The following is a 110,558-nucleotide window of genomic DNA, read 5'->3' as shown; positions in this document are numbered from 1 at the left end:
CCGTCACGTTCAGCGCAGCGCTGGATTTGTTGAAGATGAAGCTCGACGCCTTCAGCGAAGCCGCAGACCCCCCCTCAAGCAGGATCGTCTCGCTGTAGCCGTTCCACCGCAGCGAGATCTCCGACCCGTCCGGCGTGCTGGCGATGTAGGGCTTCAGCGTGTCGTAGTCGCCGACGTTCAGATAGGTCAGCGAGATGCGGTCGCCCGCACCGAAATCCTTGATCACGTCCTCGCCGAAGCCGCGCTCCCGGTACGAGAAGATGTCCGCGCCCAGTCCGCCCCGCAGCACGTCGTCGCCCGAGCCGCCGATCAGCGTGTCGTTGCCACGGCCGCCGAGAATCTCGTCATTGCCGCCAAGCCCGCTCAGCGTATCCGCGCCTTTCGTGCCGACCAGCCTGTCGGAGCCGCTCGTTCCCGTGATCGTGGCCATCGCCTATGTCTCCAGAAGCGCCGCAGTGGGCACATTAGCCATAACAACGCGACTTATTTCGTGGAGCATCTAAATTGTCCATAGACAATTGAATAGACTTGATGTCGCGCAAAATTGGCATGGCGATGGTTGGGCGGTGCAGACTCATGGACTCCTGGAGGGAAAGCGCGGCGAGCCGCGTCCCGTAAAATAGAACTTATCTATGGATCATAGGGTAAAGCCCGCATTTGGGAGACGGCCAGGCGGCGGCGGGGGGCGCGTGCGTCGTCCGGCCCTGAGGGAGTCGCAAAGCCTCGCGCCGCCCGCTACATTGGTCGCATGGCTCTCGACGTGGTCGATCTCCGCGATTTCTACGCCCGGCCGCTGGGCGAGATCGCCCGGCGCATCCTGCGCGCCAAGCTCCGGGCGCGCTGGACCTCGGTGGACGGCCTGCGCGTGCTCGGCTTCGGCTACGCCACGCCCTATCTCGGCGTGTTCCGGGCCGAGGCGGAGCGGCTGATCGCCTTCAGCCCGGCCCAGCAGGGCGTCATCGCCTGGCCGGAGACGCCGCCCCAGTCCTCGGCGCTGGTGGAGGGCGACATGTGGCCCCTGCCCGACGCCGCCGTCGACCGCATCGTGGCCGTGCATGCGCTCGAGACCAGCGACGCCGCCGGCGAGCTGCTACGGGAGGCCTGGCGCTGCCTCGCCCCCGGCGGCCGGCTGATCGTGGTGGCGCCCAACCGGCGCGGCGCCTGGGCCCAGACCGACGCCACCCCCTTCGGCCACGGTCGCCCCTTCAGCCGCAGCCAGCTCACCGACCTGCTGCGCGAGGCCATGTTCACGCCCGAGGGCTGGGACGAGGCGCTGTTCATGTGGCCGGTGGAGCGCGGGCTGCTGCTGCGCTCCGCCTTCGCCTTCGAGCGGTTCGGCGCCAGGCTGTGGACGCCCTTCGCCGGCGTGCATCTGGTGGAGGCGAGCAAGCAGGTCATCCGCCCGCTGCCCGCCCGCTCCGCCCGGCGGGTGGTGACGGCCCGCGCCGCCGCTCCTGTCGCGGTCCCCGCCCCGGCGCCCGCCCCGCTCAGTCGCGGCTGAGCAGGAACACGCCCTGCGCGCCGAACAGGTTCCAGAACCACCACGGCGCGTTCACCCGCACCGGGCGGCCGGTGGCGTCCAGCGCCACCGCCCGCTCCATGCGCGCGCCCACCAGCTCCGCCAGATCGACGAAGTCGCGGATGGTGCAGAGGTGAATGTTCGGCGTCTCGTACCAGGCGTCCGGCAGGTTGGCGTTCACCGGCATGCGGCCGGTCAGCACGAGCTGCAGCCGGGTGCGCCAGTGGCCGAAGTTCGGCACCGACACCACCGCGCGCCGGCCGATGCGCAGCAGGTCCTCCATGACCTGCTTGGGGCGGCGCATGGCCTGCAGCGCCTGCGACAGCACCACATAGTCGAACGCGTCGTCCGGGTAGTAGCCGAGGTCCGCGTCGGCGTCGCCCTGGATCACCGACAGGCCGTGGGCGACGCAGGCGTTCACCCCCGACTGGGACAGCTCGATGCCGCGCCCGTCCACGCCGCGCCGTTCGATCAGCAGGCGCAGCAGCGCGCCGTCGCCGCAGCCCACGTCCAGCACCCGCGAGCCGGGCTGGATCATCTCCGCCACCAGCAGGTGATCGGGCCGGGGCGCGGACGCCAGCGCCTCGGGCGCGACGAGCGGATCGGTGGAGACGACGGACATGACGCTCATTTCACACAAAGATGACGCGGATCACGCTGGACTTCCATCCGGCGTGACATAGACCCTCATCCGATTACGTCATCCCGCCCGTTCCGCCTAGCGCAACGGCGTCCACTCACCGGACGCCGCCCCGATGGAGATCGCATGAGCGCCACCCTGGTCGACCCCAAGCCGCCGATCTCCACCTGGGCGTTCCCGGTGGCGGGCGTGGCGTTCTACGTCGTCTTGAAACTGCTCGGCCTGACCGATGGCTACGACGGCTCCGCGCTCGGGCTGGCGGCCTCGGTGGCGCTCGTCCCGGTCCTGTTCGGCGCCGTGTTCGCCGCGGTGCATCACGCCGAGGTCATCGCCCACCGCACCGGCGAACCCTACGGCACGCTGGTCCTCACCATGGCCGTCACCATCATGGAGGTGGCGGTGCTGTCCTCCGACATGCTGGGCGACAATCCGAACCCCGTGCTCGCCCGCGACACCATCATGGCCGTGCTGATGATCGTGGTGAACGGGCTGGTGGGCCTCTGCATCCTGTTCGGGGGCCTGCGCCACAAGGAGCAGAACTTCCGCGTCACCGGCGCGAACGCCTATCTCGCCGTGCTCATTCCTCTCGCCGCGCTGTCGCTGGTGCTGCCGAATCACACCGTCGCCGTCGCCGGCAACGCCTATTCCATCAGCCAGCTCGCCTTCGTGGCGGTGGCCACGCTCGCGATCTACGCCGCCTTCCTCTACACCCAGACGGTGCGGAACCGGGAGTATTTCGCGGTGGTGATCGAGGGCGACGAGGTGGCCGACAAGGCCCACAAGCCCAGCAACCGCAGCGTCGCCTTCTCCTTCGCCTTTCTGATCCTCGCGCTCGCCGTGGTCATCCTGCTGGCCAAGACTTTCACCAGCGTGGTCGCCTTCGGCCTCGATCGCGTCAGCGCGCCGCCCGCCGTCGCCGGCGTGATCGTGGCGCTGCTGATCCTGATGCCGGAATTCGCCGCGGCGATCCGGGCCGCCCGCGCCGACAAGATCCAGAAGAGCATCAACCTCGCGCTCGGCTCGGCCTGCGCCACCATCGGCCTGACCATTCCGGCGATCGCGGCGATTTCGATCGTGTTCGGCGCGCCGCTGCAGCTCGGGCTCGACTCCAAGGACACGGTGCTGCTGCTGGTCACCGTGGCGGTCTCGCTGCTCACCTTCGGCACCGGCCGCACCAACATCCTCTACGGCCTGATCCACCTGGTGCTGTTCGCGACCTTCATGTTCCTGGTGATCGTGCCCTGAGGGCCGACACCGCCCGACACAAAAAAGGGCGGACGCCGCGGCGTCCGCCCTTTTTTAACGTCAGAAGCCGCGAGGCCGATCAGGCCATCTCGGATTCGGCCTTGCGGCTCTCGCGCTTGCGCTCGTTCGGGTCCAGCAGGCGCTTGCGCAGGCGGATGGACTTGGGCGTCACCTCCACCAGCTCGTCGTCCTGGATCCAGGCCAGCGACCGCTCCAGCGTCATGCGGATCGGCGGGGTCAGGCGCACCGCCTCGTCCTTGGACTGGGTGCGGATGTTGGTGAGCTTCTTGCCCTTGAGGACGTTGACCTCAAGGTCGTTGTCGCGGGAGTGGATGCCGATCAGCATGCCCTGATAGACCTTCCAGCCCGGCTCGATGATCATCGGGCCGCGGTCCTCGAGGTTCCACAGCGCGTAGGCCACCGCCTCGCCCGGCTCGTTGGCGATCAGCACGCCGTTCACGCGGCCGGCGATCTCGCCCTTGTACGCGCCGTAGGCGTGGAACAGGCGGTTCATGATCGCCGTGCCCTTGGTGTCGGTCAGCAGCTCGCCCTGATAGCCGATCAGGCCGCGGGTCGGAGCGTGGAACACCAGACGCAGGCGGTTGCCGCCGGACGGGCGCATCTCCAGCATGTCGGCCTTGCGCTCCGACATCTTCTGCACGACGACGCCGGAATGCTCCTCGTCGACGTCGATCACCACCTCTTCGATCGGCTCGACGGTCTGGCCGTTCTCGTCCTTCTGCAGCACCACGCGCGGACGCGACACGCCGAGCTCGAAGCCCTCGCGGCGCATGGTCTCGATCAGGATCGCGAGCTGGAGTTCGCCGCGGCCGGAGACGATGAACGAGTCCTTCTCGGCGGACTCCTCCACCTTGAGCGCCACGTTGCCCTCGGCCTCCTTCAGCAGGCGGTCGCGGATCACGCGGCTCGTCACCTTGTCGCCTTCGGTGCCGGCGAGCGGGCTGTCGTTGACGCTGAAGGTCATGGAGACAGTGGGCGGGTCGATCGGCTGGGCCTGGATCGGCTCGGTCACCTGGGGATCGCAGAAGGTGTCGGCCACCGTCGCCTTCACGAGGCCGGCGATGGAGACGATGTCGCCCGCCTCGCCGATCTCGATCGGCTGGCGCTCGATGCCGCGGAAGGCGAGGATCTTGGAGACGCGGCCGTTCTCGACCAGGTTGCCGGCGCGGTCGAGCACCTTGACCGTCTGGTTCGGCTTCACCGTGCCGGAGGCGATGCGGCCGGTGATGATGCGGCCGAGGAACTGGTTGGCCTCAAGCAGCGTGCCGAGCATGCGGAACGGGCCTTCCTCGACCTTCGCCTCGGGAACGTGCTTCAGGATGAGGTCGAACAGCGGGGCGAGGCCCTCGTCGCTCGGGCCTTCCGGCGCGTAGTTCAGCCAGCCGTCGCGGCCCGAACCGTAGAGGATGGGGAAGTCGAGCTGCTCGTCGGTGGCGTCGAGCGCCGCGAACAGGTCGAACACCTCGTTGATGACTTCCGAGGCGCGGGCGTCCGGGCGGTCGATCTTGTTGACGGCCACGATCGGGCGAAGGCCGATCTTCAGCGCCTTGGAGACCACGAACTTGGTCTGCGGCATCGGGCCTTCGGCCGCGTCCACCAGCACGATCACGCCGTCGACCATGGAGAGGATGCGCTCCACCTCGCCGCCGAAGTCGGCGTGGCCCGGCGTGTCGACGATGTTGATGCGCGTGTCCTTCCAGACGACCGAGGTCGCCTTGGCGAGGATGGTGATGCCGCGCTCCTTCTCGATGTCGTTGGAGTCCATCACGCGCTCGGCGACGCGCTGGTTGTCGCGGAACGAGCCCGACTGCTGCAGCAGCTTGTCGACAAGCGTTGTCTTGCCGTGGTCGACGTGGGCGATGATCGCGATGTTGCGAAGTTTCATAGGGTCCCGCTCCGGGCCGGGGATGGCGTTCCCGGCTCGCGTCCTTCGTTGGTCGTCATGGTTATGCGCGGCACCAATGCGGGAGACCGGCTGAAAACGCAAGTGCGCCGGCGCCTCACGGCTCCAGAATGAACGGTATCCCGGTGCGCTTCTGGACCGCGTGGTAATAATCGTAGATCGGCTTGCCGCTGTTGGCCGGGTCCTTGAGGCCCCATTTCGTGGTGGCCACGAAATGCAGCACCTTCACCCGCTCCAGCGTCTCAGCCCGGGACAGGCGCTCGGGGTCGCTGACGTGGATCTTGTAGTTGTAGGCGTGCGGCAGATAGAGCCGGTCCGCATGGGCGAAGATTTCGTTCAGGATCGACTGGTCCCGGAGCCGGCGGTTGCGCCGGAGCTCCATGAAATCGATCGCCGTGTTGAAGGCGCCCGCCCCAAGCGCCGCCTGATCGAACGCCACGAAACCGGTGTTGAAGCCGATCCGCGGCGCGCCCCGGCCGCGATGCTCGGGCGTGAAGTCGGGGTCGGGCGCGCCGGTGCGGACGGCGGCGATGTCATGGCTCAGATCGAACACGTCCGAGAAATCGTCGACGACCAGCATGTCGCTGTCCATCAGCACGACCTTCTCGTACTGGGCGAGCCGCAGCACGTTGAGCTTCACATAGGCCGCCTTCTTGGACGGAAGCTCATAGTGGTCGCGCCGGCGGCTCATGGGCCGCCCCTCCTTGTCGTACCGCGTCATGTTCGCGGCCGTGAGGAAGGACGACGTGTCGACTTCGATGATCTTCAGACCCGGGCACAGCTCCTGGAGCGCGATGCCGTTCTCGAGCGAGAGCGGCGCGACGCCCGGCGACTGCAGCAGGATGACGTCCACCTCGTCCCGCCGGCCGAGCCGTTCATGCAGCGACAGCAGGAAGGCGGCGCCCATGCCGATGAAGTTGTCGGTGATGGTGGTCACCACCGCATAGCGGCGCGGATCGCGCACGGTCAGGTCGCCGAGGTAGACGCGATCGGTCGCCGGCCACGCCAGAGGACGCAGCCGGCGCAGTTCGTTCAGGGTCCGGGACAGGCCGCGCAGCAGCCCGCCGAGCGCGACGGCCATGCCGCGGGCCGCCCCGTCAACCCTCGGCCCGGCGGCGGCGAGCGCCGAGCGTGCGCAGCCGGAGCGCGTTCAGCTTGATGAAGCCGGCGGCGTCGCGATGGTCGTAGGCGACCGCGCCGTCCTCGAAGGTCACAAGCTCCTGGTCGTAGAGCGAGTTCGGGCTCTCGCGGCCGGTGACGATGACGTTGCCCTTGTAGAGCTTGAGCCGCACCACGCCGGAGACGTCCTTCTGGGACAGGTCGATCGCCGCCTGCAGCATCTCGCGCTCGGGCGAGAACCAGAAGCCGTTGTAGATCAGCTCGGCGTAGCGGGGCATCAGCTCGTCCTTGAGATGCGCCGCGCCGCGGTCGAGGGTGATCGACTCGATCGCCCGGTGCGCCGCCAGCAGGATCGTGCCGCCCGGCGTCTCGTAGACGCCGCGGGATTTCATGCCCACGAAGCGGTTCTCGACCAGATCGAGCCGGCCGACGCCGTTCGCCTTTCCGAGCGCGTTCAACCGGGTGAGGATCGTGGCCGGCGACAGCGGCTCGCCGTCGATGGCCACCGCGTCGCCCTTCTCGAACGAGATCGAGATCAGCGTCGGCTGGTCGGGCGCGTCCTCCGGCGAGATCGTGCGCATGTGGACGTCTTCGGGCGCGGGCAGGCTCGGGTCCTCCAGCACCTTTCCTTCCGAGGACGAGTGCAGCAGGTTGGCGTCCACCGAGAACGGCGCCTCGCCGCGCTTGTCCTTGGCGATCGGGATCTGATGCTGTTCGGCGAACTCGATCAGCTTGGTGCGGGAGGTCAGGTCCCACTCGCGCCAGGGCGCGATCACGGTGACGTCCGGCTCCAGCGCGTAATAGCTGAGCTCGAAGCGCACCTGGTCGTTGCCCTTGCCGGTGGCGCCGTGGGACACGGCGTCGGCGCCGGTGGCGCGCAGGATGTCGATCTGGCGCTTGGCGATCAGCGGCCGGGCGATCGAGGTGCCGAGCAGATACTGGCCCTCATAGACCGTGTTGGCGCGGAACATGGGGAACACGTAGTCCCGCACGAACTCCTCGCGCAGATCCTCGACGAAGATGTTGTCCGGCTTGATGCCCAGCAGCTCCGCCTTCTTGCGCGCCGGCTCCAGCTCTTCGCCCTGGCCGAGGTCGGCGGTGAAGGTCACCACCTCGCAGTTGTAGGTGGTCTGCAGCCACTTGAGGATCACGGACGTGTCGAGGCCGCCGGAGTAGGCGAGGACGACCTTTTTCACCGAAGCTTTGTCTGCCATTGCGAGCGACCGCGATCCTTGGAAGGGCTGGAAATCGCCGCGCACTCTAGCCATCGCGGCGCGGCGCGCAAGCCGAGCCGCGTCGCGGCGCGCCGCCTGCGGCCCTGTGTGGGCGGGCGAAGCTCTGCTATGCCTGTCCGAGATGACGAAGCGGGGCGACGCGTGAGCAAGAAGCTGTTCGACGACCTGCGGGCGCGGGTTCCGGCGCTGGCCGCGGACGTGAAAGGCCGCCTGCCGAAAACCCTCGACGAGTTGAAGGCCAGCCTGCCCACGCTCGGCGAGATCAAAGCCAAGGCCTCCGGCCTGCGGCTGGTGGATTTCGGCGACATCGACAACCGGCATCTGGCGCATCCGCCGCGCATCGAGCGCTGCCTCGCGCCCATCCGCCAGTCGTTCGCCCGCGCCAGGCTGACCGGCGGCCGCATGCTGGAGATCGGCGGGCGCAACAATCCGCTGAGGGAGCACTTTCCGGAGTTCGAGTATCACGCCCTCGACCTGTCGCCGGACGTGACGCCCGGTCTCGACGTGATTGTGGCCGACATCACCCGGTGCCCCGAGATTCCCTCCGAGAGCTTCGATCTGATCATCTCGGTCGACGTGTTCGAGCACATCGACAAGCCGTGGCTCGCCGCGGCGGAGATCAGTCGCCTGCTGAAGCCCGGCGGCGTCACGGGGCACAGCACCCTGTTCAGCTGGCGCTACCACCCCTGCCCGATCGACTACTGGCGCTTCACGCCCGAAGCGCTGAAGTCGCTGTTTCCCGACCTGAAGCCGCTGCATGCGGAGTTCGATCACGCCGAGCGGCGGCGCAATATGGACAAGGTCTCGCGCCGGGGCGCCCCGCTCGACGAGCTGGGCGGATGGCGCGAGAACGTGCGCGTGCACTATGTGGGCTTCAAGCCGGTGATCCCGCTGGACTCGCCCAAGCGGCTGCGCAAGGCGGCGGTCCCGACCTAGCTGCGCGAAGCAATACGGAACACACGAGCCTTATCGGCGCCGTGCGCCCACGCCGCACTGGTATAATTCGAAAGTCGAGGTGCGACATCTTGCCTTTCGCGTCGCAGCATGCAAGCTCGCGCCCTTCGGGGACGGCCGTCCGCGGCCTTATCCCCTAAAACGGAGACGGACTTCATGACCAAGTGGGTGCTCACCTTCGGCGACGGACGCGCGGAAGGTCGCGCCGAGCTGCGCGAGCTGCTCGGCGGCAAGGGCGCGAATCTGGCGGAGATGGCGAACCTCGGTCTGCCGGTGCCCCCCGGCTACACCATCACCACGGAGGTCTGCACCTACTACTACGACAACGGCCGCAGCTATCCGGCGGACCTTGCGGCGCAGGTGGACGCCGGTCTGGAGCACATCCAGACCATCACCGGCCGCCTGTTCGGCGACGCCGACAACCCGCTGCTGGTCTCCGTCCGCTCCGGGTCGCGGGCGTCCATGCCGGGCATGATGGACACGATCCTCAACCTCGGCCTCAACGACGTGACGGTGCAGGGCCTCGCCAAGGGCTCGGACAACCCGCGCTTCGCCTATGACAGCTACCGGCGCTTCATCCAGATGTACTCCAACGTGGTGCTCGACGTGAGCCACCACGAGTTCGAGGACATCCTCGAGATGACCAAGGAGCGCAAGGGCGTCTCCGAGGACACCGAGCTCACCGCCGACGATCTCGCCAAGCTGGTGGAGGCCTACAAGGCCAAGGTGCTGAAGGCCACCGGCAAGCCGTTCCCGCAGGACCCGCGCGACCAGCTCTGGGGCGCGATCGGGGCCGTGTTCTCGTCCTGGATGAACGCCCGCGCCATCACCTACCGCCGCCTGAACTCCATCCCAGAGAGCTGGGGCACGGCGGTGAACGTGCAGGCCATGGTGTTCGGCAACATGGGCGACACCTCGGCGACCGGCGTGGCCTTCACCCGCAACCCCTCCACCGGCGAGAACCGGCTCTACGGCGAGTTCCTCGTCAACGCCCAGGGCGAGGACGTGGTGGCCGGCATCCGCACCCCGCAGCCGATCACGGAGGCGTCGCGGATCGAGGGCGGCGTCGCCGCGCCGTCGCTGGAAAAGCGCATGCCCGAGGTGTTCGCTGAATTCGTCCGGGTCTCGACCGTGCTCGAGAAGCATTATCGCGACATGCAGGACCTGGAGTTCACGGTCGAGCGCGGCAAGCTGTGGATGCTGCAGGCCCGCAACGGCAAGCGCACCGCCAAGGCCGCGCTGAAGATCGCGGTGGACCTCGCCAGCGACGGCGTGCTGACCCGCGACGAGGCGGTGGAGCGCATCGACCCCGCCGCGCTCGACCAGCTTCTGCACCCGACCATCGACCCCAAGGCCGAGCGCAAGGTGGTGGCGACCGGCCTGCCCGCCTCCCCGGGCGCGGCGCAGGGCGAGCTGGTGTTCTCCTCTGAGACCGCGGAAGCCGCGGTCGCCGCCGGCAAGAAGGTGATCCTCGCCCGCACCGAGACCTCGCCCGAGGACATCAACGGCATGCACGTCTCGCAGGGCATCCTCACCACCCGCGGCGGCATGACCAGCCACGCGGCGGTGGTGGCCCGCGGCATGGGCAAGCCCTGCGTCTCCGGCGCCGGCGCGCTGCGCATCAACGAGAAGGCCGGCACGCTCACCATCGCGGGCCGGGTGTTCAACCAGGGCGACATCGTCACCATCGACGGCTCCACCGGCCAGGTGATGGAGGGCGCGGTTCCCATGGTGCAGCCGGAGCTGTCCGGCGACTTCGCCACCCTGATGCGCTGGGCCGACGAGGTGCGCCGCATGGGCGTGCGCGCCAACGCCGAGACCCCCGCCGACGCCCGCGCCGCGGCCCGCTTCGGCGCCGAGGGCATCGGCCTCTGCCGCACCGAGCACATGTTCTTCGACGAGAAGCGCATCGTGGCGGTGCGCGAGATGATCCTCGCCGACGACGAGGCCGGCCGCCGCAAGGCGCTCGCCAAGCTGCTGCCGTTCCAGCGCGCCGACTTCGTGGCCCTGTTCGAGATCATGAAGGGGCTGCCGGTCACCATCCGCCTGCTGGACCCGCCGCTGCACGAGTTCCTGCCGCACACCGAGAAGGACATGCAGGAGGTGGCGGGCGCGCTCGGCGTGGACGTGGACAAGCTCCGCGCCCGCGCGGCCGAACTGGCCGAGTTCAACCCCATGCTGGGCTTCCGCGGCTGCCGCCTCGCCATCGCCTATCCGGAGATCGCGGAGATGCAGGCCCGCGCCATCTTCGAGGCGGCGATCGAGGCGGCGAAGTCCACCGGACAGGCGGTGACCGCCGAGGTGATGGTGCCGCTGGTCATCGGCAAGGCCGACTTCGACTTCGTGAAGGCGCGCATCGACGCCGTCGCCAAGGAGGTCGAGACGGAGACCGGCCAGAAGCTCACCTATCAGGTCGGCACCATGATCGAGCTGCCGCGCGCGGCGCTGAAGGCCGGCGAGATCGCGGAGACGGCGGAGTTCTTCTCCTTCGGCACCAACGACCTGACCCAGACCGCGCTCGGCATCAGCCGCGACGACGCCGCCTCCTTCCTGACTCGCTACGTGGACAAGAAGCTGCTGCCCAAGGACCCGTTCGTCTCCATCGACCGGGACGGCGTGGGCGAACTGGTGCAGATCGGCGTGGAGCGCGGCCGGGCCGTGCGGCCCAAGATCAAGCTTGGCATCTGCGGCGAGCACGGCGGCGATCCGGAATCGGTCGCCTTCTGCGAGGAGGTCGGGCTCGACTACGTGTCCTGCTCGCCGTTCCGGGTGCCGATCGCCCGGCTCGCCGCGGCCCAGGCCGCGCTGAAGCAGAAGAAGGCCTCGACCCGAAAGGCCGCCGTGGCCTGAGAGCGCGCTTCAAAATTGCCCCAGCGCGCGATTGAAACTCCGTCATGCCCGCCGCAGGCGGGCATGACGGAGAGCGTGGAATTTGAAGCGGGCTTTGAGATCCGCATTCCGGCCGGCGGGCGCCCGCGCCCGCCGGCTCTGGACCGGGACCGCGCGTCCGGCTTATCTGGGCTCCGTGACGACGACGCCTTCCCCCGAGCCCGCCGCGCGCCATCGGCGCGGGCATGCGCGCTTCCACCGCCTCGCCGTCCTGACGGAGCGCGCGCTCAAGCGGCTGAACCTGAACGACCGCGTCCTGAACGGCGCGCGCCACGCCGCGCTCGGCGTCGCCGCCGCGCTGCTCGCCTATCTGCCGCCAAGCGCCATCGGCCTGCGCGAAGGGTTCTGGGCCGCGATCACCGCGCTCGCCGTCACCCAGGCGCAGATCGTCACCGTCTACACCATGGGCCGCGACCAGATGCTCGGCGCGCTGATCGGCGGGCTCACGGGCGCGCTCACCGCCTTCGTCGTCGGCAAGGGGCTTCCGGCCTACGCGCTCGCGGTCGGCCTGTCGGTGCTGGCGGCCTGGCTCGCCAATGCGGGCAGCGCCGCCCGCCTCGCCAGCATCACCGCCACCATCATCATGCTGATCCCGCACCAGACCAGCGACGCCGTGATGCTGGCGAGCCGGGTGGGCGAGGTGTGCTGGGGCGTCGCCTCCGCCATCATCGTGGTGGGAACGGCGGACGTCCTGCAGCGCCGCTGGACCGCCGCCCGCAAGGACGGTTAGCCGCCGCGCGGCGGCGCCGGCGCGCTCTCGCCCGGCCCGAGCGGCCGCTGCATGAACACCGAGTCGATCCAGCGGCCGAACTTGAAGCCCACCGCGCGCAAGTTTCCCGCAGGCTGGAAGCCGAGCGCCGCGTGCAGGCCGATGGAGCCGGCGTTGTCCGAGCCGCCGATCACCGCCACCATCTGCCGCCACGGCCCCTGCTCGCAGCGCGCGATCAGCGTCTCCAGCAGCGCCCGGCCGGCGCCCTGCCCCCGCGCGGACTCGGCCACATAGATCGAATCCTCGATCGTCCAGTCGTACGCGGGCCGCGCCCGGTAGGGGCCGGCGTAGGCGTAGCCGAGGATCGCGCCGTCCCGCTCGGCCACGAGCCAGGGCAGACCCGCCTCCCGGACCGCCGCGATCCGCCGGCCCATGGCGTCGGCGTCCGGCGGCTCGATCTCGAACGAGGCCGTTCCGTTGAGCACGTGATCGGCGTAGATGGCGGCGATCGCCGGCAGGTCGGCGTCGCGCGCGTCGCGGACCGCGAGCGCCCCGTGAGGCGGCTTCACGTCAGGACTGGCCCTGCGCCTGCCGGCATTTCCCCGGAAGGTTCTGGTAATAAATGCTCTTGAGGCTGGCCTCGTACCAGGTGGAGCCGATGGCCTTGCCGTCGAAGCCGCGCAGCTCGATCGCGATGTCCTGCGGCGCCACCCCCGCCTGAGCGCGGGAATCCGGCACCATGATCGTCGCGTTCACGCGCGGCGGCTCGACGGCGCCGTCGAAGCGCCAGACCGGACGCTCGCCCATCAGCTCATTGTAGTCGGTGGTGTCGCCATCGGCCTTGGCCACATAGACCTGATCGTAACGGAGCGGGTCCGCCTCGTCCCGGTCCAGCAGGAACGCCACGAACGGCCGGCTCTCCACGAACACATAGAACGTGCAGTACAGCGAGACGGTCTTCGCCTTGGCCTCGCCGGAGGGCGCCGCTGGGGGCTGCGCCACGGGCGCGACCGCGGACTGCGCCGTCTCCGGCCGCTCCCCGCTCTCGAGCCCCATGAACACATAGGCCCCCGCCGCCGCGAGGGCGACGACGCCGGCCACGAGGCCGGCGGCCGCAAATGCTGGTTTCATTCCGTCACGCCAGGTTCCGTTCGACGCCAGAGCCCAAGTCTAGGCGCGGGGCGGCGCGGAGGAAACCCCTCTCGACCCAGGCGCGTCAGCGCCGGCGGTCGTCCATCAGCTCCACGAAGCGGTGGAACAGGTAGTGGCTGTCCTGCGGGCCGGGCGAGGCTTCCGGGTGGTGCTGCACCGAGAAGGCCGGCCGGTCGGTCAGCTCGATGCCGCAGTTGGTGCCGTCGAACAGCGACACATGGGTCTCGCGCGCGGAGGCCGGCAGGGTGTCGCGGTCGACTGCGAAGCCGTGGTTCATGGAGGTGATCTCGACCTTGCCCGTGGACAGGTCCTTCACCGGATGGTTCGCGCCGTGATGGCCCTGCCGCATCTTGGCGGTGGAGGCGCCCACAGCCAGCGCCAGCATCTGGTGACCGAGGCAGATGCCGAAGGTCGGCACCTTCTTCTCGAGCACCGCGCGGATCACCGGCACGGCGTATTCGCCGGTCGCCGCCGGATCGCCGGGGCCGTTCGACAGGAACACGCCGTCCGGATCGAGAGCGAGAATCTCTTCCGCCGTAGCGGTGGCGGGCACCACGGTCACCTCGCAGCCGGCGGCGGTCAGCATGCGCAGGATGTTGCGCTTGAGGCCGTAGTCGATCGCGACCACCCGCTTCGGCGCGCCTTCGGGACGCGCGCCATAGGCGCCAGGCTGCGCGCCGCCGGGCCAGGTCCAGCCGGATTCGTCCCAGCCGTAGCGCTGGGAGGCGCCGACCAGCGGCACCAGATCCTGCCCTTCAAGGCCCTTGAAGGCGTCGAGCGTCGCCTTGATCGCGGCGTCGTCGAAGCGGCCGTCGGGCGCGTGGGCGATCACGGCGTTGGGCATGCCCTTCTCGCGCACCAGCGCGGTGAGCGCGCGGGTGTCGACGCCGGCGATGGCCACGATGTTGCGCGCCTTCAGCCAGTGGTCGAGGTCGCGGGTGGCGCGCCAGCTGGAGGGCGAGGTCACGTCGGCGGCCAGCACCACGCCGCGCACGCCGGAAGAGGCGGCCGTGTTGACCGTCTCCACGTCGTCCTCGTTCACGCCCACATTGCCCACATGGGGGAAGGTGAAGGTGATGATCTGTCCGGCGTAGGACGGATCGGTCAGGATCTCCTGATAGCCGGTCATGGCGGTGTTGAAGCAGAGCTCGCCCGCGCTCGCGCCCACCGCGCCGAGCCCGTCGCCCTCGATCACCGTGCCGTCGGCCAGCAGCAGCCGCGCCGTGGGGCGCGCTTCGTCCCAGCCGCCGGCGGCGGCGCCTTGTTCGTGAGCCATGATTGTCTTAAGTCCCGTCGCGCGTAGTCGCGCGGCGCCGCCAGGGACGGCGCCGGTGCGGCCGGAACCTAGGCGCCCGAAGCCGGTGCGTCAACGTTCCGCTGACGTTTCGGAAGGCCGCCCGCGCAGGCCCGCCACAGTTTGAGGACCACGCCCATGCGCGACGCCGTCGCCGCCGCCACCAAGGACGCCATGAAGGCGCGCGACGCCGAGCGCACCGGCGCGCTGCGCCTGATCGGCGCCGCCATCAAGGACCGGGACATCGAGGCCCGCGGCGCCGGGCGCGAGACCGCGACCGAGGACGAGCTGAAGCAGCTGCTCGCCAAGATGATCAAGCAGCGGCAGGAATCGGCGACCGTCTACGAGCAGAACGCCCGCCCCGAACTCGCCGCCAAGGAGCGCGCCGAGATCGCCGTGATCCAGGAGTTCCTGCCGAAGCCGCTCTCCGACGAGGAGGTCGCCGCCGCGATCGAGGCCGCCGTCGCCGAAACGGGCGCCGCCTCCATCAAGGACATGGGCAAGGTCATGGGCGCGCTGAAGGCGAAATACACCGGCGTGATGGACTTCGCCGCCGCCAACGGCGCCATCAAGGCCAAGCTCGGCGGCTGAGCCGCGTCCGCGGTTCCGCCGGCCGGGCCATGCCTTCCGTCATGCCCGAGCTTGTCTCGGGCATGACGTGTTCGGGCCACAGCCCAAAAGCGCCGCTGTCCTGACCGCAAGCGGCGTCAGTTCGTCACCAGCCGCAGCTTGCGCTCCAGCACGTCGAGGACGCGGGCGAGGTCGGGGCCGCGTTTCAGGATCAGGCCGGTCGCCGTCACCACCGCATAGGCCCCCTGACGCCGGGCGAGCTTCGGCGTCTTCTCGATGCGGTAGAGCGGCGCTTCGCTGGTGCGCCGGAACACCGAGAACACCGCCTGCTCCTTCAGGAAGTCGATGGCGTAGTCCCGCCACTCCCCCGCCGCCACCATGCGCCCGTAAAGCCCGAACAGGGCGTTGAACTCGGCGCGGTCGAACGAGACGTGGGGGGAAACCGGAGCGGAAGCCGCCGGGATGGCGGGGCCTGCGCGGGGGACGAAACGTATGGGCTCCTGATCGCTCATGGCGCCTCCTTCATCGGAGCGTCATGATCGCCCTGCCCCGCCGCCGGCGCAACCCGTCCGCCGCGGCGTGGGATCAGGCCTCGTTCAGCGCCTTCAGGAACACGTCGCCGAAGGCGTCGAGCTTGGCCGCGCCGACGCCCTTCACCTGCGCCAGCGCCTGGGCCGTGCGGGGGCGCGTGGCGGCCATCTCCACCAGCGTGCGGTCGGAGAAAATCAGATAGGCCGGCGCGGCGCGGGCGATGGCGAGCTCGCGCCTCAACGCCTTCAGCCGGCCGAGCAGCGCGGCGTCCACGCCGTCCATCTCCACCCGCTCCGCCGTCATGCGGCGGCGCTCGCGGCGCTTCTCCCGGGGCTTGGCCAGCGTCACGCCCTCGGCGCCGTCGAGGATGCGGCCGCCGCGCTCGGTCAGCGTCAGGCCGCCATAGGCCCCGACCTCGACCTTCAGCGCGCCGAGCGCCACCAGCTGCCGCACGACGCCACGCCATTCCGCCGCCGGCCGGTCGGCGCCCTTGGCGAAGCCCGGCAGCCTGTCGTGGCCCCGCGCCGTCACGGTCTCGGACAGGTGCCCCACCGCCAGCGCCACGATGTGCGCCGCCCCGAAGCGCTCGCCCGTGGCCGCCACCAGCGACAGCAGCAGCCGCGCGTCCCGGGTCCCGTCCACCACCTCGGGCGGATCGAGGCAGGTGTCGCAGTTGCCGCACGGGCCGGAGGCCTCGCCGAAATAGGCCAGCAGCGCCTGCCGGCGGCAGGAGATGGTTTCGCAGAAGCCCACCAGCGCGTCGAGCCGCCTGGCCTCCACCCGCTTGCGCTCGGGATCGGAATCCTGCTCGTCGATGAAGCGGCGACGGGTGCGCACGTCCTCGAGGCCGTAGAACATCAGCGCCTCGGCCGGCGCGCCATCGCGGCCCGCGCGGCCGATCTCCTGATAATAGGCCTCGAGCGAGCCCGGCGCGTCGCCGTGCAGCACGTAGCGCACGTCCGACTTGTCGATGCCCATGCCGAAGGCGACGGTCGCCACCATCACCACCCCGCTCTCGGCCAGGAAGGTCTCCTGCGCCGCGGCGCGCTCGGACGCCTCCATGCCGGCGTGATAGGCGAAGGCCCTCACGCCCGCCGCCTGAAGACGCGCGGCGGTCTCCTCCACCTTCTTGCGGGAGATCCGGTAGATCACGCCGCTGAGGCCCGGCCGCGCGGCCACGAAGCGTTCGATCGCGGTCCCCACATCCGCCTTCTCGGTGACGGAGATCGCGATGTTGGGCCGGTCGAAGCCGGAGACGAACACCTGGGCCCGGCCGCCGAACAGCTTGTCCAGAATGTCGGCGCGGGTGCCGTCGTCGGCGGTCGCGGTCAGCGCCGCTATGGGCGCGCCCGGCAGCGCCTCGCGCAGGCGGCCGAGCGTCAGATACTCCGCGCGGAAACTGTGGCCCCACTGGGAGATGCAGTGCGCCTCGTCGATGGCGATCAGCGACACCGGCAGCCGGCCGAGCGCGCCGAGCATGCGCTCGGTCATCAGCCGCTCGGGCGCCATGTAGACGAAGCGGGCCTCGCCCGAGGCGACCCGCCGCCAAGAGGCGACGTTGTCCTCCCGCGACCGGCCGGAATGGATCGCCTCGGCGCAGACGCCGTTCAGGCGCAGGCCCGCCACCTGATCGTCCATCAGCGCGATCAGCGGCGACACCACCACCGCGAGCCCGCCCTTGGTCAGCGCCGGCGCCTGATAGCACAGCGACTTTCCGGCGCCGGTCGGCATCACCGCCAGCACGTCGCGGCCGGCGAGCAGCGCATCCACCACCGGCTCCTGGCCGGGGCGGAACGCGTCGAAGCCGAAGGTCGCCTTCAGCACGCGCCACTTCTCCGCCGCGAGTTCAGGCGGCAGGACGGCGGCGGAAAGGGCTGAGTCGTCGGACACGATGCTTCAAGCGATAAGCGATTCGCGTCCGGCGCGCGCCCGCACGGGCGCGGTTTGCTGGGGAATGGGGAAAACCGGCTGTGTCGGACGTCAGGCTTCCGCGTCCGACGCGGCCTTGGGCTTGTCCTGAAACACGGAGGCGTAGGTGCGTTTGGCGAAGGCGCGCTCGATGGTCTTCTCCATCACGCGCTGGTCGTCCGCCGGCACGTAGCGGCGCTGCAGGGCGCGGCGCAGCGCCTTGTCCTGCGCGATCAGCTCCCGCACCAGCCGGCCGACCGCGGTGGGCTTGGCGCAGGACAGGAACTCCCTAAGCCACAATTCCTCGTGGCGGCGGTAGTCCCACTCCATCTCCTTGATTTTGATGTTCCAGGGCTTTTCGCCGAGAAAATGCAGAATCCGCACGTCGTTCTCGGCGATGAAGTCCTCAATCGAGGCCACGTCCGGCGGCACCAGGCGCTTCGAGAAGTTGTACTTCTCGTCGAGATAGTTCTTGTCCCGCCCGCGGAAGTAGACGTTCAGCACCGACTGGTCGGCTTTTCCGTGGGAACGGTTGACCTTGGTGACCGTGGCGAGGAAGTCCGAGATTTCCGACACCATGTCGCGCCGCAGGCCTTCGCCGCCGATCACCATGGTGCCGGTGTTGAAATAGGGTAGCGGCAGGTTCCGGTCGTGGTCGTAGGCGCGCACGATCGAGAACGGCGCCTGGGTCTCGAACAGCTCCCGCAGATCGCCCGTCACCAGCATGTCGCTGTCGAGCGCGACCACACGCTCGTAATTGGTCAGCGTGAAGCATTCCAGAATGTAAAACGCCGCCCGCAACCGGGCCGGCGTCTCCACCACAGTCTCCGCGAAGTGGAACACGCCTTCATAAGCCGTCGCGTCGATGTCGCGGAACTTCAGGCCGGGAAAATGTTCCCGCAACAGGGTTCTGTTGCTGCGGGACAGCGGCGAGTTCGTCACCTCGGAGATAATGACGATATCGCCGTTGAACCATGGGTTCTTGGCCAGAAAGCTGTTGAGCAGAACGATGGCGCCGAGCACGAACGGATCGGACACCACCGTGGCGAGACAGAGCTTCGGCTTCTTGGCCGACGGCGCGGGGCTCACGAACGGCCGACCACGTCGAGGTAGGACACCCGGGGCAGCACCTCGAGGCGCCCGCCCGCCGTGGCGTTCCACATGCGCAGCCCCTTCATCAGCGCCGTGTCGGAGCAGATCCGGTAGGACTGGAAGATCGGCCCGTCATCCCCCCAGATGCGGGCGATGTTCTCGAACTTGGTGCTGCTCGTCTTGTGTTCGGACGGCGCATAGAAATAGGCGCGGGGCGCCTCCGGCGTGGTCAGCCCGTAATCGCAGTCGCAACCGATCAGGTAGAGGTCGGTGATCCCGAAATGCACCGCGAGCGGCACGGCGAAGGTCAGCAGCACGGTGTAGGCGTCGTCCATGCAGCGCCCGAGATCGAAATTCTGGCTTCCGACCTCGTCCACCAGCAGCTTGGGCCGGTCGAAGATCAGATAGCGCAGCTGCTCCTCGTCCAGCAACCCCAGTTCCTTCATGTAATTCCTGAAGGCGAACGAAAAGAACATCGTCGATTCGGGCGTCAGCTTCTGCTTCAGCTTCTCCCGAAAGTCCTCGTTCAGGTTCGGCGTCTTGCCCCAGCCGCCGAACATCTCATGCGACGACACGCAATAGTACGAAGGCTGGATGTCGTTGAACTGCGGGTGGTTGATGAACCAGTTGGCGCAGAAGGTGATTTCGTCCTTCAGCAGCGTCAGATCCTGAGTGTTGATCGACGGCCCGTTGCCGATGATGAAGGCGCGCTTGCCGGCGTGCTTGCCGCGCATGGCCTCCACGCGGGCGAACTCTCCCGACTCCCGGAACGCCACCTCCTTCTGGAATCGCTCCTCCGCCATGGTGCGCCAGCGGGCGCCTCCCACCGGCTTGCCGTTCACCTTCTCCGGCTTGGTCTGGTCGCGAACCGAAGGCTGGAACAACGTCTCCACGGGCGTCTCCGACACCACCGGGGCGAGGGCCGTCTTGGTTTCCACCGTGAGGGAGGAGAGGGTCTCGACGAACCGCTCGTACTGCTTCAGCTCCGCCGCCAGCGACAGGTCCACGTGGGCCTGCAGTTCGGAAAGCTTGGCGTCGAACGTCTCCTTCAGGGAGCCGAACAGCGCCAGCGATCCGCTCAGGGACGCCAGCAGCCGCCGTCCGGAGGCGACCGTCTGGTCGAGATCCGCGACCCTGTCGAACTGCTGCCGGACCTGCCCGAGGCTGTCGAGCACCGCCTCCTGCTCGAACACGCGATGGGCGAGCCGTTCGATCTGCTGCTCCAGCCGCTGCACGCGGCGCTTTTCGAGCTGGATCAGTCGATCCTTGTCCTGCAGCGCCGCAGCGTCGGCCGCGATCTCCGATTTCTTCCGCGCCGTCTTGGCGCCGGCCCGCAAGGCCTCAAGCTCCGCCAGCGCCCGATCCCGCTCGGCGGCGACTTTCTCCCGCTCCGCCTCGGCCGCGCTCCGGGCGCGCTCGGCGGCCTTCAGCGCGGCCTGCGCCTGGTCCCGCTCCACCCGGAAACCGTTGCGCGCCTCGCGCACCTCGTCGCGCTGCTGTTTGAGCTTGTCGCGCTCAGCCTTAAGCTTCGCGACGTCCATCACCTTTTCAGACATTTCCGCCCCAAAGCCCCCAACTCAACGCTCAAACGCAAGCGTCCGCAGCCCGCGCCATCTCGTAAAACATTCCTGCCGAAGAGCTCAAACGCCCCACTTCATGACGACCTGATGAATTTCTCAATTCAGGTAAAAATTATTTTTTGTATTAAAAAAATTATCCATGTATGGCTTGCAGGCCTTTCTTGCAGGCGCAAGTTTGGGAACGCTCTAAGGCATACGGACGGCGTCAGCGTAAGTCTCCCTCATTGGCGTTGTCAATTTCCCGCACTGCAAAAAGTTTATCTTGCACGGCGCAGGAACCCTTACCGCTTGAGCCTGACGACGTGCGACGAAGCTGCTGAAATCTCCCCGCACGACGGCCGACCGCCCTCTTATTGAAGAGCCCAGAATCCGAGCCAGCCAGAGCCGCCACACCAATGTCATACCTTAGATCAGAAAATTAAAATTTTGCGCCTTATGCGACAAGCGCGTCCCACACCCCAGTATGCGCGCCCATGACTTGCCTCACACTGAAGAAAGCCCGCCCCCACTCAGCCGGTAGACCTCCCCGAGCTTTTCCGATAGGGTCGGAGCGACATTATGGCGCTCCGAATTTCATGCTGGAAAGACCCATGATATAGGGCTCGCACAACGATGCATGCCTAAATATTTCCAGAATTAAACCGCGTTTGAGGCCTGCAGGAATGAAGCCTGATACCGACGAACCGTCGAATCCAGTCGCCGACGGCGGCGCAGCGCCAAAATTGAAAGTTGGCGTTCTGACCCTTCCTTTGAACCGGAATTACGGCGGCAACCTGCAAGCCTACGCCTTGGTCACCGCACTGCGGCAGCTGGGGCATTCTCCCGTCCTCATCAACAGGCGCATTCCGCCACGCGACTTTGACATCGCCAGCCTGGCCGATCGGGCCGAGGCCGATACGCCCCTTATGGCGAAGTCGTTCACTTCGCTGTCGTCTACGGCGCCAAACACCAAATTTATCCAGAAGCACATATTTCCTGCAACGACGCCGTTTTTGTCGACGTCCCATTTGGAAAACAAAATACCGCATTACGGTTTCGATGCGATCATCGTCGGCAGCGACCAAGTCTGGCGTCCAAAATACGCCAGAAGCATGCTGTCCGATTTTTTCCTTGGTTTTCTGCCCGAGGATGACACGACGACAAGGCGCATCAGTTACGCGGCGTCTTTCGCATCGCCCAGTTGGGAGTTCAGTGGCGAGGAGACCTCGGTCGCCACGCGCCTCATCCAAAAATTCGACGCGGTGTCTGTGCGCGAGGACAATGGCGTCGACCTGTGCCGCGATCACCTGAACGCTGCGGCGCAGCACGTTCTGGATCCAACTCTGCTCCACGACAAGAGCCACTACGTCAGCGCATTTTCGCTCGACAGACGGCGTCCGGACGACAAGACGCTGCTGACCTACATTCTCGACGTCAATGACGACAAGAACCATACGATTGCGGCGCTCGCGCAACGTCTGGGTTTAACCGTGCGCACGACCGACGGGCGCGAGGCCGACCCTTCCGGCGCTCAGGCCGAGATCAAGGGCGACAAGTCCGTCGAAGGCTGGCTCGCCTCGTTTCATAAAGCGTCGTTTGTCGTCACGGACTCCTTCCATGGCGTGGTGTTCTCGATCATCTTCAACAAGCCTTTCCTGGCCTATGGAAATCCCGCGAGAGGTCTCGCACGCTTTACGTCACTGCTTAAGATGTTCGGCTTAGAGGAGCGCCTCGTGCTGCACTCCTCGCAGATCGACCTGCAGAAAATATCGCAGCCTGTGGACTGGAGCGCCGTCAACGCGCGATTGGACGCGCTTCGCACCCGGTCATTCAGGTTCCTGCAGGAGGCCCTGACCGGCGACCGGCCGGCAAGGCCGCCTTCCCCAGCGGGCCAGTCCGGACGCAGCGGCCCGGGCGATGGAACCGTGGTGGCGCTGCGCTCGAATGTCAGTCATTCGACCGGAGGGACGCCCACGGGCGTGAGGTCCGCCGCCGGCGCGCCAAGCCATGTTTGCCAGCCGCTGAACGTCTTGTGCACAGGCTGCGGCGTGTGCATTTCGGAATCCCGCGGCGCGCTCAGGATGGCCTGGAATGAGGACGGCTTTCTAACGCCCGAACTGGCGCCGGGCGCAAGCGCGGCCGACGTGCCGGCGAGCGCCGTGAAGGTGTGTCCGTTCAATCCCGAGCCCGAGGCCGCCGTTCGAGACGAGGACGCCTTGGCGGATATATTTCTCGCCGATGCAAAACAGTCTCATCCCCGATGCGGTCGCTTCGAAGGCTCCTACATCGGCTACAGCATCGAATATCGCCCCACCTCGTCTTCTGGCGGCATAGCCACTTACGTTTTCAAGAAACTTCTTGAACGTGGCGATGTCGACTATCTTTTCGTCGTGCAAAATGACGTAAATGATAGATACAAGTACTGCATTTTTGATAAGAATGACGACATCCGCAAGATGTCAAAGACGAGATACTATCCAGTCTCTCTTGATGAGCTTTTTTCCGTAATCGAACAAAAAAACGGACGTGTTGCGGTATCCGGGGTCGCCTGTTTCATTAAGGCCGTACGCCTGAAGCAGTACTACTATCCCGAGTTCCGGGAGAAAATTCCATTTTTGCTGGGCATTATCTGCGGAGGCCTGAAAAGCCGCTCATACACGGATTATCTCGCCCAGAACGCTGGCGTTCGCGGAAACTTTTTTGCGCCAGAATACCGCGTCAAGGACGCGAAAAGCACGGCAAACGACTACTCGTTTTCCGCCATAGATGAGAACAATAAAACCCACACTATGAAAATGCGCCGCGTAGGCGACATGTGGGGCACCGGCCTGTTCAAATCGAGAGCTTGCGATCTTTGCACGGATGTCATGACGGAACTGTCAGACATCTCACTCGGCGACGCTTGGCTGCCGGATTACAAGACCGACGGTCTGGGCAACAGCGTCGTGATAACCCGCAGCGCGCTCGCCGAATCGATCATCCAGTCGGGACTGGAGTCCAAAGAACTGGTTTTGAAGGCCACGCCCATCACGCGGGTGGCGCAGTCTCAGGGCGGCGGCTTCCGGCACAAGCAGAAAGCCGTGAAGTTCCGCGCATGGATGGCCGAGCACGTCTCCCTGCTGCCGATGCCGGTCATACGCGAAAGGCTTCTGGACGATGTCTCCATCGCCGACGCCTTCGTTCAGGTCCTGAGGGAAAGGGCTCGCTCCAAAAGCCTACAGTACTGGCTGGAAACAAAGGACGCCGACGCGTTTAGGCGGCGGATACGCTCGTCACTGCGGCGCCTCAAAGCTGCCCGTCGTCAGGATGGCGACAACGAACCCTTGTCCCTCAGGCAACCACTGATGCGCTGGACGATGCGACTGACCCGTGGACGGCGGATCAGTTTTGATTCGATGCGCGCCGCGCTGCTGGGCGGCAAACAGGCTCAGCCTCCGTCGGACCACGCCGATTGAGGGCCGCCGGCGGACGACGCTTGGGCGACGTCTGCGCTTTGTCCTTTGAAACGACACAAATCCCAGATAGGCACAGTGCGTCCTTGTCCGGATTTTACTCTTGTCGCCGAAGCAAGAGCCGGATACAATTGCGATCTTGACGCAGGGAGCTAAAATAAAGTAGCACGATCATGAGCCATGATGCACAAGAAGGCCAATATTTCAATATAATAGTGATCAATCTAGACAGGGATACTGAGCGTTTTAATTCTGTCTCAAAGCAAATTTCCGATTTCGGCTTACAGTTCCACAGACTATCCGCCATCAACGGCGCCTCGCTCCCCCGTGGTCTGCTCAAGCGCGTCAAGATCGGCGGGCGCGCCGCCAACAATTTTCCCGGCACCTTCGGATGCCTCACAAGTCACATCAAGGCATGGGAAACCTCGCTTACGTTGGAAAAGGATTTCACGCTCATTCTTGAAGACGATATTGTCATAAATAGCTCAATATCCTCTATTGATTCTAATTTTTTTAGTCAGAATTTTGATCTTTATTTTGCAAATAATAGAATTTCTTCTCATTTTAATCAAAAAAGCAGCCCAGTGACCACCTATCCTTTCGCGGAAGTCGCGGCGACTCGACCTAGCGGCATATCTACACCCGGCGGCGACGGCTATTTCGTTTCAAAATCCGGCGCGAGAAAGCTGCTGGAACGAATTAACTGGGCTCGACTTCCCCGGCATGTCGACCAGTTTTTGGTGAGCGCATCGCTCGTCCCTCAACATTTGGATGTAATCGAAAAAAACCCTGCCCTTGCAGAAGGCATCAAAAGCATGGGGTCGACAATGGGCGAGAAGCCCGAAATTTCGTCCGTATGCATCATCCCTGCGATCGTTCAGCACATCGTCAACAGTAAGAGTTCGAGGATTTCCAGCGATCAGACTTGATCGCACGTAAGCGATCGCAGCTCTCTCGACTTACGAAGCCTCACGCCACCACGAAATCGCCCGCGCTCAGGGCCAGATCGGCGGCGAGCGTCGCGAACTGCACGGCCTTGTAGGTCGCGCCGGCCCCGTCCCGGTCGAAGAGCAGCGCGCCGGTTCCGGCGTCGTAGAGGATGCGGTCGGCGTTGTCCGCCGCGGCCGCGCCCAGGTGGAACGCGCCCGCCGACAGGCCTCCGGCCGCAAGGCCCCGGAACACGGCGTCGTCGAGCCGGATCACGTCGTCCGTCACCGAGAAGTCGGTGATGCGGTCGATGTTGTTCAGGCCGAGCTTGCCGTCGAACACGAACACGTCCGCCCCGGCGCCGCCGGTGAGCGTGTCCTGGCCGAGGCCGCCGTTCAGCACGTTGGCCCCGGCGTTGCCGAGAATGACGTTGCTCAGCGTGTTGCCGAAGCCGTCGATCGCGCCGGTGCGGCCGAGCGTCAGGTTCTCGATGTGCTGGCCCGCGAGCGAGAACGTCACCGAGCTCACCACCCGGTCCACCCCGCCGTTGGCGGCCTCGACCACCGCGTCGCCGGCGTTGTCGACGTAATAGACGTCGTCGCCGGCGCCGCCGGCCATGACGTCCGCGCCGCGGTCGCCGTTCAGCACGTTGCGGCCGGCGTTGCCGGTCAGCGCGTTGGCGAGCGAGTTGCCGGCAGCGTTGAGGTTGGCGTTCCCGGTCAGGGTCAGGTTCTCGAGGAACTGGCCCGCGAGCGAGAAGCTGACCGAGGCGCGCACCGTGTCGACGCCGGCGACGTTCGCCTCCACCACCACGTCGCGGGCGTTGTCCACCACATAGGCGTCGGCGCCGCGCCCGCCCTCCATGCGGTCCGCTCCGGCGCCGCCGTCCAGCGTGTCGTCGCCGTCGCCGCCGGTGAGGCGGTTCGCGAGCCCATTGCCGGTGATGGCGTTGTCGAGCGTGTTGCCGAAACCGTCCCTGGCGGCGCCGCCGAGGACGAGGTTCTCCACGAACAGGCCGGACAGCGAGAAAGTGATCGCGGATTCCACCGTGTCGGTCCCGGCGCCCTTGGCCTCGACAACCGTGTCGCCGGCGACGTCCACCACATAGACGTCGTCGCCGGCGCCGCCGCGCATCACGTCGGCGCCGCCCCGTCCGTCGAGCCGGTTGGCCCCGGCGTTGCCGGTGAGAACGTTCGCGACGGCGTCGCCGGTCCCGTCGATGGCGGCGGTTCCGGTCAGCGTCAGGTTCTCGACGTTGAGTCCCTCCAGCGCGAAGCTGATGGCGCTGTTGATCACGTCGGTTCCGCCGCCGGCCGCCTCCACCACCCGGTCGCCGACGGAGTCCACGTAGTAGGCGTCGTCGTCCGCGCCGCCGTCCATGCGGTCCGCGCCCGCGCCGCCGTTCAGCGTGTCGCGGCCGCCGAGGCCGATCAGCGTGTCGTCGCCGCTTCCTCCGGTGAGGCGATTGGCGAGCGCGTTGCCCACGCCGCGCCGGCCGATGGCGCCGCTGATGGTCAGGTTCTCGAAGGCGTCCGCCAGCGTCCAGTCCACGGAGGACAGCACCAGATCGACGCCGCCCGCCGCCTCCGCGCTCTCATCCCCAAGCTGGTCGTTGACGCTGTCGACCACGTAGCGGTCGTTTCCGCGACCGCCATACATTCGGTCGTCGCCCGCGCCGCCGTCGAGATGGTCGGCGCCGTCGCCGCCGTAGAGATAATCGGCCCCGCCGCGCCCATAGACGACGTCCGCGCCGTCGCCGCCGGACAGCGTCGCGTCGCCGATCCCGGAGCCGTTGATGCGGTCGTTCCCGCCGTCGCCATAGGCCGCGTCGCCGTCGGCGGACACGTTCAGGACGTCGCGTCCCTCGCCGCCATAAAGATAATCGTAGCCCTCGCCGCCGTTGAGCTGGTCGTCGCCGTCGCCGCCGGAAACCGAGTCGTAGTCGCCGCCGCCGCCGTTCAGCACGTCCGAACCGGCGCCGCCGTCCAGCCTGTCCGCCAGCGCGCCGCCGGTGATCACGTCACGTCCGGCGCCGCCGTCGAAGTCGATGCGCTCCACGCCGACGATGCGCGAGCCGTCCGCCAGCGTCTGCGCCACGGCCGGGTTCGCGAGGCTCAGCGTCAGCCCCACCGAGCCGCCGCGGGCGAAATAGAGCATGTCCACGCCCGCGCCGCCGTCGATGTCGTCGGCGCCGTCCTCCGCGCCCACGGTGACGACGTCGTCGCCGCCGCCCGCGGCGACCACGTCGCGGCCGCCGCCGCCCTCGATCTGGTCCGCGCCGTCGCTGCCCTGGATGACGTCGTCGTCCGCCTCGCCATAGGCGTAATCGCCGTCGGCGCTCATGACGATCGTGTCCCGGCCGGCGCCGCCATAGAGATAGTCGTAGCCCGACGTGCCGATCAGGCGGTCGTCGCCGCCCTGCCCGTAGAGCACGTCGTAATCGCCGCCGGTTCCGCCGCCGCTCAGCACGTCCGCGCCCTCGCCGCCGCGGATGCGGTCGGTGAGCGCGCCGCCGGTGATCACGTCGCCGCCTGCGCCGCCGGTGAAGTCGAGCTGCTCGATGCGGACGATCCGCGTGCCGTCGCCCAGGTTCTGGACCACGTTGGGCGCGGCGAGGCTCAGCGTCAGGCCGGCGAGAGAGGCGGTGCGGTCCAGCGTCAGGCTGTCCACGCCCGCGCCGCCGTCGATGTCGTCATAGCCGTCGTCGAACCGCACGGCGATGCTGTCCGATCCCGCGCCGGCGTCGATGTCGTCGTCGCCGGTTCCGCCGTCGATCACGTCGTCGCCACCGCCGCCCCCGATCAGGTCGGCCCCCGCGCCGCCATAGAGATAGTCGTGGCCCTCGCCGCCGTGGAGGCCGTCGTCGTCCGCGCCGCCGTCCAGCGATCCGCCGGTCGCGGACAGGATGCGCAGCACGTCCTCGCCGGATTCGCCGCGCAGGTTGTCCCGGCCGCCCGAGCCGCCGGACAGGATGTCGTCGCCGCCGCCGCCGTAGATGCTGTCGTCATAGGCGCCGCCGGTGATCCGGTCCGCGCCGTCGCCGCCGCTGAAGACGATGCGCTCCATGCGGATGACGGAGGTGCCGTCGGGCAGGATCTGCGCCGCGGCCTGGTTCGCGCCCACGTTGAGCGTGATCGCCGCCGAGGTGGAGGAGACGGACAGATAGAGCTGATCGACGCCGTCGCCGCCGTCGATCGTGTCCGCGCCGGTCTCGTACGGGTAGACCGAGATCACGTCGTCGCCGGCGCCGCCCGATATCCGGTCCTGGCCGTCTCCGCCCGCGAGGCTGTCCGCCCCCTCGCCGCCGTCCAGCGTGTCGTCGTCGGCCCCCCCGGACAGGCTGTCGTCGCCGCCCGCGCCTTCAAGGATGTCCGCGCCGCCCTGGCCATAGAAGTAGTCCGCGTCGGCGGTCGGCGTGGGCCGCTCCGCATCCGGCGTGCCATAGAAATAGGCCACGGCGCTTCCCCCCGAGAGCCGCGACGTTTCCGCCGCGTGGTGTTTTTGAGCGCATGAACCGTACGCCTGCGGCCGCGGGCCCCGCATCCGTAGAACGCCGGAGGGGCGCACAGGAAAACGGCGCCCAATCGAGGCGCAGCCGTCAGCCCCGAAGCGTGGACAGCCGGCTCCGGATCGCGGCTCGCGCGTCGCCGAACAGCGGCCGCAGCTCATGCGCCAGCGCGCGGGCGCGCTTGGCGGCGTCCTCGTCCGCGAGCGCGGCGCGCAGGATCGCGCGCAGCGCGGCCGGATCGCGCTCGCCCCGCGGCAGCAGCGTCAGCACCCCGGCCTCCTGCGCGCGGCGGGCGTGATAGAGCTGCTCCAGATGCTGGGGCGCGGCCGCCTGAGGCAGGCCGCAGGCGAGCGCCATGCACAGCGCCCCATGCTGGCCGGCGTGCAGCGCCAGCCGCGAACGGCGGGCGATCAGATCCACAGGCACGGGCGCGCGCTCCACCAGCACGCCGCGGGCCTCGAGCTGGGCGGCGAGCGCGTCGTCGGCGCCGGGCAGGAACAGCCGCACCGGCGCGCCGAGATCGCAGATCGCCTCCATAAGAGCGGGGTCGTTCCGCTCCGTGGTGGAGAAATAGGCGAACACCTCGTCGCCCTCCCCCGCCGACGGCGCGTCGGGAACGTCGGCGAGCGGCGGCAGCGGCGGCTCGGCCCGGAGCCCGTCATAGGGGTCGAGCATCGGCAGGGTGCGCGCCAGCGCCACGTCCGCCCGGTAGACCGCCGCCAGCCGGTCGATGGGCGCGAGGCCGAAGGCCGCGCCGGCTGCGTTGACGGCGGCGACCATGGCCGCCTCGTCGTGCAGGCGGGCGGTTCGATCGGTGAGGAACACGGGAAAAGCGTCGAGGTCCGGCGGCGGCACGGCGTAGCCGACGCCGGTGACGATCACGGGCAGGCCCAGCGCCCGCGCGGCGAGCTGGGCGCAGGGGGCGAAATCCGCCACCACCAGCTCCGCGCGGCGGGCCTTCATGGCTTCGATCCACCAGCCGATCTGGACGCGCAGCACCTCGGCGTCGCCGAAGCCCATGTCGCCCATGAACTCGCCCCAGGTGGCGGCCCCGACCGCCCCCGGCCCACGGCGGCGCGGCTCCCGGTCGTAAAGCGCCGCGCCCTGCACCACGACGTCGCAGACCGGCGCGATCTCGGCCGCATGCTCCATGCGGCACAACGCGGCGTCGAACGCGAAACGGCCGCCGAGGGCTTCGGCGACCGCGCGCAGATGCAGCAGATGGCCGCGTCCGGCGCCGCCCTCCCAGGCGAGCAGCGCGCGCGTCACGGGCTTGCTACTGGAACACGCAGCCGCAGTTGGTGACTTCGCAGCCCGGCGGCGGCGGGGGCGGCGGCGGAACCGCGCCGACGCGGTCGCGCCGGCTGGAGGCGGCGAACAGGTCGTCCTTGAGCCGGTTCGGCGGGTCGCTCTCGCGGTGGCGGCGGATCAGGCTCTTGCTCTCGCCGAAGTAGATCTTCACGCCGGCCCAGGCCGCCTTGTAGTCCTCTTCGCCGATGCGGCCTTCCGCGAAGGCGGAGACGCCCACGCCGCCGACCGGCAACAGCGCCTCGAGGCCGAGCGCCGCGGCGTGCTTGCGGCCCACATAGCGGTGGCCGGCCGACAGCTTCAGGTTGTCGGCTGGGTAGAAGCTGACGTCGATCTGGTCGAAGAACGAGCCGCCGTCCTTCGGATCGGAGAACACGCGCGCGCCCGCGCCGTCGAGACCGAGGAAGGCCTTTTTGGCGTCCACATGCTCGTAGCCCGCGACGCCGGAGAGGGTGAAGCGGCCGAGATAGGCCTCGGCCTCGGCGCCGATCTTGTAGGAGCGGGTCTTGGACGGGTCGTCGAAGCCGACGCCCGAGCCGTAAAGGCCGATGAGGTGGCTCGACGGATCGCGGGTGAACAGGTGGCCGGCCGCGCCGCCGACGAAGTCGCCCTGCCGGGCCGCCGCCATGCCGTCGAGCTGGAAGCCGAAGCTGTGGCCCAGCGGCGCGCTCAGCGAGCCGAGGCCGCCGCCGACGAAATTGCTTCCGCTGCGGAAGCCCTTGCTGTCGCCCCAGCCGCCGAAGCCCTCCAGCTTGCCGTTGAAGCCGTCGACCGCCGGAAGACCGGCGACGCTCTCGGCCATGTCCGCCGCGCGCGCCGCGTCCGCCGTCATCAGGAACGCCGCCACGACGCCAAGCGCCACGCCGGACAGCAGCGCCCCACGCCGCCTGCCCCAAGTCCGCATTTCAAGATCCCCCGATCCTCGATTCGCAGTCCAATATGTGGCCAAACGCGGGCGTTGTCATCCGCCCTGCGTCGGCGCCTCACGCGTCCGCGGCGGTCGGTTTCGGCGCGGCGTAGAGGTGCTCCGCGCCGGGGAAGCGGCGGGCGCGCACGTCGGCGGCGTAGTCGGCCGCGGCAGCCTTCATGCGCGCGCCGAGATCGGCGTACCGGCGCACGAATTTCGGCACATGGCCGAAGGTGACGCCCATCATGTCGTCGGTGACGAGGATCTGGCCGTCGCATTCCGCCGAGGCGCCGATGCCGATGGTGGGCACGCGGATGGTCGAGGTGATGCGGGCCGCGAGCGGGGCCACCACGCCCTCCACCACCACGGCGAAGGCGCCGGCGTCGGTCACGGCGCGGGCGTCGGCGAGGATGGTCTCGGCCTCAGGCGACAGTTTCCCGCGCGCGGAGTAGCCGCCGAGCGCGTTCACCGACTGGGGCTGCAGGCCGATGTGGGCCAGCACCGGCACGCCGCGCTGGGTGAGGAAAGCGATGGTCTCGGCCATCACGGCGCCGCCTTCGAGCTTCACCGCGCCGCAGCCGGTCTCGGCCAGGATGCGGGAGGCGGAGCGGAAGGCCTGGGCCGGGCTCTCCTGATAGGAGCCGAACGGCAGGTCCACCACCACCAGCGCGTGCTTCGCGCCGCGCACGGCCGCCGCGCCATGGGCGATCATCATGTCGAGCGTGACGGGAATCGTGCTCGGCAGGCCGTAGATCACCATGCCGAGGCTGTCGCCCACCAGCAGCAGGTCGCAGGCCTCGTCCAGAGCCTGCGCCATGGGCGTGGTGTAGGCGGTGAGGCAAACGAGCGGCGTCGCGCCCTTCGCCGCGCGGACGGCGGACACGGTGACGGGCCGGTTCGCAGGGGTAGAAGCGGGTTGCGCGCTCATGGGATCACTCCTCCGGGCGGCCCCAGCCGCCGCCGGTCGGCGTCTCGATGACGACCGCGTCGCCGGGGTCGAGCTTTATCTGGTCGCAGGCGCCGATCTCCACTAGGTCTTTCGGCCCGCGACGGACGAAATTGCGCCCCACCCGCCCCGGCGCCCCGCCCGCCATGCCGAAGGGCGGCACGCGGCGATGGCCGGACAGGATGGCGCAGTCCATGGGCTCCAGGAACCGGATCACCCGGCGCACGCCGTCGCCGGCCGACCAGCGGCCGCGGCCGCCAGAGCCCTTGCGGATGGAGAACTCCTCCAGCACCACCGGATAGCGCTCCTCCAGAATCTCGGGGTCGGTGAGCCGGGAGTTGGTCATGTGGGTGTGGACGGCGTCGGTTCCGTCGAAGCCGGGGCCTGCGGGCGAACCGGAGCAGATGGTCTCGTAATACTGCCGGGTGGCGTCGCCGAAGGTGAGGTTGTTCATGGTGCCCTGCGCCGCCGCCATGGCGTTCAGCGCCCCGAACAGGCAGTCCACCACCGCCTGGCTGGTCTCCACATTGCCGGCCACCACCGCCGCCGGATGGCGCGGCGCCAGCAGCGACCCCTCCGGGGTGCGGATCTCGATCGGACGCAGGCAGCCGGCGTTCATGGGGATGTCGCCGTCCACCATCACCCGGAAGGCGTAGAGCACGGCCGCGCGCGTCACCGGCTCCGGGGCGTTGAAGTTGTCGGCCCCTTGCGGGCTCGTGCCGGTGAAATCCACCACCGCCCGCCGCGCCGCCTTGTCCACCGCGATCTTCACGCGGATCACCGCGCCCTGATCCATCTCATAGGCGAACGCGGCGTCGTCGAGCGTCGCGATCACGCGCGCCACGCTCTCGGCGGCGTTGTCCTGCACATGGCCCATGTAGGCCCGCACCACGTCGAGGCCAAACCAGCCGATCATCTTGTTCAGCTCCGCCACGCCCTTGGCGTTGGCGGCCACCTGCGCCTTCAGGTCGGCGACGTTCTGGTCCACGTTGCGGGCGGGATAGCGCGCGCCGGTCAGCACGGCGCGGATCGCGTCCTCCTGAAACCGGCCCTCCTCCACCAGCGGCATGACGTCGATGGTGACGCCCTCCTGCTCGATGGTGGTGGCGCGCGGGCTCATGGAGCCGGGCGCGATGCCGCCGATGTCGGCGTGGTGGCCGCGGCTCGCCACCAGGAACAGCAGCTCCGCGCCGTCGTCGGAGAACACCGGCGTCACCACCGTCACGTCCGGCAGGTGGGTGCCGCCGTCGTAGGGCGCGTTCAGCGCGAAGGCCGAGCCCGGCTTCAGCCGGTCGCCCGCCCGGCGCAGAACCGCCTCCACCGAACGGTCCATGGAGCCGAGATGCACCGGCATGTGCGGCGCGTTCGCCACCAGCGCGCCGTCCGGCGCGAACACGGCGCAGGAGAAGTCCAGCCGCTCCTTGATGTTGACCGAGCTCGCCGTGTTCTGCAGCACCAGCCCCATCTGCTCGGCGATGGACATGAACAGGTTGTTGAAGATCTCCAGCATCACCGGGTCGGCGTCGGCGCCGATGGCCTGAGCCGAAGCCCGGGGACGGGCGCGGGTCAGCACCAGCGCGCCGCGGGAATCGACCATGGCGCGCCAGCCGTCCTCCACCACCACGGTCTGGTTCGGCTCCACGATCAGCGCCGGGCCCTCCACCGCATGGCCGACGCCCAGCCGTTCGCGGCGGTGGACCGCCGCCTCATGGGCCGCGCCGTTGGAGAACAGGCGGGCGCGCGTCTCGGGCTCGGGCGCCGGCGCGGCCTCCGCAGGCTGCTCGGCCTCGGCGAGAGGCGAACCGCCGCCGGCCGCCTCCACCTCCACCTGCTCGATCACCAGCGCGCGGGCGTCGTCCACGAAGCCGAAGCGGGCGAGATGCAGCGTCCGGAACGCCCGCGCGATGTCGTCCGCGTCGAGCGCGCCCTCGACCGGAACCTCCAGCGCCGTGTCGGTGCCGGCGTAGCGGATGTGCAGCCGCGTCTCGATCCGGGGCTCCGGGACGCCCTGCCCCTGAAGCTCCTCCGCCGCCTCACGGCCGAGACGCGCGATCAGATCGGCCGCGGCGTCGCCCGCCTCGCGAAGCGGCGCGCCAAGGCTCGCGGCCCGGTGCGCGCGCAGGTCCGCGAGCCCCATGCCATAGGCCGACAGCAGGCCGGACAGCGGATGCACCAGCACCGCGTCGACGCCGAGCGCGTCCGCCACCCGGGCGGCGTGCTGGCCGCCGCCGCCGCCGAAGCAATTCAGCGCGTATTTGGTGACGTCGTAGCCGCGGGCGACCGAGATGGTCTTGATCGCCTCAGCCATGTTGGCCACGGCGACCGCGATGAAGCCGTCCGCCACCTCCTCCGCCGTGCGGCCGTCGCCGATCTCGGCGGAGAGCGCCTCGAACTTTTCGCGCGCCACGCCGGCGTCGAGCGGCTGGTCCTGACCGGGGCCGAAGATCGCCGGGAACAGCTCCGGGCGGAGCTTGCCGGTCATGACGTTGGCGTCGGTCACCGTGAGCGGGCCGCCCTTGCGGTAGCTCGCAGGCCCCGGATGGGCGCCGGCGGAGTCCGGCCCGACCCGGAACCGGCCCTGATCGTAATGCAGGATCGAGCCGCCGCCCGCCGCCACCGTGTGGATGCGCATCATGGGCGCGCGCAGCCGCACGCCCGCCACCTCGGTCTCGAAAGAGCGCTCGAAGGCGCCGTCGTAATGGGCGACGTCGGTGGAGGTGCCGCCCATGTCGAAGCCGATGACGCGGGTGAAGCCCGCCGCCTCGGCGGTGGCCGCCATGGCCACCACCCCGCCAGCCGGGCCGGACAGGATGGCGTCCTTGCCCTGGAACAGGCCGGCGTCGGTGAGGCCGCCGGCGGAGGTCATGAAGGTCAGCCGGGCCGCGTCCTCGGGCGGCAGGCCGAGCTCGTCGCGCACCCGCGCCACGTAGTCGGCGAGCACCGGGGTGAGATAGGCGTCGACCACGGTGGTGTCGCCGCGCCCGACGATCTTGTGCAGGCTCGAGACCTCGTGGCTGACCGAGACCTGCGCGAAGCCCATGGCCCTTGCGAGCCGCGCAACCGCCGCCTCGTGCGCCGGGAAGGCATGGGCGTGCATGAACACGATGGCGAGCGCGCGATAGCCTTGGTTCTGCAGGTCCTCCAGCGCGGCGCGGACGGCGCCCTCGTCCGGCGCGCGCTCCACCGTCCCGTCGGCGCGGACGCGCTCGTCCACCTCCACCACGGCGTCGTACAGCGCCTCGGGCTTCACGATCTTCCGGTCGAACAGGCGGGGCCTCGCCTGATAGCCGATGCGGAGCTGGTCGCCGAGCCCTTTGGTGATGAGCAGCGCGGTGCGCTCGCCCTTGCGCTCCAGCAGGGCGTTGGTGGCGACGGTGGTGCCCATCTTCACCGCGCCGATCTTCTCCGCCGGAACAGGCTCGCCGGGCGCAAGGCCCAGCAGCGCGCGCACGCCCGCCACCGCCGCGTCCCGGTAGACGCCGGGATTCTCCGACAGCATCTTGCGCACATGCAGCGCGCCGTCGGGCGCCCGGCCGATCACGTCGGTGAAGGTGCCGCCCCGGTCGATCCAGAACTGCCAGCGCGCGTCGGTCATGGGTTCGCTTCCGAAAGCGTTGGGCGTCCGAGCCCGTTTGGAAATTCAGGACAGCCGTCATGCCCGAGCTTGGTCATCGGGCATCCATGACGTGAACAGTCCGAGCTTCCGCCCAGCGAGCAGTCGTGGATGCCCGGCTTCGCCGGGCATGACGGGAGTTTAGATCGCGCTCTGCCGCACTTTCCAAAAGGACTCTCACGCCTGACGGCGCCAGCGGCCGTCCTCGTCCTGCCGCCAGTAGGTGAGGTCGTGGCCGGCGGCCTTGAGCGCCTTCCACTGGGCGCGGGCCGCCTCCAGCGCGTCCGGATCGGCGCCGTCGAACAGCACCAGCGCGCGCTGGTAGCCCTCCAGCGCCGGCGGCGGCGCGCCGTCCACCAGCACCCGCACCGCGGCGGCGTTGGGGTTCTGGTCGGTGGCGGTCAGCCACACCGGCTCGTCGGCGCCGTCCTGCCCCGCGCCGTGGGGCAGGAAGCTGTCGTCGGCGTAGGTCCAGAGCGCGGCGTCGAGCGCCGCCACCCGCTCGTCGCCCGTCGCCTGCACCACCACCTTCCACTTGCGCTCGAGGCACTTCTCCAGCAGCGCGGGCAGCGCCCGCGCCAGCGGCTGGCTCGTGAGGTGGTAGAACAGGATCTCGGTCATGCGGGCTTCTCCGCCCCCCGCCCCATCAGGCGCGCCGTCATGCCCGCCCTCGGCGGACATGACGGAACAAGGCCGGTCAGCCTCAGAGGCGAAGCCGACCGGCGCCTCACCCCTCGTAGTGGTCCTTCACCAGCCGGTCGAGCAGGCGCACGCCCCAGCCCGAGCCCCAGCTGCGGTTGATGTCGGAGGCGGGCGAGCCCATGCCCGTGCCGGCGATGTCGAGATGCGCCCACGGCGTGTCGTTGACGTGACGCTTCAGGAACTGGGCCGCGGTGATGGAGCCGCCGTGGCGGCCGCCGGTCTGCTTCATGTCCGCGAACTTGGAGTCGATCAGCTTGTCGAACTCCGGCCCCATGGGCATGCGCCACACCTTCTCGCCGGTGGCGAGCCCGGTCTTGTAAAGGCGCTCCGACAGCTCGTCGTCGTTGGAGAACAGGCCCGCGTTGTCCACGCCGAGCGCCACCAGGATGGCGCCGGTCAGCGTCGCGAGGTCGATCATGAACTTGGGCTTGAAGCGGTCCTGGACGTGCCAGAGCACGTCGGCCAGCACGAGGCGGCCTTCCGCGTCGGTGTTGACGATCTCGATCGTCTGGCCCGACAGGCCGGCGATGATGTCGCCGGGGCGGTAGCTGCCGCCGTCGGGCATGTTCTCCACCATGCCGATGGCGCCGATCACGTTGGCCTTGGCCTTGCGGGAGGCGAGCGCGTGCATCAGGCCGACCACGCAGGCGGCGCCCGCCATGTCGCCCTTCATGTCTTCCATGTTGGCGGAGGGCTTGATGGAGATGCCGCCGGTGTCGAACACCACGCCCTTGCCCACGAAGGCGATCGGCTGGGCGTCCTTATCCTTCGCGCCGTTCCAGCGCATGATGGCGACGCGGCTCTCGTGGACCGAGCCCTGGCCGACGGCGAGCAGCGCGCCGAAGCCGGCCTTGCGCAGCGCCTTCTCGTCGAGGATCTCCACCTCGACGCCCAGCTCCTCAAGCTCCTGAGCCCGGCGGGCGAACTCGATCGGGGTCAGCACGTTGGCGGGCTCGTTCACCAGCGTGCGGGCGAGCTCCACGCCCTCGGCGAGGCCCTCGCGGATCTTCCACGCCTTCTTGGCCGCGCCCTCGTCGCCGACCGCGAACGCCGCCCTGTCGAGACCCTTGGAGTCGTCGTCCTTCTTCTTGGTCTTGTAGACGTCGAAGGCGTAGCCGCGCAGGCGGAACCCGAGCGCGATCTCGGCCACCTCGTCCGCGGAGAGCGGACCGTCCGGCCCTTCGGCGTAAATCGTCGCTTCCGTGGCGGCGCCGGGCAGCTTGCCGCGGATCTGGCCGCCGAGGCGGGTCCAGTCGGTCGGCTCCGAACCGTCGCCGAGACCGACCACGATCAGCCGCTCCACGCCGTCGAGCGCCGGCGCCAGCAGCTCGAAGCCCGAGCCCTGCTTGCCCTTGAAGCGCTCGGCGGACGCCGCGCGGGCGAGCGCGTCGGAGGCGGGCGCGAGCGCCGCGGCCGTCGCCGGGCCGAAGGCGCCGTCCGCGCCGGCGAGAACGACCACCACGCCGGAGGGCGCCTCCGCGAGCGGGCGGAACGTGGTCTTGGCGGCGCGGGGGGCCTCGGTGGACCTGGGTTCGACGGACTTGGGCATGGCGCGAAACGGCTCCGGACGCTGAAAGGGCGGAACGCGAGGGCGTCCCGCGCCCGCCAGATGGCGGTCTGACCTGTGTTTCCTCTATACGACACACCGCCCGCGTTCCAGCGCCGGCGAGGGGCCGCGGCGACGGCGCCGCTTGCGCGCCGCCCGTTTCCGGCCTTCAAGGAAACGCATGAGGGGACGCGCCGGACGCCTTCGGCAGAAGGCGGGCGCATGATCGTGGACCGGATGCCGCTGCTCGAACGCTACCTCTTCGGAATGACGGCGAAGGCTTTCGTCGGCGTCCTCGTGGCGCTGACCGGCGTGATCTGGACCACGCAGGCCCTGCGCGAGCTCGACCTGGTGACGAGCCAGGGCCAGACGCTGTGGATCTTCCTCGTGGTCACCGGCCTGTCCCTGCCCTCGCTCGCGGTCATCCTGGCGCCGGTGGCGCTGTTCGGCGCCGCGCTGTGGGCGCTCAACCGGCTGAACGGCGATTCGGAGATCGTGATCATGAGCGCGGCCGGCGCCGGCCCGTGGCGGCTGCTGCGGCCGCTGCTGATTCTGGCTCTGCTGGTGGCGACGCTGGTCGGGCTGATGAGCGTGTGGGCGATTCCCGAATCGCTGCGGATGCTGCGGGCGCAGATCACCCAGGTGCGCGCCGACGTGGTGGCCAACATCCTGCGGGAGGGCCAGTTCACGCAGATCGAGAACGGACTGGTGGTGCATGTGCGCGAACGCCGGGGCGGCGCGCTGCTGGGCATCTTCGTGCAGGACAGCCGCGACGCGCCGCAGGAGATCGCTTATCTCGCGGAGCGCGGCCAGATCGTGGAGGAAGGCGGCTCCACCTTCCTGGTGCTCGAGAACGGCTCGGTGCAGCGCCGCGAGGAGGCGGGCAAGGACCCGGCCATCGTCGTGTTCCAGCGCTACGCCTTCGACCTGTCGCCCTTCACCGGGGCGGCGGAGGTCACCTCCTATAAACCGCGCGAGCGCTACACCTCGGAGCTCATGCGGCCCGACGTGACCGAGGCCGCCTACAAGGCCCAGCCCGGCCGGTTCCGGGCCGAGCTGCACGAACGGCTGGTGAACCCGCTCTATCCCGTGACCTTCATCCTGATCGCCTTCGCCGCCATCGGCCGCCCCCGCACCACCCGGCAGAACCGGGCGACGGGCGTGCTCGCGGCCATCGCGGCGGTGGCGGCGGTGCGCATCGGCGGCCTCGGCGCCGTCAACCTGCTGGTCTCGACGCCTTACGCGGCGATCGCGGTCTACGGCCTGCCGCTCCTCGCGAGCCTCGCGGCGCTGTGGCTGATCGTCCGCGATCCGTCCGCAAAGACCGCCGCCGCGCCGGCCGGCGCGCTGCCCTCGGCGGCGCGCGCATGACGGCGACCGTGCTCAGCGGCGTCCTCGGGCGCTATTTCGCGCGCCGGGCGGCGCTGACGGTCCTCGCGGTGCTTGCGGGCGCGCTGCTGCTGATCTTCGTCATCGACTTCATCGAGCTGCTGCGGCGCGCGGGCGATTCCGCCGACGCCTCGATGCTGACGATCGCGAACCTCTCGCTCCATCGCACCCCCGCCATCGTGGAGCGGGTGCTGCCCTTCGCGGTGCTGTTCGGCGCCATGGGCTCCTTCGTCATGCTGAGCCGCCGGCTGGAGCTGGTGGTGGCGCGGGCGAGCGGCGTCTCCGCCTGGCAGTTCATCGCGCCGGCCATCGTGGTCGCCGGGCTGATCGGCCTCGCCGCCAGCCTCGCCCTGAACCCGCTGGCCGCGACGATGCAGAACCGCGCCGAACGCATGGAGGCGCGGCTGTTCTCCCGGGCGCCGACCGGCGCGCAGGCGCGCTGGATCCGCCAGCGCAGCATGGACGGGCAGGCCATCATCCGCGCCGCCACCGCCTCCCGCTCCGGCGTCAACCTCACCGGCGTCACGGTCTGGAGCTTCACGCCGGACGGCCAGTTCCGGGAGCGGATCGAGGCCGGCTCCGCCCGGCTGGTGGAGGACGCCTGGGATCTGGACGGCGCCCGCGTGATCGCGGTCGGCCAGGAGCCGCGCAGCCTGCCGCGCTACCGGCTCGCCACGAATCTGTCCGCGAGCCAGGTGCGCGAGACGCTGGGCGCCCGCTCCATGGTCGGATTCTGGAGCCTGCCGGAGGCGATCGAACTCGCCGACCGGGCCGGTCTGTCGTCGCTGCGCCACCGGCTGCAGCTGCAAGAGCTTCTCGCCCGCCCCGCGCTTCTGATCGCCATGGTGCTGATCGCGGCCACGGTGGCGCTGCGCTTCTTCCGCTTCGGCGGCGTGGCCAAAACGATTCTCGGTGGCGTGGTCGCCGGCTTCGTGCTTTATGTCGTCACCGAGTTCGCGGGCGATTTGGGGGCGGCGGGCTTGATTCATCCTGTCGCCGCGGCGTGGCTGCCGGCGATCGTGGGATGTCTCATGGGCGCCACGGTATTGTTGCATCAGGAGGACGGATGACGCTCGCCCCGCTCCGCTCCTCTGCCTGGAACGGGCCCCGTTCCGCGTTTTCATCGAGCGCCATGGTTCGTGTTTTCGTCGCGGCATTGCTGGGATCGACCGCGCTCGCCCTGACGGGCGGCGCATCCTTCGCCCAGGTGGCCAACGAGTTCATCCCCGCCCCGCCCCACGACGGCGAGACGTCGAAGGCCCGCGGCCCGAAGAATCCGCTGGCCGGCGCCTCCGTCGTCGACGGCGGCGTCGCCGCCCGCCGCGATCCGAACGCCCGGATGCTGATGGAGGCCAAGGAGCTGATCTACGATTACGATCGTGAGATCGTGACCGCGGTCGGCCCGGTGGACATCTATTACGACGGCCGCGCGCTGCAGGCCGACCGGGTGATCTACGACCAGAAGAACAACCGCGTCCGCGCCCAGGGCAACGCCAAGCTCACCGAGCGCGACGGCACGGTGGCCTACGCCGACAGCCTCGACCTGACGGACGACTTCGCCGACGGCGTGGTGCGGTCGCTGCGCATCGAGACCGTGGACCGCACCCGCTTCGCCGCAGCCCAGGGGCGCCGCGAAGGCGGCAAGCTGTCGGTGTTCGACCGCGGCGTCTACACCGCCTGCGAGCCCTGCCGGGAGAACCCGGAAAAGCCGCCGCTGTGGCAGATCAAGGCCAAGCGCATCATCTTCCGCGAAGACGAGAAGATGGTCTATTATGAGGACGCGACCTTCGAGCTGTGGGGCCACCCCATCGCCTGGCTGCCGTTCTTCTCCCATCCCGATCCGTCGGTGAAGCGCAAGTCCGGCTTCCTCGCGCCGAGCTTCGGCCGCTCGTCCGACACCGGGCTGACGATGGAGACCCCGTATTTCTGGGTCATCGCGCCCAACATGGACGCGACGATCTCGCCCATGTTCTCGTCCAAGCAGGGCGTGATGATGAAGGGCGAGTTCCGCCACCGGCTGGTGGACGGCGCCTACACCATCCGCGCCGCGGGCATCCATCAGCTCGATCCAGGCGAGTTCGACGACAAGCTCGATCCGGGCAAGCCGAACAGCCTCACCATCGGCCCCGGCGACGCCCGGGACCGATGGGCGTTCCAGACCTTCGGCAAGTTCGACATCAACCACCAGTGGTCCTGGGGCTGGGACGTCACGCTCTATTCCGACAAGTGGGTGCGCGGCGACTACGACCTGTGGGGCGCGAGCCGCACCAGCGTCTCCACCGTCTACCTGCAGGGCCAGGGCGACCGCAGCTGGTTCGATCTGCGCGCCTACCGCTTCTACGGCATGACGCGCTACGACCAGCAGGATCGCCTGCCGTTCGCGGCGCCGGTGCTCGACTACAACTACGTGTTCGAGAACCCGGTCCAGGGCGGCGAGCTGGCGTTCAACATCAACGCCGCCAGCCTGTACCGCGAGGACAGCGAGTACCGCCGCGGGCGCCTCGGCCTCGGGCCGCGGAACGACGTGGCGGTGATCGGCGCCGCCGGAACCTACAGCCGCCTCAGCGCGGACGCCCAGTGGCGCCGCCGCTTCATCGATCCCATGGGTCAGGTCTGGACGCCGTTCGCCTTCGTGCGCGGCGACCTGATCTACTCCAACCCGGACAACGGCCCCCGGCTGGGGCAGTTCCTGGACAGCGATCAGGACATGGCGCTGCGCGGCATGGCCGGCGTCGGCCTCGAATACCGCTACCCCTTCGTGGCGGTCAGCAGCTTCGGCACGCACACCATCGAGCCGATCGCGCAGATCCTGCTGCGGCCGAACGAGACCCATGTGGGCGACTTCCCGAACGAAGACGCCCAGAGCCTGATGTTCGACGACACCACCCTGTTCGCCTGGGACAAGTTCACGGGCTACGACCGGGTGGAGGGCGGCAGCCGCGCCAATGTGGGCGTTCAATATTCGTTGAACATGGACTCCGGCGCCATGTTCAGCGTGATGGCGGGCCAGTCCTATCAGCTGTTCGGCAAGAACTCCTTCGCCGAAGGCGACCGCGACCCGAGCCGCGCGGGCCTCGACTCCGGCCTCGAATCCACGCGCTCCGACTACGTCGCCGGCATGACGCTGGTGCCTACGAAGGACCTGGTGCTCGGCGGCCACGTGCGCATGGACGAGAAGAACTTCTCGCTCCGCGCCGCGGAGCTTGAGGGCCGCGCCACGCTCGGCCGCGTCCAGGGCAATCTGGTCTACGGCCGCTACGACAAGCAGCCGAAGCTCGGCTACGACGACATCCGCGAGGGCGTGCTCGCCGGCGCGCGGGTGTTCGTGACGAAGGACGTGTATGTGGGCGGCGGCGCCCGCTACAACTTCGACCTCAAAGAGTTCGACAAGACGCAGATCGGCTTCGGCATCAACAACATCGAAGACTGCATCTCGCTCGCCTTCGACTACATCCGCGAATACGACGTCGACACCAGCGTGCGCCGGCTCGACTCGATCGACCACAAGTTCCTCGTCCGCATGGACCTTCGGACGCTCGGCGGCCTCAGCGCCTCCACCAGCACCGCGTCGGATCCGTTCGACAGCGAGACGAAGACCATGGGCCTCGCTTCCCAATGACGGGAGCCGGCGCGCGACGCGGTTGACCTTAGCGCCGCCACGCCGGAAAAAGGCCTTCGTCGCTTAAACGCCCGCCGCGTGTCCGTCGCGGCCGCAATCGGGAATCGGACGTCCATGTCGTTGCGTTTCGGCCTTCGCCTTCGCCTGCTCCCCGCCCTCGCTCTGGCGGCCGTCGCCTGCGCCGCGCCCGCCGCCGCCCAATCGGTGGCGGTGGTGGTCAACGGCCAGCCCATCCTGTCGAGCGAGATCAAGAGCCGGTCCGCCCTGCTCACGCTCGCCGGCGGCGGCAAGGGCGGCGGGGTCGCGGCCGCGCGGCAGGAGCTGATCGAGGAGAAGCTCAAGCTGGCCGAGGCCAAGCGCTTCGGCATCACCGCCCCCGACGAGCAGGTGAACGCCGCCTTCGCCTCGATCGCGGAGCGCTCCAAGCTGACGCCGCAGCAGTTCGCCCAGGCCATCGGCCAGCGCGGCGTAAGCGCCCAGACGCTGAAGGACCGCATCCGCGCCGAGATGGTGTGGGCGCAGTTCGTGCGCCGGAAGTTCTCCGCCCAGATGCAGGCGCAGAACAGCAACATCCTGCCCGCGCCGGGCGCCAAGGCCGACAACCGCGCGGTGCAGTACACCTTGCGCCAGGTGGTGTTCGTGCTGCCGAAGAACGCCACCGCGGCGCAGATCAACCAGCGCCGGGCCGAGGCCAACGCCGCCCGCGGCCGCTTCCCCGGCTGCGCCCAGGCGGTTCAGTTCGCCACCAGCCTGCGCGACGTGGCGGTGAAGGAGCCGGTCACCCGCTCCTCCGCCTCCTTCGGCAAGGAGCTGAGCGAGCAGCTCTCCAAGACCAAGATCGGCGGCCTCACCGCGCCGGACCGCGGCGAGCAGGGCATCGAGATGATCGCGGTGTGCGAGCGCAAGGACATCGCCGACGACAACATGCTGCGCCGTCAGGCCATGGACGACGTGGGCGGCAAGCAGCTCGAAGAGAAGTCGAAGCAGTATCTCGAGCAGCTCAAGTCGCGCGCCGTCGTCCAGGTTCTCAGCCAGGGATGACCGCCGCCGCCGGCCCCGGCCGTCCGCTCGCGCTCAGTATGGGCGAGCCGGCCGGGATCGGGCTCGATCTCGCGCTCAAGCTCTGGACCGAGCGCGGCCGTCGCCGCCTGCCCGCCTTCGTGGCGCTGGGAGACCCGGCGGCCTATGCGGACCGCGCCGCGCTGCTCGGGCTCGACGTTCCCATCGCCGAGGTCGCGCCGGACGCCGCCGCCGCAGTGTTTGGCGAGCGTTTTCCCGTGACGCCGGTGGGCGGGCGCTGCGTCGGCGCGCCCGGCCGTCCCGACCCGCGCGACGCCGAAACCGTGATCGGCGCCATCCGGCTCGGCGTGGAGCTGGTCCATGGCGAGCGCTGCGCCGCGCTCGTCACCGCGCCCATCGCCAAGGCGCCGCTGATGCAGGCGGGCTTTCCCCATCCCGGCCACACCGAATATCTCGGCGCGCTCGCGACCGAGCTCTGGGGCGCGCCCGCCCGGGCGGTGATGCTGCTGTGGGCGGAGGAGGTCGCCGTCGTCCCCGTCACCGTGCATGTGCCGCTCAGCGCCGTTCCCGGCCTGCTGACCGAGGACGACATCGTGGAGACCGGCCGCATCCTCGCCCGCGACCTGCGCCGCCGGTTCCGCATCCCCTCGCCGCGCATCGCGGTGGCGGGCCTCAATCCCCACGCGGGCGAGGACGGCAGGCTCGGCCATGAGGACGAGGCGATCGTCGCGCCCGCCGTGCGCCGGCTGCGAGACGACGGGATCGCCGCCACCGGGCCGCACCCCGCCGACACCCTGTTCCATGCGGCGGCCCGCGCCCGCTACGACGCGGCGCTGTGCATGTATCACGATCAGGCGCTGATCCCGGTGAAGACGCTGGCCTTCGACCGGGCGGTGAACGTCACGCTGGGCCTGCCCTTCGTGCGGACCTCGCCGGACCACGGCACCGCCTTCGACATCTCCGGCACGGGGACGGGAAGCCCCGAAAGCCTCGCCGCGGCGCTCGATCTGGCGACGCGCCTGTCCGGGGAGCCGGCCCTGCCGTGAGCGCCATCGACGACCTGCCGCCGCTGCGGGACGTGCTGCGCAAGCACGACCTGATTCCGAAGAAGGCGCTCGGCCAGAACTTCCTGCTCGACCTGAACCTCACCGCCCGCATCGCCCGCGCCGGCGGACGCCTCGCCGGCGTCACCGTGGTGGAGGTCGGCCCCGGCCCCGGCGGCCTCACCCGCGCGCTGCTGGCGGAAGGCGCGGCGAAGGTGGTGGCGATCGAGAAGGACCACCGCGCCATCGCGGCGCTCGACGAGATCGCGGCGCGCTACCCCGGCCGGCTGGAGATCGTCGAGGGCGACGCGCTCGAGGTGGACATGGCCCGCCTCGCCGGCGACGGCCCGGCGCGGATCATCGCCAACCTGCCCTACAACGTGGCGACGCCGCTGCTCACCGGCTGGGTGGGCGCGGCCCAGTGGCCGCCGTTCTGGGACGGGCTGACGCTGATGTTCCAGCGCGAGGTGGCGGAGCGCATCGTGGCCGGCCCCGGCGACGACGCCTATGGCCGGCTCGGCGTGCTGTGCGGCTGGCGCTGCGAGGCGAGAATCGCCTTCGACGTGGGCCCGCAGGCCTTCACGCCGCCGCCGAAGGTGACCTCCTCCGTGGTGCGGCTGACGCCGAGGCCCGATCCCCTGCCCTGCTCGGTGAAGGCGCTGGAGACCGTGACCCAGGCCGCCTTCGGCCAGCGCCGCAAGATGCTGCGCCAGAGCCTGAAAAGCCTCGGCGACGCGGCGGCGCTCCTTGAGGCCGCCGGGCTGGAGCCCACGCGCCGGGCCGAGGAAATCCCGGTCGACGGCTTCGTGGCGCTCGCCAACGCCTGGGAGGCCGCGCGGAAGACTTCCGCGTGAGCCGCTTCAGGAGGCCGCCAGGAACAGCGCGCCGGCCAGCGCGAAGCCCACCACGCTGATCAGCGTCTCCAGCACGGTCCAGGTCTTCAGCGTGGTCTTCACGTCCATGCCGAAGAACCGGCCCACCAGCCAGAAGCCGGAATCGTTGACGTGGCTCGCGATCACCGAGCCGGCGGCGATGGCCAGCACCGAGGCGGCGAGCTGCACCGGGTTGTACCCGGCCGCGGCGATCGCCGGCTGCACCAGCCCGACCGCGGTGATGAGCGCCACCGTCGCCGAGCCCTGCGCCAGCCGCAGCGCCGCCGCGATCACGTAGCCCGCCACGAACACATGCAGGCCGAGCCCCTCCAGCGCCTGCGACAGCGCGAGCCCGATGCCGCTCTCCCGCAGCACCTCGCCGAACATGCCGCCGGCGCCGGTGATGAGGGTGATGGCGCAGATCGGCCCCAGCGCGCCGTCGAGCAGCTTCTCCACCTCCGCGCCGCTGCGGCCCCGGCGGGCGCCCAGCACGTAGGACCCGACGAGCACCGCCACCAGCAGCGCCACCGGCGTGGAGCCCAGCGCCCGCGCCACCTGGAACCACGCGCTGTCGCGGCTGACGTCGCCGGCGGCGGCGAGCGTGTTCAACCCCGTGTTGAGGAAGATGAGCGCCAGCGGCAGCAGCATCAGCAGCACGACGGTGGAGGAGCGCGGCGGGTTGGGATCGTGCGGCGCCTGCGGCCCGCCGGCCAGGAGTTCCGGGACCTCCACATGGACGCGCTTGCCGATCCAGAGGCCGAAAAGGTAGCTCGTGACGTACCAGGTGGGCAGCGCCACCGCGAGGCCGAGCAGGGTGACGAGGCCCACGTCCGCCTTCAGCAGCTCCGTCGCGGCCACCGGCCCCGGATGGGGCGGCACGAACACGTGCATGACCGAGAACGCGCCCGACACCGGAACGCCGTAGAGCAGCAGCGAGCCGCCGAGCCGGCGCGCCACCGTGAACAGGATCGGCAGCATCACCACCAGACCGGCGTCGAAGAAGATCGGGAAGCCGAAGATCAGCGCCGCGACGCCGAGCGCCAGCGGCGCCCGTTTCTCGCCGAACAGCGCCACCAGATCGTCCGCCAGCGCCTGCGCGCCGCCGGACACCTCCACCAGCCGCCCCAGCATGGCCCCGAGGCCGATCAGCAGCGCCACGCTGCCGAGCGTCGCGCCGAAGCCGTGCAGCAAAGTGGGCACCACCTTGTCCGGCGCGACGCCGGCCGCGAAGGCGGTGATGAGGCTGACCAGCACCAGCGCCAGAAAGGCGTGGATGCGGAACTTCAGGATCAACACCAGCAGCAGCGCGACCGCGCCGGCCGCGATCAGCAGCAGCGGACCGGCGCCGAGGGCGGGAACGGCTTGGGAGGGCGTCATGGACGGCGTCTCACGCGGGAGAGGTTCAGGTGGAAGCGTCAGCGAAGGGCGGGAGCGGACGCCGCCGGCGTCAGGACGAGGGCCGCCAGCGCGCGCTCCACGATCTCGTCGGGCGAGGCGGCGACGTCCACCCGCGCCCCGTCCTCGTCCGCCCCGAGCGGCTCCAGCGCGGCGAACTGGGAGGCGAGCAGCGAGGCGGGCATGTAGTGGCCCGCGCGGTGGGCCATGCGATCCTCCACCAGCGCCGGCGCGCCGGCGAGTTCGAGGAAGCGCACCCGCGCCGGGGCGCCGCGCAGCACGTCCCGGTAGCGGCGCTTCAGCGCCGAGCAGGTGACGACGGTGGAGGCGCCCTCCCCGGCCCGCTGGCCGATCCAGTCGCGGATCAGCACGAGCCAGGGCGCCCGGTCGTCGTCGTCCAGAGGGACGCCGGCGCTCATCTTGGCGATGTTCGCGGGCGGATGAAACTCGTCCGCCTCGGCGAAGGCCCAGCCGAGCCGCTCCGCCAGCGCCTGCGCCACCGTGGTCTTGCCCACCCCCGACGGCCCCATCACCACCACGCAGTCCGGCCGCCCGGCCGCTCCGCCCTCGCCCATGCGCGCCTCCTCCAGCGTCTTTTGCCGTCCGAACATAGGGCGCGTGGGGCGGCCGCCATCCGTTTCGCGCGCGTGATCCACAGCCTGAAGCGTAACGGGCCCGCTCGCCGCGCCGCCTTGCGGGCCGAAGCTGCTAGTCTCGCACTCCCATACCGACTCAAGCGACGACCTCGACGCCCATGCCCGTCCGCCTTCTCTCCGACACGGTCGCGAACCGGATCGCCGCCGGCGAGGTGGTGGAGCGTCCGGCCTCGGTGGTGAAGGAGCTGGCCGAGAACGCGCTCGACGCCGGCGCCGCCCGCATCGAGATCGTGCTGGAGGGCGGCGGCGCCCGGCTGATCCGGGTCTCCGACGACGGCTGCGGCATGGACCGCGACGACCTCGTGATGGCGGTGGAGCGCTTCGCCACCTCCAAGATCTCCAGCGACGAGGATCTGGTCGGCGTCGCCACCATGGGCTTCCGGGGCGAGGCGCTGCCCTCCATCGGCGCGGTGGCGCGGCTCGCCATCGCCACGCGGCGCCGGGACGCGCCCCACGGCTGGCGCCTGTCCGTGGAGGGCGGCCGCAAGGGCGAGGCCGAGCCCGCGGCGCTGCCGCCCGGCACGCGGATCGAGGTGCGCGACCTGTTCTTCGCCACCCCCGCCCGCGCCAAGTTCCTGAAGTCCGACCGCGCCGAGGCGCAGGCCGCCGCGGAGGCGGTGCGCCGGATGGCGCTCGCCGCCCCCCATGTGGACTTCACGCTGGTGGTGGAGGAGCGCACCCTGCGCTTTCCGGCCGCGGCCCCGGGCGCCGAGGGCTATGCGGAGCGGCTGGCGCAGGTGCTGGGCGCCGAGACCGCCGCGGCCATGATCGCCATCGACGGCCAGCGCGAGGGCGCCCGGCTCGTCGGCCATGTGGGCCAGAGCCACCTGCACCGGGCCACCGCCGGCGCCATCCACCTCTCCGTCAACGGCCGCCCGGTGCGCGACCGGCTGCTGACCGGCGCGCTGAAGGCCGCCTATCAGGACGTGATGCCCCGGGACCGCCATCCGGTGGCGGCGCTCGACATCCGGGTCGGGCCGGGCGAGGTGGACGTCAACGTGCATCCCGCGAAGGCCGAGGTGCGGTTCCGGGATTCCGGGCTGATCCGGGCGCTGGTGGTCTCCACCGTGCGGGCCGCGCTCGCCGGCGCCGGACCCACCCCCTACGCGGCCGGCTCCGCCGAGATCGCCCGCTTCGCCACGCGCACGGCTCCCGCCGCCGCCTGGCGGCCTGCGGCGGCGCCCGCTCCCGTCTGGCGGCCCGCGGCGACGCCCGCGCGCGGCCTCGCCCAGCCGGGCCAGAGCGCCTTCTCCGTCGACCTCATGGACCTGCCGCCGATCGCCGACCCCCGCGTCGCGGACGCCGCGCCGGACGAGGCGCGCGACCGGCCGCTCGGCGCCGCCAAGGCGCATCTCCACGACACCTACGTGCTGGCGGAGACCGCCGACGGCGTGGTGCTGGTGGACGCCCACGCCGCCCATGAGCGCCTGGTGTATGAGGAACTGAAGCGGCTGCGCGCCGCCTCGGGCGTGCCGCGGCAGGAGCTGCTGGTGCCGGACGTGGTGGAGCTCGATCCCGCCGACGCCGAACGGGTGCTGGCCGCGGCCCCCCTGCTGGACGGGCTCGGCCTCGGCCTGGAGGCCTTCGGCCCCGGCGCGCTGCTGGTGCGGGCGACGCCCGCGCCGCTTGGCCCCTGCGACGGCGCGGCGCTGGTGCGGGACATCGCCGAGACGCTGGCGGAGGGCGACGGCGAGGCCGGCCCGGTAGCCCGACGGCTCGATCACATTCTGGCGACGGTCGCCTGCCACGGCTCGGTGCGGGCCGGCCGCAAGCTCAAGCCCGACGAGATGAACGCGCTGCTGCGCGCCATCGAGGCGGAGCCCGCCGCCTCCACCTGCAACCACGGCCGCCCCACCTTCGTGCGCCTGTCGACCGCCGATCTGGAAAAGCTGTTCGGACGGCGCTGAGCGCGTCCGAACAGCGCTGAGGCGCCCGCTCCCTGCTCGCCATCATGCTCGCGCATCCACGACGTTCGCCGCGGAAAGCCTTGTGGCCTCAAAGTCGTGGACGCCCGAGGCAAGCTCGGGCGTGACGGCGCGCGAAACTTTCCCGCAGGCGCCGAACCGCGCCTGCGGGTCACGTAGGTCGCCGGATCACTCCGAGGACAGCTTGATCTCCTGCGGCGGATCGTTCCGCGTCTTCCACAACGAGACCGCGACGCCGCCGGCGATGAGCGCGAGCGTGACGCCGAGCGAGATCGCCGGGTCGACCTTGCCGAAGAAGTGCGCCCAGAAGATCTTCACGCCGATGAACACCAGCACCAGCGCCAGGGCGTATTTCAGGTAGGCGAAGCGCTTCGCCATGGCGGCGAGCGCGAAGTAGAGCGCGCGCAGGCCGAGCACCGCCATGATGTTCGCGGTGAAGACGATGTAGGTGTCGGTGGTGATGGCGAAGATCGCCGGCACCGAGTCCACCGCGAACACCAGATCGGCCACGTTGATCACCACCAGCGCCAGGAACAGCGGCGTGGTCCACAGCACCAGCTTGCCGGTGACGGGATGCGGCTGGCGCACGAAGAAGCGCTCGCCATGCAGCTCCGGCGTGACGCGCATGCGCCTCGACAGCCACTGCACCGCCTTGTTGTCGCCGATGTCGGCCTCTTCGTCGCCGGCGAACAGCATCTTCACGCCGGTGAAGGCGAGGAAGGCGCCGAAGAACAGCATGATCCAGTCGTAATCCTGAACCAGGGCCGCCCCGACGCCGATCATGAGGCCGCGCAGCACCAGAACCGCCAGGATGCCCCAGACCAGCGCGCGGTACTGGTAGCGCGCGGGGATGGCGAAGTAGCTGAAGATCAGCGATATGACGAAGACGTTGTCGATCGACAGCGCCTTTTCGATCGCGTAGCCGGTGTAATAGTTCATGCCGGCTTCGGGGCCCATGGACCACCAGATGTAGCCGCCGAAGGCGACCGCGACGGCGATGTAGAACACCGAGAGCTTCAGGCTCTCGGCCACGCCGAGCTCCTTGCCCTTGCGGTTCAGCACGCCGAGATCGAAGGCGAGCAGGATGCCCACGAGGGCGAGAAAGGCCAGCCACAGCCAGAGCGGCTTGCCGACAAATTCGACGAGCAGGAAATCAGGCGTCATGCGGCGTCAAGGTCCTCTGCGAGAGGACGGCGACGAGCGCCGATAGCGGACGCTGCGCCACCGCCCCCTAAGGGTTGGGTGGGCAGTCCGACATCGCGTGCCTTATACATGGGATAAGGACGCCAGAGGGGCCCGGACCGTTCTGACCGGGGCAAGGTGGAGCAGAAGCGGCGCGCAGGCAAGTCCCCTGCGCGCCTCTGACGCGAGCGTGATCGCCGCGGCCAGCCGCGCGCCGTCCGCCCCGACCGGCGCCTCTGCGGGCCTGAAGGGTTGATCGCCGAGCCGCCCTCCCGCACACAAGGGGCGAACCGACGATTCGCGAAGACTCGAGGCCGCCATGCTCGAACAATCCGCCGCCGATCTGGTCATCCGCCTCGCCGCGGTCTACGCGCTGGCGGGCCTGTTCGCCGGGCTCACGGTGCTGGTGCTGCTGAGCGTCATCCGGCTGGTGCAAATCCCGAAGCTGCTGCGCACCGCGCTCTACGCTGTCTATGCCCTGACCGCCGTCGGTCTGGCGGCGGCGTGGACCGCCGGCGCGCTGCAGCCGCCGGCGGTCGCCGCCGGTCAGGTCGCCGCCGCGGCCGAAAGCGCCAAGGCCTTCGACGCCCGCAACAGCGCGATCGTGGCGGCGGATTCCGGCCTGACGCCCGTGGGCCAGAGCGGGGTGGTCTACATCCAGGTGCCGGACATGGACGCCCGCTTCGCGGCCGAGGACCTGTGGCGCTCGCTGAAGGAGGCCGGCTTCCAGTCCCCCGGCATCGAGCTGATCACCGGACGCTCCCCTTCGGAGCCGGAGGTGCGCTACTTCAACGACGCCGACCGCCCGCTCGCCGAACAGGTCGCGGCCCTCGCCGCCAAGCACGGGCTCAAGGGCTCGGTGGTGAAGACCATCGCCAACTACAAGGCGCCCCCGGGCCAGATGGAGTTCTGGTACCCGCGCTGAGCGCGGGCGGCCAACGACTCTTATTGGTTGTGTTTACGTCAAGACAATGCAACCCATGGATGGCGCTCGCTTCTCGCGGCACGACGCCCTCCATTGTCCCCACAAGCGTGGCGATGACAGAAGCGGCGTGTTGAGCCCCCGAAGTGACGCGCATGATGATGTCAGCATCGGGGGATGCGCATGGCATACGATCTCCATAAATTCGTGCTTACGCTCCTTATTTCCTACACGGTCGTCGGATTTTTCATAATATTCACGATCGCCGGCGCCCTTGATCTTCTTACAAAGAAAAAACTTCCATCCGACATAAGGCCCTATTTTTACGGGACATACATCGTCACGGTCGTTGGGCTCTGCCTTGGCGCCGCCACAAACTACATTAAAGGTCCGACCCAAGCGACCGAAGACCTGCGGAACATCGCCGTCAGCGAAGAGGTTCGTCAGGTTCGCACGCAAAACGTCGTGCCTGCGGCGGGCGCGCAGACGCCTGCGCCCGTGAGCGGGGTCGTCTACATTCAGGCGTTTGGTCTGGCGGATGCGCCGAAGGCCAATGGCATCCGCATGGCCCTGATAAAGGCCGGGCTCCGATCGTTCGGGGTGGAATATGTGGGCGCCCGCTCTCCGAGCGCCCCGGAGGTCCGCTACTTCAACGACGGCGACGGGGATCTGGCGAAGCGGGTGGCGGAGATCGCCGAAGACGCGGGCGTCGCAGGCGTCGCCGTGAAGCCGCTCCGCAACTACACGGCGCCGAAGGGCCAGGTGGAGCTTTGGCTGCCCAAGGGCTCGTGAGGACCGCGCGGACGCGATCCGCGTTCAAGGTCACGCCGCCCTGAGCAGGGCGACCTTGGTGTCGCCGTAGAGGCGCGTCTCCAGCGTGTCGAAGCCGTCGAGCGCAGGGAGGTCGGCGTCGGCCGCCTCCTCCCACACCGCGAGCGCGCCCGGCGCCAGCCAGCCGCCGGCGCGGGCGGAGGCGAGCGCCTGCTGGCCGAGGCCGCGGCCGTAGGGCGGATCGCAGAACACCAGATCGAACGGCTGCACCGTCCCGATCGGCCCGAGGCGGGCCGCGTCGCGGCGGGCGACGCGGGTGACGCCGCCGAGGCCGAGCGCCTCCACGTTGGCCCGCAGGCAGGCGCGGGCCTCCGCGCCCTCGTCCACGAACAGCGCGTAGCGGGCGCCGCGGGACAACGCCTCGATGGCGAGCGCGCCGGTGCCGGCGAACAGGTCCAGCACCCGCGCGCCGTCCGCCGGATCGTCGTAGGCGTGGGCCAGCACGTTGAACACCGCCTCGCGCAGCCGGTCGGAGGTGGGACGGATCGCGCGCGAATCCGCCGCCGGGCCTTTCAGCGCGCGGCCCTTGAACTTACCGCCGACGATCCGCACCGCCCGGCCGTCCCTTGCCTGCGCCGCCCGGGCCCCGCGGGCCCTTCGGCCCCGGACCGCGATCGTTCGGGCCCTTGCGCGGCCCCTTGTTGAAGGCGGGCTTCGCCCCGCCGGGACGCCCGCCCGGCCCGCGGGGCTTGCTCCCCTCGGGTCGTTCGGGGCGTGGCCGCTCGCCGCGCGCGCCCTCACGCCGGTCGGGGCCGGCGCCGCGCTCGGGGCGCGGGCCACGCTCGGACCGGGGGCCGTCGCCGGCGCGGGGCGGACGCCCGCCGTCCGGCCGTGCGCCACGGTCACGCGACGGACGCTCGTCGCCGCCGCGCGCAGGACGCGGACCGCCCTCGCGCCGCTGGGGCTTGGCGCCCTCGTCGCGCCAGCGCGGCTCGGAGACGCGCGGCGCCCGCTCGGCGCGGGGCTCGGCGGAGGCGCTCTCCTCGCGGCGCGGACGCGGGCGATCGCCGAACCCTTCCCGCGGCGGACGGGACGGCGCGTCGCGGCGGGGGCCGCGGCGCACTTCGCCCTCACGGCGGGGGCCGCTCTCGCGCTCCAGCGGCGCCGGGCGGCGCACGCCGTCCCCGCGCGGAGGCCCGCGGCGCTCGCCGCCGTCACGAACCGGACCGCCGAACCGTTCGCCGCGCGGGGCGGGGGCGCCGTCGCGATCGCCGAACCTGCGCGGCGCGTCGCCGTCACGGCGCGGCGGGCCACGGCGTTCGCCGCCGTCGCGGGCCGGGCCGCCGAAGCGGTCGCCGCGCGGGGCGTCGCCGCCGTCGCGTGTGGTGAACTTACGCGGCGCGTCGCCGTCGCGGCGGGGAGGCCCGCGCCGGTCGTCGCCGTCGCGGCCTCGGCCGCGGGGGGCGTCCGCGCCCGGACGGGACACGCGGCCCGGCGCGCCGTAGCGTTCGGCGGCGGCGGGATCGCGGTGATGCACGCGCTTCGGGGCGACGTCGCCCTCGCCGCGCTCCACCTTCTCCACCTTCACGGTGCGGCCGCGGCGGTCGGCGATCGGCGCCGCGCGCTTCTTCGGAGGCTCGCGGTCCTCGACCGGACCTGCGGCCGCGGGGGCCGCCATGTCGCGCGGACGCGCCACCGGGGCCCGGCGGCCGACGCGCTGGGTCGGGTCCTTCAGCCGCTCGCCGTCGGAGACGGCGCGGGGCTCATAGGTCTTGCGGCCCGCGCCGCGCCCGCCCGTGACGAGCGGGGCGTCCTCGCCGTGGTCGACGCTCAGGGCGTCGAAATCGCAGCCGGCCTCGTCCGCCAGGCGCTTGCCGAGCTGGTCGGCGAGCGTGCGGGTGCGCACCTCCTCCACCGCGCCCTCGCCCAGGTCGCCGAGCTGGAACGGGCCGAAGGAGACGCGGATCAGGCGGCTCACCGCGAGGCCGAGATGCTCCGCGACGCGCTTGACCTCGCGGTTCTTGCCCTCGCGCAGGCCGATCTGCAGCCAGCAGTTGTCGTTGAGCTGGCGCTCGAGCGTCGCCTCGATGGGGCCGTAGTGGAAGCCGTCGATGGTGACGCCGTCCTTCAGCGCGTCGAGCTTGTCCTGCGTCACCCGGCCGAAGCAGCGCACGCGGTAGCGGCGCAGCCAGCCGGTCTCCGGCAGCTCCAGCACCCGCGACAGGCCGCCGTCGTTGGTCAGCAGCAGCAGGCCCTCGGTGTTGATGTCGAGCCGCCCCACCGTCACCACCCGCGGCATGGCGGGCGGCAGGATCTGGAACACCGTCTCGCGGCCTTCCGGATCATGGGTGGTGGTCACGTAGCCGCGGGGCTTGTGGTAGAGCCAGAGCCGGGTGCGCTCGCGCTCAGGCAGCGCGCGGCCGTCCACCGTCACCCGGTCGCGGGGCGTGACGTTGCGGGCGGCGGCGTCGATCACCGCGCCGTTGACGGCGACGCGGCCCTCGGCGATCCACTGCTCGGCCTCGCGGCGCGAGCCGAGCCCGGCGCGGGCGATGACCTTGGCCACGCGCTCGCCCGGAGGCGGCGCGGCGGTAGCGGTTTCCGGCGCCCCGTCGGGGCCGGCGGAGGTCGGTTCGTCGGACTGTGTCATGATGCGGCGGGCGATAGCATGTGGACGGCCAATTGACGAGAGATATCACGGCTTCGCCGATGGAGCGCGCCCTTGATGAGGCCCGCGCCGCCGCGGCCCGCGGCGAAGTGCCCGTGGGCGCGGTGGTGACGCGGGACGGCGCGGTGATCGCCGCGGCCGGAAACCGCACCCGTGAACTGAACGATCCCACCGCCCACGCGGAGATTCTCGCCATCCGCATGGCCTGCGCGGCGCTGGGCTCCGAACGGCTCGTGGGCTGCGACCTGCACGTCACGCTGGAGCCCTGCCCCATGTGCGCGGGCGCGATCTCCTTCGCCCGCATCCGCCGGCTCTATTTCGGCGCGGAGGACCCCAAGGGCGGCGCCGTGACGTCGGGGGCGCGGCTTTACCGCCTGCCCACCTGCCACCACGCTCCGGACGTCTATCCCGGCATCGCGGAATCAGAGTCCGCTGCGCTGCTGCGGGACTTTTTTCTCACGCTCCGAACGCCGATCTGAAACTTCACGTCAATCACCCTCCTGCGTGAAGCGAACGAAACGCGGCCTGCTTTTCCCGGACCTCTGAAGCATATCGAAATAATTTCCGTCATCCGGAACGGCCTTATCCGTCCAAAATATATCATGCGTCGTAACCCGGCATGGATTTCCGGCTGCGGCGCAGTTGTTCGGCACGGAACGCGCAAGCACGCTGTAGGATCCGATGACCGAACCATCGCCAATTGAAGCGCCCGAGAGCAATCTCACGCCTTGCCCAAGCCACACATGGTCCCCAACCGTGACGCCTTGCTTGAAACGTCGCTCTCCATCCGAGACGTTGTAAAGCCCATGCGCCTTCGACGCGTAGATAATGACGTCGCGTGAGATCAGACAGTCCGATCCGATCGAAACTACCCCGCCATTTGAACTCATGACGGTGAGCCCACGCACCACATTCGGTGAACTGAAATTAATAGTCCCTCCACCCACACACGCCAGATGAAGTCCAAATACATTTTTAATTCCATAAATGTTTATTACATTATCTCTTCCATTGAAGTAAATATTTGTTTTTGTCATTGCATCGATGCTGAAGTCTCCTTTCAATGAAACAACGTTGCCGTATTTTGATTTATACTTAAAACCGTTTTTGCCTCCGCCTGACATTCGATACAAGTCGTAAAGATTGACGCCCTGGAGCTGGACATCTTCAAAGCCTGCAAGTTTTAATTCTTTAAAAACAGAACTTGGCTGAACGGCAGGCGGAGCTCTCCCCTCCGCTCCCACCTCGCCCTCGCGCGTATTGACTTCTTTACCTTCGCACATATCTCAAAGACCTCGGAATCGTCGTTGTGAGCAACGTATCTCAAAACGAAGCGACACATCCATAGATCGTGTCCGCCACAGCCGCCGATTTCCCGGCGAGCATGCAGATGAGGAAGTTTCGATGGACGTCGTGCGCATTCTGATCGCCATTCTGCTGCCGCCGCTCGGCGTGTTCTTGCAGGTGGGCATCGGCTTGCAGTTCTGGCTGAACATTCTGCTGACCATCCTCGGCTACGTGCCGGGCATCATTCACGCCATCTGGGTGATCCTGCGCAAATGACCGCCTACGCCGCCTCCGGATTCGCCGGCCGCATGGCGCGGCCGGACCATGCCGCCGTTCTCGACGATCTGGAGCGCCTCGCGACGCTGCTGGATTCGCGCTGGCGCATTCCGGGCACCAACTGGCGCTTCGGCCTCGACGCGGCGGTCGGCCTCGCGCCGGGCGTCGGCGACCTCGCCATGGGTCTGGTCTCGGCCTACATGATCAAGCGCGCCAGCGACCTCGGCGCGCCGGGCCATGTGCTGGCCCGCATGGTGGGCAATGTGGCGCTGGACACGGTGGTGGGCTCGATCCCGCTTCTGGGCTCGGTGTTCGACGTGGCGTTCAAGGCCAACCGCCGCAACATGCGGCTGCTGCGCCGCCATTTCGGCAACTGAACGCCGGCGCGCGGTGGACCTTCCGTCCGCCGCCGCTTAGGCTTCCCGCCGACGCGCCGCGTGAGGCCGGGGCCGGGAGACGAGCGCCATGTTCCCCTTCTACGACCTGATGCGGCAGGCGCAGGGCGGCGCCGCCTTCGACAACATCGCCCGGGCCTACGGCGTCGACCCTTCGCAGATGCGCGCGGCCATGGCGGCGCTGACGCCTGCGTTCGCGCAGGGCTTCCAGCGCCAGTCCCGCAACGACGAGGCCGCGCGGCGGCTGAACGACATGTTCGGCGCCGACGTCTACGCCCGCGCCTTCGAGGCGCAGGCGGCCGCCCTTGATCCGTCCACGAAAGCCGCGGGCGACGACGCGCTCGGCGCGCTGTTCGGCTCCAAGGAGGTGTCGCGGGCGGTGGCGGCGCAGGCGTCCGCCGCGTCGGGCGTGCAGGCGGAGATCATCCGCAAGGTGCTTCCCGTGCTGACCAGCATCCTGATCGGCGGGTTCATGAAGGCGGCGCAGGGCGCGGGAAGCGGCGCCGGGCCGACGTCCCCGTCCTTCCCCGGCGCCGGACCGTTCGGCCCGTTCTGGGAGCAGATCCTGTCCGCCGGCCGGAAGGACGCCCCCGCGCCCGAAGAGAAACCCGCTCCGGAGCAGCCCGCGAACCCGTTCCAGAGCTGGATCGACGCCTTCTCGGGCGGCGCTTTCGGGCGGGAGGGGCGCGACGGCCCCGCCAATCCCATGGGCGACATGATGGCGGACATCCTGGCCGGCGCCTTCGGCAAATCCGCGCCCGAACCGAAGCCCGAGCCCGCGCCGGAGCAGACCGCGCCGCAGGCCGAGGCCGCGCCCGAGGGCGAAAGGCCCGAAGAGACCTCCTCCGACACGGCCTTCGACCAGATGATGCAGACCGGCCGCGAGATTCAGGCCCACAACGCCCGCGCCATGGAGCAGATCTTCGACGCCTTCTTCAGCGGTCCGGCGCGCACCCGCGGCTGACGGACGGCCGTCCGGCATTGTGCGGCTTCCGCGGCGGGAGTAGAGCCATCGGCGTACCGCTTTTTTCGGAAGATCGCGACCCGTGACGTCTCCCGCCAATTCGCCGCGCCGCGTGCTGTTCGCCAGCCTGATCGGCACGACCATCGAGTTCTTCGACTTCTACATCTACGCCACGGCGGCGGTGATCGTGTTCCCGAAGCTGTTCTTCCCGGCGGCCGATCCCACGTCGGCGACGCTGCAGTCGCTCGCCACCTTCGCCATCGCGTTCTTCGCCCGGCCGGTGGGCGCCGCGGTGTTCGGCCATTTCGGCGACCGGCTCGGCCGCAAGGCGACGCTGGTGGCGGCGCTGATGCTGATGGGCTTCTCCACCGTCGCCATCGGCCTGCTGCCGACCTACGCCCAGATCGGCGTCGCGGCGCCGCTGCTGCTGTCGTTGTGCCGGCTCGGGCAGGGCCTCGGCCTCGGCGGCGAATGGGGCGGCGCGGTGCTGCTCGCCACCGAGAACGCGCCCAAGGGCCGGGAAGCCTGGTACGGCATGTTCCCGCAGCTCGGGGCGCCGATCGGCTTCATCCTGTCGGCGGCGAGCTTCCTCGCGCTGGGCGCCGCGCTGACCGACGAACAGTTCTTCGCCTGGGGCTGGCGCATTCCGTTCGTGGCGAGCGCGCTGCTGGTGATCGTCGGGCTCTATGTGCGGCTGAAGATCACCGAGACTCCCGCCTTCCAGGCTGCGATCGAGCGCCGCGAGCGGGTGCGCGCGCCCATGCTGACGGTGCTGAGGGAGCATGGGGCGATCCTGAGCCTCGCGACGCTCGGCGCCACCGCCACCTTCACCGTGTTCTACCTGATGACGGTGTTCGCGCTGAGCTGGGGCGTCAGCGCGCTCGGCTACGGCCGGGGCCAGTTCCTGCCGCTGCAGATGATCGGCATGGTGGTTTTCGCCGTCACCATCCCGCTGTCCGCGATCTACGCCGACCGGGCGGGCCGGACCACGGCGCTGCTCCTCGCCACCCTCGGCCTGTTCCTGTTCGGCTTCGCCTTCGAGCCGCTGTTCGGCGCCGGGCATGTGGCCGGGGTGACGCTGTTCCTCGCGCTCGGGCTCGGCCTCATGGGCTGCACCTACGGGCCCCTGAGCGCCGCGCTGTCGGAGCTGTTCCCGACCGCGGTGCGCTACACCGGCGCCTCGCTCGCCTTCAACCTCGCGGGCATCCTCGGCGCCTCGCCCGCGCCCTATCTCGCCACCTGGCTCGCCAAGACCTACGGGCTGTGGGCGGTCGGGCTCTACATGTCCGCCATGGCGGCGCTCACCGGCGTGGCGCTCGTCGCCATCGCCCGGCGGGCGAAGCGGGGCGGCCTGGGCTTCAGCCCCGCGGAATGACGCTCGAGCAGCTCCGCATCTTCGTGGCGGTGGCCGAGCGGGAGCACGTCACCCGCGCGGCCGAGGACCTCAACCTCACCCAGTCGGCGGTGAGCGCCGCGGTGTCGAACCTCGAAGGCCGCTACGCCGCCAGGCTGTTCGACCGCATCGGCCGCCGCATCGCCCTGACCGAGGCGGGACGGCTGTTCCTAGTGGAGGCGCGCGCGGTGCTGGCCCGCGCGGACGCCGCGGAGACCGTGCTCGCCGACCTCGCGGGCCTGAAGAAGGGCCGCCTGTCGCTCGCCGCCAGCCAGACGGTCGCCAGCTACTGGCTCCCGGCGCGCCTCCACGCCTATCGCGCGCGCTTTCCGGGGGTCGCGGTCTCGCTCGCCATCGCCAACACCGACGCGGTGGCGGCCGCCATCCACGACGGCGAGGCGGATGTGGGCGTGGTGGAGGGGGTGATCGACGATCCCGCGCTGCGCGCCGTCCCCGTGGCCTGGGACGAGATGGCGCTGGTGGCGCCGCCGTCGCACCCGTGGGCGTCGCCGTCGCGCGGCGCGGACTGGAGCCCCTCCCCCACCGATCTGGCCTCCGCCCGCTGGGTGCTGCGGGAGCCCGGCTCCGGCACCCGCGCCCTGCTGGAGACCGCGATCCGGGAGGCGGGGCTCGCCTTCGACGCGCTCGACGTGGCGCTGGAGCTGCCCTCGAACGAAGCGGTGCGGGCGGCGGTGGAGGCCGGCGCGGGCGCGAGCGTGATGTCGCGTCTGGTGGCGGCCGGCGGCCTGGCCTCGGGAAGCCTGAGGGAGATTCCCGCCGATCTGCCGCGGCGGCGCTTCATCGCGCTGACCCACAAGGAGCGCTACGCCACCCGCGCCGCCGCCGCCTTCCTCGACCTGCTGGCCGAGACGCCGGCGGCCTGAGGCGGCGCCGTCAGCCCGCGAGGTCGGCCACCACCGCGTCGAGCACGGGAAAGCCCTCGCGGGTCACCCGCAGGCGGTCGCGGCCGAGCCGCTCCACCATGCCGTCGAACACCAGATCGTCGATGCGGCGGCTGTCGAGCCGCCGGCCGGACAGGCGCTGGAACCGGGCGAGGTCGATGCCCTCTGCGAGGCGCAGGCCCATCACCAGGAACTCGTCCGCCTGCGCCTCCTGGCTCAGCGGCTCGTCCATGACGAGGCCGTGGCCGTCCGCCTCCACCGCCGCCGCCCAGAGCTCGGGATTGCGCTCGACCGCGAGCTCGCGGCGCACGCCGTCCACCACCAGCCGGCCATGGGCGCCCGGGCCGACGCCGGCGTATTCGCCATAGCGCCAGTAGACCAGGTTATGGCGGCTCTCGGCGCCGGGCCGGGCGTGGTTGGAGATCTCGTAGGCCGGCATGCCCGCCTGCTCCGTCACCGCCTGCGTCACGTCCCACAGCGCGCGGGAGGTGTCCTCGTCGGGCGTCTTCAGCTTGCCGGCGGCGTAGAGCGCGTGGAAGGGCGTGCCCTCCTCGATGGTGAGCTGGTAGAGCGACAGGTGCTCCGGCGCATGCTCGATGGCCTGGGTCAGCTCGTCCCGCCACGCCTCCGGCGTCTGGCCGGGACGGGCGTAGATCAGGTCGAACGAGGCGCGCGGAAAGATGGAGGTCGCGAGCCGCACCGCCGCCATGGCCTCGTCCACGCTGTGCAGCCGGCCGAGCGCGGCGAGGTCGCCCGCGTTCAGCGCCTGCACCCCGAGCGAGACCCGGTTGACGCCGGCGGCGCGGTAGCCGCGGAAACGCTCCGCCTCCACGCTGGTGGGGTTGGCCTCCAGCGTCACCTCCACGCCGTCGTCCACGCCCCAGGCGTCGGCGATGGCGTCGAGGATTCCGCCCACCGTCTCCGGCGTCATCAGCGAGGGCGTGCCGCCGCCGAAGAAGATGGAGCCCACCGTGCGCCCCGGCGCCAGCGCCGCCATATGGGCGATTTCCCGCCGGAAGGCGGCGAGGAAGCGGGGCTGGTCCACGCCCTTGTGGCGCACATGGCTGTTGAAGTCGCAGTAGGGGCACTTGGCCGCGCAGAACGGCCAGTGGACATAGACGCCGAAGCCGGGCTCGGCCGTCATCGCGGCGGGCCTTCAGGGAACAGCGCCGCCATCAGCTCGCCGAAGGCGCGGGCGCGATGCGACAGGCCGGTGGCCCGACCGTCCCAGTCCCATTCCACGCCGTGCTTCTCCTCGGAACTCATCTCGCCAAAGGTGCGGTGATGCCCCTCCGGAAGGAAGACCGGATCGTAGCCGAAGCCCAGATCGCCCCGGGGCGGCCACACGATCGTCCCCCGCACGGCGCCCTCCACGTCCAGCCCTTCTCCCGACGGCCAGGCGAGGCATAGCGCCGCCACGAAGGCCGCGCGGCGCTGGTCGGGCTCGGTGGCGCCCCGGTCCTGAAGGTCCTCCTCCACGCGCTCCATGGCGCCGGCGAAGTCCTTGTCCGGCCCGGCCCAGCGGGCCGAGAAGATGCCCGGCGCGCCCCACAGCGCCTCCACCGCGAGGCCGGAATCGTCGGCGAGCGCCGGCAGGCCCGAGGCCATCGCCGCGGCGTCCGCCTTGATGCGGGCGTTCTCGGCGTAGGTGGTGCCGGTCTCGTCGGGCTCGGGCAGGCCGAGCTCCCCCGCCGACACGAGCTCCACCGGGAACGCCGCCAGGAGTTCGCGGAATTCGGCCAGCTTGCCGGCGTTGTGGGTGGCGATCACCAGGCGGGGCCCGAGCGGCGGCAGTTCGATCATCGCGGTCTTGTCCCGAAGCCGGTCGCTCGTCCGCGGCGCGGACGCTCCGGCGCTGAATTCACGCCACGGCGCGCTTCTGCAGCTCCACCAGCTCGGCGCTGCCCTGCTTGGCGAGGCGGAGCAGCTCCATCAGCTCGGCGTCGGAGAACGGCGCGCCCTCGGCCGTGCCCTGAACCTCCACGATGCCGCCGGAGCCGGTGAGCACGAAATTGGCGTCGGTCTGCGCCTCCGAATCCTCGGCGTAGTCGAGGTCGAGCACCGGCTGGCCGCGATAGATGCCGCAGGAGACCGCGGCCACATGGTCCTTCAGCGCCGGGCCGCGCAGCATGTCGCGCGCCTTCATCCAGGCGAGGCAGTCGTGCAGCGCCACCCAGGCGCCGGTGATGGAGGCGGTGCGGGTGCCGCCGTCCGCCTGCAGTACGTCGCAGTCCACCGTGATCTGGCGCTCGCCCAGCATGCGCAGGTCCACCACCGCGCGCAGCGAGCGGCCCACCAGCCGCTGGATCTCCTGGGTGCGGCCGGACGGCTTGCCGGAGGTGGATTCGCGCCGGGTGCGCTCGTGGGTCGCACGCGGCAGCATGGCGTATTCGGCGGTGACCCAGCCGCGCCCCTGTCCGCGCAGCCAGCCGGGAGCCTTCTCCTCCAGCGAGGCGCAGCACAGAACATGGGTCTCGCCGAACTTCACCAGGCAGGAGCCTTCCGCGTAGCGCGCCACGTTCCGTTCGAGGGAGACGGGGCGCAGCGCATCGGGCGCGCGCTTGGACGGACGGGTGGTCATGAAGGCCTGCCGGATTTGGAATTCGTTAAGACGTCGATCGGGCGCCTTTCTGCCCCTCCGCAGCCTGCGCCGCAAGCGGCTCGCGCTTGATCGCGCCGATGGATCAAGAAAGAATTCGCTCCATGTCCATCGATCGCCCCATCGCCACCGAAGCCCTCGCGGGTCTGCGCCAGCTCGACCAGCGCTCCCGCGACATCTTCCGCCGCATCGTCGACACCTATCTCGCCACCGGCGAGCCGCTCGGCTCCCGCAACGCGTCCCGGCTGCTGTCGGTGTCGCTGTCGCCCGCGTCCGTGCGCAACGTGATGTCGGACCTCGAAGCGCTCGGCCTGATCTACGCGCCCCACACCAGCGCCGGGCGGCTGCCGACCGAGCTCGGCCTGCGCTTCTTCGTGGACGCCATGCTGGAGGTGGGCGACCTCGCGGAGGGGGACCGGGCGGCGATCGAGCGGCAGGTGCAGGGCGCGGGCGCCAACCGCGCGGTGGAGGACGTGCTGACCGACGCCTCGGCGCTGCTGTCGGGCCTGTCGCGCGGCGCGGGCGTGGTGGTGACCTCGAAGCAGGATCCCGCCATCCGCCATCTGGAGTTCGTGCCGCTGGAGCCGCAGAAGGCGCTCGCCGTGCTGGTGGGCGAGGACGGCTCGGTGGAGAACCGCATCGTCGCCCTGCCCAAAGGCCTGCCGCCCTCGGCGCTGACGGAGGCGGGCAACTTCCTCAACGCGCGGGTGCGCGGCCGCACGCTGCGGGAGGCCCGCGCCGCGATCGAGGAGGCGGTGGAGAGCGCCAAGCGGGAGCTGGACGAGCTCTCCGCCAACGTGGTCGCCGCCGGGCTCGCGAGCTGGGCCGGCGCCCCCGCCGGCGAGCCGCGCCAACTGATCGTGCGCGGCCAGGCCAATCTGCTCGAGGACCTGAAGGCGCTTGAGGACCTGGAGCGGGTGCGGCTGCTGCTGGAGGACCTCGAAGGCAAGAAGGACGTGATCGAGCTGCTGGGCCGGGCCGAATCCGCCGACGGGGTGCGCATCTTCATCGGCTCGGAGAACAAGCTGTTCTCGCTGTCCGGCTCGTCCATGGTGGCCGCCCCCTTCCGGGACGGCGACCAGAAGATCGTGGGCGTGCTCGGCGTCATCGGCCCGACGCGGCTGAACTACGCCCGCGTGGTGCCGATGGTGGACTACACCGCCCGGCTCGTGGGCCGGGTGCTGGGCGGCTGAGGCCGCCCGCCCGGCGCGTCGATCAGTTGATGTTCGGATCGGGCATGTCGCGCAGGTTGGTGATGCGGCCCATGCCGAAGTCCACGTCGCCGGGCTTGAAGCCTGCGGCGCATTCGCCCACGCGCTTCGCCTCGATGGTGGTCTGCTGCGACGAGGGGCCGGCGGGCGTGGTGCGCTTCACGCCGTCGGGAGCGTTGCTGCCCTCCATCTGGACGTCGGTGCGCATGACGTAGGCGCTGGCGAAATCGCCGGTGATGACGCTGCGGGAGAAGGTCTTCAGGTCGCCGACCGCGCAGTCGCTCTCGAGCACGATGGCGTCGCCGTCGGTCTTCTGCTCCTGCCGCGAGCACAGCCGCTGGGCGGTTCCCGCGAACTTGGCGTTCAGCAGCTTGTCGGTCTCGGCGTCGAGGCACATGCGGATGATCTGCGGCGGCATGGCGGCCGTGTCCACCTGCACCTTCATCTCCCACTGGCCCGGCGTGCGGGGCGGAAGGTCGAAGCCTGCGGCGAAGGCCGGCGCGACGAGAGCCGCGAGCGCGGCCGCGACATGGACAGGACGCATGGCAAATCTTCCCGGTTGAACCGGGCGCACCATACGCCGGCCGCGGCCACGCGCAACCGCGTCAGGACAGAAGCGGCGCGTCCGGCCCGAACAGCTCGCCGGCCTCGGCGCCGCTGGGCATGCGCGCCCGGCGGGCCGGGCCGCGCTCGATCCGCCGCAGGCTCCAGCCGAGGCTCGGCGTGCCCCTGAGCGTGCCCCGCACCACGATCTGCTCCGCCCGGCGGGGGCCGTGGGCGCCGGAGAGATGCACGCTCTCCTCCACCTCGGCGACCGCGTCCGGCGAGGAGAACAGCCAGCCGGCGCCGCTGGCGGCGCTCAGCAGCACGCTCTGGCCGTCCTGGGCCGGGGCGGCGCGGATCGCCGGGTGGAGATGGAACCGAAGCGCCACCTTCCGGTCCTCGGGCGGGGGCCCGACCCGGACCGGCAGGAAGCGGTCCTCGCCCTCCAGCGTCAGCCCGTCGTCGGACAGGCGCAGCGCGCGCTCGTGATCGACCCCGAAGCGTCGGGCGTAGCCGTCATGCCGGGCGGTGACGCGGACGAAGCCCGGTTCGCGCTGCCGCTTCACCTGCGGCCGCGAGGGGCCGGCGAGGATCAGCGGGCCGATGAAACGCCTGAGCCACGGCGCCGTCACGAAGCGGCAGGAGGAGGTGTCCGCGATCACCGCGGCGGCATGGGCCGCGGTCGCCCGCGCCGCGGCGTCCCACGCCTCGCGTCCGATCTCCGGCGCGCCGCAGTTCACCACGATCCGCTCGGACCCGTGGGACAACTCGAACGACAGACAGCCCGCATGGGCGAAGCGCGACACGCCGCGCGGCGGCGGCGCGCCCACATCCTCAAGCGCCAGCGTGTCGCCGGCGACCAGCCGCTGGTAGCCGGAATGGGGTGCCTCCTCCATCACCGGGCCGCGGGCGTCGTCATAGGCCAGCACCGTCGCCACCAGATCGTTGCGACTCGGCCCCGCGCCGTTGAACTGGGCGAAGGCCCCGTCGCCGTGGCGGAAGAAGCGCAGCATGGGCATGGCGCGGTCGATGGCGTTCAGCAGCCCCTGCGGCGGCGCCACGCCCCGGACCGCGAAGGCCTGCCGCAGCGGCAGCAGGTCCAGCAGCACCTCCACGATCGCCGCCGGGTTGCGGCTCACATGGCCGCCGTCGGCGAGGATCTGGCGGTCGAGCTCGTCGGCGAGCTGCTTGGAGGCGGTCTTCAGCAGGCGGGTCTCGCCCGCAAGGCACAGGCCCGCATAGACCAGCGCGCAGGCGACGGTGAGGCGCGGCAGGCCGTCCTCGGTCCGGAGCTTCAGCCGGGCGAGGCGGCGGGTCTGGCGCGCGAGGCTGCGCAGGAAGCGGCGGTAGAAGGCGCGGTCGGCGCCGTCGAGAATCAGCGGCGACTGGCACAGCCACGAGATCACCCGCCGCGCCGCCACCTCCGGCCGCCGCGCCGCGCCGCGGGCCACGCCGCCGCGCAGGCCGATCCATTCGTCCACCAGCGCACGGGCGTTGGCGCGGGACAGCGTGGTGTCCGCGGCCCTGAGATGCCGCAGCCAGCCGAAGCCGTGCAGCGCCTCGGCCCAGGCCTGCGACGGCGGCGGCGCGAGAAAGGGGGACGCCCCGCGGGTGTCCACGCTCTTGGCCTCGAACACGAAGCGGCCGGCGTAGATTTCCGCCGCGCGGGTGGGGTCCGAGGTGCGCAGGTCCTGCGGCGCGATCACCAGCTTGTCGGGCGTGCGGGTGGGCCGGATCAGCAGCGCCGCCGAGCGGGCGGCGACGCCGCGCCAGATCACGGAGGCGCATTCCGCCGCCACGGCGCGCGCGAGCCGGGCTTTCTCGCCGAGCGCGACGCCGGTCATACGCTGCGCCCCCCTTCGAGCTTCGCCTCAATCTTCACGCTGCGCCGAAAGCGCGAGCCTATTCAAACGATTGAAACACAGGCTGCAGGCCGTGTCGCGATTCGATGGGCGCGCGGAAGGCTTCAGTCCACACGCAAACGCGCGGCGAAGAAGCCGTCGAGACCGGCGAGACGGACGTCGTCGGCCGGCAGATGGCTCGGCAGCGTGCGCACGAACCCGTCCGCCGTCACCGCGTCGGCGAGGCCCGGCAGCTCGTCCGGCGCGACCGGATCGACCGTGACGCGGCCCTGCGCGCGAGCGACCAGCGCCTCGATCTGGCGCTCGCCCTCCTCCGGCTCCAGCGAGCAGGTGCAGTAGACGAGCCGCCCGCCCGGCGCGACCAGCCGGACCGCGGCGTCGAGCAGACCCGTCTGCAGCTTGGCGAGTGTCCCGATGTCGCTCTCGCGCTTCATCCAGGCGACGTCGGGGTGTCGACGGATGGTGCCGGTGGCGCTGCAGGGCGCGTCGAGCAGCACCGCGTCCGCGGGCTCCAGGCTGATGGCGGAGGCGTCGCCCACGCGGGCGGTGGCGGACAGGCCGAGCCGGGACAGGTTGTCGGTGAGCCGGCGCAGGCGTTCGGCGGACTTGTCCACCGCCACCACCTCGGCGCCCGCGAGCGCGAGTTGGGCGGTCTTGCCGCCGGGCGCGGCGCAGAGGTCGATGGCGCGCTTGTCGCGCAGGTCGCCGAACAGCCGGGCGGGGATGGCCGCCGCGGCGTCCTGCACCCACCAGGCGCCGTCGCCGTAACCGGCGAGATCGGCGACGCGGCCGCCGGGCGCAAGCCGCACGCTGCCCGTGGGCAGCGCCAGACCGCCGAGCCGTTCGGCCCAGCCGGACGCGTCGCTTTTCACCGTGAAGTCGAGCGGCGCTTCGGTGGCGAGCGCGCGGGCGATGGCCGCCGCCCGCGCCGGGCCATGGGCGCGCGTCCAGCGGGCGTAGAGCCACGGCGGCAGGTCCTGACCGTCCTCGACCGTCTCGGGGGCGCCGGCGGAGACGATCCCCCGCAGCACCGCGTTGACGAGGCCGGAGAAATGCCGCGCGTCCGGATCGGCGCGGGCGCCGGCCACCGCCAGATCGACCGCGGTGTGCGCCGGAATCTGCATGAACAGCGCCTGCGCCGCGGCGGTGGCCATGATGGCCTCCAGCGGCCCGCCCTTCTTGGGAAGTCCCTTGTCGAGCCGGGCCGCGATCAGGCCGCGCAGTGTGCCGAACCGGCGCAGAGTCACGCCGGCGATGGCGCGGGCGAGCGCCCGGTCGCGCTCGTCGAGGCTCCGGAAGCCGGACGGATCGTGCTCGGCCTCAAGCGCCGCGTCCAGCGGACGCGCGCGGGACAGCACGCCTTCCACGAGGCGCACGGCGACGCGGCGCGCGGCCAGCCCCGGCGGCTCCGGCGCTTTCTGGGGCATGCCGAGCGCGCGGCGCGGACCGGCGCGGCGGGGTGCGGGCTCCCGGCTCAACCCCAGGGGCTTCCGCGACGGCCGGACGGAGCGCCCCACGGACCGGAGGCGGGCGCGGGCTGGTTCTGCGCGCCACGCCAGGACTGGGCCAGCTCCATCAGCGCGGCGACGCGGTTCTGCGTGGCCGGATGGGTGGAGAACAGGTTGTCCATGCGCTGGCCCGACAGCGGGTTGATGATGAACATGTGCGCGGTGGCGGGGTTGCGCTCCGCGGCGTGGTTCTCGATGCGCGCCGCGCCGTGCTCGATGTTCTGGAGCGCCGAGGCCAGCCATTCCGGACGGCCGCAGATCTCCGCGCCGAGCCGGTCGGCGGCGTATTCGCGCGTCCGGCTGATGGCCATCTGCACGATCATCGCGGCGATGGGGGCGAGAATCATCATCGCGATCGACCCTATCATGCCGAGCGGCTGGTTGTTCTCCCGGTTGCCGGAAAACAGGAAGCCGAAATTCGCGATCATGGAGATGGCGCCGGCGATGGTGGCCGTGATCGTCATGATCAGCGTGTCGTGGTTCTTCACATGGGCGAGTTCGTGCGCCATCACGCCCGCCACCTCCTCCCGCGACAGGCCGTTGAGCAGCCCGGTGGTGGCGGCGACCGCCGCGTTCTGCGGGTTGCGGCCGGTGGCGAAGGCGTTCGGCTGGTCCTCGTGGATGATGTAGACCCGCGGCATGGGCAGCTGCGCCCGGGCCGCCAGATCCGCCACCATGCCGTAGAACTCCGGCGCGGAACGGGCGTCCACCTCCTGCGCGTTGGTCATGCGCAGGACCATCTTATCCGAGTTCCAGTAGCTGAACGCGTTCATGCCCAGCGCCACGACGAAGGCGATCATCGCCCCGCCCTTGCCTCCGATCAGGAAGCCCACGCCCATGAACAGCGCGGTCATGCCCGCAAGCAACAACGCCGTGCGGAAGTAGTTCATCGAGGCTCTCTCCGTGTCCGTCCTTCGGCCGCCGGGGCGTTTCGCCCGCGCGCCGTCGTCGCGTATCATGTGGGGCGCGGGGCCGCCGTTCCCAAGACGCCGCGGCGGCGCCCCGCCTTCGTGACAGGAGACGACGCCCATGGACGACGCGCGCGACAGACCTTTGAGCGAAGCCGCCCGCCGCGCGCTGGCGGAGGCCGCCGAGCGCCGCGCGGACTACGAGCGCCGCGCCGCCGAGCTCGCGGCCACGAAGGAGATCGACGGCCGCGACGGGCCGGAGCCGGTGCGTTACGGCGACTGGGAGCGCAAGGGCCTCGCGTCCGATTTCTGACGCTCGCGCCACGCGGCCAGCGGCGAACTGACGCAGGACGGGAACCCTCCACGCTGCGCTGCGGGAAGACCCGCACGCCACATGGGAAATCGGCGCCCCTGCGACTTATTGAAAAGTCAGAAACCGGAAATCGAAAACAGGTCCAAACGGATAACCTGTTATTGACTCGCATCGCGCTCTAAAACCCCGCAGCGGAACCGGGCGTCGTCGATCGTCCGGCACGCAGGGGAAGCGGACGCCGATCCGCTCCGTTCCATTGTTCAGGGAGAGCGACATGTTGAGAGGCGTGATGTTCGCCGCCGCGGCTTTCGCGGCGCTGACCGCCAGCGCGTACGCGGCCGAAATCGAAGTGAAGATGCTCAACCAGGGCGCCGAAGGCCGCATGGTGTTCGAGCCGAGCTTCATCAAGGCCAACCCGGGCGACACCATCAAGTTCGTCGCCACCGATCCGAGCCACAACGCCGAGACCGTTCCGGGCTTCCTCCCCGAGGGCGCCAAGGAGTTCAAGGGTGAGTTCTCGCAGGACGTCTCCGTCACCGTCGAGAAGGAAGGCGTCTACGGCGTCAAGTGCCTGCCGCACATGGGCATGGGCATGGTCGCGCTGATCGCCGTCGGCTCCAACTACCCGAACCTCGAAGCGGCGAAGGGCCTGAAGTTCACGGGCGTCGCCAAGAAGAAGTTCGAGGCGCTGCTCAAGAAGGCCGAAGAGTCCAAGAGCGCGGCTCTCGCCCAGTAAACTGCGGCCGGCGGAGAGGGGTCGCCTCTCCGCCGCCTTTCAGATGCGCGCGGCGAGCATCCGCGCGACGCGGAAGCCCGCATGGGACAGGGCTCCGCAGACCAGCCCGCCGAACCAGAGCAGAACCGCCCAGAGATGGGCCAGCAGCCGTTCGGCCAGACGGATCGTGGTGCGGAACGCCCTCAGCGAGGCCCGCCCGGTCAGCTCCGCCACCGCGCGGGAGCGCGTCCCGAACCGCGCCGTGAACGGCGCCAGCTCCGCCAGATCGTCGCCGGACTTCACGAACTTCATCAGCCGCACGGTTTCGCCCGCCCCAACCGTCGCGCTTGCGGCCCGCAATTCTCGGCCGACCTTTCCCATGGCGGCGAGGTCGATGGATTTCGCCGCTCGGCCGGCGGCGGGGGCCCCGCCGACAGGCTTCAGCGCCCGCCGTCCGAGATCCGCCGCGAACTCGGCGGTCAGCGTGCCGGCCCGCCCCGCCGCCTTCAGCACGGAGACGCCGAACTTCGCCGGCGCGGCGACGCCTGCGGTGGCGACGGTGGCGGCCGTGGCGGCGATTCCCGCCGCGGCGAGCCCCAGCATCAGGTCGCTGTGCTCCTCGCCGCGGGCGATCTTGCCGCCTTCGCTCACCAGATCCCGCACGTCGCCGACCACGGTGAAATCGGCCGCGACGGCGCCGGCGAGCGCCGCGCCGCCTTCCGTTTCGCCGGTGGCGAAGCCCCAGGCCGCGCCGCGCATGGCGCGCCAGGCGGTCGCGCCCGGGGCTTCCATGGCCGCCAGCCGCTCAAGCGTCCCGGCCTCAAGCGGCCGGTTGAGGTCGGCCGCCAGATCGGCGTAGCCGCGGGCGAGCGCCACGTCCTCGTGGTCCAGCGCGGCGCGGGCGCGGGTCTCCAGCGTCTCCGCCGGCGCCACGTCCGCGAACGTGCGCGCCACGGCGGTCTCCAGCGGCACGGTCCAGCCCACGTCGCGGGCGAGGCCGAGCGCCACCGCCGCGACCGAGAGGCCGAGCGCCGCGCCGGACAGGCGCGAGGTCCAGTCGAGCGTTCGGACGAGCCGGCGCCCCATCTCAAGGACCTCGGGCGCGCATCAGCGCCGCGTGCACGCTGAGCCGCTCCGACCAGCGGTGAATGTCGCGCAGGATGCGGGCGGCGAAGGCCGGGTCTTCCGCCATCAGTCCGTGCGCCAGGGCGCGAGGCGCGTCGAGCACCCGGCAGGGCCGGTCGGCGAACAGGTCTGTGGGGGCGATCGCCTCCAGCGCGGCGACGCCCGAGGCCCAGGCGCCCGGCTCCTCGTCGCGCCACACCAGCGGCTCCGCCACGCCGCGCACGAAGCGGCGCATGGTCCAGCGGCCTTCCAGCAGGAACAGGAAACTGTCCACGTCGCGGTCCCGCGACAGCAGGGTCTCGCCCGCCGCCGCAGCGCGCTCGGTTCCGTTTTCCGCAAGCGCCGCCAGCGTGGACGGGGCGAAAGCGGAGAAGACCGGCAGGCCGGCCAGCTGGTCGCTCAAAGGCAGCGGCATGATCATCGGGCCTTCCGGTTGCGGCCGCGGGCGGAGACCGAAACATGGTCGCGATGGGCCTGAGGCTCAAGCGGCGCCCGCCCCTTGCCCGCCGTCGCCGCCCCGGCGCAGAGTGCCCGCCCCGGAAATCCTGAGCCGCGAGCCTGATCCCATGTCCCGTCTCGACGACACGCGCCCCTTCATCCCGCTCGGCGTGGCGATCGTCACCGTGTCCGACACGCGCACGCCCGCCGACGACCGCTCCGGCGACACGCTGGCCGCGCGGGTGGAGGAGGCCGGGCACCGCCTCGCGGGACGCCGGATCGCGCCGGACGACCGGGAGGCGCTGCGCGCCGCGGTCTGCGCCTTCGTGGCCGATCCGGCGGTGGACGTGGTGCTGACCACCGGCGGCACCGGCTTCACCGGCCGCGACGTGACGCCCGAGGCGCTGGAGCCGCTGTTCGAAAAGCGGATGGACGGGTTCTCGCACCTGTTCCACGCCTATTCGGCGGGCAAGATCGGAACCTCCACCCTGCAGTCGCGGGCGACCGCGGGGGTCGCCGGCAAGACCTTCATCTTCGCGCTGCCGGGATCCACCGGCGCCTGCAAGGACGCCTGGGACGGGGTGCTGAAGGCCCAGCTCGACTACCGCCACATGCCCTGCAACTTCGTGGAGATCCTGCCCCGGCTGGACGAGCACCTGAAGCGCGGCAAGCTGCGCGGCGCCTGACCGGTCAGCCGTAGAGCCGCGAAACCAGCGCCGGCGGCACCCGGAGCATCAGCAGCCCGGCGCCGATGGCGCCTTTCGCCCCCGTGGGACGGCGGGGCGTCGCCGGCGCCAGCGCCAGCGCGCGCAGCCGCACTAGACGCCGGCGGCCGATGCGGCGCAGAAGATCGGCCTCGGCCATGGCCGGCAGCGGCCGCATGCCGCCCAGTTCCTGATAGAGCGACTTGTGGATCAGCAGCCCCTGCTCCGGCTGCGGCAGGCCGGACAGCGAGCCCCACAGCCCGACGAAACGTTCCTCCGCCCGGGCGCGGGCGCCGAAACGGTCGAGTCCGAAGGAGAACACCGCCGCGCGGCGCCCCTGCTCGCCCCGCCGCTCCACCGCCTCGATGAAGCTGCGCGCTTCGTGGCGCCAGCCCTCCGCCAGCACCACGCCCGGCTCCAGCAGCAGCACCCAGCCGGACTTGGCCCGCCGCATGGCGGCGTCGATGCGGCCGGCGCGGTCGGCGAAGCCGCCCACCACGCCGCAACCGGCGATGTCGGCGATTTCCAGCGTGGCGTCGGTGGAGCCGCCGTCGGCCAGCGCCACGTCGCGCACCAGCCCTTCGGCCACGCCCGGCACCAGCGCCGCCAGCGTCGGCCCAAGCCGGTTCTCGTCGTTTCGGGTGGGGATGACCACGCTCAGCATGGAGCGTGTCTTTAGCACGCGCACGCGCCGGAGTCTGTTGGCTTTCTTGAGAGGCGCACCCCGGACCGGCGACGGCGTAAATGTTCTTGAAATGTTCTTTTTTCGAACCTAACCTGTTCGGCATGATCGCCACGCCGCGCCCTTCGCTCCCGACCGCTCCGCCGCAGCCCGTCGCGCCCGACCGGCGGCGCGGCCGGGGAACCGTCAGCAACGCCAGCGGGCGATTCGAGCCCTATGTGCGCACCGAGGAGGACGACGGCTGGGACGTGCTCGACAGTCTGGAGCCGTTCCGCACCGAGGTGACGCTGGAGGCGGCGCGCACCGCCATCACCCGCAACCAGTCGCCCGACATCCCGTTCGACCGCTCGGTCAACCCCTATCGCGGCTGCGAGCACGGCTGCGTCTATTGCTTCGCGCGTCCGACCCACGCCTATCTCGGCCTGTCGCCGGGGCTCGATTTCGAGAGCCGGCTCACGGTCAAACCCAACATCGCGGAGCTGCTGCGCAGGGAGCTGTCGGCGCCCGGCTACAAGCCCCGGACCATGGCGCTCGGAACCAACACCGACCCCTACCAGCCGCTTGAGAAGACCCACCGGCTCACCCGCCGCATCCTGGAGGTGCTTGAGGAGGCGCGCCATCCGGTCGGCATCGTCACCAAGTCGGCGCTGGTGCTGCGGGATCTCGACATCCTGTCGCGCATGGCGGAGCAGGGCCTCGCCAAGGTGGCGATCTCGCTCACCACGCTCGACCCGACGCTCGCGCGGCAGATGGAGCCCCGCGCCCCGACGCCCGCGCGCCGGCTGGAGACCATCGCCCGGCTGGCGCAGGCGGGCGTGCCGGTGACGGCGCTGACGGCGCCGATCATCCCCTCGCTCAACGAGCACGAGATCGACCGTCTGCTGGAATCAGCCAAGGCGGCGGGAGCGTCGGAAGCCGGCTATGTGCTTCTGCGCCTGCCGCACGAGATTAAGGATCTGTTTCAGGAATGGCTGCTGGAGAACCATCCGGCCAAGATGCGGCGCATCCTGTCGCTGATCCGCGACACGCGCGGCGGCAAGCTTTACGACAGCGGCTGGGACGTGCGGCAGAAGGGCGAGGGCGTGGTGGCCTGGACCATCGGCCGGCGCTTCGAGATGGCCTCGGCCCGGCTCGGGCTCGACCGGCGCCATCTCAGGCTCCGCACCGATCTGTTCGTGGCGCCGCCCCGTAAAGGACGCGGCGAACCCGCTGACCAGCTCTCCCTGTTCTGACGCTCCCGCTCCAAGGATGTCGCGCCATGCCGTCGCCGCTCTCGCTGTCCCTGCTGACGCTCGGCGTCGCCGACGTGGCGCGCGCCTCCGCGTTCTACGAGGCGCTCGGGCTGACGCGGGCCGCGGACAGCAACGCGCAGGTGGCGTTTTTCAACACGCCGGGCGCGATCCTCGCCCTTTACGGGCGCGAGGCGCTGGCGGAGGACGCGGAGGTTCCGGCCGCGGGCGATGGCTTCCGGGGCGTCGCCATGGCGTGGAATCTGCAATCGAACGAGGAGGTGGACAAGGCGGTGGTGCGCTGGGTCGCCGCCGGCGGCCGCCTGACGCGCGCCGCCAAAACAGCGTTCTGGGGCGGCTATTCGGCCTATGTGTCCGACCCGGACGGCCATCTGTGGGAGATCGCCCATGCCCCGGGCTTCCTGTGGGACGCGACGGGGCGCATGACCGCGCGGGAGTGACGGGCGCCGCTCGCGGAAGCCGCCCGAATCGCGCAAGGACGTGATGGCTTCTCCTCCACGCCGCCGGTTTCCATGCGCCACCCCCGTCCGATCAAGCTCCGTCCCGTCGCGACCTTCGAGCGCGAGGCCGCGGCCCATGCGCGTGGGCTCAGGGGCGTCGCCGGCGTGGACGAGGCCGGCCGGGGGCCGCTCGCCGGCCCCGTGGTGACGGCGGCGGTGATCCTCGATCCCGACGCGATCCCGCACGGCCTCGCGGATTCCAAGGCGCTCACCGCCGCGCGGCGCGAAAAGCTGTTCGCGGAGATCGTGAGACACGCGCAGGTGGCGGTCGCCTCCGCCTCGCCCGAACGGATCGAGGCGCTCAACATCCGCGGCGCGACGCTGTGGGCCATGGGCCGGGCGATGGCGGGGCTCCCCACGCGGCCCGGCTTCGCGCTGATCGACGGCCGCGACGTGCCCCCCGGCCTGCCCTGCCCCGCGGACGCGGTGATCGACGGCGACGCGCTGTCGCTGTCCATCGCCGCCGCCTCGATCGTGGCCAAGGTGGTCCGCGACCGGATGATGAAGCGGCTGGGCGAGGCCTGCCCCGGCTACGGCTTCGAGAAGCACATGGGTTACGGCACCGCGGCGCATCTGGAGGCGCTGCGCCGGCTCGGCCCCTCGCCCCACCACCGCCGCGGCTTCGCGCCGGTGGCGGCGCTCATCGCCGCGGGTCGGGCGGCCTCGTAACCTTTCGTTCACCCTGTTCCTTGACCCGGCCTTTACGTTACCGAACCGAGACTCCGTCCGTCAGTGCAGTAACCTTAACGGATGGGACCTCATGGCTTTCCGGAGCAACGGCGCGGCCCGCGCGACGACGGCGGGCGCCCCCGCCTTCCCGCTGGACACGATCCTGATCGGGGACTGCGTCGCCCAGCTTGAAAAGCTGCCCGCGGCTTCGGTGGACCTGGTCTTCGCCGATCCGCCCTACAACCTGCAGCTTCGCGGCGACCTGCGCCGGCCCGACGACAGCCTGGTCGACGCGGTGGACGACGCCTGGGACCAGTTCGAGAGCTTCCAGGCCTATGACGCCTTCACCCGCGCCTGGCTGCTGGCGGTGCGCCGGGTGCTGAAGCCCACCGGCACGCTGTGGGTGATCGGCAGCTACCACAACATCTTCCGCGTCGGCGCGACCATGCAGGACCTGAGCTTCTGGATCCTGAACGACATCGTGTGGCGCAAGTCGAACCCGATGCCGAACTTCCGCGGCCGGCGCTTCACCAACGCCCACGAGACCCTGATCTGGGCCTCGAAATCCGCCGACGCCAAGGGCTACACCTTCAACTACGAGGCGCTGAAGGCCGGCAACGAGGACCTGCAGCCGCGCTCCGACTGGCTAATCCCGATCTGCTCCGGCGGCGAGCGGCTGAAGGGCGACGACGGCCGCAAGATCCACCCGACCCAGAAGCCCGAGGCGCTGCTGGCGCGCGTGCTGCTCGCGGCCTCCAAGCCCGGCGACGTGGTGCTGGACCCGTTCTTCGGCTCCGGCACCACGGGCGCGGTGGCGAAGCGGCTCGGCCGCCACTTCGTCGGCGTGGAGCGCGACCGCGACTACGCCGCCGCGGCGCAGGCCCGGATCGACGCCGTGGTTCCGCTCGGCGCCGAGACGCTGGCGCCGGCGCCCGCCAAACGGGACGCGCCCCGCGTCGCCTTCGCCAGCGTGGTGGAGCGCGGCCTGCTGCGGCCGGGCGACCGGCTCACCGACGCCCGCCGCCGCTACGAGGCCACCGTGCGCGCCGACGGCACGCTGGCGCTCGGCACGGTCATCGGCTCCATCCACCGCATCGGCGCCATCGCGCAGGGGGCGGAGAGCTGCAACGGCTGGACCTTCTGGCACGCGGAGACGGCGAACGGCCTTGCCCCGATCGACGCCTTCCGGGAGACGATCCGCGCGGAGGCGTGAAGCCGCCTCAGCCGCGCGGCAGCGCCCGGGAGACGCCTGCGGCGACGACCAGCGCCGCCAGCGCCAGCGGCAGGAAGGCGGCGCGGAGGCCGAAGCCTTCGCCGATGAAGCCGATCAGCGGCGGGCCCATCAGCCCGCCGCCGTAGGCCATGGTGGCCACCATGGCGAGCGCGGTTCCCGGCGCGAGCCCCGGCGTGCGGGTGGAGGCGGAGAACAGCACCGGCACCACATTGGCGTAGCCGAGGCCGGTGACCACGAAGCCCAGCAGCGCCACTTCCGGAATCGGCGCCAGAATGACGACGGCGAGCCCCAGCGCGCCGATCAGCCCCGAAAGCTGCACCGTCCGCAACGGCCCGAGCCGCGCCGTCACCCGGTCGCCGGTGAGCCGCGCCAGCGTCATGGCGGCGGAAAAGGCGGCGTAGCCCACCGCCGCGAGCGCCGGGCTCGCGCCGGTCGCCTGCGTCATGAACACCGCGCTCCAGTCGATCATCGCGCCCTCCGACAGGAAGGCCAGCAGCGCCAGCGCGCCGAGGCCGAGCACCGCCCGGCTGGGCAGCCGGAGCCCATGCCCCTCGTCCGCCCCCGCATGGGCGTCGCCGGGCAGCGCGAGCCGCAGCGCCGCCAGCGCCGCGATCAGGCCGAGCGCTGCGGCGCAGAGCCCCATGCCCAGCGCCGCGCCGGCGTCGAGCGCGATCAGCGCTCCGGAGGCGGCCGCGCCGCACAGCCCGCCGATGGAGAAGAAGGCGTGGACCGACGACATGATCGGCCGGCCATAGGCCTTCTCGATCGCCGCGGCCTGGGCGTTCATGGCCACGTCCAGCCCGCCCATCAGCGCGCCCAGCAGCAGGGCGCAGACCATGAGCGCGCGGCCGTCCGAGGCGTGCGGCGGCAGGGCAAGAGCCAGGCAGAAGGCGAGCGCCGCCGTGACGGTGACCCGCACGGCCCCGAAACGGTGCAGCAGCAGCCCGGTCAGCGGCATGGCGCCCACCGCGCCCAGCCCCATGCCCAGCAGCACGCCGCCCAGATCGCCGTCGCTCAAGGACAGCCCGCCCTTCAGCAGCGGCATGTGCGCCGCCCAGACGCCGAGCCCCGCGCCCGAGACGAAGAACACGGCGACCACCGCCGCGCGCGCCAGCATCAGGCGGCGCGGAACGCGCGCCGCAGAGGTTGCATCGGTCATGGTTCAGGCCTTGCGGGAGAATTCGGCGCGGGCGAGCGCCGCCACCTTGCGGAACACGGACGGCAGCGCCTCGCCGTCGAGCGCGTCGCGCGCCGCCCAGCGGGCGCCGGGCGGCGCCTTAAGGCCGGCGGGCGCGTCACAGGCGAGCACCGCCAGCCGGAGCGCGAAATGGCTGAACACATGCTCCACCTCGCCCGGCAGCCGGCGCCAGCGGCCGGCGACCGGCGCCTCGCGGGCGAGCGCAGCCAGCGGAGCCGACAGGTCGATGGCCTCGTCCCATGCGCCGGTCGGGATCTCGGTCATGCCGCCGAGCAGGCCCTTCAGCGGCCGGGCGCGCACCAGAACCGCGCCGTCCGCCCGCTCGACCCAGTAGGCCACGCCGAAACGCTGCGGCCGCGCCGCCTTCGCCGTCTTGCGCGGATAGGTCTGCGGCGCGCCGCCGGCGCGGGCGCGGCAGGGATCGTCCCAGGGGCAGAGCGCGCAGGCGGGCGACTTGGGCGTGCAGATGGTGGCGCCGAGATCCATGGTGGCCTGGGCGTAGTCGCCGGGACGGCGGACCGGCGCCACCTCGGCCGCGAGGCGCCTCAGGCGGGGCTTGGCGGCGGGCATGGGCTCCTCCACCGCGAACAGCCGCGCCATCACCCGCTCCACATTGCCGTCCACCACCACCGCCGGGCGGTCGAAGGCGATGGCCGCGATCGCCGCCGCCGTGTAGGGGCCGACCCCCGGCAGGTCCAGAAGCTCCGCCTCCGTGTCGGGAAAGCGCCCGCCGTGGAGCGCGACCACGGCCTGCGCGCAGGCGTGCAGGTTGCGGGCGCGGGAGTAATAGCCGAGCCCGGCCCAGAGCTTGAGCACGTCGTCCAGCGGCGCGCGGGCGAGCGACGCCACGTCCGGAAAACGTTCGAGGAAGCGCAGGAAGTAGGGTCCCGCCGCCTTCACCGTGGTCTGCTGCAGCATGATTTCCGACAGCCAGACCCGGTACGGATCGGCGCGCGCGCCCACCGGCGCCCGCCACGGCAGCGTGCGCCGGTGGCGGTCGTACCAGGCGAGCAGCAGGTCGGGATCGGGCCGAACGGGGGTTTCGGCGGCTTGCGGCAAATCGTAATCTCAAAGGAACGAATGGAGGCGGGCCGTCGCCCGCGCGACCTTAGACGAACCGATCCGCCGATGAAACCGCCGCGCCGCGCCCGCCATCTCTCCGATCTTGCGCCGGCCGCGCTGGGGCCGGTGGTGGCCAGACAGGGGTTCGCCAGCTCCGAGATCGTGGCGCGCTGGGAGCTGATCGCGGGGCCGGAGCTCGCCGCCGTCACCGTGCCGGTGAAGATCGTGGCGCCGCGCCGGGGGGCCGCGGCCGATCCCTCCGCGCCGCCGGAGCCTTCGACCCTGCTGGTGCGGGTGGAGGGCGCCTTCGCGCTGGAGCTGCAGCACCGGGCGGCGGAGCTTCTCGAGCGCGTCAACGCCCATCTCGGCTGGGCCTGCGTCGGCGCGCTGAAGCTGCGGCAGGGACCGGTGGCGGGGTTCCGGCGCCAGCCCCGGCGGACGGCGCCAGAGCCGCCCGCCGCCACCGCCCAGGAGCGCGCAGCGGCGCGCGCCGCCGCCGCGCGGGTGGAGGAGGCGGCGCTGAACGACGCCCTCGTCCGGCTCGGCGAGGCGGTGCTGGCCCGCTCCCGCGTCACGCGGGCGTGAGCGTCGTCCCCCGCCTCGGGCATGCTGGCGCCACATTCCGCTTGCGAATAGTTGATGGCCGGTCGACCTTGCGCGCCGCCGACACGACGCGACAGGCCCCGCTTTCCAGCAGCGCATGAGCCCAAGGACCAGAACAGCCGTGACCCTCACCCGCCGCCGCTTCCTCGAATCCGCCGCCGCCCTCGGCCTCACCGCCGCGGCCGCCGCGCTTCTCATCGATCCGCGCGCGGGCTTCGTGTCGCAGGCTCTGGCCCAGGCGCCCTCCACCGAGGAGCTCGCCGTCGCCGGCCCGCTCGGCGAGAAGGCCGAGGGCAGGGAGGACGCGCCCGTCACCATCATCGAATACGCCTCGATGACCTGCGGGCACTGCGCCACCTTCGCCAACGAGACCTTCCCGAAGCTGAAAGAGAAGTACATCGACGGCGGCAAGGTGCGCTTCATCCTGCGGGAGTTCCCGCTGGATCCGATCGCCGCCGCCGGCTTCATGATCGCCCGCTGCGCCGGCGACGACAAGTATTTCGCCGTGGTCGACGCGCTGTTCGCCCGCCAGAAGGAGTGGGCCTACTCCAACGATCCGGTCACCGGCCTGCAGACCCTGACCAAGCAGTTCGGATTCACGCAGGAGAGCTTTGAGGCCTGCCTGACGAATCAGGAAATGCTCGACGGGGTGAACTGGGTGCGCCAGCGCGGCGCCGAGAAGTTCGGCGTGAACTCCACCCCCACCTTCTTCATCAACGGCAAGATCTACCGTGGCGCCATCAAGTTCGAGGACATGGAGAAGATCCTCGAGCCGCTGCTCAAGGCCTGAGCCTCGGCCTGGACATCCAAGCCCCCGTAATGCCGAGCTTGGTCATCGGGCATCCACGACTTGAGCGTTCAAGAGTTTCTCCGCGAAAATCGTGGATGCTCGCGCATCGCGCGGGCATGATGGGAGTTTGAACAGCACGCTTCCGCATTTTCCAAACGGGCTCTTGATGGCGTGCTCCGGATTTTTCCAGACGGGCTCTGAGCCTTCGGACTCCGTCGGCGCGCGCTGGCCGGAGCCCGCCCATCGCCGCGGGCGGGCCTTGCGGCGATGAACTTCGTCAAGCTGCGCGTCGCCGGCTTCAAGACCTTCGTGGACGCCACCGAGGCGCCCATCGAGCCGGGCCTCACAGGAATCGTCGGCCCCAACGGCTGCGGCAAGTCCAACCTGGTCGAGGCGCTGCGCTGGGTGATGGGCGAAAGCTCGTTCAAATCCTTGCGCGCCTCCGGCATGGAGGACGTGATCTTCGCCGGCGGCGGCTCGCGCCCCGCCCGCAACCACGCCGAAGTGGTCCTCACCCTCGACAACGCCGACCGCCTCGCCCCGGAGCCGTTCAACGGCGCGGACGAGATCGAGGTCAGCCGCCGCATCGCCCGCGGGCTCGGCTCCACCTACCGCGTCAATGGCCGCGAGGTGCGCGCCCGCGACGTGCAGCTGCTGTTCGCGGACGCCTCCTCCGGCCCGCGCTCGCCCTCGCTGGTGGGACAGGGCCGGGTCGGCGAGATCATCAACGCGCGCCCGGAGCAGCGCCGCCGCATCCTTGAGGAGGCCGCCGGCATCGCCGGCCTGCACGCCCGCAGGCGCGAGGCCGAGCAGCGACTCGACGGCGCGGAGCAGAACCTCGCCCGCGTCGAGGACGTGCTGGGCCAGCTCGGCGGAAGGGCGGAGAGCCTGCGCCGGCAGGCGCGCGCCGCCGAACGCTACCGGGCGCTGACCGACGAGATCCGCGCGCTCGAAGGGCTGCTGCTGGTGCTGGACCATGAGGCGGCGGCCGCCGCCGCGCTGGAGGCGGAACGGGCGGAGGCGCTCGCGGTCGCAGCCGTGGGCGAGGCGCTGCGGTCGCAAGGCGAGGCGGCGCGCGCCGAGGCCGTGGCGGCCCATGCGCTGGCGCCGGCGCGGACGGCGGCGGAGGACGCCGCTTCGACGCTGCGGCGCCTGACCCAGGAAGCGGCGCAGCTCGAAGGCGAGGAGGCCCGCGCCCGCGCCCGGCTGGACGAACTCGCCCGCCGCCTGACGCAGATCTCATCCGACGTCGTCCGGGAGACGGCGCTGGCCGAAGACGCGGCGGCGACGCTCGCCCGGCTCGACGCCGCGCGGGACGATCTCGCCGTCCCCGCCGACGACGCCGGCGGGGACGCCGGCCTCGCCGCGCGGCTCTCCGAGGCGGAAGCCGCGGTGGCGGCGGCCGAATCGGCGCTTGCGGCCGCGACCGCGGAGGCCGCGGCGCGGCGCGCCGAGCGCCGGACGCTGGAGCGCGCCCGGGATGACGCCGCCGCCCGCACGGCCGCGCTCCACCGCGAGGCGGCGGGCCTCGCCGCGGAAGCCGCGCGGCTGGAGGCCGAAGCCGGCGCCGCCGGCGATGCGTCCGCTCTCGCCGCCGCGACCGCGTCCGCCCGGGCCAAATTCGAGGACGCCGAGCGCGCGGCGCAGGCGGCGGAGGCCGCCCATGCCCGCGCCCGCGGGGCGGAGAGCGCGGCCCGCGGGCCGGCCGCCCAGGCCAACGCCCGCGCCGAGCGCGCCGCCACCGAAGCCCGGACGCTCGCCAAGCTGCTGGCCGCCGACGCCCGTGGCGGCGTGACGCCCGCGGTCGATCTGCTGGTGGTGGAGAACGGTTTCGAGACCGCGCTCGGCGCGGCCCTCGGCGACGATCTGGAGCTGCCGCTCGATCCCGCCGCCAAGGCGCGCTGGGCCGGCGCGGCCCTCAGCGAAGCCGACCCGGCCCTGCCCGAGGGCGCCGCGCCCCTCGCCGCCCATGTGACCGCGCCGCCGGAACTGGCGCGCCGCCTCGCCCAGATCGGCGTCGTGGCGCGCCCTGACAGCGCGCGGCTGCAAGCCCATCTCAGTCCCGGACAGCGGCTCGTCAGCCGCGAGGGCGATCTCTGGCGCTGGGACGGCGTGACGGTGTCCGCCGACGCGCCCACCCCCGCCGCCCGGCGGCTGGCGGAGAAGAACCGGCTCGGCGCGGTGGAGCGGGAGGCCGCGAGCGCCCGCGCCGAGGCCGACCGGCTGCGCGGCGAGGTGGAGCGCGCCCGCGCCGGGACCCAGGACGCCGCCCGCGCCGAGCAGGCCGCGCGCGACGCCGCCCGCGCCGCCCGCACGGCGCTGGACACGGCCCGCGACGCGCAGGAGGCGGCGGAACGCGCCGGCGCCCGCGTCGCCGCCCGCCGATCCGCGGTGGCGGAGGCGCTGAACCGAATCGCGGCGCAGAGCGCGGAGGCCGACGCCGCCCGAACCTCGACCGCCGCCCGCCTCGACGCGCTGGACGGGAACGCCGGCGACGACGGCCGCGCCGCGGCGCTCGCCGAAACCGTCGCGGAGCGCCGCCGAGCCGCGGCGGACCTGCGCGCCGAGGCCCAGGCCCGCGCGGCGGAGGCCCGCCGGCGGGAGGCGCGGGCGCAGGAGATCGCCGCCGACCTCGCCTCCTGGACCGCGCGCCGCGCCGGCGCGGCGGAGCGGCTCGACAGCCTCGCCGCCCGGCGGGCCGAGGCCGAGACCGAGCGGTCGGAGCTGGCGGATCGGCCCGACGAGCTGGCGGCGCGGCGGCGGACGCTGGCGACCGCGGTTCTCGCCGCCGAATCAGCCGCCAAGGCCGCCGCCGGCCGGCAGGCGGAGGCCGAGAGCGCCCACCGCGCCGCCGACCTCGCCGCCCGCGCCGCGCTCGACGCTCTTGCCCGCGCGCGCGAAGAGGCCGCCCGCGCCGGGGCCCGGCTGGAGGCCGCCCGGGAGAAGCGCGCCGCATCCGCCCACCGCATCCGCGAGGCGCGGGACATGGAGCCGGCCGCGCTGGCCGAGACGCTGAAGCCGCTGCGGACAGACTTCCCGCGGGAGGAGATCGAGCGGCGCCTCGCCCAGACCGTCGCCGGACGGGACCGGCTGGGCGCCGTCAACCTGCGCGCGGAGGAGGAGCTGGCGGAGATCGAGGCCAGCCACGGCGCGCTCGCCGCCGAACGCGAAGATTTGACCGAAGCCATCGCCCGGCTGCGCGCCGCGGTGCGCAGCCTCAATCAGGAGGGGCGCGGACGGCTGCTCGCCGCCTTCACCGCGGTGGACGGGCATTTCCGGACGCTGTTCGAGACCCTGTTCGGCGGCGGCGAAGCCCGGCTCGAACTGGTGGAGAGCGACGATCCGCTGGAGGCCGGGCTCGAGGTCATCGCCCGCCCGCCGGGCAAGAAGCCCCAGACGCTGTCGCTGCTCTCCGGCGGCGAGCAGGCGCTGACGGCGCTGGCGCTGGTGTTCGGCGTGTTCCTCACCAACCCCGCGCCGGTCTGCGTGCTGGACGAGGTGGACGCGCCGCTGGACGACGCCAATGTGGAGCGCTTCTGCGCTTTGCTGGACGAGATGCGCCGCGTCACCCGCACCCGCTTCCTCACCGTGACCCACAACCCCATCACCATGGCGCGCATGGACCGGCTGCTCGGCGTCACCATGGCGGAGCGGGGGGTGAGCCAGCTTGTGGCCGTCGACCTTCAGGCGGCGGAGCGGCTGCTGGAGACCGCGTGACACAAAGCGCGCCGGGGGACCGCGGCGTTTCCGCCGCACCCCTGCGAAAGCCGGTTCTTTATTGTCAAATCAAGCACTTACAACTTTGCGGCGGAACCTTGACAGCCACAGGGCCAAAAACTAGGGTGCCCGCGACTTACGGGGCGCGCGCTTTGCGCTCCTAAGGGGTTCGCGGGGCCTGAGCATGGCGAAAGGTTCGGACGAACGAAGGGAAGGGTCAGGCGACGATCTCGCCGGACGTCTCGACCGGCTCGACAAGGCGCTGGAGCGCCGCGGAGCGGGACGGGACGACGGCGCGGGATCGGGTCCGGTGTCTTCCCGCGACGCCCAGGGCATCGCGCGCGGCTTCCGTCTCAGCACGGAGATGGTCGCGGGGGTGATCGTGGGCGGGGGGCTTGGCTGGGCGCTCGACCGCTGGTTGGACACCTCGCCGTTCGGCCTCATCGTGCTGCTGCTTCTCGGCTTCGCCGCCGGCGTGCTCAACGTCATGCGGGCAGCGGGGATCGCGAGGCATCCGGGCGCGGACGACCATCCGCCGCTCTGAGTGTTTTCCGGGCCTTCGCGGGTCCGGCGCGACGACGGATCCTTCCGGGTCCGCTCATGGGTTCTTGAAGGCGCGCCGGGCTCCATGCAGCCGCGGCGCCGGGACGGAAGAGGCCGAAGGCGACAGATGGCAGGCGCGATCGATCCGATCCACCAGTTCCAGATCACGCCCCTTCTTGGGCCGGTCACCAATTCCGCCACCTTCATGATCCTCGCCGTGGCGGGCGTTTCGGCCCTGCTGCTGCTGGGCAGCCGCGAGCGGGCCCTCGTTCCGGGCCGACTGCAGTCGCTGGCCGAGCTCTCCTATGAGTTCGTGCGCGGCATGATCCACCAGACGGCCGGCAAGCACGGGATGGTGTTCTTCCCGCTCGTGTTCTCGCTGTTCATGTTCGTGCTGTTCTGCAACCTGCTCGGCCTGATCCCGGGCTCGTTCACGGTCACGAGCCACATCATCGTCACCTTCGCGCTGGCGCTGCTCGTCATCCTGACGGTGATCGGCTACGGCTTCGCCAAGCACGGCCTCGGCTTCCTGAAGCTGTTCGTGCCCCACGGCGTGCCGGGCTACATCCTTCCGCTCGTGGTCGCGATCGAGGTCATCTCGTTCCTCTCGCGTCCCATCAGCCTCTCCGTCCGTCTTTTCGCCAACATGCTCGCGGGCCACATCACCCTGAAGGTGTTCGCCGGCTTCGTGACCATGCTGTCGGCGGCGCTCGGCGGCGTCGGCCTCGCCCTCGGCGTGCTTCCGCTGCTGCTGACCATCGGCATCACGGCGCTCGAGTTCCTCGTCGCCTTCCTGCAGGCCTACGTGTTCGCGCTGCTGACCTGCATGTACCTGAACGACGCGCTGCATCCCGGCCACTGAGCCGCAGCGTCCTCGTCCGCCTGTTCCCCAACGACCCTTACTTCGGAGTTCTCGTCATGGAAGCTGAAGCCGCGAAGTTCCTCGGCGCCGGTCTCGCCACCCTCGGCATGGGCGGCGCCGCCGTCGGCGTCGCGAACATCTTCTCGAGCTACCTCGCCGGCGCGCTGCGCAACCCGTCCGCGGCCGACGGGCAGTTCGCCCGCCTGATCTTCGGCTTCGCCGTGACGGAAGCGCTCGGCATCTTCTCGCTGCTCGTCGCGCTGCTGCTGCTGTTCGCCGTCTGATCGGACCTTCCCGGTCCAGGTCGGTTGGGACATGAGACGGGGAGCGGCTTCATCCACAGGCCGCTCCCCGTCCGCCGTCCGGACCGACGCATGTCTTTCCGCCGTCAGGTGAGCCGATGATCCCGAACGCAATCGCCGTCGACTCCGCCACGGGGGCGCCCATCGTCCTCGCGCAGGCCGAGCACGGGGCCGAATCCCACGGAGCCGAGCACATGGCCTCCACCCCGGGCGAACATGGCGGCGCTTTCCCGCCTTTCGATTCCTCGACCTACGCCTCGCAGCTGATCTGGCTCGCGATCACCTTCGGCGCGCTGTACTTCATCGTCGCCAAGATCGCCCTGCCGCGCCTCGCCAACATCGTGGAAGGCCGCGCCGAGCGCATCGAGAGCGACCTCGCCGAGGCGAAGCGCCTGCGCGCCGAGAGCAAGGCCGCCGAGGACGCCTTCCTGAAGGCCCAGGCCGACGCCCGCGCCAAGGCCTCCGCCATCGCCACAGAAGCCCGTGAGGCCGTCGCCCGTCAGTCGGACGAGAACCGCAGGCGCCTCGACACCGAGATGGCCGCGAAGCTCGCCGCCGCCGAGACCCAGATCGCCGCCACCAAGCAGGCGGCCATGGGCAACGTGCGCGGCATCGCCGCCGACGCCGCCGCCGCGATCGTCGAGCGCCTGTCCGGCGCCACGCCCGCCACCGCCGAGATCGAGCAGGCGGTCGACGCCACGCTCGCCCGCTGAGGAGCCGCAACCATGGGCACTCCCGAGTTCTGGGTCCTCGTCGCTTTCGTCATCTTCCTCGGCCTGCTGGTCTATCTCGGCGTGCCGGGCAAGATCCTGCACGCCCTCGACAACCGCGCGGTGAAGATCCGCGCCGAGCTGGACGAGGCCCGCAGCCTGCGTGAGGAGGCGAGCCGCCTGCTGGCCGACTTCGCCCGCCGCCGCGAGGAGGCCGAGCGCGAGGCCGAGACGCTGGTCGCCAACGCCCGGATCGAGGCCGAGCGCGTCGCCGCCGAGGCCAAGGTCGCCGCCGAGCAGTTCGTCGCCCGCCGCGCCGCCATGGCCGAGCAGAAGATCGCCCAGGCCGAGGCCCAGGCCGTGGCCGACGTGCGCGCCGCCGCCGCCGACGCCGCGGTCTCCGCCGCCGCCAAGGTGCTGGGGAACCAGTCGCAGGGCGGCCCGCTCGGCGACCAGCTGTTCGACAACGGCCTCTCGGAGGTCCGCGCCAAGCTCAACTGAGCCCGCGCCGGACAGTCCGCACGATCCGATCAAGGCCGCCTCCGGGCGGCCTTTTTCATGGCCGTCTCACCGCTCGGCGGTGAGCGTCCTCGCGGCCCGCCTCGCGTCGGCGGCGGTCATGTGGAAGCCCACCGCCACCGTCCAGCCGGCGTAGGTCGGCTGCGGCGGCAGCGACAGGTTCTCCTCCACATGGGCGAAGGCCCCCGCCGTCTTGCCGCGGGGCAGCGCCACTTTCAGCCGGATCCGGCGCTCCGCGACAGTGCGGCCCTGCGGGTCGAGCACCGCGACGGTCAGCGGCGCGTTGAACCAGCTCGGCCCGCCGGCCGCGCGGGCGCTGCGCCCGACGAGCGCCACCTTCAGCAGCGTCTCCGCGCCCAGATTGGCGCAGTCGCGCGCGAACCCGGACACGGTGGCGCGGTGGCTGTCGGAGGCGCCGCGGGGAAAGGCCTCGGCTCCGCGCAGCACGACGACGCGGGGGCAGGCGTCGTCGCCGGCGGGGCGGCCTGTGACGCCGGAGGCGGCGAGCGCGGCGGCGGACGCGTCCTGCGCATTGGCGGAGAAGGCGGCGGAAACCAGAGCCGCGCCGGTCAATGCGGCGCGGAGGATGCGGGATGTCATGACCAAGCTCTCCCGGCTGCCCCTCGGGAGTTAAAGCCTCATCAACGAATCAGGCCGAATTGCGAAAGCCCCTCAAGGGCAGCGCGCGAGACCGCCCTCCCCGGCCCGGCCGGGCGCGGTCAGAGCGTCTCCAGCTCCGCGATCATGCGCTCGATCAGGCCGAGGCCGGTCTGCCAGAAGGCCGGGTCGCGGGCGTCGAGCCCGAACGGCGCCAGCAGTTCGGGATAGGGCCGCGAGCCGCCGGCGGAGAGCAGCGCGAAGTAGCGCTCCGCGAAGCCGTCGGAGGCGTTCTCGTAGACCGCGTAGAGCGAGTTCACGAGGCAGTCGCCGAAGGCGTAGGCGTAGACGTAGAACGGCGAGTGGATGAAGTGGGGGATGTAGGTCCAGAAGGTCTCGTAGCCCTCCCCCAGCCGGATGGACGGCCCCAGGCTCTCGGACTGCACCTCCAGCCAGATGGCGTCCAGCCGGTCCGAGGTCAGCTCGCCCTGACGGCGCTCCTCATGCACCTTGCGCTCGAAGGTGTAGAACGCGATCTGCCGCACCACGGTGTTGATCATGTCCTCCACCTTGCCCGCCAGCATGGCCTTGCGCTGGGCGGGGTCGGCGGCGCGGTCGAGCAGCGCCCGGAAGGTCAGCATCTCGCCGAACACGGAGGCGGTCTCGGCCAGCGTCAGCGGCGTGGGCGCCATCAGCGCGCCGTTCGGCGCGGCCAGCACCTGATGCACGCCGTGGCCGAGCTCATGGGCGAGCGTCATCACGTCCCGGGGCCGGCCGAGATAGTTCAGCAGCACGTAAGGGTGGGCGGAGGGCACGGTGGGGTGGGCGAAGGCGCCCGGCGCCTTGCCGGGACGGGTGGGCGCGTCGATCCAGCCCCTGTCGAAGAAGCGGCCGGCGATCTCCGCCATCTTCGGCGAGAATCCGCCATAGGCGCCGAGCACGGTGTCGCGCGCCTCGTCCCATGGGATGACGCGGGTGGGCGCGCTCGGCAGCGGCGCGTTGCGGTCCCAGTGGTTCAGCGCCTCGAGGCCGAACCACTTGGCCTTGAGCTTGTAGTAGCGGTGGGAGAGCCGCGGATAGGCCGCGCGCACCGCCGAGACCAGCGCGTCCACCACCTCGCGCTCCACCCGGTTGGCGAGATGGCGGCTGTCGGCCACGTCCTCGAAGCCGCGCCAGCGGTCGGAGATCTCCTTGTCCTTGGCCAGCACGTTGGTGATCAGCGTGAAGGTGCGCAGGTTGGCCTTGAAGGTCTTCGCCAGCGCCTCCGCCGCCCGGCGGCGGACCTCGCCGTCGGCGTCCTGAAGCTGGTTGAGGGTCGGTTCGAGCGTCAGCTCCTTGCCGTCCACCTGGAAGCGCAGCGCGGCCATGGTCTCGTCGAACAGCCGGTTCCAGCCGCCGCGCGAGGTCATGGACTTCTCGTGGAACAGCTGCTCCACCCGGTCCTCGAGCTGGTAGGGCTTCTCCTTGCGGGTGTCCTCGATGAAGGGCCGGTAATGCGCCAGCTCGGGCTCCGCCATCGCCGCCTCGAGCGCGGCGTCGTCGAGCCGGTTCAGCTCCAGGTTGAAGAACAGCAGGTGCGACCACACCGCCGTCAGCTTCTCCTGCACGTCGCCGTAGAACTTGGCGCCCTTCGGATCGGTGGTGTCGGTGGCGTAGACGAGGCTGGCGTAGGCGGCGAGACGGCCGGTCAGGTCGTCGAGCGACTCATAGTCCGCCACCGCCTGGGCGAGCTTGCCCTCCGCCGTCAGGTCGGCGAGACGCCCCTTGTAGGCGGCCTCGAAGGCGCGGGCGCGCTCGTCGGCCCGGGCGAGATCGGCCGCCACCTCCGGAGCGTCGAGGCCGGGATAGAGATCGGCGAGGTTCCATTCGGGCAGCGGTCCGAGGGCGGCGGCGTTCGACACGGGCGATGCTCTTCGATCGTGGGGTTCGCGCGGGCCGCGCGGCGCGGGGCCCGGCTGAGGACTGGTCGGTCGAGATATCGCAAGCGTGAGGCCCGCGATCAACCGCCCGGACAAACGAAGCCTTTCGCTTAAACCCGCGTTTACCCTGGACGGCGATGCTCGGGCCTCCCCGCGACCCCCGCCCGAAAGGCCCGCATGAGCGCCGTGATCCTCATCGTCGACGACGATCCGGTGCAGCGCCGGCTGCTGGAGGCGCTCGCCCGCCGTTTCGGCTACGACGCCCGCACGGCGGAGGACGGCGCGGACGCGATCGAGGCCCTGAGCCAGCCGGGCGCGGCCTACGACCTGATGTTCCTCGACCTGATCATGCCCGGCATGGACGGCATCGCGGTGCTGGAGAAGATGCGCGAGATGGGCGTCGCGACGCCCGTGATCGTGCAGACCGCCAACGGCTCCATCGAGGCGGTGGTGTCGGCCATGCGCGCCGGCGCCGCGGATTTCGTGGTGAAGCCGGTGGGGCCGGAGCGGCTGCAGGTCTCGATCCGCAACGCGCTTCGCACCGACGCGCTGGAAGGCGAGATCCGCCGCATGGCGCGCCGGGCCACGGGCTCGCTCACCTTCCGCGACCTGCCGAGCCGCTCGCCCGCCATGGCGGAGGCGCTCCGGCTGGGAGCGCGGGCGGCGGGCTCGTCGATCCCGGTGCTGATCGAAGGCGAGTCCGGCGTAGGAAAGGAGCTGTTCGCCCGCGCCATCACCGGCTCCGGCGAGCGCCGCGGCAAGCCCTTCGTGGCGGTGAACTGCGGCGCGATCCCGCCCCATCTGGTGGAATCCATTCTGTTCGGCCACGAGAAGGGCGCCTTCACCGGCGCCACCGACCGTCACGCCGGCAAGTTCGTGGAGGCCGACGGCGGCACCCTGTTCCTGGACGAGGTGGGCGAGCTGCCGCCGGAAGCGCAGGTGAAGCTGCTGCGCGCGCTGCAGGAGGGCGAGGTCGATCCCGTCGGCGCGAAGCGTCCGGTGAAGGTGGACATCAGGGTGCTCTCCGCCACCAACCGGGAGCTCGCCGCGCGGGCGCGCGCCGGCGCGTTCCGCGAAGACCTCTACTACCGGCTGAACGTGTTCCCGATCCGGGTGCCGCCGCTCAGGGCGCGCAAGGACGACCTCGCCGATCTGGCCCGCCGCTTCCTCGCCCGCTTCGCCGCCGAGGAGGACCGCCCGGTGCGGGACATCTCGGCCGCGGCGCTCGACCTGCTGGAGCGCTACGACTGGCCGGGCAACGTGCGCCAGCTCGAGAACGCGGTGTTCCGCGCCGTGGTTCTCGCGGAAAGCGACGTGCTGCGCCCCGCCGACTTTCCACAGATCTCCGCCCAGCTCGGCGAGGAGCCGGAGCGCGCGCCCGCCCCCCGCTTCGCCCTGGCGGACGATCTGGCCGAGCCCGAACTGGAACGCCGGCTCGAAGCGCCCGCGCTGCCGCTGTTCGACGCCTCGGGCCAGCTCCGCACCCTGGAGCGGCTGGAGGCGGACGCGATTCGCTACGCCATCCGCCACCATCGCGGGCAGATGACCGAGGTGGCCCGGCGCCTCGGCATCGGGCGCTCCACGCTCTACCGGCGCATCAAGGACCTCGGCCTCGACGCCGAATGTGGCGGGCAAGGCACGGACGCGGACGAAGCCGTCGCCTGAGCGGCGGCCGACCGAATCCCGGATTGAACCAAACCGGCGACGCGCCCATGCTCCGCCGGCAAGCGTAAGGACGATACCCGATGAGAGTTCGCGTGACCCGCCGAGAGCGCCGAGCCCCGACCGCAGGCGCCCCGTCACGTCTCGCAGCCTCCGCGCTGGTGGGCGTCAGCCTCGCCGCGCTGCTGGCCTCGGGCGCCGTCGCGCAGGACGCCACGCGTCCGCGGACGGACGCGGCCGCGCAGGCCGCGCCGAACGCGGCCGAAGGCGAGCCCACCGGCTCGGTGGACGCAGCCGCCCCGGCGGCGGACGCCACGTCGGCCGCGCCTGCGGGTGAAGCGGCCGCCGCGGCCGACCCCGCCCTCGTGGTCCAGCCCGCCGTTCCCGCGCCCGCGACGCCGGCCGCGCTCAGCCCCTCCGCGTCCGATCCGGTCGGCGCGGCGGTGACCCTTCTGCTCGCGACCGATGGAGCCGGCGCCAGCCTGAAGATGACGGCGGCCGACCGCGCGGCCCTGACGGCCTTCTACGCCGCCCGCGCCGGCCAGCCGGTGTGGATCGACGGCGACGCCTTCAACGCCATGGCCGACGCCGCCCGCGCCCGCATCGCCGCGGCCGACGACGACGGCCTCGACGCCTCCCGCTTCGCGCTGCCGACCGCGCCCGCCACCACCGAGGCGACCGAACTCGCCCGCACGGAGCTTCGCCTGTCGGCCGCCGCCCTCGCCTACGCCCGTCAGGCCTGGAGCGGCCGCACCAACCCGGCCGCCATCAGCCGCAACGTGGAGGTGGGCACGCCCGCCTTCGACGCCGCGGCGGCGCTCGCCGCCATAGCGGCCTCCACGGACGTCGCCGCCACGCTCGACGGCTTCAACCCGCCCCAGCCCCAGTTCCAGGCGCTGCGCAAGCTGCTGAAGGAGGCCCGCGCCGAGCAGGCGGAGGCCGCCCATGCGCCGGTGATCCCCGAAGGCAAGCTGATCAAGCCCGGCGACCAGGACCCGCGCGTGCCGCAGCTGCGCGCCCGCCTCGGCCTCGACGCGCGGGACGGCGACACAACCTATGACGACGCCCTCGCCCAGAAGGTGACCGCGTTCCAGAAGGCCAACAAGCTCGGCGCGTCCGGCCTCGTGAACCGCCAGACGCTGCGGGCCATGAACGCCGGCCGCAAGCTGGACCGCACCGCGCAGCTGCTCGTGAACATGGAGCGCTGGCGCTGGATGCCGCGGGAGCTCGGCGCCAAGCACGTCTTCGTGGACCTCACCGCGTTCAAGCTCGCCATCATGGAGGATGGCCGCGAGACCTACGGCACCCGCGTCATCATCGGAAAGTCCACCAACCAGACCCCGATGCTGTCGAGCGAGATCGACAGGCTGGTGGTGAACCCCTACTGGAACGTGCCGGTCTCCATCGCCATGAACGAGATGGCGGGCTCCGCGCTGCGCGGCTTCGAAGTGGTGGACTCCAAGGGCCGCGTGGTGCCGCCGTCTCAGGTGGACTGGGCCCACATCCGCGAGAGCAAGCTGCGCATCCGCCAGCCGCCGGGCGAGCGCAACGCCCTCGGCCACATCAAGTTCATGTTCCCGAACCGCCATGCCGTGTATCTGCACGACACGCCGAGCCGGAAGCTGTTCGCCAACGATTTCCGGGCGCTGAGTCACGGCTGCGTGCGGGTGGACAAGCCGATGGAGTTCGCCGACGCGCTGTCCGGCGACCAGGGCCTGCCGGGCTCGAAGCTGAAGAGCATGATCGGCGGCAAGGAGCGCGGCCTGCCGCTGTCCACCAAGATTCCGGTGCATCTCGCCTACTTCACCGCCGTGGCGGGCGAGGACGGCGCGCTCGAGACCCGTCCGGACCTGTACGGCATGGACGCGCGGGTGCGCGCCGCGCTCGCCGGCGAGGCCCTGCCCGCCCTGCCGGCAGAGCCGGTGATCGCCAGGGCGCCCAAGCCGAAGCCCGCCACCCGGCAGGCCTCGGCCGCGCCGGCGCAGCCGGTCCCCCCGGAGGTCGCGCCCCAGCGCCAGCCCAACACGTTCAGCTCCTGGCTGTCGCGCACCTTCGGCGATTCGCGCTGACGGGAGAGTGCGGCGGAGCCAAGACACGCAAGAGAATTGTGCGCCGCCGCACGCCCGAGTGGGATTCTGACTAGCTTTTCTCCGATTCTGCGGCTACGAGGTCACAGAAGAGTGGTTGGGGGATCGCTTTCGACGGGGTTGGTTCATTCCGCGTTAACCAGACCCGTAGAGACTTCAGTCATCACCTGCGGCGTCGACGCCCCCGCGCGGCGCAGGCAGGCGATCAGACAGTCAGGTCGGTTCATTGCTCGAAGCGCTCACGTCACGACAGGCCGTTCTCGCCCGCGCCAAGCGGGGAGCCGGCGTCGCTCTCCTCGGGGTCGTCGCGCTGGTCGCCGCCTCCGAGGGCACGCAGACCGCGCAAGCCAACGGCGACACGCGGACGCTCACGCTCTACCACACGCATCGTGGCGACACGCTGACGGTGACGTTCAAGCGCAACGGCCGCTACGACGCCGAGGGCCTGCGCAAGCTGAGCTATTTCCTGCGCGACTGGCGGAACGACAAGCAGACGCGCATGGAGCCGCGCCTGTTCGACATCGTCTGGGAGGTGCACCGCGAGGTGGGCCGCGGCCAGATGATCAACATCGTGTCGTCCTACCGCTCCCCTGAAACCAACGCCATGCTGCGCGCCCGCTCCCGCGGCGTCGCCAAGTTCAGCCAGCACATGCTGGGCCGCGCCATGGACTTCTACATCACCGGCGTGCCGGTCTCCGCGGTGCGCGAGGCGGGCATCCGCCTGCAGCGCGGCGGCGTCGGCTTCTACCCGACCTCGGGCCGCCCCTTCGTCCATCTCGACGCCGGCAACATCCGCGCCTGGCCGCGCATGAGCCGCAGCCAGCTCGCCCGCCTGTTCCCCGGCGGCAAGACCGTGCATCAGCCCGCCGAGGGCGGCCACATGCCCGGCTACCAGGTGGCCGCGGCCGAGCTGAAGGCCCGGGGCGGCGTCTCGCTGGACGACGCCTATTCCGGCTCCGGCGGCGGGAAGAGCAAGGGCTTCTTCGCTCGCCTGTTCGGCTCGGACGACGAGGACGAGACGGAGGTCGCCCCGACCGTGGTCGCCACCGCCGCGACCCGCCGCGCGGCGAGCGCGCGCACGGCCGCGCCCGCCGCCTCCGACGACGCCGAGGAGACCGCGCCGCCCGCCTCCGCCATCCGCGTGGCGACCGTGCGCGTGCCGGTGCCGACGCCCCGCCCCGCCGGTTTCGTGAAGCCCGCGGCCCCGGTCGAGGAGGAGGCCCCCGTGGTCATGGCCGCCGCGACCCCGGTCGCGCCGCTGCCGCCGATCGCCCCTATCCGCCCCGCCGCCGTGGCGCCGACCGTGGTCGCCGCCGTTGCGCCGGCCCCCGTTCCCGCGCCGCGCGAGCCGGAGATGGTCTGGCGCGCGGGCCCCGGCGCCGCGGCCCCCGCCCCCGTGGCGGAGGCGCCCGCGAGCGCCGCCGAGCCCGCCATGGCGCTCGCCTCCGCCATCCCCGCGCCGCGCCCGCGGCCGGCGGACAGCGCGGTGGCCGTGCTCGCCGCCATCCCGACCCCGGTGTCGGCCGACCGTTCGGCGCAGCGCCCGCGCGAGATCAACCCGCAGACCGCGGCCGCCTATCAGGCGGAGGCGGCGACCTTCCCGCGCCTGCCGGACGCCTTCGTGTCCCGCGCCCCGGCCGCGCCCGAAATGACCATGGCCTACGCCGCGCCGCAGACCGCGCAGCTGCCGGTGGAGAACCGCAGCCGTCCGGCCGCGCCCCAGGCCCAGCACAAGCCGATCCCGGCCCCGGCCGTCGCGGCGGCCAAGCCTGCGTCCCATGCGCCGGCCTCCAGCGTCGCTTCGGCGCCGCGGGTGATCGCGCCGGACGCCACGCCCTCCGCCATCTACGCCGCCGCGTCCTCCGCCGCCCGCCACGCCAGCCTGCCGGCGGCGCCGATGGTCACCGCCCGGCTCGACGACCGCACGCTGCGCGCCGCCGCCACGCCGACGCCCGCCGCTTGGGACCAGACCCTGCGCCATCCGCAGCCGACCTCCTCGGGCCTGATCGACGCCCCGACCGCGGCGCTCGCCGGCGGCTTCGGCGTCGATCCCAGCTACGGCGCCAAGCCCGGCCGCTTCTCCGGCTCCTCGGTGATGCTGCTGCGCACCCAGTCGTTCGCGGCCCAGCCCGCCAACACCACCGCCAGCATCGGCAACCGCCGCGGGTGAGCCGCCGGCCGCGTTGACAAAAAAGAAAAAGCCCCGGACCGCATGGTCCGGGGCTTTTTCGTGCTCAGAGCCGGTCGTTACGGCGCCGAAGCGCGGGATCTGAACTTCGTCAGGCCCGGCGAAGCCGGGTATTCATGGGACCGTCCGCGGACCAAACTCTCGCCCATCGCGTCGTGGACGCCCGATGACCACGCTCGGGCATGACGGCGGACGAGGGTTACGAGCAGACGCGGTCAGGCGGTCGGCATGCCCAGCGCCTGCAGGTAGAGATCGAGAATCGCCTCCTGCTCGGCGCGCTCGTCGGCGTCCTGCTTGCGCAGCGAGATCACCTTGCGCAGCACCTTGACGTCGAAACCGTTGCCCTTGGCCTCGGCGTAGACCTCCTTGATGTCGTCGCTGATGCCCTTCTTCTCCTCCTCGAGCCGCTCGATGCGCTCGACGAAGGCGGTCAGCTGCTCCTTGGCGACCTCGTCCGGATTGACGGTGCTCAACGTGGCTCTCCCTGAAATGTCGAGGCGTGGGGGTCGCAAAACCCGGGAGGCGCGTCAAGCGCCGTGGCGTCAGCGCTGGCGCCGGGCGGCGAAGGCCGCCTGCTGCTCCGGCGTCGCCTCCGTCTGGTGCTTCGCCTTCCACTCCTCATAGGGCATGCCGTAGACGGCCGTGCGCGCGTCCTCCTTGGACAGGGCGAGCCCCTGGGCGTCGGCGGCGTCCTTCAGCCAGTTCGACAGGCAGTTGCGGCAGAAGTTGCCGAGGTTCATCAGGTCGATGTTCTGCACGTCCGGCCGGTTGCGCAGGTGGTTCACCAGCCGGCGGAAGGCCGCGGCCTCAAGCGCCGTGCGCTCGGCCTCGTCGAGGCCGGGCAGGTCGAGGGCGGCGGGAACGGCGACGGGTTCGACGGTCATGGGTCATGTCTCCGGACATCGGTGCGCGAGCCGTAACGGGCGATGTGGCCGATCTCGGGGCGCGCGAGAATGGGCGGCAGCAGGCGGGCGAGGCGGTCCGCCCAAGCCTCTTGCCCGGCGGCGTCGGCCACCAGGTCCTGGCGGATCTCCACCAGCACATGGGGAAAGCCCCGGTTCGTGCCGTGGCGGTGCATGGTGTCGCCCTTCAGCGCCCCGTCATAGGGCTCGTTGTCGCCGACCGCCAGATCGCCCTCCGCCTCCAGAGCGGCGAGCAGCGGCGCCGCGATGCGGTCGTCCCGGTCCCACAGCAGCCCGATGCGCCAGGGCCGCGCCACGCCCTTCCACGCCGGCGTGAAGCTGTGGAGCGCGATCACAGCGGGGGTGAGCCCCGCATCCACCATGGCGTCGAGCCGGGCCGCGACCGCGTCGTGATAGGGCCGGTAATAGCGCTCGATGCGGCGGCGCTTCTCCAGCGCGTCCACGCGGGCGTTGCCGGGCACGATCGCGCCGTCGGACAGGCGCATGACCAGCGTGGGATCATCCTCGCCGCGGTTGGGGTCGATCACCAGCCGCGAGGTGGTGGACAGCACGGCCGGGGCGCCGAGCCGCTCGGCCAGCGCCAGCGTCACCCCGCGCATGCCGATGTCGTAGGCGATGTGGCGCTCGAATTCGGACGGCGGCAGGCCGAGGTCGCCGAGCTCCGGCGGCACGCGGTTGGAGGCGTGGTCGCACAGCAGCAGCAGAGCGGAGCCGGGCGCGCCGGGGACCGTCTCCACGGCGTCGTATTCGTCTTTCGTCGCGGGCGAAAATGGGTCGCAGGTCATGGTCTAAGCGACTGTAGTGACGCGCGGTCGGCGATGCCATAGGAAGAGCGCCCGGCCGCACCTCTCGACAGTTCCGTCGCGCGTCCGCGCGGCGCCAGTGGAGCCTCGACCATGACCCCTGACGAGCGCCGCTCGCTCCTTCGCCGCGCCTTCGACGCCGGCGTCGCCGCGGCCCACCCCGCCGTGTGCCTGCCGGCCCATCTGCCGGCGCCGCCCAAGGGCCGGGTGATCGTGCTCGCCGCCGGCAAGGGCGGCGGCGCCTGCGCCGAGATCGCCGAAAAGTTCTACCGCGAGACCTACGGCCTCGGGCCGGACCGGCTGGTGGGCATCGCCGTCACCCGCCACGGCCACGCCCGGCCGACCGAATGGATCAAGGTGGTGGAGGCCGGCCATCCGGTGCCGGACGCCGCGGGCCTTCAGGGCGCCGCCGACACGATCGCGCTCGCCGAGCAGGCGGGGCCGGACGATCTGGTGCTGGCGCTCATCACCGGCGGCGGCTCCGCCAACTGGGTCGCGCCGGTGGACGGGCTCGACCTCGCGGTGAAGCAGGCCACCACCAAGGCGCTGCTGCGCTCCGGCGCGCCCATCGACGCCATCAACTCCGTGCGCAAGCACCTGTCCAGGATCAAGGGCGGCCGTCTGGCCCGCGCGGCCCATCCGGCCCCGGTGTTCGCGCTCGCCATCTCCGACGTGCCCCGGGACGACCCCTCGGTGATCGCCTCCGGCCCCACCGTGCCGGACCCGACCACGCTGGAGGACGCCCGCGCCGCCCTGGCGCGCTTCAACGTGGAGCCTCATCCGGACGTGGCCGCCGCGCTGTCGAACCCGGCGAACGAAAGCCCCAAGGCGGACGATCCCGCCTTCGCCAACACCAGCTTCCTGGTGGTGTCGCGCCCGGCCGACGCTCTGGCCGCCGCCATCCGGACGCTTGAGGAGGCCGGCGTCGAGGTGCGCGTGGTGGGCGCCGACATCGAGGGCGAGGCGCGCGAGGTCGCGGCCGAGCACGCCGCCATCGCCCGCGGCCTCTCCGGCCTGACGAAGCCGGTGGCGCTGATCTCCGGCGGCGAGCTCACCGTCACCATCAAGGGCCGGAACGGCCGCGGCGGTCCGAACCAGGAGTACGCGCTGTCATTGGTGAACGAGCTCGGCGGCGTCGCGAACTGGGCGGCGCTCGCGGGCGACACCGACGGCGCGGACGGCGGCGGCGGCTCGCCGGAGGACCCGGCCGGCGCGGTGGTCGATCCCGCCACTCTGGAGCGCGCCACGGCCAAGGGTCTCGATCCCGCCCACTTCCTCGCGGAGAACGACAGCACCGGATTCTTCGAGGCGACGGGCGATGGTCTCTACACCGGACCGACCTGCACCAACGTCAACGATCTCCGCATCGTGCTCGTTGACATACCAGACTGACGGCAGCAAAAAGCGCGCTGACGCGACCGTGGGGAGCGTTAACGCCGCATGACGATTCGCATCGTTTCTTCCGCGCGCGCCGCGCGCCTTCTCCTTCTCGCGCTGTTCGTGGCCGGCCTTTCGGCCGCGGCCGGCGCGGCCAGGGCCGACTTCCGGCTTTGCAACAAGACCAACAGCCGCATCGGCGTCTCGATCGGCTACAAAGAGAAAGACACTTGGTCGACCGAGGGCTGGTGGAACGTCTCCGCCAACTCCTGCGAGACCATCCTGCGCGGCGCGCTGTCCTCGCGCTTCTACTACGTCTACGCGATCGACTACGACCGCGGCGGCGAGTGGAACGGCAAGGCCTACATGTGCACGCGCGACAAGGAATTCACGATCCGGGGAATCGAGGACTGTCTGGCGCGCGGCTACGACCGCTCCGGCTTCTTCGAGATCGACACCGGTGAGCAAGGGAGCTGGACGGTGCAGTTGACCGAACCGACCGCGAAGGCGGCGCAGCCTGCGAGCCCGCAGCCGACGCCCGCCCCCCGCGCCGCGGCCCCCGCCGCAGGCGCGAGCGCGGGCATCGAGCCGGGCGCCGCGGTCCAATGAGGCGTCTGCGTCGCGTCAAGGTCCTCGCCACGCTGGGCCCCTCGTCCTCGACCCCCGAAATGGTCGAGAAGCTGTTCCGCGCCGGCGCGGACGTGTTCCGCATCAACATGAGCCACACCAGTCACGAGCGCATGCGCGAGCTGGTGCAGACCATCCGCGACGTGGAGGACGAGGTCGCCCGGCCGATCGGCATCCTGATCGACCTGCAGGGCCCGAAGCTGCGCGTCGGCCGCTTCGCGGACGGCGCCGCCATGCTGAAGCAGGGCGCGAGCTTCACGCTCGACGCCGACCCGACGCCCGGCGACGAGACCCGCGTGCACCTGCCCCATCCGGAGATTCTGGAGGCGCTGGAGCCCGGCCACACGCTGCTGCTGGACGACGGCAAGATCCGCCTGATCGCGCGCGCCTGCACGCCCACCTCCACCACCGCGGAAGTGATCGTCGGCGGCCGCCTGTCGGACCGCAAGGGCGTCAGCCTGCCGGACACGCTGATCAAGACCTCGGCCATGACGCCGAAGGACCACGCCGACCTGGAGGCGGCGCTCGCCACCGACAGCGTGGACTGGATCGCGCTGTCCTTCGTGCAGCGCCCCGAGGACATCACCGAAGCGACGGACATCATCCAGGGCCGCGCCGGGGTGATGACCAAGATCGAGAAGCCGCAGGCCATGACCCGGCTTCAGGAGATCGTGGACCTGTCGGACTCGGTCATGGTCGCCCGCGGCGACCTGGGCGTCGAGATGCCGCTCGAGGTGGTGCCGGGGCTGCAGAAGCAGATGACCCGCGCCTGCCGCAAGGCCGGCAAGCCGGTGATCATCGCGACCCAGATGCTGGAGTCCATGATCACCCAGCCGACGCCGACCCGCGCCGAGGTCTCGGACGTGGCGACCGCCGTGTTCGAGGGCGCCGACGCCATCATGCTGTCCGCCGAGAGCGCCGCCGGCGCCTATCCGGTCGAGGCGGTGGCGATGATGAACTCCATCGCGCTCAACGTGGAGAACGACCCCTATTACCGCTCCATCATCGACGCCCAGCGCGCCGAGCCGGAGCCCACCGGGGCCGACGCCATCTCCGCCGCCGCGCGCCAGATCGCCGAGACGCTGGACCTCGCCGCCATCATCTGCTGGACCGCTTACGGCACCACCGCCCGCCGCGCCTCCCGCGAACGGCCGAAGCAGCCGATCATCGCGCTGACGCCGAGCCTCGCCACCAGCCGCCGGCTCGCGCTGGTGTGGGGCGTGCATTCGGTGCTGACCCACGACGCCTACGATCTGGACGACATCGTGAACCGCGCCTGCGACATCGCGCTGGATCAGGGGATCGCGACCGAGAAGGACCGCGTCATCATCTCCGCCGGCGTGCCGCTGCGCCAGCCGGGCGCCACCAACATGCTGCGCATCGCCTATGTGGGCGGCGACCACCTGAAGCGCGACTGAGCCTTCTTCGCGCCGAAGCGCCCGAACTGAAAACGCCCGCCGGTCCGCCCGGCGGGCGTTTTCAGTTGCGCTCGACCCGCGCCGCCAGCGCCTCGATCCCGGCCACGACCTTCTCCGTCGCGGTCCAGTGCGGCATGTGCCCCGCGCCCGGCAGCGTCACCAGCGTCGCGCCGGGCACGGCGCGGGCGAAGGCCTGCGAGTGGATGTCGGGCGAGACGATGTGGTCGGCGTCCGCCGTCATCACCAGCGTCGGCGCGCGGATCGCGCCATAGCGCGGCGCCTGGGCGGCGAGATTGGCCTTCAGGTCGGCGAGATCCTGGGCGTTGGCGCGGAACTCCGCCGGCCGCAGGATGGTTCGGGAGCTGGCCAGCGCCAGATAATCCGGCGGCATCGTCTTCGGGGCGAAGGTGGAGGCCACCGCGGCCTTGAACAGAAGCCTCCCGACCGGCGGCGCGATCAGGGTGGAGAACAGCGGACCCACCACCGGCGCCGCCGCGACGCGGTTGTAGAACGCGACGCCGCCCGGCCACGGATGGGTCGCGCCCGCAAGCGTCACGAGGCCGGACACGCGCTCGGGATGATCGAGCGCCAGCCGCGCCGCCAGCCCCCCGGACCAGGAGTGGCCGACCGCCACCACCCGGCGCACGCCGAGGCCGTCCAGCGCCGCCAGGACCGCGTCGCCCTGCGCCCCGAGCCCCGCCATCTCCCGCCCGCCGAGCCGGTCGCTGCCGCCATGGCCCGGACGGTCCACCAGCACCACGCGGCGGCGGACGGCGAGCCGCCGGCCGATCGCCAGCTCCATGTCCCTGAGGTTGCCGCTGGCGCCATGGAGCAGCAGCAGAGTCGCCCGCCCCTTCCCGCCATCCGCGGGCGTCAGGACCACCACGTTGAGCGCCCCGCCGGCGACGGTAATCCGCCGCTCCGCCCGCGCGGGCTCGGCCCCGCGCGCCTCGGAAACGCCGGCGCCCGCCATCAGGACGGCCACGAGCGCCGCCGCGCCGCGGACGCCGGACGTCAGATCGGCCGCCCTTCCACCTGAAGCGCCAGCTCGTCCACTTCCTTGTCGAGGCCCTCGATCGTCGGGTAAAGCGCCAGCGCCTTGCGGAAGGCCCCGAGCGCGGGCTTGTCGAGGCCGCTCTCCTTCAGGATGCGGCCGAGCGTCAGCCAGACCATGAACTGGCGCGGCTCCCGCGTCAGGGCCTCGTGCAGGTCCATCATCGCCCGGTCGTAGTCTTTCGACTGGTAGCGCAGCGCGGCGCGCCGGCTCCAGCCGTCGACGTAGTCGGGCTTGAGCGCGATCACCTGATCCATCAGCCGGATGGCGATGGGGAACTTCGCCTTGCGCTGGGCCTCGCCGGCGCGGGAGACGAGCAGATCGGCGGTGTCGCTTCCCGATCGGGCCCAGAGCGCCTGCACCGCGCCGGCGATGCGCTTGGCGACCGCGGGATCTTTCGTCTCGGCCAGGCGCTTCAGCAGCTCGTCCACGGCCTTGCCATGGGCGTCCGGGGCCGGCGCGGGGCCTGTGGTCTCGGGCGACGGCGCCTTGGGCGCGGGTCCGGGGAGAATCGGCGTCATGCCTTCCGGGCCCCGTTCCGGCGGCAGGACCGGCTGGGCGCCCGCGGACGCCGCGCAGAACAGGACGGCGACGAGCGCCGCGACGGTGGCCAAACGCATCATGGCCCGGAGCTTACGCCCCGGGCCATGAAAAGGTCAAAACGCGATGCGCGTCGAACGGGCCCGAAGGCCCGGACGGCCTCAGCCCTGGCGGGCCTTGTAGCGCTTCTGGGTCTTGTTGATGATGTAGACGCGGCCCTTGCGGCGCACGATGCGGTTGTCGCGGTGGCGGTTGCGCAGGGACTTCAGCGAGTTGCGGATCTTCATGGTCTCGTCCTCAAGACGCCGGCCGCTCGCGCGGCGCCTTGCGTCGATCTCTCGTGTGGCGGTCTGTCGGCCCAGCGAAACCAAACGGACTCAACGTCCGCGCGATCACGATCCGACGGTTCGGCCGCCTTCTAGTCGGAACGGGCGGATTTTGCAAGGCGGTCGTCCGCCCCGGCCTTGTGCTTTAGCATCGTGGCGCCCCGCTCCGGGCTGTGCTCTATCACCCGTGTCGCAGCGCACAATGGACATCAGAGCCATGACCGAGCCGAGACGTTCCCCGACCGACCTGCGCCTCCGCCGCAGCGTGCTCTACATGCCGGGCTCCAACCAGCGGGCGCTCGACAAGGCGCGGACCCTGCCTGCCGACGCCCTGATCCTCGACCTCGAGGACGCGGTGGCGCCGGACGCCAAGGAGATCGCCCGCGATCAGGTGTGCGCCGCGGTGAAAAGCGGCGGCTACGGCGACCGCGAGCTCATCATCCGTGTGAACGCCCCCCAGACGCCCTGGGGCGAGCAGGACCTGAAGGCCGCGATCGAGGCCGCGCCCGACGCCATCCTGATGCCGAAAGTGTCCTCGCCCGCGGTGCTGGAGAGCATCGCCAACCGGCTGGAGGCGCTGGACGCGCCGGAGAGCATCAAGATCTGGGCGATGATCGAGACCCCGGCCTCGATTCTCAACATCAAGGAGATCGCGGCGGCCAAACGGGCGATGCCGGAGGCGCGGCTCACCTGCCTTGTGCTCGGCACCAACGACCTCGCCAAGGACACCTGGGCGCAGATCGTGCCCGGCCGCGTGCCCATGCTGCCCTGGATCATGTTCGCGCTGGCCGCCGCCCGCGCCGAGGGCCTGACGATCCTCGACGGCGTGTTCAACGACATCGAGGATGTGGACGGCTGCCGCACGGAATGCCGCCAGTCCCGCGACCTGGGCTTCGACGGCAAGACCATCATCCATCCGAACCAGATCGAGCCGGCCAACACCTCCTTCGCGCCGACCGCCGACGAGGTGGCGCGCTCGCGCAAGGTGATCGAGGCGTTCGACCTGCCGGAGAACGCCCGCAAGGGCGCCATCAAGGTGGACGGCCGCATGTATGAGCGCCAGCACATCGGCATGGCGCGCCGGGCGGTGGCCTGGCACGAGGCGATCTCCGCCCGGGACGGCTGAGCGTCCGTCGACGGACGCGCGGTCCCGCGCTGGCGCCGGGACGCCGATCGGTCTATGCCCTCCGCCGGAGATGCCGGCACGGGGGCCACGCTTGCGATGCGCGTTCTGATCGTCGAGGACGACATGGTGATCGCCGGCACGCTCGGGCCGGTGGTGACCCGCGCGGGGCACGAACTCGTGGGACTGGCCGCCGATCAGGTCAGCGCCGTGGCGCTGCTGCAGGCCACCAGGGTCGACCTCGCCTTCGTGGACGTGCATCTGCTCGACGGCTGGACAGGCGTCGAGGTGGTGCGCGCGGCCAACGCCGAAGGCGCCGCGGCCATCTTCACCACCGCCAACCGGGGCATGGTGCCGGCCAATTTCGCCGGCGCCTGCGGCCTGATCGACAAGCCCTACACCGACGTCCAGATCGAGGCCACGCTCGCCTATATGGCGGAGCGGCTGAACGGGGCGCCCGCCGAACCCGCGCCCAAGGGCTTCACGCCGTCGCCGTTCTGGCCGGAGCGCCCGAGGCCGCGCCCGACGCTGGCCGGCCACCTTCTCCGCCGGGGCCACCCGTCGCTCTGACGCCCACGCGCGGGTGATTCGCCAGCGCCGCCGTTCCGTGCCACGTTTCTCTCCGTCCCCCGGCTCAGGATGCGGCGCGGATGCAGCGGATATCAGGCCTTATCGGCGGCTACGGGCTGGCGTTTCTGCTGGCGCTGGCGTTCTGCGCGCTCGGACTCGTGCTGATCAAGCTCGCGCCGTCGTTCCACCCGCTCGCCGTCTTCGGCGTGCTGGTGGGCGTCTACACCGTTCTGGCGCTGTCGCTGCTGGATGACGACGAGCCGACCGCGCCGAAGGCCCGGGACGAGCTCCCGCCGCGGACCGGACGCCGACGGCGCGCGGCGTCGTGAGACGGGCGGAGCCGTCGGCCTGCATGCAGGCTCGCCGTCACGCCCGCCTTACGGCGGGCATGACGGACGAAGACCATTCGTTTCGCTGGCGGCGTCGCACGCCCGCGCTCACGGCGCGGGCGCTGCGGCCGGGACCTTGCGCGCCACCCGCTCCCGCGTGATCAGGTAGAGCCCCGAGCCGATCACGATGCCGGCGCCGGACAGGGTCCACAGGCCGGGCACGTCGCCGAACACCAGATAGCCCATGGCGATCATGCCCACGAGCTGGGCGTAGATGAACGGCGCGAGGATCGCCGCCGGCGCCAGCCGGTAGGCCGCGATCAGCAGGCCGTGCCCCACCGCGCCGAGAGCCCCGACGGCGGCGAGCATCAGCCAGTCCCCCGCCGACGGCCAGGTCCAGAAGAACGGGACCACCGGCGAGGTCGCCACCACGCCCACGAGCCCCGAGAAGAACAGCGTGGTGGTGGTGGGGTCATGCGCCGCCAGCACCCGCGTGGCGATCAGGTAGAGCGCGTAGGCGACGCAGCCGAGAAAGGCGACCAGCGCCGCCGGATGCAGCCCGCCGAAGCCGGGCCGCGTGACCACCAGCACCCCGAGAAAGCCCACCAGGATGGCCGCGAGCCGCTTCGGCCCCACCCATTCGCCCAGCATCGGCCCCGCCAGCACCGCCACCATCAGCGGCGTGGCGAAGGTGATGCTCATGGTCTCGTCGAGCTGCAGGTAAATCAGCGCGAAGAAGTTGCAGGCCGTCACCAGAATCAGCAGCAGAGCGCGGCCGATCTGCAGCCCCGGCCGCCGGCTGCGGATCAGCCCCGGCGTGTTCCACGGATTGACGAAGGGCAGCATCAGCAGGAAGTGGAACACATAGCGCGCCCACACGATCTGCATGACGTGCATATGGCCGTTCAGGATCTTGGCGGTGGAGTCCAAGCCGCAGAAGCAGGCCAGCGCCAGCAGCAGCAGGCCGACGCCTTTCAGGCGCTGGGCGCGGGCGGCGTCGGTCAGCGCGTCCAGATTGCCGCGGCGGAGCGAGCCCTCAGACATGGGAGCGCCGCCTCGGCGCAACCCGCGCTCCAGACGGGGCGGGAACGCGGGGAAGGATCACGGCGGCTCCTGACGGCTTGCGGGCGCGCGTTGCGCGAGACCTCCGCGCGTTTGGCGCCGAAGCGGGTCAAGAGCAAGGCGCGAGCCATGCGCCGGGCGCATGCGGCTCCCGCTCAGTCGTCGATCTCGTCCGGAGAGTCTTCGGCGTCGAGCCGGCCGCCGAGATTCTTGCCGAGCTTGCGCAGCAGCTTGCGCAGCCGCTTGCGGTCCTTGCCGTCGAGCCCGTCGGCGGCCTCGTCCTCCAGCGCGCTCCACACGCCGTCCACCGCCTCGGCGCGGCGGCGCCCCTCTTCGGTCAGCTCCACCTTCACCACCCGGCCGTCGCCGGGCGCCACGCGGCGCTCCACCAGCCCCTGCGCCGCGAGCCGCGCCACGGTCTTGGAGGCGGTGGGGGGACGCACCCGCAGCAGATCGGCCAGATCGCCCATGGTGCGGCCGCCCTCGGCGGCGAGCAGGGTCAGCACCTGCTCCTGCCCCGGAAACAGGCCGAGCTCGTTCAGGAGCTGGGCGTTGCGGGCGCGATGCAGCCGCGCCGCATGCACCAGCGCGTAGCCCACGGTCTTGGCGTAGGGATTCTTCGTCATCGCTGGCCTCCGGCGAACGCCGGCTAAACTCTATGGGTAAGAAACAGGCCGCCGTCGAGCCGAATTTCCTTCGCCCTTCGACGCATTTCCAGCGCCGGCTAAGGTTTCATGACATTTCCATGCGCGCTAGACTTGGGCCCATGACCCTTCTGATCACGGCGTTCGGCGATTTCGACGGCGGCTGGAACGCCTCCGACCGCCTTCTCACCCATCTTGAAGCCGACCGGGCCCGTCTGGAGCAGGCGTGGGGAGCGCCGGTCGCCTTCACGCGGCTGGCGGTCGACACCGAGGGCATCGGCCACGAGCTTGACCGCGCCCTTGACGCCATCCGGCCGACGCATCTGCTGCTTATGGGACAGGCGACCGCGCGCGACGCCCTGGCGCTGGAGCGCGTGGCCCGCAACGCCCGCGACCTGCGGGCGCCGGACGCCTGCGGCCGCATGGGCGCGCTCGGCCCCGTGGAGCCGGACGGTCCGCTTCTCCGGCGCGCCACCTGGCCGGGGCTCGGCGCGCTCGGCGCGGCGCTGTCGGCCGCGGGCCTTCCGGCGGAGACCTCCGACGACGCCGGCGGGCATCTCTGCAACCAGGCGCTCTATCTGGCGCTCGGACGCCCCGCCGCGCCGCTCGCCGCCTTCCTGCACCTGCCGCTGATGCGGGAGCAGGTGGCGGCCGGCCTGCCCTGCGCCCGCAGGCGGCCCGGGGCGGCGGGCATGCCCGTGACCGAGATGGCGCGTGCGGTCGGCCTCATTCTGCGCCATACCCGCGCCATGCCGTCCACAGGAGCGATCGCATGAGCCCGCCGCGCCGCCGCTGGGACGAGATGACCACCGACGACTTCGCCGGCGCCGATCTGGCGTCCTGGGTCGCGGTGCTGCCGGTGGCCGCCATTGAGCAGCACGGCCCCCATCTGCCGCTCGGGACCGACGCGATCATCGGCCAAGGCTGTCTCGACCGGGCGCTGGCGCTGACGCCCGAAGAGCTTCCCGTCACCGTGCTGCCCCTGCAGGCCGTCGGCGTCTCGCCGGAGCATGTCGCCTTTCCCGGCACGCTGACCCTGTCGCCGGAAACCGCGATCGCCGCCTGGACCGGAATCGGCCGCTCGGTCGCGCGCGCGGGCCTGCGCCGGCTGGTGGTGATCAACAGCCATGGCGGCAACGGCCCGGCCATGGACGCGGTGACAAGGGCGCTGCGAATCGAGTTCGGCATGCTGGCGGCCTTCACCAGCTGGCATCGGCTCGGCTATCCGGACGGCCTGTTCGCCGCGGACGAGCTGCGCCACGGCATCCATGGCGGCGAGATCGAAACCTCGCTGATGCTGGCGCTGGCGCCCGAACAGGTGCGCATGGACAGGGCGCAGGATTTCACGCCCGCGACACGCGCCATGGACCGGGACTTCGCCCAGCTCCGCGCCGCCGCGCCCGCGGGCTTCGGCTGGATGGCGCAGGACCTTCATCCCTCGGGCGCGATCGGGAACGCCGCCGCCGCCACCGCCGCCAAGGGCGAGGCGGCGCTGGCGCACGGCGCGCGCGCCTTCGCGGATCTGCTCGCCGACGTGGCGCGGTTCCCGCTCGAGCGGCTGCTCCCCGGACCATCGGGGGATTAAGCCGTCACGGCGCTCGACAAGCGGCGCCGGCCGTCCCACCATGGCGGCAACCCATCAAGAGCGGAGGGAGACCGCCGAATGCGCGACACGCGCCCCGAGGGCGTCCTGATCCAGGACCTGTCCGTCATCGAGACCACCGAATCCGACAACATTCTTCGCTGGGACGGCGCGCACGTCTATGTGGAGCACGACATCTACCACAACAGCCAGCTCGTCCACCGCAAGTACCGCCGCAAGGTCACGCCCGACGTCGCCCGCGCCCTGCTGAGCGTCATCGTGAAGGCCTGAGCGACCGTCCGGAGCGTGCCGGAGCGCGCAGTTCAGGTCGCGCAGAAGCCGGAATCTTCCCGCCGTAGACGCCCGATGACCAGGCCCGGGCATGACCAAGCGCCGGCCTGTCCGGGCCGGCTCCGAGCGCCTGAGGACCTGTTTGGGTATTGCCGCCGCATGCCCGGCGAAGCCGGGTGTCTACGACTTTTCGCCGGGCGAGATCTTGACCGTCCAAGTCGGGGACGCCCGAGGCAAGCGCGGGCATGACGGTTGGCGCAAAGGGCCGGACCGGCTCTGAGCGCCTGATCGCTCCGGAGCAGCGGCCTCCTCGGGCCTCGTTAAAACAAAACCCCGCCGGGCTCCTCGCCCGGCGGGGTTTCAGTTCCGTGACGGCGCGGAATCAGGCCGCGGCCGTCTCCTCTTCCTTCTGCTCGTCCTTGGCGCGGTTGGCGGCCTTGGCGGTCGCCTCCAGGAAGGCGTGCGCCTCTTCCTTGCGCTCGAACACATGCGGGGAGACGCCCCGGCGCTTCAGAGCCTCCTGCATCTTCATCCGCAGGAAGGCGTTGGTGGCGTAGCGCGTGGTGGTCGCGTAGTGATGCTCGAGCAGATACTCGATCATCTCCGCGTAATCGTCGTAGAGGCTGTCCGAGATCTTGAAGCCGTCGTGATTGACCACGGAGTTGACCCGCCGGCCGGCCGCGACGCAGGCGTCCACCAGCGCCTTGCGCAGGTCGGCGATGTCCTCCTTGGTGCGGCAGTGCCAGCCTTCCAGGTTGAGGAACAGCATGTTGCGCGAGGCGTCGTAGCTGATGCGCTCGCACAGCTTGAGGTTGAGCAGGTCGGACAGCAGGTCCATCGGCTCGTCGAGGAAGATGCGCGGGTCCATCATCTTCGGGCGCCGGATGATGGGTTTGAAGTCCATATGGGCGAGAATGTCCCGGTGGATGTCGACGCCCGGCGCGATCTCGGTGAGCTCAAGGCCCTCAGGCGTCAGCTCGAACACGCAGCGCTCGGTGACGTAGAGCACCGGCTGGCCGCGGGTCTGGGCGTAGGGGCCGGAGAAGGTGTTCTGCTCCACCTGTTTGATGAACTTGCGGGAGCGGCCCTCCTGCTTGATCACCACGCGGCCGTCCTCGATGGCCACGTCGAGCCCGCCCACCGTGAAGGTGCCGGCGAACACCACCGTGCGGGCGTTCTGGCTGATGTTGATGAAGCCGCCGCAGCCGTTCAGCTTGCCGCCGAACTTGGAGGTGTTGACGTTGCCGTGCTGGTCCGCCTCCGCCATGCCGAGGCAGGTCATGTCGAGCCCGCCGCCGTCGTAGAAGTCGAACATCTGGTTCTGGTCGATGACGCAGTCGGCGTTGGTGGCCGCGCCGAAGCTCGATCCGCTCGCCAGCACGCCGCCCACCGCGCCGGCCTCGGTGGTCAGGGTGATGTAGGGGGTGACGCGCTCCTCGTTCGCCACCGCCGAGATGCCCTCCGGCGCGCCGACGCCGAGGTTGACCACGCCGTTCGGCGGCAGCTCGAACGAGGCGCGGCGGGCGATGACCTTGCGGGCGTCGAGCGGCATCTTGGCCATGTTGCCGACCGGCACGCGGATCTGGCCGGCGAGCGCGGGGTTGTGCATGACGCCGTAGTTCATGCGGTGCTGCTCGGGCTCCGCGAGCACGACGCAGTCCACCAGGATGCCCGGCACGCGCACGTCCTTCGGCAGCAGGAAGCCGTCGTCGACGATGCGCTCCACCTGGGCGATGACGATGCCGCCGTTGTTGCGGGCCGCCATGGCCTGGGCCAGCACGTCCAGCGTCAGCGCCTCCTTCTCCATGGAGATGTTGCCATGGGGGTCGGCGCTGGTGCCGCGGATCAGAGCCACGTCGATCTTGGTGGCCTTGTAGAACAGCCACTCCTCGCCGGCCACGTCGACGACGTCGACGATGTCCTGCTGGGTGACCTCGTTCACGCGGCCGCCGCCCTGGCGCGGGTCCACATAGGTGTGCAGGCCGACCTTGGAGAACAGGCCCGGCTGGCCGGCGGCGGCGGCGCGGTACAGCTGGGAGATCACGCCCTGCGGCAGGTTGTAGCCCTGGATCCTGTTGTCGCGCGCGGCCTCCGCCACCTTGGGCATGCGCCCGAAATTGGCGGCGATGACGCGGCCAAGCAGGCCGTCGTGGTGCAGGCGGCCGGTGCCGAGGCCCTTCGAATCGCCCGCGCCGGCGGTCATGATCAGCGTCAGGTTCTTCGGCTGCTGCGTCTCCACGAAGCGCTTCTCGATCGCCGCGTGCAGCGCCTCGGGAATGCAGCTCTGGACGAAGCCGGTGGTGGTGACCACGTCGTTGTCCCGAATCAGGGCGATCGCCTGATCGGCGGTGATCACCTTGTTCTTCTTCATCTGGGCCAAACCGCGTCCCTCCCGCATTTGTCTTGCGTCGCCGCCGCGCGGGCCGAAAAGGCGCGCCGCAGCTTTCTCTAACGTTTCGAAGAAGAACGGTAAATCGCAGCCAAAGGCGTCGCAATGCAGCAAATGTCGCAGTTTTAGGCGAAAACAGCCAAGAGAAGCCTTCTGGCATACTGGATACCTCAACATTCTTTGGCCTGGCTGAACTGCCCCATTCAGGTTTTCTTCTATGACGCCGCACATTTCCTTAAGCTGCAGCGCACACAGGCGGCTTGGATTTCGCTGGAATTCAGCCCCGATGCGCTGCGCCTCAGCGCGTGCGCCGGCGCAAAGGCGCGTTTGCACCGCAGCATTCCCACCTAGACCTTTGGCGGAGAACCACCGGGTTGACGCTTGTCGCCGAACAGGCGCCGCCTGCGACGTTCCGGCGCACCTTCGCCTCGACGCGGCGAGGAGCGCCGCATCCCTTGCGGTCGCAGGCGCCGGTTCGTACTGCTGTCCGCCGTCCGGCGACCGAGCGCCGGAGACGCAGCGGAGCCGCCGTCGCATGGGCGTTGTGGTCGC

Annotated in this window: 99 protein-coding genes; 51 read left to right on the top strand and 48 right to left on the bottom strand. The window is 70.8% G+C overall.

Features of this window, described 5'->3' with window-relative positions; translation table 11 throughout:
• Positions 1-430 (bottom strand): M10 family metallopeptidase C-terminal domain-containing protein (locus PKE85_RS12040; protein ID WP_346433362.1); only part of this gene is annotated, 430 nt, incomplete at its 3' end.
• Between the two features lie 318 nt (positions 431-748).
• Here PKE85_RS12040 and PKE85_RS12035 point away from each other — a divergent pair.
• Positions 749-1,501 carry a methyltransferase domain-containing protein gene (locus tag PKE85_RS12035; protein ID WP_271204980.1) on the top strand — a complete coding sequence of 251 codons (753 nt, stop codon included), beginning with the start codon at positions 749-751 and terminating at the stop codon, positions 1,499-1,501.
• On the opposite strand, the gene metW is transcribed toward PKE85_RS12035, so the two are convergent.
• Entirely contained in the window at positions 1,488-2,141 is a 654-nt protein-coding gene (gene metW, locus PKE85_RS12030) for a methionine biosynthesis protein MetW (protein WP_271204979.1), read from the bottom strand. The two genes, PKE85_RS12035 and metW, sit on opposite strands and share 14 nt — an antisense overlap.
• A gap of 144 nt (positions 2,142-2,285) precedes the next feature.
• On the opposite strand from metW, the gene PKE85_RS12025 reads away from it, so the two are divergent.
• Entirely contained in the window at positions 2,286-3,404 is a 1,119-nt protein-coding gene (locus tag PKE85_RS12025; RefSeq protein WP_271204978.1) for a calcium:cation antiporter, read from the top strand.
• 79 nt (positions 3,405-3,483) lie between these two features.
• On the opposite strand, the gene typA is transcribed toward PKE85_RS12025, so the two are convergent.
• The 3 genes from typA to PKE85_RS12010 all read right to left on the bottom strand — a co-directional run bounded on the left by typA (position 3,484) and on the right by PKE85_RS12010 (position 7,661).
• Complete coding sequence (typA, locus tag PKE85_RS12020) at positions 3,484-5,310, bottom strand: translational GTPase TypA (RefSeq protein ID WP_271204977.1); 1,827 nt, start codon at positions 5,308-5,310, stop codon at positions 3,484-3,486.
• A 115-nt stretch (positions 5,311-5,425) separates the two neighbouring features.
• Positions 5,426-6,409, bottom strand: coding sequence for a glycosyltransferase (locus tag PKE85_RS12015; RefSeq protein ID WP_271204976.1), 984 nt, complete (start codon positions 6,407-6,409; stop codon positions 5,426-5,428).
• 16 nt (positions 6,410-6,425) lie between these two features.
• Positions 6,426-7,661 carry an argininosuccinate synthase gene (locus tag PKE85_RS12010; RefSeq protein ID WP_271204975.1) on the bottom strand — a complete coding sequence of 412 codons (1,236 nt, stop codon included), beginning with the start codon at positions 7,659-7,661 and terminating at the stop codon, positions 6,426-6,428.
• Positions 7,662-7,823: 162 nt separating this feature from the next.
• On the opposite strand from PKE85_RS12010, the gene PKE85_RS12005 reads away from it, so the two are divergent.
• The 3 genes from PKE85_RS12005 to PKE85_RS11995 all read left to right on the top strand — a co-directional run bounded on the left by PKE85_RS12005 (position 7,824) and on the right by PKE85_RS11995 (position 12,255).
• A complete protein-coding gene (locus PKE85_RS12005; protein ID WP_271204974.1) occupies positions 7,824-8,618 on the top strand; it encodes a class I SAM-dependent methyltransferase in 795 nt (264 codons plus the stop codon).
• A 174-nt stretch (positions 8,619-8,792) separates the two neighbouring features.
• Positions 8,793-11,486: a pyruvate, phosphate dikinase gene (gene ppdK, locus PKE85_RS12000; protein ID WP_271204973.1), complete on the top strand. Its 2,694-nt coding sequence runs from the start codon at positions 8,793-8,795 to the stop codon at positions 11,484-11,486.
• Between the two features lie 94 nt (positions 11,487-11,580).
• Positions 11,581-12,255, top strand: a complete 675-nt coding sequence (locus PKE85_RS11995) for an FUSC family protein (RefSeq protein ID WP_271204972.1) — start codon at positions 11,581-11,583, stop codon at positions 12,253-12,255.
• On the opposite strand, the gene PKE85_RS11990 is transcribed toward PKE85_RS11995, so the two are convergent.
• The 3 genes from PKE85_RS11990 to carA form a co-directional block, all read right to left on the bottom strand.
• Positions 12,252-12,803, bottom strand: coding sequence for a GNAT family N-acetyltransferase (locus PKE85_RS11990; protein ID WP_271204971.1), 552 nt, complete (start codon positions 12,801-12,803; stop codon positions 12,252-12,254). The two genes, PKE85_RS11995 and PKE85_RS11990, sit on opposite strands and share 4 nt — an antisense overlap.
• Position 12,804: 1 nt before the next feature.
• On the bottom strand, positions 12,805-13,365 hold the full coding sequence (locus PKE85_RS11985) for a hypothetical protein (protein ID WP_271204970.1): 561 nt from the start codon (positions 13,363-13,365) through the stop codon (positions 12,805-12,807).
• A gap of 85 nt (positions 13,366-13,450) precedes the next feature.
• The gene (gene carA / locus PKE85_RS11980; protein ID WP_271204969.1) at positions 13,451-14,662 is read right to left on the bottom strand and encodes a glutamine-hydrolyzing carbamoyl-phosphate synthase small subunit; all 1,212 of its coding nucleotides are present in this window, start codon (positions 14,660-14,662) and stop codon (positions 13,451-13,453) included.
• A gap of 156 nt (positions 14,663-14,818) precedes the next feature.
• Here carA and PKE85_RS11975 point away from each other — a divergent pair, with 156 nt between their 5' ends.
• Complete coding sequence (locus PKE85_RS11975) at positions 14,819-15,271, top strand: GatB/YqeY domain-containing protein (RefSeq protein ID WP_271204968.1); 453 nt, start codon at positions 14,819-14,821, stop codon at positions 15,269-15,271.
• 116 nt (positions 15,272-15,387) lie between these two features.
• Here the strand turns inward: PKE85_RS11975 and PKE85_RS11970 are convergent, their stop codons facing one another.
• The 4 genes from PKE85_RS11970 to PKE85_RS11955 all read right to left on the bottom strand — a co-directional run bounded on the left by PKE85_RS11970 (position 15,388) and on the right by PKE85_RS11955 (position 20,322).
• On the bottom strand, positions 15,388-15,762 hold the full coding sequence (locus PKE85_RS11970) for a DUF2794 domain-containing protein (protein WP_271204967.1): 375 nt from the start codon (positions 15,760-15,762) through the stop codon (positions 15,388-15,390).
• 73 nt (positions 15,763-15,835) lie between these two features.
• Positions 15,836-17,671, bottom strand: coding sequence for a DNA helicase RecQ (gene recQ, locus PKE85_RS11965; RefSeq protein ID WP_271204966.1), 1,836 nt, complete (start codon positions 17,669-17,671; stop codon positions 15,836-15,838).
• 90 nt (positions 17,672-17,761) lie between these two features.
• On the bottom strand, positions 17,762-18,778 hold the full coding sequence (locus PKE85_RS11960; protein ID WP_271204965.1) for a glycosyltransferase family 8 protein: 1,017 nt from the start codon (positions 18,776-18,778) through the stop codon (positions 17,762-17,764).
• On the bottom strand, positions 18,775-20,322 hold the full coding sequence (locus tag PKE85_RS11955) for a hypothetical protein (protein ID WP_271204964.1): 1,548 nt from the start codon (positions 20,320-20,322) through the stop codon (positions 18,775-18,777). Before PKE85_RS11955 ends, PKE85_RS11960 begins: the two co-directional genes overlap by 4 nt.
• A gap of 701 nt (positions 20,323-21,023) precedes the next feature.
• Between PKE85_RS11955 and PKE85_RS11950 the strand changes: the two genes are divergently transcribed.
• Positions 21,024-23,795 (top strand): polysaccharide pyruvyl transferase family protein, encoded by a 2,772-nt coding sequence (locus PKE85_RS11950; RefSeq protein WP_271204963.1) that lies wholly within the window; start codon positions 21,024-21,026, stop codon positions 23,793-23,795.
• Between the two features lie 170 nt (positions 23,796-23,965).
• Positions 23,966-24,721 (top strand): glycosyltransferase family 25 protein, encoded by a 756-nt coding sequence (locus tag PKE85_RS11945; RefSeq protein WP_271204962.1) that lies wholly within the window; start codon positions 23,966-23,968, stop codon positions 24,719-24,721.
• 40 nt (positions 24,722-24,761) lie between these two features.
• On the opposite strand, the gene PKE85_RS11940 is transcribed toward PKE85_RS11945, so the two are convergent.
• The 7 genes from PKE85_RS11940 to PKE85_RS11910 all read right to left on the bottom strand — a co-directional run bounded on the left by PKE85_RS11940 (position 24,762) and on the right by PKE85_RS11910 (position 37,252).
• A complete protein-coding gene (locus tag PKE85_RS11940) occupies positions 24,762-28,175 on the bottom strand; it encodes a beta strand repeat-containing protein (RefSeq protein WP_271204961.1) in 3,414 nt (1,137 codons plus the stop codon).
• 142 nt (positions 28,176-28,317) lie between these two features.
• Positions 28,318-29,496 (bottom strand): glycosyltransferase, encoded by a 1,179-nt coding sequence (locus tag PKE85_RS11935; protein WP_271204960.1) that lies wholly within the window; start codon positions 29,494-29,496, stop codon positions 28,318-28,320.
• Positions 29,497-29,503: 7 nt separating this feature from the next.
• On the bottom strand, positions 29,504-30,439 hold the full coding sequence (locus PKE85_RS11930; protein WP_271204959.1) for a hypothetical protein: 936 nt from the start codon (positions 30,437-30,439) through the stop codon (positions 29,504-29,506).
• 79 nt (positions 30,440-30,518) lie between these two features.
• Positions 30,519-31,370, bottom strand: coding sequence for a 3-methyl-2-oxobutanoate hydroxymethyltransferase (gene panB / locus PKE85_RS11925; protein ID WP_271204958.1), 852 nt, complete (start codon positions 31,368-31,370; stop codon positions 30,519-30,521).
• 4 nt (positions 31,371-31,374) lie between these two features.
• Positions 31,375-34,983, bottom strand: coding sequence for a hydantoinase B/oxoprolinase family protein (locus PKE85_RS11920; protein WP_271204957.1), 3,609 nt, complete (start codon positions 34,981-34,983; stop codon positions 31,375-31,377).
• A 195-nt stretch (positions 34,984-35,178) separates the two neighbouring features.
• Entirely contained in the window at positions 35,179-35,622 is a 444-nt protein-coding gene (locus PKE85_RS11915) for a DNA polymerase III subunit chi (RefSeq protein ID WP_271204956.1), read from the bottom strand.
• 106 nt (positions 35,623-35,728) lie between these two features.
• Entirely contained in the window at positions 35,729-37,252 is a 1,524-nt protein-coding gene (locus PKE85_RS11910) for a leucyl aminopeptidase (RefSeq protein ID WP_271204955.1), read from the bottom strand.
• Positions 37,253-37,471: 219 nt separating this feature from the next.
• Here PKE85_RS11910 and lptF point away from each other — a divergent pair, with 219 nt between their 5' ends.
• From lptF to rsmA, 6 genes are all read left to right on the top strand, one after another.
• Positions 37,472-38,620 carry an LPS export ABC transporter permease LptF gene (gene lptF / locus PKE85_RS11905; RefSeq protein ID WP_271204954.1) on the top strand — a complete coding sequence of 383 codons (1,149 nt, stop codon included), beginning with the start codon at positions 37,472-37,474 and terminating at the stop codon, positions 38,618-38,620.
• Entirely contained in the window at positions 38,617-39,708 is a 1,092-nt protein-coding gene (gene lptG, locus PKE85_RS11900; protein WP_271204953.1) for an LPS export ABC transporter permease LptG, read from the top strand. The genes lptF and lptG overlap by 4 nt, the downstream gene beginning before the upstream one ends.
• Positions 39,709-39,770: 62 nt before the next feature.
• Complete coding sequence (locus PKE85_RS11895; protein ID WP_271204952.1) at positions 39,771-42,257, top strand: LPS-assembly protein LptD; 2,487 nt, start codon at positions 39,771-39,773, stop codon at positions 42,255-42,257.
• A 114-nt stretch (positions 42,258-42,371) separates the two neighbouring features.
• Positions 42,372-43,298, top strand: a complete 927-nt coding sequence (locus tag PKE85_RS11890) for a SurA N-terminal domain-containing protein (RefSeq protein ID WP_271204951.1) — start codon at positions 42,372-42,374, stop codon at positions 43,296-43,298.
• Complete coding sequence (gene pdxA, locus PKE85_RS11885) at positions 43,295-44,323, top strand: 4-hydroxythreonine-4-phosphate dehydrogenase PdxA (protein ID WP_271204950.1); 1,029 nt, start codon at positions 43,295-43,297, stop codon at positions 44,321-44,323. Before PKE85_RS11890 ends, pdxA begins: the two co-directional genes overlap by 4 nt.
• Positions 44,320-45,174: a 16S rRNA (adenine(1518)-N(6)/adenine(1519)-N(6))-dimethyltransferase RsmA gene (gene rsmA, locus PKE85_RS11880; RefSeq protein WP_271204949.1), complete on the top strand. Its 855-nt coding sequence runs from the start codon at positions 44,320-44,322 to the stop codon at positions 45,172-45,174. Before pdxA ends, rsmA begins: the two co-directional genes overlap by 4 nt.
• A gap of 6 nt (positions 45,175-45,180) precedes the next feature.
• On the opposite strand, the gene PKE85_RS11875 is transcribed toward rsmA, so the two are convergent.
• On the bottom strand, positions 45,181-46,569 hold the full coding sequence (locus PKE85_RS11875; protein WP_271204948.1) for a GntP family permease: 1,389 nt from the start codon (positions 46,567-46,569) through the stop codon (positions 45,181-45,183).
• Between the two features lie 38 nt (positions 46,570-46,607).
• Positions 46,608-47,162: a gluconokinase gene (locus tag PKE85_RS11870; protein WP_271204947.1), complete on the bottom strand. Its 555-nt coding sequence runs from the start codon at positions 47,160-47,162 to the stop codon at positions 46,608-46,610.
• A 179-nt stretch (positions 47,163-47,341) separates the two neighbouring features.
• On the opposite strand from PKE85_RS11870, the gene mutL reads away from it, so the two are divergent.
• Positions 47,342-49,150 (top strand): DNA mismatch repair endonuclease MutL, encoded by a 1,809-nt coding sequence (mutL, locus tag PKE85_RS11865; protein ID WP_271204946.1) that lies wholly within the window; start codon positions 47,342-47,344, stop codon positions 49,148-49,150.
• A gap of 186 nt (positions 49,151-49,336) precedes the next feature.
• Here mutL and PKE85_RS11860 read toward each other — a convergent pair whose 3' ends face one another.
• On the bottom strand, positions 49,337-50,332 hold the full coding sequence (locus tag PKE85_RS11860) for a TerC family protein (protein ID WP_271204944.1): 996 nt from the start codon (positions 50,330-50,332) through the stop codon (positions 49,337-49,339).
• A gap of 337 nt (positions 50,333-50,669) precedes the next feature.
• Here PKE85_RS11860 and PKE85_RS11855 point away from each other — a divergent pair, with 337 nt between their 5' ends.
• Entirely contained in the window at positions 50,670-51,275 is a 606-nt protein-coding gene (locus PKE85_RS11855) for a hypothetical protein (protein ID WP_271204943.1), read from the top strand.
• Between the two features lie 180 nt (positions 51,276-51,455).
• The gene (locus PKE85_RS11850) at positions 51,456-52,064 is read left to right on the top strand and encodes a hypothetical protein (protein WP_271204942.1); all 609 of its coding nucleotides are present in this window, start codon (positions 51,456-51,458) and stop codon (positions 52,062-52,064) included.
• Positions 52,065-52,094: 30 nt separating this feature from the next.
• Here PKE85_RS11850 and rsmD read toward each other — a convergent pair whose 3' ends face one another.
• Positions 52,095-52,655, bottom strand: coding sequence for a 16S rRNA (guanine(966)-N(2))-methyltransferase RsmD (gene rsmD, locus PKE85_RS11845; RefSeq protein ID WP_271204941.1), 561 nt, complete (start codon positions 52,653-52,655; stop codon positions 52,095-52,097).
• Positions 52,636-54,693 carry a pseudouridine synthase gene (locus PKE85_RS11840; protein WP_271204940.1) on the bottom strand — a complete coding sequence of 686 codons (2,058 nt, stop codon included), beginning with the start codon at positions 54,691-54,693 and terminating at the stop codon, positions 52,636-52,638. The genes rsmD and PKE85_RS11840 overlap by 20 nt, the downstream gene beginning before the upstream one ends.
• Positions 54,694-54,752: 59 nt before the next feature.
• Here PKE85_RS11840 and PKE85_RS11835 point away from each other — a divergent pair, with 59 nt between their 5' ends.
• Positions 54,753-55,190 (top strand): nucleoside deaminase, encoded by a 438-nt coding sequence (locus PKE85_RS11835; RefSeq protein ID WP_271204939.1) that lies wholly within the window; start codon positions 54,753-54,755, stop codon positions 55,188-55,190.
• A gap of 9 nt (positions 55,191-55,199) precedes the next feature.
• Here PKE85_RS11835 and PKE85_RS11830 read toward each other — a convergent pair whose 3' ends face one another.
• Positions 55,200-55,994 carry an acyltransferase gene (locus tag PKE85_RS11830; RefSeq protein WP_271204938.1) on the bottom strand — a complete coding sequence of 265 codons (795 nt, stop codon included), beginning with the start codon at positions 55,992-55,994 and terminating at the stop codon, positions 55,200-55,202.
• 121 nt (positions 55,995-56,115) lie between these two features.
• On the opposite strand from PKE85_RS11830, the gene PKE85_RS11825 reads away from it, so the two are divergent.
• From PKE85_RS11825 to PKE85_RS11805, 5 genes are all read left to right on the top strand, one after another.
• Positions 56,116-56,274: a YqaE/Pmp3 family membrane protein gene (locus PKE85_RS11825; protein ID WP_271204937.1), complete on the top strand. Its 159-nt coding sequence runs from the start codon at positions 56,116-56,118 to the stop codon at positions 56,272-56,274.
• Positions 56,271-56,651, top strand: a complete 381-nt coding sequence (locus PKE85_RS11820; RefSeq protein WP_271204936.1) for a DUF4112 domain-containing protein — start codon at positions 56,271-56,273, stop codon at positions 56,649-56,651. The genes PKE85_RS11825 and PKE85_RS11820 overlap by 4 nt, the downstream gene beginning before the upstream one ends.
• 88 nt (positions 56,652-56,739) lie before the next feature.
• Positions 56,740-57,633, top strand: coding sequence for a DUF937 domain-containing protein (locus PKE85_RS11815; RefSeq protein WP_271204935.1), 894 nt, complete (start codon positions 56,740-56,742; stop codon positions 57,631-57,633).
• 82 nt (positions 57,634-57,715) lie between these two features.
• Positions 57,716-59,008, top strand: a complete 1,293-nt coding sequence (locus tag PKE85_RS11810) for an MFS transporter (protein WP_271204934.1) — start codon at positions 57,716-57,718, stop codon at positions 59,006-59,008.
• Entirely contained in the window at positions 59,005-59,910 is a 906-nt protein-coding gene (locus tag PKE85_RS11805; protein ID WP_271204933.1) for a LysR family transcriptional regulator, read from the top strand. Before PKE85_RS11810 ends, PKE85_RS11805 begins: the two co-directional genes overlap by 4 nt.
• A 10-nt stretch (positions 59,911-59,920) precedes the next feature.
• Here the strand turns inward: PKE85_RS11805 and hemW are convergent, their stop codons facing one another.
• From hemW to rph, 3 genes are read right to left on the bottom strand one after another with little or no spacing between them, the layout of a single operon-like run.
• Positions 59,921-61,072 (bottom strand): radical SAM family heme chaperone HemW, encoded by a 1,152-nt coding sequence (gene hemW, locus PKE85_RS11800; RefSeq protein ID WP_271204932.1) that lies wholly within the window; start codon positions 61,070-61,072, stop codon positions 59,921-59,923.
• A complete protein-coding gene (gene rdgB / locus PKE85_RS11795) occupies positions 61,069-61,731 on the bottom strand; it encodes an RdgB/HAM1 family non-canonical purine NTP pyrophosphatase (protein WP_271204931.1) in 663 nt (220 codons plus the stop codon). The genes hemW and rdgB overlap by 4 nt, the downstream gene beginning before the upstream one ends.
• A 58-nt stretch (positions 61,732-61,789) precedes the next feature.
• Positions 61,790-62,509, bottom strand: a complete 720-nt coding sequence (rph, locus tag PKE85_RS11790) for a ribonuclease PH (protein WP_271204930.1) — start codon at positions 62,507-62,509, stop codon at positions 61,790-61,792.
• 122 nt (positions 62,510-62,631) lie between these two features.
• Here rph and hrcA point away from each other — a divergent pair, with 122 nt between their 5' ends.
• Positions 62,632-63,720, top strand: a complete 1,089-nt coding sequence (gene hrcA / locus PKE85_RS11785; protein ID WP_271204929.1) for a heat-inducible transcriptional repressor HrcA — start codon at positions 62,632-62,634, stop codon at positions 63,718-63,720.
• Positions 63,721-63,742: 22 nt separating this feature from the next.
• Here the strand turns inward: hrcA and PKE85_RS11780 are convergent, their stop codons facing one another.
• The 4 genes from PKE85_RS11780 to htpX form a co-directional block, all read right to left on the bottom strand.
• Positions 63,743-64,282: a DUF3617 domain-containing protein gene (locus PKE85_RS11780; protein WP_271204928.1), complete on the bottom strand. Its 540-nt coding sequence runs from the start codon at positions 64,280-64,282 to the stop codon at positions 63,743-63,745.
• Between the two features lie 61 nt (positions 64,283-64,343).
• Positions 64,344-66,125 (bottom strand): heparinase II/III family protein, encoded by a 1,782-nt coding sequence (locus PKE85_RS11775; protein ID WP_271204927.1) that lies wholly within the window; start codon positions 66,123-66,125, stop codon positions 64,344-64,346.
• Positions 66,126-66,247: 122 nt separating this feature from the next.
• Positions 66,248-67,570, bottom strand: a complete 1,323-nt coding sequence (locus PKE85_RS11770) for an RsmB/NOP family class I SAM-dependent RNA methyltransferase (protein ID WP_271204926.1) — start codon at positions 67,568-67,570, stop codon at positions 66,248-66,250.
• 47 nt (positions 67,571-67,617) lie between these two features.
• Positions 67,618-68,541 carry a zinc metalloprotease HtpX gene (gene htpX, locus PKE85_RS11765; protein ID WP_271204925.1) on the bottom strand — a complete coding sequence of 308 codons (924 nt, stop codon included), beginning with the start codon at positions 68,539-68,541 and terminating at the stop codon, positions 67,618-67,620.
• Between the two features lie 139 nt (positions 68,542-68,680).
• Between htpX and PKE85_RS11760 the strand changes: the two genes are divergently transcribed.
• Both PKE85_RS11760 and PKE85_RS11755 read left to right on the top strand, forming a co-directional pair.
• Positions 68,681-68,872, top strand: a complete 192-nt coding sequence (locus tag PKE85_RS11760; RefSeq protein WP_271204924.1) for a DUF1674 domain-containing protein — start codon at positions 68,681-68,683, stop codon at positions 68,870-68,872.
• A gap of 274 nt (positions 68,873-69,146) precedes the next feature.
• Positions 69,147-69,608, top strand: a complete 462-nt coding sequence (locus PKE85_RS11755; protein WP_271204923.1) for a pseudoazurin — start codon at positions 69,147-69,149, stop codon at positions 69,606-69,608.
• Positions 69,609-69,647: 39 nt separating this feature from the next.
• Here the strand turns inward: PKE85_RS11755 and PKE85_RS11750 are convergent, their stop codons facing one another.
• Positions 69,648-70,673 (bottom strand): hypothetical protein, encoded by a 1,026-nt coding sequence (locus PKE85_RS11750; RefSeq protein ID WP_271204922.1) that lies wholly within the window; start codon positions 70,671-70,673, stop codon positions 69,648-69,650.
• A gap of 1 nt (position 70,674) precedes the next feature.
• On the bottom strand, positions 70,675-71,127 hold the full coding sequence (locus PKE85_RS11745; RefSeq protein ID WP_271204921.1) for a cyclic nucleotide-binding domain-containing protein: 453 nt from the start codon (positions 71,125-71,127) through the stop codon (positions 70,675-70,677).
• 151 nt (positions 71,128-71,278) lie between these two features.
• Here PKE85_RS11745 and moaB point away from each other — a divergent pair, with 151 nt between their 5' ends.
• Positions 71,279-71,836: a molybdenum cofactor biosynthesis protein B gene (moaB, locus tag PKE85_RS11740; RefSeq protein WP_271204920.1), complete on the top strand. Its 558-nt coding sequence runs from the start codon at positions 71,279-71,281 to the stop codon at positions 71,834-71,836.
• Positions 71,837-71,840: 4 nt separating this feature from the next.
• Here moaB and PKE85_RS11735 read toward each other — a convergent pair whose 3' ends face one another.
• Positions 71,841-72,518 carry a glycosyltransferase gene (locus tag PKE85_RS11735; protein WP_271204919.1) on the bottom strand — a complete coding sequence of 226 codons (678 nt, stop codon included), beginning with the start codon at positions 72,516-72,518 and terminating at the stop codon, positions 71,841-71,843.
• A gap of 122 nt (positions 72,519-72,640) precedes the next feature.
• Between PKE85_RS11735 and PKE85_RS11730 the strand changes: the two genes are divergently transcribed.
• The 4 genes from PKE85_RS11730 (at position 72,641) to PKE85_RS11715 (ending at position 76,168) form a co-directional block, all read left to right on the top strand.
• Positions 72,641-73,768, top strand: a complete 1,128-nt coding sequence (locus PKE85_RS11730) for a PA0069 family radical SAM protein (RefSeq protein ID WP_271204918.1) — start codon at positions 72,641-72,643, stop codon at positions 73,766-73,768.
• A gap of 26 nt (positions 73,769-73,794) precedes the next feature.
• Complete coding sequence (locus tag PKE85_RS11725; protein ID WP_271204917.1) at positions 73,795-74,226, top strand: VOC family protein; 432 nt, start codon at positions 73,795-73,797, stop codon at positions 74,224-74,226.
• 72 nt (positions 74,227-74,298) lie between these two features.
• Positions 74,299-74,955 (top strand): ribonuclease HII, encoded by a 657-nt coding sequence (gene rnhB / locus PKE85_RS11720; protein ID WP_271204916.1) that lies wholly within the window; start codon positions 74,299-74,301, stop codon positions 74,953-74,955.
• Positions 74,956-75,046: 91 nt separating this feature from the next.
• Entirely contained in the window at positions 75,047-76,168 is a 1,122-nt protein-coding gene (locus tag PKE85_RS11715) for a site-specific DNA-methyltransferase (protein ID WP_271204915.1), read from the top strand.
• Positions 76,169-76,175: 7 nt separating this feature from the next.
• Here PKE85_RS11715 and PKE85_RS11710 read toward each other — a convergent pair whose 3' ends face one another.
• Together PKE85_RS11710 and mutY are read right to left on the bottom strand one after the other, a co-directional pair.
• Positions 76,176-77,348, bottom strand: a complete 1,173-nt coding sequence (locus tag PKE85_RS11710) for an MFS transporter (protein WP_271204914.1) — start codon at positions 77,346-77,348, stop codon at positions 76,176-76,178.
• A 3-nt stretch (positions 77,349-77,351) separates the two neighbouring features.
• A complete protein-coding gene (gene mutY / locus PKE85_RS11705) occupies positions 77,352-78,446 on the bottom strand; it encodes an A/G-specific adenine glycosylase (RefSeq protein ID WP_271204913.1) in 1,095 nt (364 codons plus the stop codon).
• Between the two features lie 69 nt (positions 78,447-78,515).
• Between mutY and PKE85_RS11700 the strand changes: the two genes are divergently transcribed.
• From PKE85_RS11700 to PKE85_RS11665, 8 genes are all read left to right on the top strand, one after another.
• Positions 78,516-79,034, top strand: a complete 519-nt coding sequence (locus PKE85_RS11700) for a DUF721 domain-containing protein (RefSeq protein WP_271204912.1) — start codon at positions 78,516-78,518, stop codon at positions 79,032-79,034.
• Between the two features lie 139 nt (positions 79,035-79,173).
• The gene (locus PKE85_RS11695) at positions 79,174-79,842 is read left to right on the top strand and encodes a DsbA family protein (RefSeq protein WP_271204911.1); all 669 of its coding nucleotides are present in this window, start codon (positions 79,174-79,176) and stop codon (positions 79,840-79,842) included.
• A 267-nt stretch (positions 79,843-80,109) separates the two neighbouring features.
• Positions 80,110-83,559: a chromosome segregation protein SMC gene (smc, locus tag PKE85_RS11690; protein ID WP_271204910.1), complete on the top strand. Its 3,450-nt coding sequence runs from the start codon at positions 80,110-80,112 to the stop codon at positions 83,557-83,559.
• Between the two features lie 184 nt (positions 83,560-83,743).
• Positions 83,744-84,103, top strand: coding sequence for an AtpZ/AtpI family protein (locus PKE85_RS11685; protein WP_271204909.1), 360 nt, complete (start codon positions 83,744-83,746; stop codon positions 84,101-84,103).
• Positions 84,104-84,229: 126 nt separating this feature from the next.
• Positions 84,230-84,964: a F0F1 ATP synthase subunit A gene (locus tag PKE85_RS11680; RefSeq protein WP_271204908.1), complete on the top strand. Its 735-nt coding sequence runs from the start codon at positions 84,230-84,232 to the stop codon at positions 84,962-84,964.
• Positions 84,965-85,020: 56 nt separating this feature from the next.
• Positions 85,021-85,248, top strand: a complete 228-nt coding sequence (locus tag PKE85_RS11675; RefSeq protein WP_271204907.1) for a F0F1 ATP synthase subunit C — start codon at positions 85,021-85,023, stop codon at positions 85,246-85,248.
• A 116-nt stretch (positions 85,249-85,364) separates the two neighbouring features.
• Positions 85,365-85,979 carry a F0F1 ATP synthase subunit B family protein gene (locus PKE85_RS11670; RefSeq protein WP_271204906.1) on the top strand — a complete coding sequence of 205 codons (615 nt, stop codon included), beginning with the start codon at positions 85,365-85,367 and terminating at the stop codon, positions 85,977-85,979.
• A gap of 12 nt (positions 85,980-85,991) precedes the next feature.
• The gene (locus PKE85_RS11665; RefSeq protein WP_271204905.1) at positions 85,992-86,477 is read left to right on the top strand and encodes a F0F1 ATP synthase subunit B family protein; all 486 of its coding nucleotides are present in this window, start codon (positions 85,992-85,994) and stop codon (positions 86,475-86,477) included.
• A gap of 66 nt (positions 86,478-86,543) precedes the next feature.
• On the opposite strand, the gene PKE85_RS11660 is transcribed toward PKE85_RS11665, so the two are convergent.
• Positions 86,544-87,095: a hypothetical protein gene (locus tag PKE85_RS11660; protein WP_271204904.1), complete on the bottom strand. Its 552-nt coding sequence runs from the start codon at positions 87,093-87,095 to the stop codon at positions 86,544-86,546.
• A gap of 119 nt (positions 87,096-87,214) precedes the next feature.
• Positions 87,215-88,993, bottom strand: coding sequence for a M3 family oligoendopeptidase (locus PKE85_RS11655; protein WP_271204903.1), 1,779 nt, complete (start codon positions 88,991-88,993; stop codon positions 87,215-87,217).
• 195 nt (positions 88,994-89,188) lie between these two features.
• Here PKE85_RS11655 and PKE85_RS11650 point away from each other — a divergent pair, with 195 nt between their 5' ends.
• The 3 genes from PKE85_RS11650 to PKE85_RS11640 all read left to right on the top strand — a co-directional run bounded on the left by PKE85_RS11650 (position 89,189) and on the right by PKE85_RS11640 (position 94,930).
• Positions 89,189-90,676, top strand: a complete 1,488-nt coding sequence (locus tag PKE85_RS11650) for a sigma-54-dependent transcriptional regulator (protein ID WP_271204902.1) — start codon at positions 89,189-89,191, stop codon at positions 90,674-90,676.
• Positions 90,677-90,768: 92 nt separating this feature from the next.
• The gene (locus PKE85_RS11645; protein WP_271204901.1) at positions 90,769-92,742 is read left to right on the top strand and encodes a L,D-transpeptidase family protein; all 1,974 of its coding nucleotides are present in this window, start codon (positions 90,769-90,771) and stop codon (positions 92,740-92,742) included.
• Positions 92,743-92,986: 244 nt separating this feature from the next.
• The gene (locus PKE85_RS11640; protein ID WP_271204900.1) at positions 92,987-94,930 is read left to right on the top strand and encodes a peptidoglycan L,D-endopeptidase MepK; all 1,944 of its coding nucleotides are present in this window, start codon (positions 92,987-92,989) and stop codon (positions 94,928-94,930) included.
• Between the two features lie 233 nt (positions 94,931-95,163).
• Here the strand turns inward: PKE85_RS11640 and PKE85_RS11635 are convergent, their stop codons facing one another.
• The 3 genes from PKE85_RS11635 to PKE85_RS11625 form a co-directional block, all read right to left on the bottom strand.
• Entirely contained in the window at positions 95,164-95,421 is a 258-nt protein-coding gene (locus PKE85_RS11635) for a DUF2312 domain-containing protein (protein ID WP_271204899.1), read from the bottom strand.
• A gap of 69 nt (positions 95,422-95,490) precedes the next feature.
• Positions 95,491-95,832 (bottom strand): DUF1244 domain-containing protein, encoded by a 342-nt coding sequence (locus PKE85_RS11630; protein ID WP_271204898.1) that lies wholly within the window; start codon positions 95,830-95,832, stop codon positions 95,491-95,493.
• Positions 95,829-96,656, bottom strand: coding sequence for an N-formylglutamate amidohydrolase (locus PKE85_RS11625; protein WP_271204897.1), 828 nt, complete (start codon positions 96,654-96,656; stop codon positions 95,829-95,831). The genes PKE85_RS11630 and PKE85_RS11625 overlap by 4 nt, the downstream gene beginning before the upstream one ends.
• Positions 96,657-96,767: 111 nt before the next feature.
• Between PKE85_RS11625 and PKE85_RS11620 the strand changes: the two genes are divergently transcribed.
• From PKE85_RS11620 to pyk, 3 genes are read left to right on the top strand one after another with little or no spacing between them, the layout of a single operon-like run.
• The gene (locus tag PKE85_RS11620; RefSeq protein WP_271204896.1) at positions 96,768-98,066 is read left to right on the top strand and encodes a glycerate kinase type-2 family protein; all 1,299 of its coding nucleotides are present in this window, start codon (positions 96,768-96,770) and stop codon (positions 98,064-98,066) included.
• A 48-nt stretch (positions 98,067-98,114) separates the two neighbouring features.
• Positions 98,115-98,660 (top strand): DUF1036 domain-containing protein, encoded by a 546-nt coding sequence (locus PKE85_RS11615; RefSeq protein ID WP_271204895.1) that lies wholly within the window; start codon positions 98,115-98,117, stop codon positions 98,658-98,660.
• Positions 98,657-100,096, top strand: coding sequence for a pyruvate kinase (gene pyk, locus PKE85_RS11610; RefSeq protein WP_271204894.1), 1,440 nt, complete (start codon positions 98,657-98,659; stop codon positions 100,094-100,096). The genes PKE85_RS11615 and pyk overlap by 4 nt, the downstream gene beginning before the upstream one ends.
• A gap of 61 nt (positions 100,097-100,157) precedes the next feature.
• On the opposite strand, the gene PKE85_RS11605 is transcribed toward pyk, so the two are convergent.
• The 3 genes from PKE85_RS11605 to ykgO all read right to left on the bottom strand — a co-directional run bounded on the left by PKE85_RS11605 (position 100,158) and on the right by ykgO (position 101,977).
• Positions 100,158-101,081, bottom strand: a complete 924-nt coding sequence (locus PKE85_RS11605) for an alpha/beta fold hydrolase (RefSeq protein ID WP_271204893.1) — start codon at positions 101,079-101,081, stop codon at positions 100,158-100,160.
• 29 nt (positions 101,082-101,110) lie between these two features.
• A complete protein-coding gene (locus PKE85_RS11600) occupies positions 101,111-101,773 on the bottom strand; it encodes a tetratricopeptide repeat protein (RefSeq protein ID WP_271204892.1) in 663 nt (220 codons plus the stop codon).
• A 78-nt stretch (positions 101,774-101,851) separates the two neighbouring features.
• Entirely contained in the window at positions 101,852-101,977 is a 126-nt protein-coding gene (ykgO, locus tag PKE85_RS11595; protein WP_020186918.1) for a type B 50S ribosomal protein L36, read from the bottom strand.
• A gap of 256 nt (positions 101,978-102,233) precedes the next feature.
• Here ykgO and PKE85_RS11590 point away from each other — a divergent pair, with 256 nt between their 5' ends.
• The 3 genes from PKE85_RS11590 to PKE85_RS11580 all read left to right on the top strand — a co-directional run bounded on the left by PKE85_RS11590 (position 102,234) and on the right by PKE85_RS11580 (position 104,038).
• Positions 102,234-103,142 carry an HpcH/HpaI aldolase/citrate lyase family protein gene (locus tag PKE85_RS11590; protein WP_271204891.1) on the top strand — a complete coding sequence of 303 codons (909 nt, stop codon included), beginning with the start codon at positions 102,234-102,236 and terminating at the stop codon, positions 103,140-103,142.
• 96 nt (positions 103,143-103,238) lie between these two features.
• Positions 103,239-103,709 (top strand): response regulator, encoded by a 471-nt coding sequence (locus PKE85_RS11585; RefSeq protein ID WP_271204890.1) that lies wholly within the window; start codon positions 103,239-103,241, stop codon positions 103,707-103,709.
• Between the two features lie 80 nt (positions 103,710-103,789).
• Positions 103,790-104,038 carry a hypothetical protein gene (locus PKE85_RS11580; RefSeq protein WP_271204889.1) on the top strand — a complete coding sequence of 83 codons (249 nt, stop codon included), beginning with the start codon at positions 103,790-103,792 and terminating at the stop codon, positions 104,036-104,038.
• A 108-nt stretch (positions 104,039-104,146) separates the two neighbouring features.
• Here PKE85_RS11580 and PKE85_RS11575 read toward each other — a convergent pair whose 3' ends face one another.
• Both PKE85_RS11575 and PKE85_RS11570 read right to left on the bottom strand, forming a co-directional pair.
• Positions 104,147-105,082, bottom strand: a complete 936-nt coding sequence (locus PKE85_RS11575) for a DMT family transporter (protein ID WP_271204888.1) — start codon at positions 105,080-105,082, stop codon at positions 104,147-104,149.
• 173 nt (positions 105,083-105,255) lie between these two features.
• Positions 105,256-105,726 (bottom strand): MarR family winged helix-turn-helix transcriptional regulator, encoded by a 471-nt coding sequence (locus tag PKE85_RS11570; protein WP_271204887.1) that lies wholly within the window; start codon positions 105,724-105,726, stop codon positions 105,256-105,258.
• Positions 105,727-105,866: 140 nt separating this feature from the next.
• Between PKE85_RS11570 and PKE85_RS11565 the strand changes: the two genes are divergently transcribed.
• From PKE85_RS11565 to PKE85_RS11555, 3 genes are all read left to right on the top strand, one after another.
• On the top strand, positions 105,867-106,520 hold the full coding sequence (locus tag PKE85_RS11565; protein ID WP_271204886.1) for a pyroglutamyl-peptidase I family protein: 654 nt from the start codon (positions 105,867-105,869) through the stop codon (positions 106,518-106,520).
• Positions 106,517-107,329, top strand: coding sequence for a creatininase family protein (locus PKE85_RS11560; RefSeq protein ID WP_271204885.1), 813 nt, complete (start codon positions 106,517-106,519; stop codon positions 107,327-107,329). The genes PKE85_RS11565 and PKE85_RS11560 overlap by 4 nt, the downstream gene beginning before the upstream one ends.
• Before the next feature lie 78 nt (positions 107,330-107,407).
• Positions 107,408-107,617, top strand: a complete 210-nt coding sequence (locus PKE85_RS11555) for a hypothetical protein (protein ID WP_271204884.1) — start codon at positions 107,408-107,410, stop codon at positions 107,615-107,617.
• A gap of 382 nt (positions 107,618-107,999) precedes the next feature.
• Here PKE85_RS11555 and PKE85_RS11550 read toward each other — a convergent pair whose 3' ends face one another.
• Positions 108,000-109,988, bottom strand: a complete 1,989-nt coding sequence (locus PKE85_RS11550) for an acyl CoA:acetate/3-ketoacid CoA transferase (protein WP_271205004.1) — start codon at positions 109,986-109,988, stop codon at positions 108,000-108,002.
• Between the last annotated feature and the right edge of the window lie 570 nt (positions 109,989-110,558).

It is taken from the genome of Methylopila jiangsuensis (assembly GCF_027922305.1).
In the GTDB taxonomy this organism is placed as follows: Bacteria; Pseudomonadota; Alphaproteobacteria; order Rhizobiales; family Methylopilaceae; genus Methylopila; species Methylopila jiangsuensis.
Note: the sequence above shows the minus strand (reverse complement) of the source record. Positions and strands in the feature narration are given on the sequence as shown.

What these genes read in the sequence shown, in the direction of transcription:
- PKE85_RS12035 (WP_271204980.1), top strand. Translation starts at nt 749, where the DNA reads ATGGCTCTCGACGTGGTCGATCTCCGCGATTTCTACGCCCGGCCGCTG.
- metW (WP_271204979.1), bottom strand. Translation starts at nt 2,141, where the DNA reads ATGTCCGTCGTCTCCACCGATCCGCTCGTCGCGCCCGAGGCGCTGGCG.
- PKE85_RS12025 (WP_271204978.1), top strand. Translation starts at nt 2,286, where the DNA reads ATGAGCGCCACCCTGGTCGACCCCAAGCCGCCGATCTCCACCTGGGCG.
- typA (WP_271204977.1), bottom strand. Translation starts at nt 5,310, where the DNA reads ATGAAACTTCGCAACATCGCGATCATCGCCCACGTCGACCACGGCAAG.
- PKE85_RS12015 (WP_271204976.1), bottom strand. Translation starts at nt 6,409, where the DNA reads ATGGCCGTCGCGCTCGGCGGGCTGCTGCGCGGCCTGTCCCGGACCCTG.
- PKE85_RS12010 (WP_271204975.1), bottom strand. Translation starts at nt 7,661, where the DNA reads ATGGCAGACAAAGCTTCGGTGAAAAAGGTCGTCCTCGCCTACTCCGGC.
- ppdK (WP_271204973.1), top strand. Translation starts at nt 8,793, where the DNA reads ATGACCAAGTGGGTGCTCACCTTCGGCGACGGACGCGCGGAAGGTCGC.
- PKE85_RS11985 (WP_271204970.1), bottom strand. Translation starts at nt 13,365, where the DNA reads ATGAAACCAGCATTTGCGGCCGCCGGCCTCGTGGCCGGCGTCGTCGCC.
- carA (WP_271204969.1), bottom strand. Translation starts at nt 14,662, where the DNA reads ATGGCTCACGAACAAGGCGCCGCCGCCGGCGGCTGGGACGAAGCGCGC.
- PKE85_RS11975 (WP_271204968.1), top strand. Translation starts at nt 14,819, where the DNA reads ATGCGCGACGCCGTCGCCGCCGCCACCAAGGACGCCATGAAGGCGCGC.
- PKE85_RS11970 (WP_271204967.1), bottom strand. Translation starts at nt 15,762, where the DNA reads ATGAGCGATCAGGAGCCCATACGTTTCGTCCCCCGCGCAGGCCCCGCC.
- PKE85_RS11955 (WP_271204964.1), bottom strand. Translation starts at nt 20,322, where the DNA reads ATGGACGTCGCGAAGCTTAAGGCTGAGCGCGACAAGCTCAAACAGCAG.
- PKE85_RS11950 (WP_271204963.1), top strand. Translation starts at nt 21,024, where the DNA reads ATGAAGCCTGATACCGACGAACCGTCGAATCCAGTCGCCGACGGCGGC.
- PKE85_RS11945 (WP_271204962.1), top strand. Translation starts at nt 23,966, where the DNA reads ATGAGCCATGATGCACAAGAAGGCCAATATTTCAATATAATAGTGATC.
- PKE85_RS11930 (WP_271204959.1), bottom strand. Translation starts at nt 30,439, where the DNA reads ATGCGGACTTGGGGCAGGCGGCGTGGGGCGCTGCTGTCCGGCGTGGCG.
- panB (WP_271204958.1), bottom strand. Translation starts at nt 31,370, where the DNA reads ATGAGCGCGCAACCCGCTTCTACCCCTGCGAACCGGCCCGTCACCGTG.
- PKE85_RS11920 (WP_271204957.1), bottom strand. Translation starts at nt 34,983, where the DNA reads ATGACCGACGCGCGCTGGCAGTTCTGGATCGACCGGGGCGGCACCTTC.
- PKE85_RS11915 (WP_271204956.1), bottom strand. Translation starts at nt 35,622, where the DNA reads ATGACCGAGATCCTGTTCTACCACCTCACGAGCCAGCCGCTGGCGCGG.
- PKE85_RS11910 (WP_271204955.1), bottom strand. Translation starts at nt 37,252, where the DNA reads ATGCCCAAGTCCGTCGAACCCAGGTCCACCGAGGCCCCCCGCGCCGCC.
- lptF (WP_271204954.1), top strand. Translation starts at nt 37,472, where the DNA reads ATGATCGTGGACCGGATGCCGCTGCTCGAACGCTACCTCTTCGGAATG.
- lptG (WP_271204953.1), top strand. Translation starts at nt 38,617, where the DNA reads ATGACGGCGACCGTGCTCAGCGGCGTCCTCGGGCGCTATTTCGCGCGC.
- PKE85_RS11895 (WP_271204952.1), top strand. Translation starts at nt 39,771, where the DNA reads ATGGTTCGTGTTTTCGTCGCGGCATTGCTGGGATCGACCGCGCTCGCC.
- PKE85_RS11890 (WP_271204951.1), top strand. Translation starts at nt 42,372, where the DNA reads ATGTCGTTGCGTTTCGGCCTTCGCCTTCGCCTGCTCCCCGCCCTCGCT.
- pdxA (WP_271204950.1), top strand. Translation starts at nt 43,295, where the DNA reads ATGACCGCCGCCGCCGGCCCCGGCCGTCCGCTCGCGCTCAGTATGGGC.
- PKE85_RS11875 (WP_271204948.1), bottom strand. Translation starts at nt 46,569, where the DNA reads ATGACGCCCTCCCAAGCCGTTCCCGCCCTCGGCGCCGGTCCGCTGCTG.
- PKE85_RS11870 (WP_271204947.1), bottom strand. Translation starts at nt 47,162, where the DNA reads ATGGGCGAGGGCGGAGCGGCCGGGCGGCCGGACTGCGTGGTGGTGATG.
- mutL (WP_271204946.1), top strand. Translation starts at nt 47,342, where the DNA reads ATGCCCGTCCGCCTTCTCTCCGACACGGTCGCGAACCGGATCGCCGCC.
- PKE85_RS11860 (WP_271204944.1), bottom strand. Translation starts at nt 50,332, where the DNA reads ATGACGCCTGATTTCCTGCTCGTCGAATTTGTCGGCAAGCCGCTCTGG.
- PKE85_RS11855 (WP_271204943.1), top strand. Translation starts at nt 50,670, where the DNA reads ATGCTCGAACAATCCGCCGCCGATCTGGTCATCCGCCTCGCCGCGGTC.
- PKE85_RS11850 (WP_271204942.1), top strand. Translation starts at nt 51,456, where the DNA reads ATGGCATACGATCTCCATAAATTCGTGCTTACGCTCCTTATTTCCTAC.
- PKE85_RS11840 (WP_271204940.1), bottom strand. Translation starts at nt 54,693, where the DNA reads ATGACACAGTCCGACGAACCGACCTCCGCCGGCCCCGACGGGGCGCCG.
- PKE85_RS11835 (WP_271204939.1), top strand. Translation starts at nt 54,753, where the DNA reads ATGGAGCGCGCCCTTGATGAGGCCCGCGCCGCCGCGGCCCGCGGCGAA.
- PKE85_RS11830 (WP_271204938.1), bottom strand. Translation starts at nt 55,994, where the DNA reads ATGTGCGAAGGTAAAGAAGTCAATACGCGCGAGGGCGAGGTGGGAGCG.
- PKE85_RS11825 (WP_271204937.1), top strand. Translation starts at nt 56,116, where the DNA reads ATGGACGTCGTGCGCATTCTGATCGCCATTCTGCTGCCGCCGCTCGGC.
- PKE85_RS11820 (WP_271204936.1), top strand. Translation starts at nt 56,271, where the DNA reads ATGACCGCCTACGCCGCCTCCGGATTCGCCGGCCGCATGGCGCGGCCG.
- PKE85_RS11815 (WP_271204935.1), top strand. Translation starts at nt 56,740, where the DNA reads ATGTTCCCCTTCTACGACCTGATGCGGCAGGCGCAGGGCGGCGCCGCC.
- PKE85_RS11805 (WP_271204933.1), top strand. Translation starts at nt 59,005, where the DNA reads ATGACGCTCGAGCAGCTCCGCATCTTCGTGGCGGTGGCCGAGCGGGAG.
- hemW (WP_271204932.1), bottom strand. Translation starts at nt 61,072, where the DNA reads ATGACGGCCGAGCCCGGCTTCGGCGTCTATGTCCACTGGCCGTTCTGC.
- rdgB (WP_271204931.1), bottom strand. Translation starts at nt 61,731, where the DNA reads ATGATCGAACTGCCGCCGCTCGGGCCCCGCCTGGTGATCGCCACCCAC.
- rph (WP_271204930.1), bottom strand. Translation starts at nt 62,509, where the DNA reads ATGACCACCCGTCCGTCCAAGCGCGCGCCCGATGCGCTGCGCCCCGTC.
- hrcA (WP_271204929.1), top strand. Translation starts at nt 62,632, where the DNA reads ATGTCCATCGATCGCCCCATCGCCACCGAAGCCCTCGCGGGTCTGCGC.
- PKE85_RS11780 (WP_271204928.1), bottom strand. Translation starts at nt 64,282, where the DNA reads ATGCGTCCTGTCCATGTCGCGGCCGCGCTCGCGGCTCTCGTCGCGCCG.
- PKE85_RS11775 (WP_271204927.1), bottom strand. Translation starts at nt 66,125, where the DNA reads ATGACCGGCGTCGCGCTCGGCGAGAAAGCCCGGCTCGCGCGCGCCGTG.
- PKE85_RS11770 (WP_271204926.1), bottom strand. Translation starts at nt 67,570, where the DNA reads ATGCCCCAGAAAGCGCCGGAGCCGCCGGGGCTGGCCGCGCGCCGCGTC.
- htpX (WP_271204925.1), bottom strand. Translation starts at nt 68,541, where the DNA reads ATGAACTACTTCCGCACGGCGTTGTTGCTTGCGGGCATGACCGCGCTG.
- PKE85_RS11760 (WP_271204924.1), top strand. Translation starts at nt 68,681, where the DNA reads ATGGACGACGCGCGCGACAGACCTTTGAGCGAAGCCGCCCGCCGCGCG.
- PKE85_RS11755 (WP_271204923.1), top strand. Translation starts at nt 69,147, where the DNA reads ATGTTGAGAGGCGTGATGTTCGCCGCCGCGGCTTTCGCGGCGCTGACC.
- PKE85_RS11750 (WP_271204922.1), bottom strand. Translation starts at nt 70,673, where the DNA reads ATGGGGCGCCGGCTCGTCCGAACGCTCGACTGGACCTCGCGCCTGTCC.
- PKE85_RS11745 (WP_271204921.1), bottom strand. Translation starts at nt 71,127, where the DNA reads ATGCCGCTGCCTTTGAGCGACCAGCTGGCCGGCCTGCCGGTCTTCTCC.
- moaB (WP_271204920.1), top strand. Translation starts at nt 71,279, where the DNA reads ATGTCCCGTCTCGACGACACGCGCCCCTTCATCCCGCTCGGCGTGGCG.
- PKE85_RS11735 (WP_271204919.1), bottom strand. Translation starts at nt 72,518, where the DNA reads ATGCTGAGCGTGGTCATCCCCACCCGAAACGACGAGAACCGGCTTGGG.
- PKE85_RS11730 (WP_271204918.1), top strand. Translation starts at nt 72,641, where the DNA reads ATGATCGCCACGCCGCGCCCTTCGCTCCCGACCGCTCCGCCGCAGCCC.
- PKE85_RS11725 (WP_271204917.1), top strand. Translation starts at nt 73,795, where the DNA reads ATGCCGTCGCCGCTCTCGCTGTCCCTGCTGACGCTCGGCGTCGCCGAC.
- rnhB (WP_271204916.1), top strand. Translation starts at nt 74,299, where the DNA reads ATGCGCCACCCCCGTCCGATCAAGCTCCGTCCCGTCGCGACCTTCGAG.
- PKE85_RS11715 (WP_271204915.1), top strand. Translation starts at nt 75,047, where the DNA reads ATGGCTTTCCGGAGCAACGGCGCGGCCCGCGCGACGACGGCGGGCGCC.
- PKE85_RS11710 (WP_271204914.1), bottom strand. Translation starts at nt 77,348, where the DNA reads ATGACCGATGCAACCTCTGCGGCGCGCGTTCCGCGCCGCCTGATGCTG.
- PKE85_RS11700 (WP_271204912.1), top strand. Translation starts at nt 78,516, where the DNA reads ATGAAACCGCCGCGCCGCGCCCGCCATCTCTCCGATCTTGCGCCGGCC.
- smc (WP_271204910.1), top strand. Translation starts at nt 80,110, where the DNA reads ATGAACTTCGTCAAGCTGCGCGTCGCCGGCTTCAAGACCTTCGTGGAC.
- PKE85_RS11685 (WP_271204909.1), top strand. Translation starts at nt 83,744, where the DNA reads ATGGCGAAAGGTTCGGACGAACGAAGGGAAGGGTCAGGCGACGATCTC.
- PKE85_RS11680 (WP_271204908.1), top strand. Translation starts at nt 84,230, where the DNA reads ATGGCAGGCGCGATCGATCCGATCCACCAGTTCCAGATCACGCCCCTT.
- PKE85_RS11675 (WP_271204907.1), top strand. Translation starts at nt 85,021, where the DNA reads ATGGAAGCTGAAGCCGCGAAGTTCCTCGGCGCCGGTCTCGCCACCCTC.
- PKE85_RS11670 (WP_271204906.1), top strand. Translation starts at nt 85,365, where the DNA reads ATGATCCCGAACGCAATCGCCGTCGACTCCGCCACGGGGGCGCCCATC.
- PKE85_RS11665 (WP_271204905.1), top strand. Translation starts at nt 85,992, where the DNA reads ATGGGCACTCCCGAGTTCTGGGTCCTCGTCGCTTTCGTCATCTTCCTC.
- PKE85_RS11660 (WP_271204904.1), bottom strand. Translation starts at nt 87,095, where the DNA reads ATGACATCCCGCATCCTCCGCGCCGCATTGACCGGCGCGGCTCTGGTT.
- PKE85_RS11650 (WP_271204902.1), top strand. Translation starts at nt 89,189, where the DNA reads ATGAGCGCCGTGATCCTCATCGTCGACGACGATCCGGTGCAGCGCCGG.
- PKE85_RS11630 (WP_271204898.1), bottom strand. Translation starts at nt 95,832, where the DNA reads ATGACCGTCGAACCCGTCGCCGTTCCCGCCGCCCTCGACCTGCCCGGC.
- PKE85_RS11625 (WP_271204897.1), bottom strand. Translation starts at nt 96,656, where the DNA reads ATGACCTGCGACCCATTTTCGCCCGCGACGAAAGACGAATACGACGCC.
- PKE85_RS11620 (WP_271204896.1), top strand. Translation starts at nt 96,768, where the DNA reads ATGACCCCTGACGAGCGCCGCTCGCTCCTTCGCCGCGCCTTCGACGCC.
- PKE85_RS11615 (WP_271204895.1), top strand. Translation starts at nt 98,115, where the DNA reads ATGACGATTCGCATCGTTTCTTCCGCGCGCGCCGCGCGCCTTCTCCTT.
- pyk (WP_271204894.1), top strand. Translation starts at nt 98,657, where the DNA reads ATGAGGCGTCTGCGTCGCGTCAAGGTCCTCGCCACGCTGGGCCCCTCG.
- PKE85_RS11600 (WP_271204892.1), bottom strand. Translation starts at nt 101,773, where the DNA reads ATGATGCGTTTGGCCACCGTCGCGGCGCTCGTCGCCGTCCTGTTCTGC.
- ykgO (WP_020186918.1), bottom strand. Translation starts at nt 101,977, where the DNA reads ATGAAGATCCGCAACTCGCTGAAGTCCCTGCGCAACCGCCACCGCGAC.
- PKE85_RS11590 (WP_271204891.1), top strand. Translation starts at nt 102,234, where the DNA reads ATGACCGAGCCGAGACGTTCCCCGACCGACCTGCGCCTCCGCCGCAGC.
- PKE85_RS11585 (WP_271204890.1), top strand. Translation starts at nt 103,239, where the DNA reads ATGCGCGTTCTGATCGTCGAGGACGACATGGTGATCGCCGGCACGCTC.
- PKE85_RS11580 (WP_271204889.1), top strand. Translation starts at nt 103,790, where the DNA reads ATGCAGCGGATATCAGGCCTTATCGGCGGCTACGGGCTGGCGTTTCTG.
- PKE85_RS11575 (WP_271204888.1), bottom strand. Translation starts at nt 105,082, where the DNA reads ATGTCTGAGGGCTCGCTCCGCCGCGGCAATCTGGACGCGCTGACCGAC.
- PKE85_RS11570 (WP_271204887.1), bottom strand. Translation starts at nt 105,726, where the DNA reads ATGACGAAGAATCCCTACGCCAAGACCGTGGGCTACGCGCTGGTGCAT.
- PKE85_RS11565 (WP_271204886.1), top strand. Translation starts at nt 105,867, where the DNA reads ATGACCCTTCTGATCACGGCGTTCGGCGATTTCGACGGCGGCTGGAAC.
- PKE85_RS11560 (WP_271204885.1), top strand. Translation starts at nt 106,517, where the DNA reads ATGAGCCCGCCGCGCCGCCGCTGGGACGAGATGACCACCGACGACTTC.
- PKE85_RS11555 (WP_271204884.1), top strand. Translation starts at nt 107,408, where the DNA reads ATGCGCGACACGCGCCCCGAGGGCGTCCTGATCCAGGACCTGTCCGTC.
- PKE85_RS11550 (WP_271205004.1), bottom strand. Translation starts at nt 109,988, where the DNA reads ATGAAGAAGAACAAGGTGATCACCGCCGATCAGGCGATCGCCCTGATT.